The organism is Pseudaeromonas sp. HNCC25DJ180 (assembly GCF_055413345.1).
In genome coordinates this window covers 114,109-199,309 of sequence record NZ_JBVAYF010000008.1, presented here as the reverse complement: position 1 = coordinate 199,309, position 85,201 = coordinate 114,109, and the positions used below count along the sequence as shown (strand labels likewise).

The window sequence follows — 85,201 nt, the reverse complement described above, 5'->3', positions numbered from 1 at the left end:
GACGGCTTAAGTGACGAGATCCCTTAAAGGACTCTGGTGTGAACACCTCATCGGCTTCAATGATCCCGCTTAACTTGCTGGCATTGGTGGTCAGTGCATAACGCAAGAACCGATGCCGCCAGCGAAAGGATGTTTTCAGATCAATATCGCATTCACGGGCCGCTTTTCTGAGCGACATGCCTTCACTCAGACAACTGGCATAGCGGGCCCATTTCTCTTTGTGACGCAGGCGAGTCAGAGCCGCACCATGTAACTGATTGAATGTCTTGCCACATTCTTTACAGCGGTAGCGTAGGAGCCCTCGAGATTGCCCCCAATGGATGACATGTTTAGCATGGCAATGAGGGCAAACCGGGAGAGTAGAGTGACGCTCTGACAGTACTTGTCGCAACAGATCTTGCTGCATGTGATGGCGCAGATGCTCTTGTGCTCGTTCCAACTGCAAAGATGACAGTTGGTTAAAGGAGCGAAGCAGTTCAAAAAAACTGTTGGTCTCCATAGTAGGGTACCTCTGCGTAGAGAACCTACTTCAAGTATAGATCAGGCCCAACACGTAAAGGGAACAGCGCCACAAATGCACATAAGCAAAACCCCAGCACTATGGCTGGGGTTCTAATTTGGTTGCGGGGGCAGGATTTGAACCTACGACCTTCGGGTTATGAGCCCGACGAGCTACCATGCTGCTCCACCCCGCGTCCGATGAGAGGCATAATACCCGAATCGCCCCATCCGTCAAACTAAAACTCTGCCAATTCGACCACCTGCTCAATAAACAACCATAAAGCAGATTAATGTAGGTGTTTAGCATTGTGTATTGTTCTATTTTTAGTCAATTATCGCAATGCCTAGATCATTGAGCCCATGCCAGAGTGCTTTGCTGCCGCTCACGTGCGCCAGCGAAACTTGCGCCACTCCTGTAACTGCGGTGGAGTGAGAAAACTCCAGGCCACCATACGACTAATCTTCTGCCCTTGAGCCATGTCAAAGGTCTGCACCTGTACGGCGTTCACTTGCTTTAGCATCTTATATAGCGCGGGCAGATTCTCTTTCTTTGAGACGAGCGAGCTAAACCAGCAACATTGACGAGCAAAGTGCTGACTCTCCTTGATCATATTAGATACAAACGTTATCTCCCCCCCCTGGCACCACAACTCACCTTGCTGGCCGCCAAAATTTAATTCGGCCTTGTCCAGGTTAGGGCGCTGAGCATTTCGCTCCTTCTTACTATTAAGATTGCGAAGCTTACGCAAACTACCACTGGCGGCCTCATCGAACGAGGCATGAAAGGGGGGATTGCACAGGGTCAGATCAAAGAGATCGGTCGGTCGGATCACCCCTTTGAAAAAATGATTAGGCTCCGGCTGCAATCGACACTCTATGCCGCCCGCCAACACAGGGTTAGTCATGACTATCTGTTCGGCAGATGCCAACGATACCGGATCTATGTCTGCCCCGACAAAGCGCCAACCGAACGTACGATGACCAATGATGGGATAGATGCAGTTAGCCCCCACCCCCACATCCAGTACCTGAACTCCTGTCCCTTGCGGCACCTTGCCATGATTAACACTGGCAAGCAGATCCGCTAAATAGTAGAGGTAATCGGCACGCCCCGGGATCGGTGGACATAGATAACCGTCAGGAATATCCCATGAGGAGACCCCATAGAAATGAGCTAATAGGGCCCGGTTTAATGCCTTGACTGCCGCAGGGTCTGCAAAGTCGATGCTAGCTTCACCATAGGCAGTCCGATGAACAAAGAGCGCCAGCGAGGGCGATGTTTCCATCAAGGCAGAAAAGTCATATCTATCCCGGTGAGGATTGAGTGGATGCAACTCCTGTTTTTGTCTGCGGCTATTCATTTTCTACCCTTGGTCTGGCAATAACACCTGTCGCTCACGGCAGGCTGAAATGGGTGCGCATTGTACACGCTTCACAACTTAAACCCAGCCAGGGACAAGGGCTCAGCCGCTGTTATTCACGCTATACTGACCGACTGCGTAATGCCATTAGTTATGAGGAAAATGGTCTGAAATCAGGATGATGCTTGTTTTTTAACAAGGAGCCAGACCACAATACTATTCTGCCTACCTTCAATGCCGAAATTGTAATGAAGATACTCATCGCCGAAGACGATAGACTACTCAATCACCACCTCAAGACTTTACTGCAAGAAGCGGGGCATCAGGTCCATGCTGCTCATGAAGCGGAAGAGGCGCTACATTTTGCCGAAGATTATCCTATCGATGTGGCCATCATAGATCTCGGCCTACCCGATGTTGATGGCCTCAGTCTGATCCGGCAGTTACGCGACCGCCAGATCCCCTTTCCGATCCTAATTCTCACGGCCCGAGGCAGCTGGCAAGATAAGGTAGAAGGGCTGGAAGTGGGGGCCGATGACTATGTGGTCAAACCCTTCCAAAAAGAGGAGCTGCTCGCCCGACTCAATGCCCTGGTACGCCGTAGCGCAGGATTTATCTCACCTCAAATTCAGGCCGGCCCCTTCAAGCTCGATCTGTCGCGCAAAGAGTTGACCATTGTCGATGAAGCCGTAGTCCTCACCCACTTTGAGTACAGCATACTGGAATACCTGATGCGCAACAGTGGACAAGTGGTCTCTAAGCAACAGTTGATGGACCAACTCTACGACGATGGCGATGGGGATCCCAATACGCTCGAAGTACTGGTCAGCCGGCTACGCAAAAAACTCGATCCGGACGGGGCATTGCAGCCCATCACGACCATACGCCGCCAGGGTTACCTGTTTACCCTGCCATGCCAATGAACCGTTCCCTCTACGTCAAGCTGCTGCTCTCGGCCATGGTGGTGGTTGCCGCGCTCATGGCGCTGCTAGTCAGCCTGGAATATGACTTTTACCGGACAGAGCAGGACAAAGAGGTACAGCATGAGATGCAGACCGACCTGTCACGGCTCTTCTCCACTAAAACGGCGGCTCAAGAGGCAGGCCGACGGCTCCCGTTCTCGACACTAGCCATGAATTGGGATGATCGTAATGTAGATGGGGTGATCTGTAGCATGGATGGCACTCAACTATGGCGCGATTTAGCCCAACCAGAACTTGCTCGGCTCAAAATACCCCTTTGCCAACAGCTGCTCCCCGCCATGGGTAACCGTGAGTCCTTTTTTGGTCAGATCAAACTGACACCCAAGCTGAGTTATTTTGTCTATAGCCTGCGCTTCACCCGTTTTTTCCCACATGCTAAGGCAGCCACCACATTTCAGGTGATCTTGCTCCGCCCGGCCATGAGTATCGAGAGACAAAACCTGGCGTATCTATATAGCGCCGCTCGCCGGGCCTGCTTCATCTATCTGGGTGTCGCCTTATTATTCATTCTTTCCACCCGCTGGGGCCTCTCCTCCTTACGGCAACTACAGCGTGAACTCGAAGCCATTCGCAATCAGCGACAATTGCTGTTGCAATATAGCTATGAGAGTGAACTCCAGCCATTGACAACCTCGCTGAACCAGTTGCTAGAGAATGAGCGCAAGCAAAAAGATCGCTATCAACACACTATGAATGATCTCGCCCACAGCTTAAAAACTCGATTGGCACTAATCCAGGCCACTATGGCCGAAGAGCAGTTGAGCCAAAGAGCAAGAGGCAGCCTGAATGAGCAAGTGAGCAAGATGGATCAGATCATTCAGTATCACTTGCGGCGGGCCGTAGCTGGACGCCAGCTATTAACTGGAGCGGGCATTGACCCCGTTCCAATCGCGCAGAAGTTGCTGGCCACCATGGCGAAGGTCTATCAGCACAAACGGCTGCAGATCCGGCTCGCCCTGCAAGATGGCACGCTTTTCCATGGTGAGCAGGATGACCTGTTCGAGCTGCTGGGAAACCTGCTGGATAATGCCCACAAGTTTGCCATCAGTGAGATAGCCATATCAGTCAGGGGACAGGATAAACAGCTCTGCATCCAAATCGAAGATGATGGCCCTGGCATCGATGAGGCAATGAAGAGCAAGGTATTGCAGCGAGGCGTACGCGCCGATAATTCCAGTGGTCAGGGCATAGGCCTCAGTGTCTGCAGTGAAATAGTAGACAGTTATAATGGACGACTGACGATCGATGACTCCCCACTGGGGGGGGCCCGTTTTACCATAGTGTTACCCGGCGCCACCGTATAGCGCGGTTCGCCGCTTGTCTAATGCAAAGGTTCATCGTAGCGTTCCGACTCTCCGAGCCACGCCACCATGAACCTTGCTGTTTCGCTCATCATATCGGCTCGCCATAGCGCATCAGGTGGCGGGTGCCAGATGCAACTGCAAGCGCCCACAGCCGACCCGGCACTCGGCCCAGCGCTCCACATCCAGTTCCAGGGTCACCAGATTGGCGGTAGTGAGCCGCACCGCCTCGGTCGGGCACAAGAGCCCGACCAACTCATCCAGCCCAGGGCTGTGAGCCACCAGCAACACCTGATTATCCTCTTCGCTAAGCGTGGTCAGCAGAGTAAGCAACCCCTTGCCACTACTCTCATATAGCCGCTCATCCAATATGAGTCCGGTCATTGGCAAACCCGCCATGCGCCGCAATACATGCGCAGTGGCATAGGTACGCACCGCAGGCGAGACCAGCCACAGCGCCGAACTGGGCAGATGTGGTGTCAATGCCGAGAGTTGCTGATAACCTCGCGCCGATAACGGACGCCAGCTATCTTCCAAATCAACGACTTTCCAACTGGATTTGGCATGGCGGATCAGAGTGAGTTGTTTCATCGCTTGCCCCCTGCATGGTTTCTTGGGATGAAGCAGCTGGAGTGACAATCAGCTCCGGCCATTCGGCACCCCGTCTGGCCTGGCAATTTAGCCAAGGTTTCTTAAATTATAATCCATTGTTTTGCTGACCTTTTTGTAATAAGCCACGCAAGATGAAATTATCTGTGTCACCCGCACTCGAAGCCGGCGCTTTCACCGCCCCCGGAAACCACTACCGCCATAGGAGGTATATGTGGATATAATGCTCCTTTGATGTAAAATCCCGCGCCATTATCGGTCACTCATGGCCCTTACCAGCAGAGCAATTGCCATCATGTCCAATACCAAACCCTCACCCAAAGTCGGCTTCGTTTCCCTGGGCTGTCCCAAAAATCTGGTCGATTCCGAGCGTATCCTGACCCAGCTACGGACCGAAGGCTACGATGTGGTCAATAGCTACGATAATGCCGAGCTGGTGGTGGTCAACACCTGTGGCTTCATCGACAGCGCAGTCCAAGAATCACTGGAGGCCATAGGTGAGGCGCTCACCGAAAATGGCAAGGTGATCGTCACCGGTTGCCTGGGGGCCAAGGAAGATCAGATCCGCGCCATTCATCCCAAGGTTCTCGAGATCACCGGCCCCCATGCCTATGAGCAGGTGCTGGAGCATGTGCATACCTATGTGCCCAAGCCCGAGCACAACCCGTTTCAGAGTCTGGTACCGGCCCATGGCGTCAAGCTCACGCCCAAGCATTATGCCTATTTGAAGATCTCCGAAGGGTGTGACCATCGCTGCACCTTCTGCATCATCCCCTCCCTGCGCGGCGATCTGGAGAGTCGTCCCATTGGCGAGGTGCTGGCCGAAGCCAAGCGCCTGAAGGAGGCTGGGGTCAAGGAGCTGCTGGTCATCTCACAAGATACGTCAGCCTATGGTGCCGATCTCAAGCACAGAACCGGTTTCTACGATGGCATGCCGGTCAGAACCCATATGAAAAATTTGTGCGAGGAGCTAGCCAAACTCGGTCTGTGGATCCGCCTGCACTATGTCTATCCCTACCCTCATGTAGATGATCTGATCCCGCTGATGCGCGATGGCAAGATCCTGCCCTACCTGGATATTCCGCTGCAGCACGCCAGCCCACGCATTCTGAAGTTGATGAAGCGGCCAGGTGCCGTCGAGCGAACCCTGGAGCGCATTCACGCCTGGCGCGAAATCTGCCCGGAGATCACCTTGCGCTCCACCTTCATAGTCGGGTTCCCTGGGGAAACTGAAGAGGATTTCCAACTGCTGCTGGACTTCTTACAAGCCGCCAGACTGGATCGGGTCGGTTGCTTCAAGTACAGCCCGGTAGAGGGTGCCAAAGCCAATGAGCTGGCCGATCCGGTCCCCGAAGAGGTGAAGGAAGAGCGCTTCCAACGCTTCATGGAGCTGCAGCAGCGTATCTCCACCGAGAAGCTGGCCGAGAAGGTGGGCAGCGAGTGCTGGGTGCTGATCGACGAAGTTGATGAAGAGGGAGCCATTGGCCGCACCCCAGGCGATGCACCGGAAATCGATGGCGTCATCTACCTGAACGGTGAAACCAGCCTCAAGCCGGGGGATCTGCTGCGGGTGCGCATCGAGCACTCAGACGAGTACGATCTCTGGGGCAGTCGCCTAGCCTGACCCTGCGCAATCGTGACCAGGCGTCATCCAGCAAAAAGGAGCTCACGCTCCTTTTTGCTGTTACCAATATGGCCGCATTATGCTAACTCGCCCGCAGAGCCTGTAAGGCTAGCGCTGCCTCTTCAAACTCATAATTGGCGACCGCCTCTGCCAAGGCTCGAACCTTGCCCGCCAACTCACTCCCCAGCGTCAAAGGCTCGAGCGCTTGCACCGTCTCTGCCGCCTCGGGATCCAGCTCCGCCAATTGTCGGGCCAGTTGATCGAACAGAGGAAGGAGCCTTGCTCTATCCAGCACGACGCCATCAGACAAGGACGCGGTTCCTTGCCCGTCGACACCATTCAGTTGCGCTAACCCTTCCAGCACTGGAGCCAAAGCAGCCACAGTCTGCGCCAGCTGCTGCGCTATGACAGACGCTGACATGGCCTGCTTACAGGCCTGCTCCAACTCAGCGGCCGCCGCCTGCACGCCACGAGCCCCAATATTCCCGGCCATCCCCTTTAAGGTATGAGCACAACGCATAGCGGCACTCGGGTCAGTATCTTGCTGGGCGACGCGAAAGCTGGCCACAAAATCCGCCTGGCTAAGCGCAAACTTCCTCAATAAGCGTCGATAGAGCTTGTGATTGCCCATAGTGGTCGCCAAGCCAGCCACCCTATCTATGCCGGGTAGTTCAGGCAAGGGATCCTCCGGCGACAGCGGTGCGACCATCACGGGCTCACCAGCCTCCCCGGCTCGAGGCGTCGAGGGGCTAATCCAGTGTGCCAGAGTGGCAAACATCTGATTAACGTCCAGAGGCTTGGCGATGTGATCATTCATGCCGACCGCTATCACCCTCTCTCTATCTCCGGCCATGGCATTAGCCGTCATGGCGATAATCGGGAGGGTTATTCCCAACTGCGAACGGATGAGTTGAGTCGCGGTGTAACCATCCATCACCGGCATCTGGCAATCCATCAAAATGCCATCGAAAGCCTGATCCCGTGCCAGAATATCCAGCGCCTCCTGGCCGTGATTGGCCAGGACTACACTCATCCCCGCATTATGCAGCAGCTCCTGAGCCAGTTCCTGATTCATCTCGTTATCTTCCACCAGCAGCACCCGGCTCCCCATTAGCTGCTGCATGCTCTCCGCCAGATGGTCTACCTTGGCTCGTTGCCGCGTCTGGGCCTGCACACCACGCCCCAACGCCGCACCTATGGCTTCCAGCAGGGTCGAGGTGGTGACCGGCTTAGTCAGCACCGCCTTGAGTTGAACTCCCTGGCTCATGGCCGTGCTCAATGCATCCTCACGACCATAGGCGGTAACCATGATCACGGCCGGAGCATGAGGTGATTCATCTCGTTGTAACTGCTGCACACAGGTGATGCCATCCATCTTCGGCATCTTCCAATCCATCAGCACCAAATCATAAGGCAGGCTCTGCCGCTCGGCATTGGCAATGAGCAGCAGCGCCTCCTCGCCATTGTTGGCCAGCGCGACCTCCAGACCAAAGTCACGAGCCATGGTCGAGAGGATCTCCCGTGCCGAGGCATTATCATCAACGACCAGCACCCGCACGCCCTTCAGTTCATCGGCGCGGAACATACGCCGGGGGATCGCCTCCTGTTGTACGCCAAAACAGGCATGAAAATGGAAAGTCGAGCCTTTGCCCACCTCGGATTCAAACCAGATGCGGCCATGCATCAGCTCCACCAGCTTCTTTGAAATAGCCAACCCCAGCCCCGTGCCCCCATACTTGCGCGTGGTAGAGGCATCGGCCTGACTGAAGGAGTGAAACAGCTTGCCACACTGCTCTGGCGTCATACCAATACCACTGTCTTTGACCCAGAAGTGCAACTCAACCTGCTGCTCATCGCACGTCACGACCTCAATGCCAATTACTATCTCCCCCTGCTCGGTAAACTTGACGGCATTGTTGCCCAGGTTGATCAAGACTTGCCCTAAACGCAGCGGATCGCCAATCAGGGCGGTGGGAATATCTGGCGCGGCCGCGTAAAGCAGCTCCACCCCCTTCTCCTCCGCCTTAAGCCCCACCATGCTCGCCAGATGGTCCATCACATCCTCCAGGCGGAACTCAGTCTGCTCCATGGCGAGTTTCCCGGCTTCTATCTTGGAGAAGTCGAGGATGTCATTGATGATGCCCAGCAGATTCTCTGCCGCCCGGTTGACCTTCTCTATGTAGTTACGTTGTCGGCCATCCAGCTCAGTCTGCAACGCCAAATGGGACATGCCGATGATGGCATTCATGGGGGTACGGATCTCATGACTCATGTTGGCCAGGAAGTCCGACTTCAAGCGCGTTGCCTCCTCCGCCATCTCCTTAGCCTGGCGCATGGCCGCCTCGGCCTCTCTACGCTCCGTGATGTCCTGAAATACGATGACCGAGCCCACTATCTGCTCGCCTTTCAAGACTGGCGCCGTGGTGTACTCGACCGGCAGGGCAACGCCATCCTTGCACCACAACACCTCCTCAGCCACCTTGCGAGGCAAGCCATCCAGGGCACTCTGGTGCATGGCGCACTCATGCAACGGAAACTCGCGGCCATCCGGGTAGGCATAATGGAGCAAAGGATGCATAGGCTGCCCAATCAGCTCCGCCTCTGCGTAGCCCAACATCTTGAATACGGCCGGATTGACGAAGGTGATATGGCCGTCAGGATCCATACCTATGATCCCATCCTCCACCGAACGCAGGATCAGACGACTACGCTCCTCCAATGCCGCCAGTGCCGCTTCATCACGCTTACGCTGGGTAATATCCCGCACCGAAACGCAGATACACTGGCCGCGCCCACCCAGGGCCGGCAGCCGAGCCAAGCCCACTTCGACGGGAAACTCACTGCCATCCCGCCGCAGTCCCAACAGGGAATCCAGCTGTGCAACCGGCTCGCAGGAGACACCTCGCTCCGTCAGCGCACAGAGTTGGGCCAACTCCATGGCCGGGAGTAGATCGTGAAGCCGCCCGCCTATCGCCCCCCCGACCGCATAGCCAAACAAGCCATCAATATTAGGGTTAGCCAGTATGATGACGCCCTGTTCATCCGCCACCAGCATGCCATCGGGCGCCGATTCGATAATGCCTCGATACCACGCCTCGGTAGCCCTTAAAATGCTCTGTTGCGCCTCAGATTCACTACGCCGCACCTGCAACTGTTGCTCAGATACCGCCAACGTCTCAGCCTGGATGCGCGTCTGCTCCAGCAGTTTGCGGGTACGGATAGTTCGCAGCAACACCTCGAGCCGGGGGGCGATGGCAAGCGTCAAGGCATGGAGCAGGGACCATTGCTGATCATCCAGCTCACTAAACGACGCCAGCTCCAGCACCGCTAGCGCTTCATTATTGCCGAAGAAGGGTACCACTATGATGAGGCGTGGCGGCGCCTCTCCCAGGCCGGAGGAGAGCTGCAGATACCCATCCGGGATCTCATGCAGCACTATGGGCTTGCCCTCGATGGCGGCTTGCCCCACAGCCCCTTGCCCGGTGAAAAATCGTCGTTCGCTGTAATCGCTCATTGCCACCCCGTAACTGGCGATGCAGGCAAAACAGGACTCTTCATCCTGCCATAGATAGAAACCACCCGCCCCACAGTGCAACATGGGGATCAGGCAGGAGAGCAACCGATTGCCAAACTCGGTAGGGCTCTCCGCCAGCTGCAACTGGTCGGCGATATCACTCAACCCCTGCTTGATCCAGCGCTGGTGCTCTATCTCCTGGCTGACCTGCCGATACTTCTCCAAGGAGCGCGCCAGTTCGCCTATCTCAGTCGGTTCATCCTCATGCCCAAAACGGACGAGACGATCCCCCGCCAACAGGCTCTGGGTGTTGCGCGTCAGCTCGGCCACCGGCCCTATCACCCGGCGCTGATAAAACAGCAATAACCCAGCCATGATGATCAAGGCGGTCAGCAGTTGACTCACTACCACCACCTGAGTCGCAATGGTGGCGCGCTCGGTCATGGCCTGGGTTACCCCGTTCAAGCGAGCCTCTACCAAGGCTCTCGCCCGACTGATATCGGCATCGACCTGATAGAGTAAGGTCTGATAATCAGCTCCATACACAGCCGCAATGGCCCCAGGCTGATCACCATTGGTGAGCGCAATGCGGGCCTTACGTCCCAATGCCACCAACTCATCTGAGCCGCGCTTGGCCTGCGCGAAGATAGCCAACTCCTCCGCCGTCACCCCCAGTTCCCGCAACCGGGTCAATGCTTGCTCCCCGGTCTTACCCACGACTAAATCATATTGATAGAACTTGAGCTGCTGCTGATCACCGGTAGCGGCATAGGCGCGGATGTAACGCACCAGTTTCTCATTACTGAGCTGCAGATCCCGGATGGCCCGGATCGAGGCATTTTGAGTATCAAATGCCTGACGTCGCTGCTCCAGGTAGTGGTAATTCAAGAGGGTGGTACCCATCCCTATGCTACAGAGCAAAAAGATCACCACTGTGATGAAACGACTGGTATGGCGGATGCGCATGATAATCTCCGTTGAGGGTCAGTCTGGCTGACCGGAGAGCAAATTTAATTGCCGGGCCTTGCTGGATAACGCCTCATCACTATCGGCAAAACGCAGGGCTATGGTCTGAAATTCCTGCTGCTGCTGCAGGAAGGCGTCGACAATATCCGGGTCAAAATGGCTGCCCCGGCCTTCTTGAATGATGGCTACCGCCTTGGCATGAGGCATCGCCTCTTTGTAGACGCGGCGGCTGATGAGCGCATCATAAACATCGGCCAGCGCCATCAACCGGGCCGATATGGGGATCGCCTCACCACGGGCCCCAGTGGGGTAACCACTGCCATCCCACTTCTCCTGATGGTAATAGGCAATCTCCTTGGCCAGATGCAAAAAGGCCACCGGCATGCCTAGCTGTTTTTCCGCATGTTCTATGGCATCTCGCCCCAACGTGGTGTGGGACTTCATCAACTCAAACTCCTCAGGTGTGAAACGACCGGGCTTAAGCAGAATACGGTCCGGGATACCGACCTTACCGATATCATGCAGAGGGGCTGATTTGAACAGTAGCTCTATGGTGGTCGCCGTCAGATAGTCACAGAAGCGGGGATGATCCTGAAGCTGCTCGGCCAGAACCTTGACATAGTATTGGGTGCGACGAATATGGTTGCCAGTGTCTGAGTCCCGAGTTTCCGCGAGCGACGCCATGGCCAGTATGGTCACGCTCTGTATTGCCGAGACCTCCTGGGTTCGCCGCACCACTTCGGCCTCAAGGTAGGCGTTCTGATCCCGCAAAAAATCGGCGGCTGCCTTATTCTCTAGTTGGGTCTTAACCCGCGCCAACACCACAGGGGGCGAGATGGGCTTAGTGATGTAGTCGGCGGCCCCCAACTCCAGCCCCTTCTTCTCATCCTGCGCCTCACTCATGGCCGTCAGGAAGATGACCGGGATATCCCGCGTCGCCGGATTGGCTTTGAGCTGCTGGATCACCTCATAACCAGACAAGCCAGGCATCATGATATCGAGCAGGATCAGATCGGGTTTCCCCTCCCCTTGCAGATATTTGAGTGCCTTCTCACCACTGTTGGCCACCCGGACCAGGTAGCTATCCTTGAGCAGTGCCGACATCAAGGTCAGGTTATCTGGGGTATCATCCACCACCAAGATGGCGGGTTTGGCGGGTAACGCATGAACATCCTGCATACTCAGCTTCCTTCCTATACTCTTTATTGTCCTGTGAGCCGCCGCATCCTACGTTGCCTGCCAGCCCCTGCTCCTCATTCCAGAATAGGCCTTTCATCCGCCATGTGCGATGCCATTTGCGTCACTGAGGCTGCAAAGTGCCGACCCACCAATAAACAAAAAGGCCTGCATCGCTGCAGGCCTTTGACATGAGAGTAACGACTAGCCTCAGAGGCTGGCCAGCACCCGAGCATGCAGCTCTTGTACTGAGCTGACATTGGCAGTTTCATCCACCGGCATCGCCATGCAGCAGGCAAAGGCGGCATTCAACGTCGTGGTGTAGGAAACCTTATGCTGTAGGGCCCCACGGCGCAGTTGCTTGGAGTCCTGGATCGCCTGACGCCCTTCGGCGGTATTGACGATATAGGTGTACTCGCCGCTCTTGATGCGATCCAGAATATGTGGCCGCCCTTCATGCACCTTGTTCACCAGACGCGGATTGATGCTGGCTTCACCCAGGATCACCGCCGTACCGTGAGTGGCATCCAGCTCGAAACCGGCTTCAATCAGCTTGGAAGCCAGATCGACCACCCGTTGCTTATCACCGTTGCGCACCGAGAGCAGCACACGACCGGAGCGCGGGATGGCGCTGCTGGCACCCAACTGCGCCTTGGCATAAGCCTCGGCGAAGGTGTCACCCACGCCCATGACTTCACCGGTAGAGCGCATTTCTGGGCCAAGCAGCGGATCGACACCCGGGAACTTGTTAAACGGCAGCACCACTTCCTTCACTGAGTAGAAGGGCGGGATGATCTCCTTGGTGAAGCCCTGCTGAGCCAAAGATTGACCGGCCATCACCCGGGCGGCAATCTTGGCCAACGGCGCACCAGTCGCCTTGGAGACAAACGGCACGGTACGGGCGGCACGGGGGTTCACTTCGATGAGGTAGATTTCGTCATCCTTGATGGCGAACTGCACGTTCATCAGACCGATAACCCCCAGCTCCATGGCCAGCTTGCGTACCTGCTCGCGGATGCGATCCTGTACATCAGCAGACAGGGTATAGGGCGGCAGAGAGCAACCTGAGTCACCGGAGTGAATACCACACTGTTCGATATGCTCCATGATGCCGCCGATCACCACCTGTTCACCGTCACAGATAGCGTCCACGTCCACTTCTATCGCATTATCCAGGAAGCGATCCAGCAATACCGGTGATTCATTGGAAACGCTCACCGCCTCGTTGAAGTAACGGCGCAGATCCTGCTCGTCATAGACGATTTCCATGGCACGGCCACCCAACACATAGGAGGGACGAACCACCAGCGGATAGGTGATCTTGGCCGCCAGTTGCACCGCCTGCTCGATGGCCGTCACAGTAGCGTTTTCCGGCTGCTTGAGACCCAGACGCTCAACGGCATGCTGGAAGCGCTCACGGTCTTCGGCACGGTCGATGGCATCCGGGCTGGTGCCGATAATCGGCACGCCAGCTGCTTCCAGCGCACGGGAGAGCTTGAGTGGCGTCTGACCACCGTATTGCACTATCACGCCCTTGGGCTGTTCGACGCGGACAATTTCCAACACATCTTCCAGCGTTACCGGCTCGAAGTAGAGACGATCGGACGTGTCGTAGTCGGTAGAAACGGTTTCCGGGTTACAGTTGACCATGATGGTCTCGTAACCATCTTCGCGCAGCGCCAGCGCGGCATGCACGCAGCAATAGTCAAACTCGATACCCTGACCAATCCGGTTCGGCCCCCCGCCCAGTACCATGATCTTGTCACGGCCAGTGGGGGCAGCTTCGCACTCCTCGTCATAGGTGGAGTACATGTAAGCTGTGTTGGTAGCAAACTCGGCGGCACAGGTATCCACCCGCTTGTAGACCGGCAGAATATCGTGCTTGTGACGGAACTTGCGCACTTCACTCTCAGCCACACCCAGCAGTTTGCTCAGGCGCGCATCGGCAAAGCCCTTGCGCTTGAGGGCGCGCAGGAATTCTGGCGTCAGGTTGGCCATGCCGCCTTCCTTGACCTGCTCTTCGAGCTTGACGATCTCTTCAATCTGCACCAGGAACCAGGGGTCAATCATGGTCAGCTTGAAGATGCCTTCGACAGAGAGGCCAGCGCGGAACGCATCGGCTATGTACCAAATCCGATCGGCACCGGCATTTTGCAGCTCGTGGCTGATGCGGGAGAAACTGGCCGGATCCTTGACATCCACCATGGGGTCGAAACCGGTCTGGCCGGTTTCCAGACCACGCAGGGCCTTGTGCAGGGATTCCTGGAAGTTACGACCTATGGCCATGACCTCACCGACTGACTTCATCTGGGTCGTCAGGCGGTCATTGGCACCGGCAAACTTCTCGAAATTAAAACGCGGCACCTTGGTGACCACGTAGTCGATAGAGGGTTCGAACGATGCGGGTGTTTTGCCACCCGTGATATCGTTCATCAGCTCGTCCAGGGTGTAACCGATAGCCAGCTTGGCCGCCACCTTGGCGATGGGGAAACCGGTTGCCTTGGAGGCCAGCGCTGAGGAGCGGGAGACGCGCGGGTTCATCTCGATGATGACCATGCGGCCATCCTTCGGGTTGATACCGAACTGGACGTTAGAGCCGCCAGTTTCCACGCCGATCTCACGCAGTACCGCCATAGAGGCGTTACGCATCAACTGGTACTCTTTGTCCGTCAGGGTCTGAGCCGGAGCCACAGTGATGGAGTCACCGGTATGGATCCCCATGGGGTCAAAGTTTTCGATGGAGCAGACTATGATGCAGTTATCGTTACGATCCCGCACCACTTCCATCTCATACTCTTTCCAGCCAATCAGGGATTCGTCGATCAGCAGCTCTTTGGTCGGAGATAAGTCCAGACCACGCTCGCAGATTTCGACAAACTCCTCCGGATTGTAGGCGATACCGCCACCAGAGCCACCCATGGTAAAGGAGGGGCGGATGATGCAGGGGAAGCCAACCATCTGCTGAACACCCCAGGCCTCTTCCATATTATGGGCGATACCGGCACGGGGACACTCCAGACCTATGCTGCGCATGGCCACATCGAATCGGCGACGATCTTCAGCCTTGTCGATGGCATCGGCAGTCGCGCCAATCATCTGGACCCCAAACTCGGCCAGTACGCCGTGGCGCTCCAGATCCAGGGCACAGTTCAATGCGGTCTGGCCACCCATGGTGGGCAGCACCGCATCTGGACGCTCTTTTTCGATGATTTTGCGCACCACTTCCCAGGTGATAGGCTCGATGTAAGTAGCATCGGCCATCTCAGGGTCGGTCATTATGGTGGCCGGATTGGAGTTCACCAGGATGACGCGATACCCCTCTTCACGCAGGGCTTTACAGGCTTGGGCGCCGGAGTAGTCAAATTCGCAAGCCTGACCGATAACAATTGGGCCTGCGCCCAGGATCAGGATGCTTTTAAGATCTGTACGTTTTGGCATGACTCTACCCTACTCCTTATGCGCGGTACGTCTTGATGAGCTCGATGAAATGATCAAACAGCGGTGCAGCATCATGGGGCCCCGGGCTCGCCTCAGGGTGACCCTGGAAGCTGAAGGCCGGCTTGTCAGTGCGATGGATACCTTGCAAGGAACCATCAAACAGTGACTTGTGGGTGGCCCGCAGGGTAGCTGGCAGCGTGGCTTCATCGACCGCAAAACCGTGGTTTTGGCTGGTGATCATCACCACGTTATTATCCAGATCCTTGACCGGGTGATTACCACCGTGGTGACCAAACTTCATCTTGATGGTCTTGGCACCGGAGGCCAGACCCAGCAACTGGTGACCCAGACAGATACCAAATACCGGTATCTCGGTCTTGAGGAATTCTTGAATGGCGGCGATGGCGTAATCACAAGGCGCCGGATCGCCAGGACCATTGGAGAGGAAGATCCCGTCCGGGTTCATGGCCAACACCTCTGCGGCGCTGGTCTTGGCCGGTACCACAGTCAAGCGGCAGCCGCGATCGGCCAGCATACGCAGAATGTTGCGCTTGGCGCCAAAGTCATAGGCCACCACATGGAAGGGGTAGCTATCCGGCTTGGTATGACCCAGACCCAGTTTCCAGCTCCCTTCAGTCCATTCGTAGGCTTCGGAGACAGTGACTTCCTTGGCCAGATCCATGCCCTTGAGGCCGGGGAAGGCCTGGGCCTGCTCTAGCGCCTTAGCCACATCCAGATCTTTACCTGTCATGATACAACCGGCCAGCGCGCCCTTCTCCCGCAGGATACGGGTCAACTTACGGGTATCAATATCCGCAATGCCGACCACATTCTGACGCTTGAGATATTCAGAAAGGGTTTCTTGGGAACGGAAGCTGGAAGCAACGAGGGGGAGATCACGAATGATAAGGCCTTGGGCATGAATGCTTGGGGATTCTTCGTCTTCGCTGTTGGTGCCGGTGTTGCCGATGTGAGGATAGGTGAGAGTAACAATTTGGCGAGAATAGGACGGATCGGTGAGGATCTCCTGATATCCCGTCATCGAGGTGTTAAATACCACCTCACCAACGGAACAACCTTCAGCGCCAATTGATACGCCCTTGAATACCGTGCCATCTTCCAACACGAGTAAGGCAGAATGAGTCAAGACGACCTCCAATTTCGTGATTCTTGAGTGATTTTGCCGTCGAAAAGCCGTGAATGCCTGATTTATTACCATCAAGCACCCCATCCCGGGCAAATTGGGCGTATTTTACCTTAATGGTTAAGCTTTTCAACCCCCGAAAAGCACAATCAGAAAAATAATGCCAAATAAATGCATAAATCATCAATAAAGGCATTGATTGTCATAGCTTGAAAATGAGAAAAGCAGAGGAATTGCCAGGTTGTGACAAAAAACAGATGAAAATCAAAAAAAAAGAAAGACTCATTATGTTGACGCTGTTTTTTAACGCTTTATTTAAATAAGATACCAAATAAACAAGGCATAAAAATCCAATTCATCCACAATGGATATGTAAAAACGAAAATTAACCCATCAATGCATAAATATACATAACACATCCACTTCTATAGCCGTTCTCCTCACCCGAACCACAGCCAGCCGACCTCAGCCAAAAAAAACCGCCTGACGGCGGTTTTCAAGGTTATTTCAATTGCAATACATCCTGCATATCGTACAAACCGGCAGGTTGCTCGGCCAACCAAACCGCGGCGCGCACCGCACCATTGGCAAAAGTCAGACGGCTGGATGCCTTGTGGGTGATCTCCACCCGCTCACCGATATCGGCAAACATGACGGTGTGCTCCCCGACCAGATCCCCGGCCCGTATAGTGGCAAAGCCTATGGTGTTGCGATCCCGCTCACCTGTGATCCCTTCACGTCCATAGACGGCACACTGCTTCAGGTCGCGACCCAGCGTCTTGGCCACCACTTCCCCCATGGAGAGCGCCGTACCCGATGGCGCATCGACCTTGTGTCTGTGGTGTCCCTCGATGATTTCGATGTCGGTGTAATCACCCATCACCTTGGCGGCCTGCTCCAGCAACTTGAAGACCAGATTCACCCCAACGCTGTAGTTGGAGGCAAACACCACCCCCATCTGCTCGGCAGCCTGGTTGATGGCATGTTTACCCTCATCGGTAAAGCCTGTGGTGCCAATGACAATCTGCTTGCCATGCTCACGGGCAAACGCCAGGTGGGCCAGCGTGGCCTCAGGACGGGTAAAATCGATGATGAGATCAAACTCGTCTTTGACCTTGGCCAGATCATCTGTGATGGCCACCCCCAAAGCACTCAAGCCATTGAGCTCACCCACATCCAAGCCTAGAACCACTGACCCCGGACGTTCCAACGCCGCCGTCAGACGGGCAGCCGGATTAAGAGTGATGGCCTCGACCAAGACCTTACCCATGCGACCATTGCACCCCACCAGGGCAATGCGGACCTGATTATCCATATCCATCCTCATCAATTCGTTATCAATTTAGCACTCAAGAGTTCACTGGCAGTGTAACCAGAGCGCCGTATGTTTGAAAACCAACCCGTTGAACTGCACCAATAAAAAAGGCCGGAATCATCCGGCCTGTTTTCAGCGGCTATCAGACGATATCCAGCAGCTCAACTTCAAATACCAGCGTAGAGAAAGGCGGGATGGAGCCGGCACCGCGGTCGCCATAAGCCAAGTGATGCGGAATAGTCAGCTTCCACTTGGAGCCAACGGTCATCAACTGCAACGCCTCAACCCAACCGGCGATCACGCCAGTCACCGGGAACTCAGCCGGTTGACCACGCTTGACCGAGCTATCAAATACGCGACCATCCGGGAAGGTACCGTGATAGTGCACACGAACCTTGTCGCTCTTGGCTGGCTTGGCGCCGGAACCTGCGGTCAGCACTTCAAATTGCAGGCCTGAGTCTGTGGTGGTCACTTCATCACGAGCCGCATTACTGGCCAGGAAAGCTTCACCTTCTGAGCGTGCGGCGGCAGAGAGCTCTAGCTCGGCGGCTTCCAGCTTGGCGGTGATCTCTTCAAACGCCAGACCAATAGCTTCGTGGCTTACGGCAAACTCATTGCCCAGCACCGCATCTTCGAGACCTTGTTTCACCGCAGCCAGATCCAGGCCTTCGAAAGATTGTTGGGCCAGTTGGTCACCAATCTGACGACCGATACCGTAACTGGCTTTTTGTTCTGTAGTGTTAAATTGGCTCATGGATACTCCAGTAAATAGGGCCCAACCATAGGGACTAAAAATAGGGACTAAAAAATGATGCAAAGGCCGGGCATGATAGCAGATTTCTCGTCACCGCCCACCCCCGATAGCCGCTTTGCGCCCCGACCTGCACCAAGATGAGAACGCTCGGGCGCCAACCGGACTAGAGGGCACGCACCATGCGCCGCTGCAGATAGATGGCTCGTCCCGACCCTTTACTCTGCTGCTGGCCATCGTAATAAAACCCCTGGCTGAGATAAAAACGCTCTGCCAGCACGTTATTGGCCAACACCCAGAGGCCAACTCTGCGCTGCCCCTCATGACGCATATCGCCCATGGCCTGCCTGAGCAGCGCCGAGCCAATGCCCTGGCGCCAGAAGAAAGGATGCAAGTACAAGGAACGTAGTTGCGCCTCAAGCGCCGCTCCGGCCAACCAGTAGACAAACCCCACCAGGGCGCCTGACTGTTCGGCCAGCAGGGTGTGGCAGGGGTGCTCCTGCAACCGCTGTTGCCATAACGCCACCCGCTCGCCCTCGCTACGCAGGGGAAAATCCCCAGACAGCAAAGTCTTGTAGGCCTGACTCCAGCTCTCGTGCTGCACCCGCGCTATTTCCTCAGCATCGGCAACCAGAGCAGGTCGCAGTGTCAACTCTGGCATTGAGGCTTACGCCCCATAGCGCGCGCCTTCTCATACAGCGGCATGACGGTAGGTAACTGAGACTGAATTTCCGAGATACGGCTCTGACCCGAGGGGTGCGTCGAGAGGAACTCCGGTGTCTGTTTCCCCTTACTGGCCGCCCCCATGTTCTGCCACAGCGGTATCGCCTGAGCGGGATCAAATCCGGCTGATGCCATCAACTGCAAACCGAGCACATCCGCTTCCGACTCCTGGACCCGACCATAGGGCAACAGCACCCCGACCTGAGCCCCCAGCCCCAGCGCAGCCATGGCCGGTTGCCGAACCGAAGAGTCAGCCAATGCCATATCTGCCGCAGACAACCCCAAATTAGTGAGCTGAGACTGAGAGAGGCGTTCGTTGGAGTGGCGAGCCAGCACATGGGAAACTTCATGTCCCAACACGGCGGCCAGTTGATTTTGATCTTTCACCGCCTTGAACAAGCCGGTGTAGACGCCAATGCGCCCACCCGGCAGGGCAAAGGCGTTGATCTGATCAGATTCAAAAAGCACTACTTGCCACTGGGCCGTACTGTTTTGATAGGAGGCGGGGATTTCGCGCACCACGGCGTCGGCGACGCACTGCACGTAACGGGTCAGCTTCTTGTTGCTGGAGATCTTCTCCTCTTTTTTCATTTGCTCAAACGAAGCAAGCCCCAACTGAGCTACTTCGCCATCACCAAACAGGATCAGCTGTTGACGCCCGGTCGGTGAGGTGGCACAAGCCACCAGCAGTGCGGCTGTCGCCCCTGCCAAAAACCACTTTTTCATCTCTTTCTACTCCCCTGATCCAGTGGCCAGATAGTAATCCAGGCCAGATGAAGAAAAAACAAAAACTAGCCCAGCGGCCACAGCCGCTACACGCCGTTGCCCCCGACCAGATAGCGTGCGAACGCGCCAATAAAAAATGCCAGTCAGCTTGCACTGACTGGCATCGATTGACAACTATTCCCCGCTCGGCAGCATGGCTACTTCACACTGATACTGGCCAGCTTGTCAAAGTAGTCCGGGAAGGTCTTGGAGGTACAATCCGGATCATTGATAGTCACCGGCGTGTTGCTCAGGGCTACCAGTGAGAAACACATGGCGATGCGGTGATCGTTATAGGTATCGATGGCCGCATGTTGCAACTGGGCAGGCGGTGTGACTTCGATGAAGTCTTCACCCTCGACCACCTCGGCACCCAGCTTACGCAGCTCGGTAGCCATGGCCGTGAGACGATCCGTCTCCTTGACCCGCCAGTTGTAGATGTTGCGGATCGCCGTCTTACCCTTGGCAAACAGCGCCGTGGTCGCAATGGTCATGGCCGCATCCGGAATATGGTTCATATCCAGATCGATCCCTTGCAGCTCACCCTGTTCGGCTTCGATGAAGTCGTCACCCCAGGTGATCTTGCCGCCCATCTTTTCCAGCACATCGGCAAAGCGGATGTCGCCCTGAATGCTGTGCTTACCAATACCGGTAACACGCACTCGTCCCTTGATCACGCCAGCCGCCAGGAAATAGGAGGCTGAAGAGGCATCCCCTTCCACCAGAAAATCGCCTGGAGCCAGATACTGTTGATTACCGCGAATGTAGAAGGTCTGATAGTTGTCATGCTCTACCACCACCCCAAACTGCTGCATGATGTGCAGTGTGATGTCGATGTAGGGCTTGGAGACCAGCTCACCCTTGATCTTGATGCGAGTATCACCCGCAGCCAGAGGCGCAGCCATCAAAAAAGCGGTCAGGAACTGGCTGGAAACGGAGCCATCAATATGCACCTCGCCCCCCCACAGCCCCTTGCCATCAATGGTCAGGGGCGGATAACCATCCCGCTTGAGGTAATGGATCTGGGCACCCGCCTCGCGCAGGGCATCAACCAGATGGCCGATGGGGCGCTCTTCCATCCGCGGCTCACCCGTCAAGGTAAACTCACCGTTACCGAGGCACAGCGCAGCACACAAGGGGCGCATGGCAGTCCCGGCATTACCTAAAAATAGCTGCAGCGGTTCGCTGGCCGAAAAGGGACGGCCCAGGCCATGCACCAGGCATTCGGTCTTGTCGGCCGAGAGCTGGTATTTAACGCCCAATAATTTCAGTGCCGCCAGCATGTGACGAATATCATCGCTGTCGAGCAGATTGGTCAGACGGGTGGTACCTTTGGCTAGGGCAGCCAGCAGCAGTGCTCGGTTGGAGACGCTCTTTGAGCCTGGCAGATTGACTGTGCCTTCAACCCGGGTGATGGGTTCCAGTGTCAGGGTCTTCATAACTTCCTGTTCTCTTACAACTATGGACATATTGCAGTCGTGAGAAAGTAACAGGCGAATCGCAACAGGGCAAGGTAAAAGGCATGTTGGCGCAGGCCAGAGCGAGCCAACCCAGGCTAAGTTAACCTCATCGCTAGGCTGGCAGCAGGGTTGGGTCCTGACCCTTATTATCCTGCTCTTTGCTGTCATGTCCCTTGTCGCTGCTCTTGTGCATCAAGGGCTCAATGACCAACTTATTGTCGCGGCATATCAGCACGCTGGGGCCATATTGCCGACTGCTGCTACCGGTCAGGCCCGCGATTTCGACCTTGACCCCCTCAAACAGGATCTTGAAGACCTCAACCTTAGCCTGCAACAAAAACTGTTCCCGCTCTTCGCGAACCTGAGCCTGCTGCAGCTTCAGCTGATGATACTGCTCATGAAGTTGTGTCTGCATATTCTGCAGTTTGCTCATGAGGGCAGTACGTTTGCTCCCCTCAGGCATCTCGGTAATCTTATGGCCCGCAGCGGATAGCTGATCAAATTGCTGCTGCAACGCCTCCAACTGTTGATGCAACTGCTCTTTCCTGGCGTTGAGCTCAGGAAACTGGCCGCGAATGATGAGCTGAGTCGAACTATCGGCCGAGCCCCCCAGATTGACAGTGCTGATGCTGGTACCGGCCTGGATCACCCCTCCCAAGAGCGAGCCTTTGAGCCCACTGCTATCCGCCACACGCACACTGCCAGCCGTCAGCACATGGCAGTGCAGCAATTGGTTCAGGATCTCGACTCCCGTCGTCGCCTCCAGCGTGGCATATTGCGCAAACTTGGCCAGTATGCTTCCTCCTGCTTTTACTTGGCAGGAGTCGGCATGAGCCGCAGTGGGGTGGCCAATGATACCGTTGGCCACCACCACATCGGCGCCAGCCTCTATGCTGGCCGAGTCCACCACCCCTCCGATCGTCACCGAGCCGTCAGCCTTGACGCGCATTCCTTCACAGACATTGCCCGAAATGATGACGCTGCCAGAGAAGTTGATATGGCCAAAACGGGCATCGACCTGCTTGATGGTCATCACATCATCCACCTGCATTCCTTGCGCGATAAGCAGGGGTAAACCATCTCGATTAGCAATCAGCAGATCGGGATCTTGCGTCGATATATCGACCCCCTTACCCGGATGCAGCGGTAACTCTTTACCGGCCTTGGCAGGAATGACCTCCCCCGTCACCTTATAGCCAGGGATCCCGGCCTCCGGAGGATGGCGCCGCATCAGAGGGGTACCCGCCTTGACGGTGATGAGCTCACCCAGATCCCGCAGATCCACCTGATCCTGACTGCCGGCAATCACTTGCGGCTTGAGTACCCGTTCACTGGCGATCTCCACCAGGCGCTCGAAGCGGCTATCGGCACCATTCTGCGGTGCTAACCCCCGCGCCACCCCCCCTTGGGTCTGGCCCCCAGGAGGCAGCTTGCTCGCCTGATCCAGTAAGGTTTTCATCGCCAGCAGGTCATGGCCCAGCGTGGCGTTGACTTGGCGTAGCGCCGCCTCAATATCACTACGCTCTACCGGCGCCCCCGCATAAGGAGCGGTGATCGTGGCCGAGGCCGACATGTGGTCTTTATCGACCGCCACCTCAACATGCCCGGCAACCCGCTTGGCCACTATGATGACCGAGTGTTGGCCCGGCTCTTGGGGCTGTCCCGGCATGGCACCGGATGCCACCTTGGCCTGCTCACGCACGAGTTTGGTCAGCTTATTGCTCACCTCTACCGCATCCTTGACCCCGGCATCGTTCAGCTGATAGAAGCGATATTCCGAGCGCGCCAATAGCTGCTGGATATGGCTCTCCTCGATGAAATCGCTCTGCGGTGCGACATCGAATAGGACAAATTGGCGATCCGTTGATAGGTAAAGCAGATCCAACGAAAGCATGGGATGCACCTAAATAATGACGACTTACAATTGATAGCAGATCTCGTCTGCAGACCCCATGACCGGAGCGGCAAAGTACAAAATAAAATCGTAGAAATCGGCGCTATGATGAAAAATTCAGGCGGGGCTGATGAGCGGAAGAGGAGTGAAACAGGAGGATCCCCCCTCAGTCGAAATCAAGTGCGCCAGCCTCCCGCGGGAAGGCTGGCGCTCACTTAGGCCAGCACTTTGCGCAGTGCGGTGAAAAAACGGTCGTTCTCGGCCTCGGCACCTATGCTGATGCGCAGATGGTTCGGCATACCGTAACCGGCTATGGGCCGCACTATCACCCCTTCGCGCAGCAAAGCCTGGTAAACCGGTGCCGCTGGCGCCCCCAGATCCACTGTGATGAAGTTACCGCTGGAGGGAATGAAGGCGAGCTCAAGCTCGTCGAAGAAACGCTCATAGCGAGCCATTTCCCGACGATTGAGCTCCACGGCCCGTTGCAGGTACGCCTCGTCATCAAGCGTGGCCTGAGCGGCAACCAGTGCCAGTGAATTGGCATTGAAGGGCTCACGCACTCGATTGAGCACACTCGCCAGCTCAGGTGTGGTAATCGCAAAGCCCAGACGCAACCCCGCCAGGCCATAAGCCTTGGAGAAGGTGCGGGTTACCACCAGATTGGGGAAGCGCTTGACCCAGGCTGCACTATCGGCGCGCAAAGCCGGATCCATGTACTCGTTGTAGGCTTCATCCAGAACAACCAGAATGTGTTGTGGAACCTTGGCAATAAAGGCTTCCAGCTCGTCAGGCGGCAGCACGGTTCCCGTCGGATTATTGGGGTTGGCAATGCAGATGAGCTTGGTCTTGTCAGATACCGCCGCCAGCATGGCCTCCAGATCATGTCCCCATGCCTTGGCGGGCACCACCACAGCATCGGCCCCATGGGCCTGAGTCGCCAGGGCATAGACGATGAAAGAGTACTGGGCGTAGATCACCTCATCACCTGGGCTGACGAAGGTATGAAACAGCAGATCGATCACCTCATTGGAGCCATTGCCCAGCGTGATCCCGGCAGCGTCCAGGCCAAAACGCTGAGCCAGCTTATCCTTGAGGTAGAAACCATTGGCATCGGGATAGCGGGTCAAATCCACCAAGGCCGCCTCAATGGCCACTTTGGCCTTGGGGCTTAACCCCAGAGGATTTTCATTGGAAGCGAGTTTTACACAGTTGCTGATCCCGAGCTCACGCTCCAGCTCTTCGATGGGTTTGCCCGCCTGATAAGGTTGCAGACCCGACACCCCGACATTGGCCAGCGCCAGATAATCCATAATGCACATCTCTTTGCAATATTTAGGGTAAAAAGTGGGCCCCGCAGGGCCCACTCAAGTTACAAAAGGTCGCGTGTCGCTTAGCCGTGTTGCTTGGCAAAGCGCTCCATAAAGCTCACCAGGGCCTTGACCCCTTCCAGCGGCATGGCGTTATACAAACTGGCGCGCATACCACCGACAATGCGGTGTCCCTTCAGGGCCATCAGGTTGGCCACCTTGGCGTCAGCCAGGAAGGCGGCATCCAGGGCGGCATCCTTCAATTGGAAGGGAATGTTCATGCGTGAGCGGCAGTTCAGCGCCACATGATTGCTATAGAAGTCACTGGCATCGATGTAGTCATACAAGAAGGAGGCCTTCTCTATGTTGCGAGCTTCCATGGCTTCCAGACCACCCTGCTGCTTCAACCACTTGAACACCAGACCGGCCAGATACCAGGAGTAGGTAGGCGGCGTGTTGAACATGGAGTCGTTGTCGGCAGTGACCTTGTAATCAAAGATCGCTGGCGTATCTGAACGGGCATGACCGAGCAGATCGTCACGCACCAGCACCACGGCCAGGCCGGAGGGGCCAATGTTCTTCTGAGCACCGGCATAGATGATGCCGTACTTACTCACATCAACCGGACGGGAGAGGATGGTGGAAGACATGTCGGCCACCAACGGAATACCGTTAGTCTCCGGCAGATCAAACATTTCGATCCCTTCGATGGTCTCATTCGGGCAGAAATGCACATAGGCCGCATCGGCACGGAACTGAGGTTTCTCAATCAGGGAGAATCCGCCGTTATCATGCTTCACCACACCTTCGACACCCTGGATGTCACCGAATTTCAAGCCTTCGGTCAGCGCGGCCTTGGACCAGACCCCTGACAGCAGGTAGTCGGCCTTCTTGTTGGCACCACCCAGCAGGTTCTGGGGCACAGCCGCAAACTGGCCACGACCACCACCATGCATGAACAGCACCTTGTAGTTGTCCGGCACCTGCATCAGGTCGCGTAGATCCTGCTCCGCCTGGGCGGCAACCGCCATGTACTCCTTGCCTCGGTGGGACAACTCCATGACGGAGACGCCCAAACCGCCAAAGTCGATGAATTCACGTTGGGCCTGCGCCATCACCTCTTCCGGCAGCATGGCCGGACCTGCACAAAAGTTATAAACCTTGCTCATCTTCTCTTCCGTTGGCTTCCTTGTAACTACCAGCTTTTACACCGAAACCGTGATCCGGCGCAAAAGGTTTTTTAGCTCACTTTGCTCAATCGGGCAGAGCCGGGAGCAAAGTAATGCTTAAACAAAAGGCGGCCCACGGGCCGCCTTCTTAGTGACTAGACACTACTCGTCATCGCCTTGTTCGGCAACCGCCGCATCGTCCAGTGGCGCCTCACTCCCTTCGGGTGCGGCCTCCAGCAAACTCTCATCATCGTCCACTTCAGGCTCGGCAATCCGCTCCAGGCTGACTACCTCTTCGCCTTCCATAGTCCGGATGAGACGGACCCCACCGGTATTGCGACCGATAATGCTCACTTCGCTGACGCGAGTGCGCACCAGGGTTCCGGCATTGGTGATCAGCATGATCTCGTTCTGCTCAGTCACCTGGATAGCGCCGACTACCTTACCATTGCGCTCATCTACCTTGATGGAGATAACACCCTGGGTGCCACGACTACGGGTCGGATACTCGGCCAGAGCCGTCCGCTTACCATAACCGTTGGCGGTGGCGGTGAGGATGGAGCCATCTTCACGCGGCACAATGAGGGAGACCACACGGTCCCCTTTCGCCAGCTTGATGCCGCGCACCCCGGCCGCAGTCCGGCCCATGGGACGCACGCCCTTGCTGTTGGCCTTGGCCTCGCCACCGTCGACAGCATCACTGCCATCGGCACTGTCACCGGCCTCATCCTCTTCGACTATCTCATCGTCGTTTTCACTGTCGGCATCGCTATCCACATCACTGTCGCTGCGACCATAGCCTTCGGCAAAACGTACCACCTTACCGGCATCGGAGAAGAGCATGATCTCGTTGCTGCCATCGGTAATGTCGACGCCGATGAGCTCATCGCCCTCCTTGAGGGTGATGGCACGAATGCCCGAGCTCAAGGGACGGGAGAAGGCCGACAGTTCGGTCTTCTTCACCGTGCCACTGGCGGTGGCGAAGAAGACATACTTGTCACTGTCATACGACTTCACCGGCAGGATGGCGGTGATACGTTCCCCCTCCTCCAGCGGCAACAGGTTAACGATGGGACGACCACGGGCGGCACGGCTCGCCTCCGGCAGGTTATAGACCTTGAGCCAGTAGACCTTACCGCGAGTGGAGAAGCAGAGAATGGTGTCATGTGTATTGGCCACCAGCAGCTGCTCGATAAAGTCCTCTTCCTTCATGCGGGTCGCAGACTTGCCACGACCACCACGACGTTGGGCTTCATAATCAGAGAGCGGCTGGTACTTCACATAGCCTTCATGGGAGAGGGTCACCACCACGTCTTCCGGGGTGATGAGATCTTCCATGTTAATTTCGATGCTGGCCGCCTGAATAACGGAGCGGCGCGCATCGCCAAATTGGGCCTTCACATATTCCAGCTCTTCACGAATGACTTCCATCAGCCGCGCCGGGCTATTGAGAATACGCAACAGCTCGGCGATCTGATTGAGCAGCTCCTGGTATTCATCCAGGATCTTCTCATGTTCCAGACCGGTCAGCTTTTGCAGACGCAGATCCAGAATGGCCTGAGCCTGTTGCTCAGTCAGGAAATATTGACCCTCGCGGATGCCGAACTCCGGCTCCAACCACTCGGGGCGAGCGGCATTGTCACCGGCCCGCTCCAACATGGCGGCGACATTGCCCAGATCCCAGGGCTGAGCCAACAAACCGAGCTTGGCTTCCGCCGGGTTCGATGAGTGACGGATCAGCTCTATGATGGGATCTATGTTAGCCAGGGCAATGGCCAGACCTTCCAAAATATGCGCACGATCCCGGGCCTTGCGGAGTTCAAATACGGTGCGGCGGGTAACCACTTCACGGCGGTGATCGATGAAGGCAGCCAGGATTTCTTTGAGGTTCAGCGTCTTGGGCTGACCATTCACCAATGCCACCATGTTCATGCCGAACACGTTCTGCAACTGGGTATGGGCATAGAGGTTGTTCAACATCACTTCGGTGACTTCGCCGCGACGCAGCTCAATCAGGATCCGCATGCCGTCCTTGTCGGATTCGTCACGCAGGGCCGTGATGCCTTCGATCTTCTTGTCCTTGACCAGCTCGGCAATCTTCTCGATGAGACGCGCCTTGTTCACCGTATAGGGTAACTCGGTGACTATGATGCTCTCTTTGCCGTTTTTCTCATCAACCTCGATGTGGTGCTTGCCACGCACATAGATCTTGCCACGGCCGGTGCGATAGGCGTCTATGATGCCGGAGCGGCCATTGATGATACCGCCCGTCGGAAAATCCGGACCCGGCACATATTGCATCAGCTCATCTATGGTCAACTCACCGTTGTCGATGAGCGCCAAACAGGCATCCACTACCTCGGTCAGATTATGAGGCGGAATATTGGTCGCCATCCCGACGGCGATCCCGGACGAGCCGTTGACCAGCAGGTTGGGGATCTTGGTGGGCATGACAGCCGGGATCATCTCGGTGCCATCGTAGTTAGGCACCCAGTCCACCGTCTCCTTGTCCAAATCGGCCAACAGCTCGTGGGCGATTTTGTCCATCCGGATTTCGGTGTAACGCATGGCCGCAGCGGAGTCACCGTCTACGGAGCCGAAGTTACCCTGGCCATCGACCAGCATGTAACGCATGGAGAAGTCTTGCGCCATGCGGACTATGGTGTCGTAGACGGCACTGTCACCGTGAGGGTGATATTTACCGATCACGTCACCGACCACACGGGCCGACTTTTTATAGGCTTTGTTCCAGTCGTTGCCCAGTTCGTTCATCGCGAACAAGACTCGACGGTGTACAGGCTTTAAACCATCTCGCACGTCCGGTAGCGCTCGCCCCACGATGACGCTCATGGCGTAATCAAGGTAGGAGCTCTTCAACTCTTCTTCGATGTTGATTGGCGTGATTTCTCTGGCCAGCTCACTCATATAACCCAAGGTCCCTACATCAATCGACTTGAAAGCATAAGGGCGGCATTCTAGCACAAAAAAGGGCAATTCCCCATAGGGGCTAACGGCTTGCTGTCACAGAGCAGAGGCTTGGTTATAATGGCCAACAACCGGGCGCGCGCAATTCCGATGACGCAGTGCCGACGATTTAACGGAAGGATATTCCAGCATGAACGTGGACCACCAGGAAATTGCCAAATTTGAAGCCGTTGCCAGCCGCTGGTGGGATCTGGAGGGGGAGTTCAAACCCCTGCACCAACTCAACCCCCTGCGCCTGGAGTGGATCATCACCCATAGCCAGGGGCTGTTTGGTAAGCGGATACTGGATGTGGGTTGCGGCGGTGGCATCCTCAGCGAGTCCATGGCCCGCCACGGCGCCCACGTCACAGGGCTGGATATGGGCCGGGAGCCGCTGCAGGTGGCACGGTTGCATGCTCTGGAAACCGGCGTCGAAGTCAATTATCGGCAAGGCACAGTAGAAGCGCTGGCAGAAGAGTTTCCTGGCCAGTTTGATGTGGTGACCTGCATGGAGATGCTGGAGCATGTGCCCGACCCCGCCTCCGTGGTGCGCGCCTGTGCCCGCCTGGCCAAGCCCGGCGGCCAGCTCTTCTTCTCCACCATTAACCGTAATCCCAAAGCCTGGCTCTTGATGATAGTGGCCGCCGAGCAGTTGTTGAAAATGGTCCCCAAGGGCACCCACGACCACACCAAGTTTATCCGCCCCGCCGAGCTCTCCTGTTATGCCGAGCGGGCTGGGCTGCAGCTCAAGCGGATGAGCGGCGTGCTCTATAACCCACTGACCGGCCAATTTCGTTTAAGCCGCGACGTGGGAGTCAATTACATGCTGCACTGCCAGAAACCGGAGTAAACCATGACAGCGACCGCCCCCCGCTTTGCCGCCGTGCTGTTTGATCTGGATGGCACCCTGTTGGACACAGCCCCGGATCTGGGCGCCGCCGCCAATCATGTGCTCACCAGCGAAGGGATGCCCTCGCTGCCGGATTGCATAGTGCGCCGCATCGCCTCAGACGGCGCGCTGGGCTTGCTCAAGGCAGGCTTTGGCGAGGCCGAGTTGAGCCACCGCGATACCCCGGCCCTGCGCCAGGCCCTACTGGATTACTATGCCGCTCACCTCTATGAAGGCACCCGCCCCTACTCGGGCATGGTCGAGTTTATCGCCTGGCTCAACGCCCAGGGGATCCGCTGGGGCATAGTGACCAACAAACCCGCCTTTCTCACCGAACCCCTGATGGCTCAGGTGCATGAGCTCGCCCTGTGTGGTGTCATCGTCAGTGCCGATACCCTGCCCGAGCGCAAACCCCACCCCGCCCCCATGCTCTATGCCGCCGCTCAGTTAGCGGTCGCGCCGGAGCAGTGTCTCTATGTGGGCGATCATATTCGTGATATCGAGGCGGGCCGTGCCGCTGGCATGAAAACCGCCATCGCCGCCTGGGGTTACCTGGATCCGGCCGAGTGTACCCATGCCTGGGGCGCGGACTGGAGCTTTGATACAGTCCCGGCCCTGCATCACTGGTTTTCCGGTTGCCGGCACTGAGCCCTCAACCTGCTAATTTTTGCCCTCGGTAAGACGCCGAGACTCCGCACTGGCCAAAGGTGGAAAAAAAATGTATTTTTTTCCACTCGCCGCCAAGCCGCGTTGTGCCTGCGCTGTAAAGATCTATCCACAACCCATCCCCATTTCGCCCCCTTGCGGCCGACCCAGCCACCCGCTATCTTGTGCTTAATTACGAAAGTGACACCATATATTGTGTTTAAAGCCAGCTTCACTCCTCTAGCCATTGCCTATTCAGAGGTCAGAACGCCAGCCAGCACATAGTGTCATCACGATCACGCCTGGCGTGGCGCCAGCTTAAGAAGAAGGAACGGGACGGGTATGAATAGCAATCTATTGGTCACCAAACGGGATGGAAGCAGCGAGCCTCTGGATCTGGACAAGATCCATAGGGTGGTGACCTGGGCCGCCGAGGGGCTGGATAATGTTTCCGTCTCCCAAGTCGAGCTGCGGGCCCATATCCAATTCTACCCGGGGATGAAGACCGCCGATATTCATGAGACCCTGATCCGCGCCGCCGCCGACCTCATCAGCACCGAGGCTCCCGACTACCAGTACCTGGCCGCCCGTCTGGCCATGTTCCATCTGCGCAAGAAGGCGTATGGCGAGTTCACGCCGCCCCCCCTCTACCAACATGTACAGAAATTAGTGGCAGCGGGACGCTACGATGCCCACCTGCTGCAAGATTACAGTGCCGACGAGTTCCAGGAGCTGGACACCCACCTGCACCATGAGCGCGACATGCTGTTCGCCTATGCGGCCATCAAGCAGCTCGAAGGCAAATATCTGGTACAGAACCGGGTCACCGGCGAGATCTACGAGAGCCCCCAGTTCCTCTACATGCTGGTGGCCGCCTGCCTCTTCTCCCGCTACCCCAAGGCCACACGCCTGGCGTATGTGAAGCGTTTCTATGACGCCTGCTCCACCTTCAAGATCTCCCTGCCCACCCCCATCATGTCCGGAGTCCGCACCCCGACGCGGCAGTTTAGCTCCTGCGTACTGATAGAGTGCGACGACAGCCTGGACTCCATCAACGCCACCGCCTCGGCCGTAGTGCGTTATGTGTCGCAACGGGCGGGGATTGGCATCAACGCCGGTCGGATCCGCGCCCTGGGCTCGGAGATCCGCGGCGGGGAAGCCTTCCATACCGGCTGCATCCCCTTCTACAAGTACTTCCAGACGGCGGTGAAATGCTGCTCGCAAGGTGGGGTGCGCGGTGGGGCGGCTACCGTCTTCTATCCCCTTTGGCATCTGGAAGTCGAATCCCTGCTGGTACTAAAGAACAACCGCGGCGTTGACGATAATCGGGTGCGCCATATGGATTATGGGGTGCAACTCAACAAGCTGATGTACCAGCGCCTGATCCAGGGGGGCAACATCACCCTGTTCAGCCCCTCCGCCGCCCCCGGTCTGTATGATGCGTTCTTTGCCGATCAGGAGCAGTTCGAGCGTCTCTATCTGCAGTACGAAGCAGATCCGACGATCCGCAAGAAACAGCTCAAGGCCAGCGAGCTCTTCTCTTTGCTGATGCAGGAGCGGGCCGGCACCGGACGCATCTACATTCAGAACGTAGATCACTGCAACACCCACAGCCCGTTCGATCCCAAGCTGGCCCCGGTGCGCCAGAGCAACCTCTGCATGGAGATAGCCCTGCCCACCAAGCCCCTCAACGATCTGCGCGATGAGCAGGGTGAGATTGCCCTGTGTACCCTCTCGGCCTTCAACCTGGGGGCGCTGGAGTCGCTAGAGGAGCTCGGCCCCCTGGCCGACTTGGCAGTGCGGGCACTGGATGCCCTGCTCGATTATCAGGATTACCCTGTGCTGGCCGGCAAGAATGGCGCCATGTGGCGGCGTCCGCTGGGGATTGGCGTGATCAACTACGCCTACTATCTGGCAAAAAATGGGGTGCGCTACTCGGATGGCTCGGCGTTGGGATTAACCCACCGCACCTTTGAGGCCATTCAATACTATCTGCTCCAGGCTTCAGTAGCCCTGGCCAAAGAGCAAGGAGCCTGCCCACGCTTTGCCGAGACCAAGTATGCCCAGGGCATACTGCCCATCGACAGCTACAAACGGGAGCTGGACGAGGTGTGTGCCGAGCCGCTGCAACTGGATTGGGAAAGCCTGCGTCAAGAAATCAAGCAACATGGCCTGCGCAACAGTACCCTGACGGCGCTCATGCCCTCGGAGACCTCCAGCCAAATCGCCAATGCGACCAACGGCATAGAGCCACCCCGCGGCCTCATCAGCGTCAAGGCCTCCAAGGATGGCATACTGCGGCAAGTGGTACCCGATTATGCCGAACTCAAGCAGGCCTATGAGCTGTTGTGGAGCCTGCCCTCCAATGAGGGTTACCTGCAACTGGTCGGGGTGATGCAAAAATTTGTGGACCAATCCATCTCGGCCAACACCAGCTATGATCCAAGCCGTTTTGACGGCGGCAAGGTGCCCATGAAGCAGCTACTTCAGGATCTGCTCAGCGCCTACAAACTGGGGGTGAAGACCCTCTACTACCACAACACCCGGGATGGGGCCGATGATGCCCAGCAGACCCAGGATGATGGCTGTGCCGGTGGCGCCTGCAAGATCTAGGCGGCTCTGACCCGCGTAACACTCTATGAGGGCACTCCCTCGACAGGCCGCCGCGAGGCGGCCTCTGACTCGGTAGTAAAAGGATCCTGATCATGGCATACAGCACCTTCAGCAAGCAGGCCAATAATGCGCTGCACGAACCCATGTTCTTTGGCCAAACCGTCAATGTGGCACGCTTCGATCAGCAAAAACATGAGATCTTCGAGCGGCTCATCGAAAAGCAGCTCTCCTTCTTCTGGCGCCCGGAAGAGGTGGATGTCTCCCGGGACCGCATCGACTTTCAGGCTTTGCCAGCTCATGAGCAGCACATATTCCTCTCCAACCTGAAGTATCAGACCCTGCTGGACTCTATTCAGGGACGCAGCCCGAATGTGGCGCTGCTGCCGCTCATCTCCCTGCCGGAGCTGGAGACCTGGATCGAGACGTGGGCCTTCTCCGAGACCATACACTCCCGCTCCTATACCCATATCATCCGCAATATTGTGGCGGCCCCCGCCCTGGTATTCGATGACATAGTGATCAACCAGGAGATCATCAAGCGCGCCGATGATATTGCCGGTTATTACGACGAACTCATCAGCGCCACTCAGCTCTGGCAGCAACTGGGGGAAGGGGAACACCAGATCAATGGGCAAGGTGTCACGGTCGATCTGCGAACCCTCAAGAAGAAACTCTATCTCTGCCTGATGAGCGTCAATGCCCTGGAGGCGATCCGCTTCTATGTGAGCTTTGCCTGCTCCTTTGCCTTTGCCGAGCGGGAACTGATGGAGGGCAACGCCAAGATCATCAAACTGATCGCCCGGGATGAGGCCCTGCACCTGACCGGCACCCAGCACATGCTCAATCTGTTGCAAGGGGGCAAGGATGATCCCGACATGGCGCAGATCGCCGCCGAGTGTCGCGATGAGTGCCAAGCCCTGTTCCTGCGTGCTGCCGAGCAGGAGAAGGAGTGGGCCGACTATCTATTCAAGGATGGCTCCATGATTGGCCTGAACCGCGACATTCTCTGCCAGTACATAGAGTTCATCACCAATGTACGGATGCAGGCGGTCGGGCTGACGCCCCCCTTTGCCGACAAGCCCAACCCCCTGCCCTGGATCAACGCCTGGCTCAGCTCCGACAACGTCCAGGTGGCTCCGCAAGAGGTGGAGGTGAGCTCCTATCTGGTGGGTCAGATCGACAGCGAATTCAACGCCAGCGATCTGGACGGCTTCAGCCTGTAATCATGTCAGCACCACGACTCATCACCCCACTCGGTCGTTTCGAACTGCAAGCAGGGGAAACCCTGCTGGCGGCGCTGGAACGTACCGGCCATAGCGTGGAATACCAGTGCCGCAGTGGTTACTGCGGCGCCTGCCGATTGCGTGTGAACGACACAAAGCTGACACAAGCCCTGCATTATCCCACCCCGCCGTTGGCCCTGCTGGCCCCGGGTGAGCTGCTGCCCTGTTGCTGTTATGCCCGCGCCGACATTATGCTGCCGCTGACTGAGACGGCTGAAGCCATGACTAGTTGACCTGGATCTTGCCGCGAGTGACCGCTTCGTTGCTGGAACCGACTGGACGCCAGCTGAGGGCACCATTGGTTTCATAATCATTTTCCCGGGTACACTCAAGCCAGGCATCCCCCGCCTTGATGCGAGCCCCCTTGGAGAATTGATGACCATCAAACCAGCAGATGCGCTCTGCTCCCGTCCCCACGGGTAGTATCAGCTCGGGAGAACGCCCCTGGGTGGAAATGATAGTGCTGCCCGAGGCATGATCAGTACCGATCTGCACCTCACCGGCCAAAGCAAACGTTGCACAGCACAGCCCCGACAGGAGGAATAGTAATCCTCGTTTGTTACTCATACTTAGCACCCCCTTCTTCTGATAGTAAAAACCATACTACTCTGGATCGGCCCCTCTGATAGCATGAGCCCTCTGTTCATACTGGAGAAATTGATGGCAGGCAAATCCCCCCGCGCCCTGTTGGTCATTGATATGCAGTTAGGGCTATTTAGCGCCAGGCAACCTCGCTATCAGAGTGCTAGCGTCATTGCCAATATCAATCGACTGATCGACGCCTGTCATCTGCAGGCTATCCCCGTCATCTTCGTGCAACATGACGGCCCACACGGCGATGAACTTGAACCCCATAGCCCAGGCTGGGATCTACTGCCCAACCTGCACCGCACCCAGGCGGCTCACCGCATTCGCAAGACCAGCTGCGATAGCTTCTATCGCACCGGGCTGCAGCCGCTGCTGCACTCCATGGGCACCAAGTCGCTGATGATCACCGGTTGTGCCACTGACTACTGTGTCGATACCACACTGCGCATCGCCGCCAGCCTGGACTATCAGCTGTTTGCCATCTCGGATGCCCACACCACGGCCGATCGCCCGCACCTGGACGCCCGCAGCATCATCACCCACCATAACAGCATGTGGCGTAATCTCATCTGTGCCAAGCCAGTGCAACTGCGTAGCACCCAGCAGATGCTCGAAGAGCTGGGCAAACCCATAAGTCAGTTTTAGCAAACTGCTCCCACAACAAAGGCGCCTTGCGGCGCCAATGTTCGTCACTTAAGCGTATTAACTCCGTTCACCCTGAGCTTGTCGAAGGGAAAATAACTAATAATATCAATTTATTAACCCGTTCATGGTTCGACAGGATCTCACCACGAACGGATTTAGTCAGCACCCAGCCTTTGCGATAGCGGTAATCCTTGCCGGTCAAGACATACTCCCGCACAGAAAAGCTCGGCGCACACAGCGGCAGATACAGAGATAGTAAGGCGTTGACGATGTGCAAATCAGCTGGCTGTGAGCTAGGATCATCATCCACTCCAACAGCACAACCATGATCAAAGCGTAGATGCTGTTTTTATACACAGCAATCTAGAGTGGGAGTCCTGTCAGGCCTCTGTCAGGCCAGCATTTTGCTTTAAGCCTTTTTCGGATCCCACCTAACGATGGGCCCCCTTGCCGAGTATGTAGTGGACTTTCAGCACCAAGTCACCATTTGGGCCACCACAGCCAACCCGGTTGCGCTTACGCGCCATGCCCGACGCACCACCTACAAAAAAGCCGCCTAACAACGGCGGCTTTTCCAAACCTACAACGAGGCTTATTTAGTTTCGGCAGCAGAAACTGTTGGTGCAGCGGCAGATACGGCAGCAGATGCCGCTGGAGCAGTAGCAACAGCAGCAGAGGCGGCAGCAGGAGCAGCCTCTTCAGCTTTCTTCTCGCCACAGCCAGTCAGAGCCACAACAACCATACCCGCCAGAATCAGTGCGTTCTTCATTCGCGTTATCCTTTCATCTATTAACAAAACCAGCCTTAGATAACATATCTAAAGACTTAATAATTCGCGCCCCATTTTAACAAGACCCACCAGTTAAGCCAGCCCCATTGTGGCGCGGTTCCCTTTACGTGTTGTTAAGCATTTTAACCCCACCAGATAATCAGGGCGGGAGCACACTTCATTGGTTTTTTAACCAAGAAATGGTTGTACCCGATACTTATCGTCCCGGCCAACCTTCTTCAGTTTTTTCCTCTGGTCTGATGTGCAAAATTGCTCTGTTTTACAATAAATAGCTGTTCCGAATAGTAGATCACTGAAGGAAGGGAACTCAGTCCAATTTGTGCCATCTGATCAGTCGCCAAACAAAACAAACAGTATCCAAAAGACTGAGCTGATGGCCATCATACCCCCCCTTACTCGCCCCGAGCGGGAGTCGTTTTTCTCTCTATCATTTTTCAAGAGGAGGATCGGGCTGGAAGGTGAAGGGGCGGCACGTATGAGATAAGCCATGACATCAACTTATTATCTGCTGCTAATTTAAGGGCTTGTTATCGAATTGATTTTATTTATAAAGTTAAGGCGCCTTCCGGCGCCTTTGTTGTGCTCACGCTCCTAGATGGAGTCAAGATCCGAGATCTTGGTGTGGCGAACATCCTTACCTTTGACGCAGTAGATGATGTAGTCGCTGATATGTTGGCAACGATCGCCGATCCGCTCCAGAGAACGTGCGGCCCACAGCACCTCCAGTACCTGGGGTATGGTGCGGGGATCTTCCATCATATAGGTCATCAGCTCACGAATGATGGACTCATACTGCCGATCGATCTTGTCATCATCGTGATAGAGCTGGATGGCGGCCTCCACATCCATGCGCGCAAACGCATCCAGGGCATCGTGCAGCATCTTGATGGCCTGGCGCCCCATGCTCTCGAGCGAGACCAACGGCGGCTGGGAGCGATTATTGCTGCTGTTGATCACCATACGCGCCAACTTGTCAGCCACATCCCCCATCCGCTCCAGATCAGTGACCGCTTTGGAGATCATCAGGATGAGCCGTAGATCGGAGGCGGTAGGCTGCCGCTTGGCGATGATGCGGGTGCACTCCTCATCTATGCTCATCTCCATGCTATTGACCTGCAGATCGGTCTCGACGATCCGGCGTGCCAGCTCCAAATCCTGATCATGTATCGCCACCAGAGCGTCGGAGAGCTGTTGCTCCACCAGCCCCCCCATGGCCAGTACGTTATTGCGCACGGCTTCGAGTTCAGTATTGAACTGACCGGAGATGTGCTTGTTCAGATTCATGTTATCCATGGTCAACTCCTCGGATGCAGTTCAATTAGCCGTAGCGGCCAGTAATGTAATCTTCAGTCTTCTTCATCTTCGGCTTGGTGAAGATGGTGTTGGTATCAGAGTACTCGATGAGCTCGCCCATATACATGAAGGCGGTCTGATCTGAAACCCGCGCCGCTTGTTGCATATTATGGGTGACGATGACCACAGTGTACTTGCTCTTGAGCTCATTGATGAGCTCTTCTATGGTCAGGGTCGAGATGGGGTCCAGCGCCGAGGTGGGCTCATCCAGCAGCAGCACTTCCGGCTCGATGGCGATGGCACGAGCGATCACCAGACGCTGTTGCTGACCACCGGAGAGACCAAAGGCATTCTCATGGAGTCGGTCTTTCACCTCATCCCAAATGGCTGCACCACGCAGGGAGCGCTCCACCGCCTCATCCAGCAGACGGCGATCACTGATCCCCTGCAGACGCAGCCCGTAGACTACGTTCTCATAGATGGACTTGGGGAACGGGTTCGGACGCTGGAACACCATGCCCACCCGGCGCCGCAGGGCCGCTACATCCACGCTCTTGTCATAGATGTTTTGACCATGCAGGGTGATCGCCCCCTTGATGTGGCAAATCTCCACCAAATCGTTCATGCGATTGATGCAGCGCAGCAGAGTGGACTTACCACAGCCCGACGGGCCGATGAAGGCCGTTACCTGCCCCTTGGGGATCTTCATGTTGACGTCAAACAACGCCTGCTTGTTGCCGTAGAACAGCTCAAGCCCCTTGATCTCCAGCGCTGTCTTTTCCACTGGCAGGTTCACGAGATCCATGGTTTCGCTCTGGCTCATAGTGGGAGTTACATTAATCATCTTCTACCTCAATTCGGCAAAGGCCGGCTGGTTAGTTATCCAGCGCCCGATATTTTTCACGCAAATGGTTACGAATGCTGATGGCCGTCAGGTTCAAGCCGACGATCACCGTCACCAGCAAGAAGGAGGTGGCGTAGACCAATGGACGCGCCGCCTCCACATTCGGACTCTGGAAGCCCACGTCAAAGATATGGAAGCCCAGGTGCATGAACTTACGTTCCACATGGAAGTAGGGGAAGTTGCCATCCACCGGCAGAGTGGGGGCCAACTTGACCGCTCCCACCAGCATCAGCGGCGCCACTTCACCTGCAGCCCGGGCTATCGCCAGAATGAGCCCGGTCATGATGGCCGGACTCGCCATAGGTAACACGATACGCCACAAGGTCTCGGCCTTGGTAGCGCCCAATGCCAGCGAGCCATGTCGTACTGTGCTCGGGATCCGCGCCAGCCCCTCCTCGGTGGAGACGATCACCACCGGCAGGGTCAGGATGGCCAAGGTCAGCGCCGACCAGATGACACCCGGGGTACCAAAGGTCGGGCTCGGCAGCGCTTCGGGATAGAAGAGTTTATCCAGCGAGCCACCCAGCACATAGACGAAGAAACCCAGACCAAACACACCGTAGACAATGGAGGGGACACCCGCCAGATTGATCACCGCGATACGGATAAACTTGGTCATGACATTCTTGCCGGCATACTCATGCAGATAGACGGCCGCCACCACACCCATGGGCGTCACTATGACCGTCATCAACAACACCATAAACACTGTGCCGAAGATGGCCGGGAACACGCCCCCCTCGGTGTTAGCCTCACGCGGTTCGGATGAGACAAACTTGCCAATCTGGTGGAACCAGAAACCAATCTTGGAGATCAGGTTCATGCGGTTCGGCCAGCTCACATCCAACACCTTGGCCAGCGGCATGGTGACACTCTGGCCACGCATATCCTTGACCACCAGCGAGTCGCGAGCTGTCTGGTCACGCAACTTAAACAGTTCCTGCTCCAGCACCAGATAGCTGTCGTTGAGACGCTTACGCTCGGCACTAATGGCCTGTGTGGCTTCAGCCGTCAGCTCGTTATCCAGCTCGAGGCGACGCTCCTTGAGGCGCAACTTCTCCAACTGGTAGTTGATGGCCCCAATATCGGACGTCTGCAGTTGACTCACCTGCTTGTTGATGGCCGCTACCCGCTCAATACGCTGCTGCAGTTGCTCATGCAGTTCACCCGATACTGGCTTACCGTTTTCCTGCACCTGCTCTATGTAGCCATAGAAGTTGCCATTGGTGGTGCGCTCCAGCACGGCCAACTCCTCAGGCGTCGTGCGCGAGACTATGTCCGTTTCCAGTACCCAGCGGAAATCCAGGGGCACAAATTCCCGGTTCCCGGTCTTGATGAGATAACGCTCGATGACTTCGCGCTCCTCACCGGCCATGGCCAACCCCGTGGCGCGCAGACGTGCGGTAGGGACAAATTCAGCATCATAAAGCTCGCCGATGAGCTGATATTTCTCGCCCTTGCCCTTCTCGTCAATGTCCCACTGATAGATGGTATGAGGCCAGAAGTAGACCAGACCCCGCCAACCTATGAGTACGAGCAGACCGATCACGGCAATCAGACTCAAACTGACGGCTCCCCCAGTCATCCAGATCCAGGGGGCTCCTGTTTTAAACCACTTGTTCATTGTCGTTTGATTCCTTTATGCCCGGTTACATGGAGCTGTATTTGTCACGCAGACGCTGGCGCACAAATTCAGCCACGCTATTGAAGATGAAGGTGAAGATGAACAGCACAAACGCCGCCAGAAACAGCACGCGGTAGTGGGAACTCCCCACCTCGGACTCCGGCATCTCAACGGCAATATTGGCCGCCAGTGTACGCAAGCCCTGGAACATACTCATGTCCATCACGGGTGTGTTACCTGTGGCCATCAGCACTATCATGGTCTCACCCACGGCCCGGCCCAGGCCCATCATCACAGCAGAGAAGATCCCTGGGCTGGCAGTCAGGATCACCACCCGGCTCAGGGTTTGCCAAGGCGTGGCCCCTAGCGCCAATGAACCTTGAGTCAGGTGCTTGGGCACCGAGAAGACCGCATCTTCGGCGATGGAGAAGATGGTCGGGATCACCGCAAAACCCATGGCGATACCCACCACCAGGGAGTTGCGCTGATCAAACCGCATGCCCAGCGTATTGGTGATGAAACCGCGGGCATTACCGCCGAAGAACCACCCTTCCAATACGGGGCTGAAAGCGAGACAGAGATAGCCAACCAGCACCAACACAGGTACGAGGATTAGTGCCTGCCACCCTTCGGGCACCGATTCCTTGATACGATTAGGCAGCTGATACCAGGCGAAGGCCGTGAGTAACATGGCGAGCGGCAAGGCCAGGAACAAGAGGAAGACCCCAGGCAGGTGCTGCTCGATCATGGGAGCCAACCAGAGTCCGGCGAGAAAACCCAGAATAACAGTAGGCAGCGCGGCCATGATCTCAACGGTCGGCTTGACCACAGTACGCATGCCAGGCGACATGAAGTAACCGGCAAAGATGGCTCCCGCCAGGGCGATCGGTACCGCAAACAGCATGGCGTAGGCCGCCGCTTTGAGCGTACCGAATGCCAGCGGCACCAGGCTCAGCTTGGCTTCAAAATCATCGGAGGCTGACGTGGACTGCCAAACGAATTGGGGTTCGGGGTAGCCTTCGTACCATACCTTCTGCCACAAGGCTGACCAGGTCACTTCAGGATGTTCATTCTTAACTTTGAAGAAGTAGAACTTATCTGCAGACTCGACCAGCAGGGTATTGTTACGCGGTGACAACACCAGACTGTCGATCTTGCTCTCACCTATGGTTTCGGAGAGCAGACGGGTGTTGCCGGTGGTGTGAAACAGATCGATGCGCTTGTCACCCGTCAGAGCCATGAAGCCCTTACGGCTGTGCTCAGGGGCCAGATCACGCACGGCGGCATCGGCTTGGAACTCACGGATATAGGTGAATTCCCGGGCACCATCTCGCACCACCTCAAACCACTGGGAGACCACACCGTTATCATTGGCCACCAGCAACGATGACGCGCCACTGAGCAGGGCCAGTTGGGTGACATTTGCCCCCTTGGCATTGATCTTAATGGCCGAGCGTAAGGTAATGGCATCCAAATTTTTGATGTCATAGATGGAGAGCAGGTTGCCCACCCGTGCCAACAGATAGCGCAGATCGGGCGTCAACAGTACTTGATCTGCCTTGCCGCTCAACGAGGGGACGGTATAGCGCTTGGTCGTCCACTCCACATCACCGGAGAGGAAATTCTCCTCGCCGATCCGTGCGGTCAACAGGGTCTGACCATCGGCTGTGGTGGCGGCAAAGATAGCCAGCGCACTGGTGGCCTCATAGGCCAGGTGGGTTATCGCCCGCCCCTGCTCATCCAGCACCAGGTGTTCTTGACCCAAGGGGTATTTCACCACGGCTTCAGTGACCCGCTTATCGTTGGGATAGGTCACGTCGAAATCAGGTTGCACCACCAGGGCCGTACCATCAGCAAAACCGTAGACCATCTGACGCTTGCCCAAGGAGGTGGCGGCGACTGAAGTCACCTCACCCGGAATGGCCACATGCTTGAGGGCTGTGCCAATCGGGAAACCTGAGCGGCTGTCCAACGAGAAGAAATCGATGTGACCCTGCTGGCTAAAGCGGTAACCGATCTGATTCTGATCATTGATCCCCAACAGGGCGGTCTGGCCCTGAACGGGAAGCGTCAACTCCGCCTTGGCATCGATAGACGCCGACTCGAAGATGGGCTTCACCACATAGAGCAGGTAAAAAAAGATAAGCAGCAACGCCACCAGGACTAGTATGCCCCCGGCGGTGACGCTGATGCTGGCTAACTTATCCGTGACGCGCCGCTTTCGGCTCCCGGACATAGTCGCATTAACGGTTTCAATTGACATCAACAAACCTCGATTGGTTCTTTGCTTGCTGCGGATTCTATGTCGTTTACATGACAGTTTTGTTACAGGGTGAGTATGTCTCTGCCGATACTCACAGCCTGTTATCAGCTTGAGCCGTAAGCATGACACTTTGACGATTACAGACATCTCGGGTTGCCGTATCCACTAACTGCCGATTTTTTCATCCAAGCCCGCAAGAAGCCGCGTTTTCCCGCTCAGGAATTTGGCAGCCGAGCCATAAATATGTCATGTTATTGACATATAAGGGTGCGGCAATCATGCCACCCTGCCTGTAGCGCCCATACGGCTTTGGCGCATCATCGATAACAGGCCCAAGAGCACGATAGAGGAACTAGATGAGCAGTGACAATCTATGGTTTGAAAAGGAGCTAAGCTGGCTCTCTTTCAACGAGCGGGTTTTACAAGAGGCGATGGACAAGAGCGTACCGCTTATCGAACGGGTTCGTTTCTTGGGGATCTTTTCCAATAATCAGGATGAATTCTTCAAGGTTCGCGTGGCCGACGTCAAACGCCGAGTGGTGATCCATAAGGAGCACGGCGGCGATCCGGAAGCCGAAGATCTGCTGCATGCCATCCAGGACAAGGTCAAGCTGCTCGGTGAGACCTTCGATATTACCTACCGTGAACTCATGATCTCCCTGGCGCGCCACAATATCTTCTTGCTCAACGAGAATCAGATCTCTCCTAGCCACCAGGCCTGGATCAAGAAGTATTTCAAAGACAAGGTGCTGCGCCATATCAGCCCCATACTGCTGACTGAAGATAGTGATCCCATCGACTTCCTGAAGGATCAGTACACCTATCTGGCCGTTAAGATGAAGAAGGAGGGAAAACGAGTCCAGTATGCGCTCATCGAAGTGCCGACCGACTACCTGCCCCGCTTCGTACCCATGCCGCCAGATGAAAACAACAAGCGGCGCAAGGCGCTGATCATCCTCGACAACATCATTCGCTTCTGCCTGGACGATATCTTCTGTGGCTTCTTCGATTACGACGAGATTGCCGCCTACTCGGTGAAGATGACCCGGGATGCAGAATATGACCTCTCGGCACAGTTCAACCGCAGTCTGCTGGAAAACATGAGTGATGGACTCAAGCAACGGCTCAAGGCCATGCCCGTCCGCTTTGCTTACGACCGCGAAACCCCCCAGAGCATGGTCACCTTCTTGACCTCCAAGTTGAAGATGAGTTTCTATGACTCCATCATGCCGGGCGGCCGCTATCACAACTTCAAGGATTTTATCGGCTTTCCCAATGTGGGCCGCGACTATCTGGAAAACCCCAAGCTCTCCGCCCTCAACAGCCGGGTATTTGATAATCACCAGACCCTATGCCAAGCCATAGCCCAAGGCGATATCCTGCTCTATTACCCCTATCATAAGTTCCAGTACTTTACCGAGCTGCTAAGACAAGCCTCGTTTGACCCGGCCGTCATCTCCATCAAGATCAATATCTACCGGGTGGCGAGTCAAAGCCGAGTGATCGACTCGCTGATTGATGCCGCGAATAACGGCAAGCGAGTGACTGTGGTCGTCGAGCTGCAGGCGCGTTTCGATGAGGCCGCCAACATCCAGTGGGCCAATCGACTCACAGAGGCAGGCGTCAAGGTGCTGTTTGGGATTCCCAGCCTGAAGATCCACTCCAAGCTCTGTGTCATCACCCGCCATGAACAGGGTGAGAGGGTGCGCTACGCGCATATAGGGACCGGTAACTTCAACGAAAAGACCGCCAAGATCTACACCGATTTCTCACTGTTCACACGCAACCAGGAAATTGCCAATGAAGTGAACAATGTGTTTGAGTTTATTGAGCACCCCTTCCAGCGTTTCAAGTTCAACCATCTGATGGTCTCGCCCATCAACTCGCGACGCCATATCTACAGTCTGATTGATAACGAGATCAGCAACGCCAAGTCTGGCCTGCCTGCCCGGATCACCCTCAAGATCAACAACCTGGTGGACAAAGGCATGGTCACCCGGCTCTATGCCGCCAGTCAGGCCGGAGTCAAGGTGCGGATGATAATCCGCGGCATGTGCTCTTTGATACCTGGCCTACCCGGCATCAGCGACAATATCGAGGTGATCAGCATAGTCGACCGTTATCTGGAGCATCCTCGCGTCATGGTGTTCCATAATAATGGTCAGCAAAAGGTCTATATTTCATCGGCCGACTGGATGACCCGCAACCTGGATTTCCGTATTGAAGTTGGCACCCCCATCTATGATGAAAACTTACGCCAACAGATACTGGACATTCTGGAGTTGCAGTTCTGCGATACCACCAAGGCTCGGGTGATCGATGTGACCCAGTGCAATAACTATGTCGCTCGGGGCAACCGCAAGAAGTTGCGTTCCCAGATCGCCATCTATGACTACTTGCGTCAACGGGAGCAAGAACCCTATGCCAAATAATGTGCTGGCCGCCATCGATCTGGGCTCCAACAGTTTTCATCTGGTGGTAGCCCGGATCCTGGATGGCCGGATACAAATCATCGACAAGCTCAAGCAGCGAGTCCGATTGGCCGAGGGGATGGATGACGACAAACAGCTCAACGAGGAGGCCATGCAACGAGGCCTGGATTGTCTTGAGCTCTTCGCTGAACGGTTAAGTGGTATCAACCCAGATACAGTGCGGATCACCGGCACCTACACCCTGCGGGCCGCCGCCAACGCCCAGGTCTTTTTGGACCGAGCCAGAGCCCTGCTACACCACCCCATAGATATCATCTCGGGCCAGGAAGAGGCCCGCCTCATCTATCAGGGGGTTGCCCATACCCAACACCTGGAGGGGCGCGTACTGGTCATTGACATAGGCGGAGGCAGTACCGAACTCATCATAGGGGAAAAATTCACCCCCTTGGCGCTCACCAGCCGCAAGATGGGCTGTGTCACCTTCACCAAACAGTTCTTTGCTAATGGCAAGTTAAATGAAAAGAACTTCAACGCCGCCATACTGGCAGGGCTCCACCAGCTCGAACCCATACTGACCCAATATCAGGGGTTAGGCTGGCAAACCTGCCTGGGCAGTTCTGGCACCATCAAGACAGTGCGGGAGCTGCTGGTCAGCAAAGACGAAAATGGCATCCTCACCCTGGCCCAACTGGAGCGGTTGAAAAACCGCCTCATAGCCCAAAAGCGCGTAGAGCAACTGGAGCTGCCAGGGTTGACTGAAGATAGGCGCCCCATTCTGGCTGCCGGGGTCGCCGTGCTCATTGCCCTGTTCCAGGGGTTAGGCATAGAGCGCATGGAGTATTCTGATGGTGCCCTGCGTGAAGGCTTGCTGTATGAGTTTGAGCAGCGCCAACAGCATCAGGACATCCGCGCCCGTACCGCCTTTGGCATCGCCGAGCTCTATCACATAGACAAACAGCAGGCGGCCCGGGTCGAAGCCACCACTCTGGTGCTATTTGATCAGGTGGCCAGGGCCTGGGAGCTAGATGCGGAGCTCTACCGCCCCTTACTCTGCTGGGCAGCCATGCTGCACGAGATCGGGCTCGCCATTAACTACACGGCAATCCAGCGCCACTCGGCTTATATTCTGGAGAACTCAGATCTGCCCGGTTTCAATCTGGAAGAGCAGAGCTGTCTCGCTACCCTGGTGCGGTTTCATCGCAAACCGATACGCCGCCAGGAGTTCAGCCCCATCCCCAACTACCCCGATCAAGCAATCTGGCGTTGCATCCGCATTCTGCGCCTGGCTATCGCCTTGAATCATAGACGGTTGGATCATCTGCTGCCTGCACTCACGCTCTCAGCCGAAGGCGCTCGCTGCATACTGACACTCCCGGCTAGCTGGTGTGAGGCCAATCGCCTGCTGATGCAGAATCTGGAGCGGGAGCAGGAGTATCTGCAAGCCCAGGGCTGGCAGTTGGAATTGATACAGGCGAGCTGAAGGTAAGATCCCCATTAAACCAAAAGGCCAGTCATTACTGACTGGCCTTTTTCATGACGCTACTTATGCACTACTCGACTTAGTGAATGAAGTGGCTCAACAGATAGAACATGCCACCGGAGAGCAAGATGGTCGCTGGCAGAGTCAAGACCCAGGCCAACATGATGCTTTTGACCGTGCCGGATTGCAGGCCGGTGCGATTCATCACCATGGTACCCGCTACCGCCGAGGAGAGCACATGAGTCGTGGATACCGGCATGCCGGTAAGACTGGCGATACCGATGGCCGAAGCCGCGGTGATCTGGGCTGCCATCCCTTGAGAGTAGGTCATCCCCTTCTGGCCAATCTTCTCACCCACAGTCAGCACAATCCGCTTCCAACCTATCATGGTGCCACCACCCAGGGCCAGAGCCACGGCTATGATCACCCAGAGAGGGGCATATTCGGTGGTCGCCGTCAGATCCTTGCGCAACTTGCCAAGGTCTTCACGCTCCTTGGCGCTAATGGTTTCCATCTTGCTGACTTTCTTCGCGGTATCATCGATACAGAGCAGCAGACGACGCACCTGACGACGCGCTTCAGTGTCTAGCTGAGTATAGCTGGTCACAGTTTCTAACTTCTGGGTCAGCGTCTGAATAGCCGGGATCGTCTGCTGGGCATCGCATTTGAAGATGGGAGGCAGAGTATGGTTGGCATCCTGGCCCAGCACCATAATGGAGGCCAGTTGCTCCTGATTGCGCTCGTAGAAGCTCTGCATGTGCAAGGCCGCATCATGGGTACGAGCTATCTGATAGGAGGTGCTCTCCAGATTGACCACAAACTGACCCGGCACGACGCCAATCAGCACCAGCATGATCATGCCAATCCCTTTCTGGCCGTCATTGGATCCATGCACAAAGCTCACACCCATAGCCGAAGCAATCAGGGTAAACCGAGTCCAGAACGGCGGGTGCTTCTTACCATCCACTAGCTGACGCTCTTCAGGTGTCTTGTGCATCTTGCTGACACCCCAAATGCGTTTGGCCAGCAGCAACAACAGACCGGCGACCATGAAACCCACAGTCGGCGAGATGATGAGCGAGAGCATGATATCAATGGCCTTCTGCACATTGATACCCGAGCTGATGGGCGCACCTGTGATTAACGCATTGGCAGCCCCGACCCCGAGAATGGCACCGATCAGGGTATGGGAGCTGGACGCGGGCAAGCCCAGATACCAGGTGCCCAAATTCCAGAGGATGGCTGATGCCAGCAGGGAAAAGACCATTATGATGCCATGTACCGACGCCACATTCAGCAGCAAATCGACTGGCAGCAGATGCACTATGGCATAGGCGACACCCAGGCCACCGAGCATAACGCCGGCAAAGTTGAAGATACCCGATGCCACCACCGCCATATGAGCCGGCATAGCCTTGGTGTAGATCACAGTTGCCACAGCATTGGCGGTGTCATGAAAGCCATTGATAAACTCATAGGCCAAGACAAACACCAACGCAAAAAACAGACCGATGCCGAGTTCAAAACTCAGGCCAGTAAACATATCCAACATAGGTTTTTTTTACGGTTATAGTCGCGAATTGACCGCGGCGGATTATGACAGAAAGATTATCCAGAGAAAGATGACTCATGTTAATTAAAAGGCAAAAAAGGGAAATATAAGGCTTGTTTTTCGCCACTCTGATGCTGTTGTGGTACTTAAGCCGCTCTGACAGCGCACCATTACGGCCCGGCATCGCTGACGCTCTAGCCTCAATTGAAATTCGTTGTTTTCATTAGCGGCTCGCATACATCAGGTAACGTCCCGGCTTGAGGCGGCCAGGAGCTGTCTTCATCTCTTCATCGAGCAGCAACATAATCGACACATATCCATCCTAAGATGGCGACGCCTGAATCGAGGGAGGTGAGTGATGATCAAGATATTCAAGCTGTTCCAACCCAAGCAGATTGCTCGTTATGTCAAAGCCTTTCATTGCGGCATCTTCTTCATTGATGAACAGGGGCCCTACCATTTTGAAAATGGCTCGGTCTGCTATGAGCCCCATCATGGCAACGCCTCACTTAAGTCGATTGCCGAGATCAACCGCGTGGTGCGTGACTTGCGTCGCTTTCATCCCTGAGCTCCTCATTCGATTCAGGCTAAGCCTACTTTTGCTTTTTGTAATTCCTGTGGTTTTCGGCCCGAGCTAGTTTCTCGGGCCATTTTCTATGGATTCAACCACCCCATTGTGAATAGTCACGATCTGCATAAACTTCCCCTTACCCTGGTCATAGGTCCAGCGCTCACCCGCCTTGACTTGGGTCAGTTCCCCCTGTTCAGTTTGGGCCGTGCGCGTGATCTCTTCGACTAACAGAGGTTGGCCGCACTTGGTGAGCAGTGTTACAGTTTGATCCCCCTCAACCACCAGCTTACTGCCACAACGCAGGCTCTGAGCCTGAGCAACCCCCACCGACCCCAGCAACAGGCCTACGATCAGAATCTGTTTCATCATTGTCACTCACCCTGGGAAAATTCTCGCTCAAACCATATCTGGTTGCGCAGAGGCAGACAATAGCCAGTTGTGCCAACGCCATCGGATATGAAGCTGGCTACATATTTCCAGCTGCGAATTCGGCACCAGGCCACTTCTGAGATACAATCCAGATAGAGAGTAGTGGCCGCGGCTCAACGCTAAGCAAGGAATGGGTAAATGAAACAACCAACTCAGACACATGTCAGCCCCAACCGTAGCAGCCTCCATAGCGCTCGAGCGGCTGGCGAGAGCGCCCCTATGCCCGACGCTACCCCCCTCAGCACTCACAAGCCAGCACGAGTACACTTCAGTCGACCGGCACTCATCCTGGCCCTGGGCATGGTGGCAGCCGCCGTCATCACCCAACTGGGTGACGGACAACACTGGTTCACGCCAGAAAATTCCCTGCAACTGACTGATGGCAAGGTGAAGCTGGGGGACGTGTACGCCGAGCACCTGACTAGCCAACTGGTGATCACCCGGGTGGCGGATAACGGCGAGTTACTGCGGGTCGAAAGTTCACCGGCCGAGCTTTATCCCCAGGCTGTAGAAAAAGTGCTGCAGTATATTCAGCTGATCAATGAGCGTGCGCGCAGTGACACCTCGGGCACCTACACCCCGGTACAATTTGATAGCGCCATGTGGAGTAGCGATGTGCGCATCAAGCTGCAAACCACCATAGAGTATCAGAGTCAGTATCAGCCCCAATTCAGCTTCGTGATGGAAAGCAGTGATCGCATTGTCAAAAAGGATAAAGCGAGCATTAAACCTATCTTGGACAGCATGCAAGAGTACGGTAAACAGGCACTCACCACCTACCATGCTCGCTACAGTTTTATTCCCACCCCATAACAGCCGCAGATAACAACCAATAAAAAAAGTGCCGTGAAACACGGCACTTAACATTGGCAATTTCGCATTGGCAATTTCGACTCTGGCGCTTCCTTAGCGGGAAACCACCACTATGCCGGAGGCCGTCACTGTATAGCCTCGTCTGCGATCCTCATCGTGATCATACCCAATCTCGGTACCATCCGGGATCTCAACCCCCTCATCTATGATGGCGCGTTTGATTTTGGCATTGCGCCCCACTATTACCCCATCCAGCAAGATGGAGTCATCCACCTGGCTGAAGCTATTGACGCGGCAACGCGGCCCCAGGATCGAGCGCTGCACCACGCCACCACTGATGACGCAACCACCACACACATAAGAGTCCAGACTATGTCCCCGACGGTCATCATCATTAAATATCGTCTTGGCCGGCGGTAGATTGCTCGGCTTGGTCATGATGGGCCACTTGTAGTTGTAGAGATTCAGCTGGGGTGACACGGCAATCAGATCCATGTTCGCCTCATAATAGGAGTCCAGGGTTCCCACATCCTTCCAGTACCCCTTCTCTTCAGGCGTCATATCCGGGATCAGATTGTCATTGAAGTTATAGGCAAAGACGCGGTCGCCCTGGGCCAGCATCATGGGGATCACGTGCATGCCAAAATCGAGATCTTTAAACAGCTTGCGTCCCTCCTTGATCACACTAATCAATTTTTCCCGGGAGAAGATGTAATTGCCCATGGAGGCGAAACAGGTATCGCGGCCAGGTATGGTGGTCGGTTCCGCTGGTTTTTCGGTGAAGGCCGTTACACGCAATTCATCATCTACCGAAAAGACGCCAAAGCGTTTTGCCTCCGCCTGAGGCACCTCCAGTGCGGCTATGGTGATATCCGCCTGACTGGCACTGTGGAAATCGATCATCTGACGGATGTCCATCTTGTAAACATGATCGCCACCGAAGATGGCCACATAGTCCGCATCAGAGTCCTCGATGAAGCGCAGATAGTGGCTAATCGCGTCCGCCGTCCCCTTGAACCACTCCTCGCCTTCACTGTTAGTCTCAGGCGAAATAGCCTCAAAATATTCATCCCAGCCACTCCATTTATCCCAAGAGTCGCGGATGTGCTTGTTCAGGTAATAGGATTGATACTGGGTGAGTATGTAGACATTCTTGATGCCCGAATTGAAAAAATTACTCAGCACAAAGTCGATGATCTTGTATTTCCCACCAAAGGGAACCCCTGGCTTGGGACGCGACTGGGTAAGTGGAGCCAACCGTTCCCCTTTACCGCCAGCCAACACCATGGCTATGGTCTTTTTTGCCACCCGATAACTGGTTACCATTGTTGTCTATCCTTATATCTCTAGTTGTGTGCTCTACGGAATGCAGTTGGTTCATGCCAAAACAACCCTGAAAACGCATTCAAGGTAATATTGAGTCTACCTATCTACCATAACGATTCTGCTAGCTGGATCATGTTTTCAAACACCAGTGAAAAGGGTTTCAGAGTCTAAGCATTCAGCCAAGCAGCATCAACGTGACCTTGATCCTGAGTTTAGGTACATTGGGCGCCATCTGCCACCGCACTAGACGATTATCCATGCCCCCTTCTCACCTCAGAGCCGCCCTGCTCGCCTTACTGCTGCTAGGCTTGTGCGCCTGCAGCAGTTTCGCCTCGCTGGAGCAACCTACTATCAATGTCAAAGCCATTCACCTCTTGCCTGGTAAGGGGCTGTTACCCGACTTAGCCATTGATCTGCTGGTCAGCAACCCCAACTCAGTGCCCCTGCCGTTGCGCGGCTTCGCCTATGAGCTCTCCTTGAACAATCACAGGGTACTCAGCGGGGTTGCCAATCAACTACCCACTATCGCCGCCTACGGTGAAGCCATGGTGACACTCAGCGCCACTCCAGATGTGCTGGGTTCAGCCGAGCTGGTGCAACAACTGATGCAGCGACCCCAGGCTCATCTCAACTACCAGCTGCAAGGCAAACTGGATCTGGGGGGGCTGCTGCCCACCTTGACCCTGGAGCGCACTGGCGAACTACCCATCAGCCGCTAAACCAGAAACCTGGCTCTAACAACCAGGATCTAACAACCAGGATCTAACAACCAGAGCCCAGCCATTCCACTCTGGGCGAAACAGCGGAAATCACATACATTAGGGCCACACTCCAAGGTGCCCACTTGGTTCCATATCACGAGTTACGAAGATGACGCTATTTACCCAGCTCCGCACCCACCCCGCACTGACATTCGTTGGCTTGGCTGCCGCCGCGGGCGGTCTCTATCTGCTGCTGGCACCAACGCCCCCCTCAAATGCCCCCGCGCTCGGCTCGGCTCAAGCGGCCCTGAGCGTCACCGTCACCACGCCCCGCCAGCAGAGTTGGCCGCAACAGATCAGCGCCAATGGCAACATCACCGCCTGGCAAGAGGCGATCGTCGGCGCCGAAGTCGGTGGTCTGCGTCTGACCGAGGTGTTGGTGAATGTGGGTGACAGGGTGCGAAAAGGAGAGCTGCTGGCCACGTTGCAGCAAGAGACAATTGCTGCCGACTTGGCCCAGACCCGCGCCAGCTTGGCCGAGGCCCAGGCCACTCTGCTCGATGCCAAGAGTAATGCCGAGAGAGCCAGACGCATACAGAGTAAGGGTGCGGTCAGTGAGCAACAGGCCAGCGCCTATTTCACCGCCGAACTGACCGCCCAAGCCAGGGTTGAGGCGCTCAAAGCCCGGCTCCAGAGTGATACTATACACCTGAGTCAGACCCGGGTGCTGGCGCCAGACAATGGCACCATCACGGCACGTAATGCCACACTGGGAGCCGTAGTCCAGACCGGCGATGAACTCTATCGACTGATCCGCGGCGATCGCCTGGAATGGCGCGCCGAACTGCCTGCTACCGAATTGGCCCAGATCCGCCCCGGCATGGCCGTCAGAGTGACAGCACCTGACGGCACAGATTTGGTCGGCACGGTACGCACAGTGGCCCCCACCCTGGATCCCCAGACACGTAATGGCCTGGTGTATGTCGATCTGAATAGCCACGGCAGTGTGCGTGCTGGCATGTTCGCACGCGGTGAGATCCAGACCGGTGAGCAGCAACGACTGACCCTACCCCAAGCGGCGGTACTGTTACGGGACGGCTTTCACTTTGTCTACCGGCTCAATGCCAAGCAAGAGCTGATCCAGAGCAAGGTCAGCGTCGGACCACGCCGTGGCAGCGAGATAGCCATTCTCTCCGGTCTCAAGGCTGGTGAACGGGTGGTTGATAGTGGCGTCGGTTTCCTCAACGATGGGGATAGGGTCAGAGTCGTTGCCTCACCGGTAGTGAAGTCGGAGAGCGGCTCATGAGTCTTTCCAGCTGGTCAATCCGCAACCCGATCCCCACTGTGCTGCTATTTGTGATGCTGACCCTGCTAGGTCTGATGGGTTTTCGGCTGATGAAGATCCAGAACATGCCGGATATCGATCTCCCCATGGTGATTGTCTCGGCCTCACTGCCAGGCGCCGCCCCCTCCCAGATGGAAAGCGAGATAGTCCGCAAGATCGAAAACTCGGTGGCGGCACTGCAAGGCGTCAAACACATCTACACCACAATCCAGGATGGCAGTGCCACCATCACGGTGGAATTTCGCCTGGAGAAATCAACCCAAGAGGCCCTGGATGACGTGCGCGATGCCGTCAGCCGCATTCGCTCCGAGCTGCCAGGCGATATGCAGGATCCGGTGATCAGCAAATCCAACCTGGCTGGCACCCCGATCCTCACCTACACGATCGCCTCCAGCCGCATGGATGATGAGGCTCTCTCCTGGTTTGTCGATAACAACATCAGCAAGAGCCTGCTGAGCATCAAGGGCGTGGGAGCCGTGAGCCGGGTCGGTGGTGTTACCCGCCAGATCCGGGTCGAGCTGGATCCAGATCGGATGCAGGCCCTGAATATCACTGCCGCCGACCTCTCGCGCCGGGTACGGCTCATCCAGCAGGAGGCCTCAGGGGGGCGAGCCGATGTGGGGGGCACAGAGCAATCGGTACGTACCATAGCCACGGTGCAGAGCGCCGAAGAGCTGGCCGCCCTGGAGCTGCCGTTGGCTGATGGCCGAGCCATTCGCCTGGATCGGATCGCCAGCGTCACTGACACCATAGCGGAACCGCGTAGTCAGGCTCTGCTGGATGGCCGCCCCGTGGTCGGTTTCGAGATAGTCCGCAGCCGCGGCGCCAGTGAGGTAGCAGTGATGGAGGGGGTGCGCACCGCCCTGGCCGAACTCAAGGGCAAACACCCGGATATTCAGATCACCGAAGCCTTCAACTTCGTCAATCCTGTGGTGGAAAACTACGCCAGCTCCATGTCCCTGATGTACGAGGGGGCCTTTCTGGCCGTGGTGGTAGTTTGGCTGTTTTTGCGCAACTGGCGCGCCACCCTGGTCTCTGCCACCGCCCTCCCCCTCTCCATCATTCCCACCTTTGGGGTCATCTACTTTCTGGGCTTCACCGTCAACCAGGTCACCCTGCTCTCCCTGTCGCTGGTGGTCGGCATTCTGGTAGATGATGCGATTGTGGAGATCGAGAACATAATCCGCCACCTGCGCATGGGCAAGAGCCCCTATCAGGCAGCCATGGAGGCGGCCGACGAGATCGGCTTGGCGGTGATCGCCACCAGCTTCACCCTGATCGCCGTGTTCCTGCCCACCGCCTTCATGACGGGTATTGTCGGCAAGTTCTTTGTCCAGTTCGGTTGGACCGCCGCCATCGCCGTGCTCTTTTCCCTGATAGTGGCCCGCATGCTGACCCCCATGATGGCCGCCTACCTGCTCTCCACCACCATGACAGACCACGGCCAAGCCGCCTGGGAGCGACTCTACCTGCGCCTGGCCACCTGGTGTCTGCAGCATAAGTTCAAGACGGCCCTCATCAGTGGTCTCTTCTTTGTGGGAATACTCTTCGGGCTGACGCCACTGCTGCCTACTGGCTTCATTCCGCCGGATGATCTCTCCCAAACCCAGATCAGCCTGACGCTCCCCCCAGGCAGCACCCTGCTCCAGACCCGGGCCGCCGTCGATCAGGCCGAACAACTGGCCTGGCAACAGCCCCATGTAAAGAGCATTTATACCACCCTAGGCGGAGGCGCCTCGGGCAGTGATCCCTTTGCCCCCCAAGCCAGTGGTGAAGTGCGCAAGGCCACCTTGACCATCAACCTCACCCCGCGAAGTGAACGAAGCGGAGTCAAGAAACAGCTGATAGAGGCTCAGTTGCGTCAGAGCATGGAGCAGATACCCGGTGTGCGCGTCAAAGTTGGCCTGGGCGGCTCGGGCGAAAAGTATCAGTTGGCGCTCTCCGGTGAAGAGGGTGAACAGTTGGCCATCTTCGCCCGCCAAGTGGAGCGCGAGATGCGCGCCATTCCTGGCGTCGGCAATGTGACCTCCAGCGCCAGCCTGGTACGCCCCGAACTGGTGATCCGCCCCGACTTTGCCAAGGCGGCCGATCTGGGGGTCACCGCCGCGACCATAGCCGACACGCTGCGCATCGCCACCATGGGTGACTATGAGCAGAACATGGCCAAGCTCAACCTGGCCCAGCGCCAAGTGCCCGTAGTGGTCAAACTCAAGGATGCTACCCGCGAAGATCTCAGCCGCTTCGAACGTCTGACCGTCCCCGGTAGTCGCGGTGCCGTGATGCTGGCCAATATTGCGGATATCCATCTGGCCAGCGGCCCGGCCCAGATCGACCGCTTCGATCGTGCGCGGAACATCAATATCGAAGCGGAACTCAATGGCATAGCCTTGGGGCAAATGGAGCAGGCGGTGGCCACACTGCCAAGCCTGCAGTTGATGCCAGCCGGGATCAGCAAGACGGCGGTAGGGGATGCCGAGGCCATGGGCGAACTGTTCCAGGGCTTCGGTCTGGCGATGATCACCGGGGTACTCTGCATCTATGTGGTGCTGGTGCTGCTGTTCAAAGACTTCGTGCAACCTGTCACCATACTGGCCGCGCTGGTACTCTCGGTGCCCGGTGCCATCCTCGCCCTGTTTATCACCCATACCGCCCTGTCGATGCCGGCCATGATTGGCCTCATCATGCTGATGGGGGTGGCCACCAAGAACTCCATCCTGCTGGTGGAGTACGCCATCATGGCGCGCAAGCAAAAGGGGCTAGATCGTTGGCATGCTCTGCTGGATGCCTGTACCAAGCGGGCTCGCCCCATAGTCATGACCACGGTCGCAATGGGGGCCGGTATGCTGCCGATCGCGTTGGGCATAGGCTCTGACCCCAGCTTTCGCGCCCCCATGGCCATAGTCATCATAGGCGGGCTGATCACCTCCACCTTCCTGAGTCTACTGGTGATCCCTGTGGTATTTATTTACGTGGATGATGTGCGCCAGTGGGCGCTAGGCTGGATGAAGCGAAAAGCGGCGGCCTGAGTTCAAGCTTCGTCACCCTGCCTGATCTCTCAACAGGGTGACGATTAACGGGTGAGGTTTCAGCTGATACAGTTAGAGTTGTTCCCCAAATCTGCTCTTGAGCTGATGTTGCAGCACCGCCAGCATGCTGGCCCCGGAGAGGCCGATCATCAAGGCGCCGTTCACCGCCTCCAATGGCCCCAACAACCGCCACGCTGGCGTCATGACGATATCACCGTAACCCAGGGTGGCGAAGTTGACCCCGGAATGATAGACAGCCAACTCCATAGTATCGAACTCCCCCAAGAGCCAAAACAACAGACCCCAAAGGGCAATCTGCATAAAATTCCCCAACATTAAAATGGTGATCACCCCGAAGAGCGGCAATGCACCAATGGAAAAACGGGTCGGTTTACCAAGCCGACTCAGGTAATAACGCACACTCCAGACGCTGATCTGGGACTGCAGCAACATATTGCCCAAAATAACCGGCATCCCCACCAACAACACACCTAACATCGTCGACTCCTGTCATCCCTTACTCATTGATGCTGAATATTCTGCCAAAGTTTGGCACTACGCCCCCCGAGAGCAGACCGGCGCACAATAATTCATATGGAGCTATCTGCACTAAAGTCTGCCTCACTTTGGGCCTGTAGCCGCCCACTGCGGCATGCCTTGCGAAACAGCTCATAATCTTGCTCAACCCGCTGCGCATAGCTACGCCCATACTTCACCAAGGCCTCGGCAAACGCCTCGCTCCCACCGATATAACCGGCGATCTCGGGTGCCATACCACCCGCACGGGCATGAGCTCGCGCCAGCACCCAACCACAGATCCCGGCATATAAGCCAAACAACTCGGCATCATAAAGCTCCAGTTGAGGGGTCAGCTTCATATCCCGCAGTTGGCGCAGAAAGTAGTGCCGCCCGCGGGGACCACTCGCCCACCCCAGGAAGGCATCGCTCGACGCCTGCATCATCCGCTGCCCTATCACCACCCGCTCGCCTTGATGCGCATACCCTGACGTACCCGCAGGCACATAACCCGCCAGTACCGACTCGCGCGCCTCTTTGATCTGCAAAAACAGCGGCCGCTGCATGGCATCGGTCAACAGCATCACCAGGCAACGGGTGCCCACACTACCCACTCCCACTACCTTGAAGGCCAGATCCTGCAGGGTAAAATAACCCAACAACTGACGGTGGCTGGCACTCAGGGTCTGCAAGTACTGCTCATACATGCCGACAAAGAGGCTCCGCCACTCCTGGGCGTTCATCCAGCCATCTTCGGCCGTCAGCAAAGAGCTGCTGCCATGCAGATGGAACAGACATGGCGGCGCATCTTTCAGTAGCCAGCTCTCGCCCTGCCGTTCGGCAATTCGCGGCAACAGCTCATCATGCGTACGGCGCGCCGCCCGCTCCATCGCCTGGCGCAACAGGTGTCGCGCCGAAGCATGCTCTACACTCTTGAGCAGACGGTCAAAACTGAGTCGATCATACCAGATCTCCAACGCCCCCATCTGCGCATAGTTGGCCATGTGCTGACGGTAGCTGGTGACCAACTGCCATACCAGCTCATCCGCCGCCTCAGGTTTAAAGCCGAAGTGGGTCGCCGCCACGTGGAAACTGGCCACCAGGCGTTTAAGATCCCACTCCCAGGGGCCAGGATGGGTTTCATCAAAGTCATTCAAATCGAAGACCAAGGTGCGCTCAGGCGTGGCAAAACCACCGAAGTTGAGCAGATGACAATCGCCACAGATCTGCTGGATCAGGCCACTGCAAGGCGTAGCTGCCAGATCATGAGCCTGTAATAGGGCCGAGCCGCGGAAAAAAGCAAAGGGAGAACTCAGCATGCGGCCATAACGTAGCGGCACCAGACGCTGCAGGCGATCGTGACTCGAGCGCTCCAGCAAGGCCACCACATCACGCTGGGTTTGCCCAACCTCGGCCTGGGCTTTGCGCGGAATCTGCTTCCGCAACTCACGGCCGTTATCTAGCCGCTCCTGCAATAACTTCTGTGCATGGTTCATATGCCAAGTCCCGGTGCCTCCAGTCGTTACTATTAACTGTAGTCAATCGTGCCGAGCATTAACCACTCTGAGCGGAGTAGCGAACAATAAAAGCGCGCCTGACGCCCCCCAGCAGGCTCGAAGAGCAAGGCCACGAGTATTAGCCTATGGCCGGTTACCTGGCCCACACCGATCAGGGAGAGCGCCGCCAGAGCACAAGCCGGGAACTCGCTGCAAACATCCAGGCTCAAGTTAACGCCAATCAGGCAACCCAACACAATCAGAATAAATCGATATCGAAATAAGCACGCCCGTCTCTTGTTGTGCACACAGACCAGTTGGGGCCTTGCTCTTCAGAGCCAGAACCGAGAGTGAATCCCAGCCTGACCCACTACCAACTAGGTATCTGTTGGGTTTTAGGCTGTTTTTACGCGCAATAAAAAAGCAAGGCTCGCCATCTCTGCCGAGCCTTGCTACCAGTCAGTTCGGGCATGAGCTAGCTAAGCTGTCGCCGGATCAGCACACTCACGGCTTAAGCACCACCGGGCTCGCCGGTAAACTCAATCAGCAGATCCTCATCCGTCACTATGGTCTGGCAGGCCAGACGGTAGGTAGGCGGCAGATCCTCCACCAGCGCCCTCTCCTCTTCGCTGGCGGGAAGCTTGCCCAGCGATTTCAGTACGATCCTCTCCTTATCGGTGAGGCTCATGCCCTTGATGCGCATGCCATCCAGATGGATCACCTTGATGAGGCAAGCGCCACATTTACCATCTTCACAGTCACTGGGGATCTTGATGCCGTTAGCCTTGGCGACCCCCAATACGGTCTCACGCTTACCGGCAACCGCAATTACCTTCTTGTTTTTTTCCATGGTCGGAGATGAAAAGTAAAGATTGGCCATTGTTTAGCCCTCACGATAAATGAATGAGCTGTGACCTGAGCAAGAAGCGAACCAAGGTTTAATGCATTGATTTTGCATCATTAAATCTTAGGCCGGAAAGGGGTTGGCGCACAGGGCACATAAGTTTGTCGTACAAATGGCGGGTATACCCCAATGACAGCCCCAAGAAGAGCCCCAAAAGGGAGATATATGTCCTTTGGGGTCACGTTATCCCCAGGCGAGACAAAATCGGGGGCATTGCAGCAAGAATGGCTCCGCGCTTATCGCAACGCCGTGCTCTGCCGGTCCACTCTATTAGCAGCAGATAGTCCTTGAGGGTGTAGGGCAAGCCCCCCGGCTGGGTCGTTGTTCCTGCAAAGGGTAATCAGGCAGGATGGCTTGGCCGTCGAGAATCCCCCTAAATTGAGCCATCAGCCGGGCAGGCACGCCTCATCCCTGGACGCCTAAGCGTGTAAAATCGCCGCCATCACAGCATGAGCTAACACTCACTACGCAAGGACAAGCAGGGTGACCAGACATCAATGGAATGATCAGCAAGGAACCTTCCAGCCCGACAGCGCCATAGACTTTTTGCCACAGTCCCGATTGCGCGAGCTGCAACTGCAACGACTCAAGGCGATCACCGCCCATAGCTACCAGCATGTACCGCTCTTTCGCCAGCGCATGGATGCATCAGGCGTCCCCCCCGAGGCCATCCAGAGGCTGGAAGATATCCGCTTGCTGCCCCTTAGCAGCAAACAGGATCTGCGCGATAGCTACCCCTATGGTCTGTTTGCCGTCCCCATGAGTGAGGTGGTGCGCCTGCACGCCAGCTCGGGCACCACGGGCAAACCCATAGTCGTCGGCTACACGGCCGCAGACATGGAGATCTGGAGTCAGGTGGTACGGCGCACACTCCATGCCGCCGGGTTTCACCGTGGCGATGTGGTGCAAAACTGTTACGGCTATGGTCTCTTTACCGGCGGTCTGGGGCTGCATGGTGGGCTAGAAAGCCTGGGTGCCACCGTCATCCCCATCTCCGGAGGCAATAGCGAACGGCAATTGATGGTGATGAAAGATTTCCATGTCACGGCCATCTGCGCCACACCCAGCTACTTTATTCATCTGATGGAGGTGGCCAGCCGCATGGGGCTGGACTTCAAACGGGATCTCCAGATCAAGCGCGGCGTCTTTGGGGCCGAGCCCTGGAGCGACGGCATGCGCCACTACATTCAGGAACAGACCGGCATAGAGGCGTATGACATCTATGGCCTGAGCGAGATCATCGGGCCCGGCGTGGGAGCCGAGTGTCATTGCCGCAGCGGACTGCATATCTTTGAAGATCACTTTCTGGTGGAGATCCTCGACCCCGACAGCCTGCAGCCCGTCGCCGATGGTCAGGAGGGGGAGCTGGTGATCTCCACCCTCAGCAAGCAGGCCATGCCGCTGCTGCGTTACCGCACCCGGGATATCTCCGCCATCGAGCCCGCCCCCTGCGCCTGTGGTCGCACCCTGCGCCGCATCAAACGCATCAGCCGACGCAGCGACGACATGTTGATCATTCGCGGCGTCAATATCTTTCCCGGCCAGATAGAAAGCGCACTGCTCAAGGCCGCCCCCGACCTGCCCCACTACCAGATAGTGCTGACCCGCCACTCGGGGCTGGACCGGATCTGCGTGCAGGTGGAGCAGGCTGCCGGGATGACCGCCGAGGCCGGGCACCCGCTGTCGCGGCGCATCGCCCAGGCCCTGGAGCAGATCACCGGCTTGCATATGGAGGTCACCCTGGTAGCAGCGGGCAGCTTGCCGCGTAGTGAGGGCAAGGCCCAGCGGCTGCTGGATAGGAGAGCCGAGAGCTAGAGAGGATCCGGATAGACAGCCGCCCCCTGGCGACCAAGCAGCTCATCGCGTAACCCGTAGATGGCCTGCAGGATCTCATCGCTGATCTGGTGATATTTATCGTTATCCAGCGGCAGATAGCGAGCCTTATCAATCCGATAGGGCTGGCCAATCTTGCACTGGATCTTGCTAAAGGGGCGAAAACTGCTGATCAGCGCCATGGGGATCACCGGTGCATCAGCGGTCACCGCAAAAAAGCCGGTGCCCCGCTTGGCCCTCACCCGCTGCAATCCCCTGACCCGGGTCCCCTCGGGAAACATACCCAAGACTTCACCAGCCTCCAGCACCGCCAACGCACGCTGTTGTGCCAGCTCATCCCGTTGCCCGCGCGCCACCGGAAAGACCCCCAGACGCGAGAGATAAAAAGCGATCAACGGGTTGGCAAACGCAGAGTCTTTCCCCATAAACAGTGGCTGCCGGGGAAAGAAGCCATAGTAGAAAAAGGGATCAATCCAGGCACTATGATTGGAGCAGAGCACCAGCTTGCCCTGCGGGGGCACATGCTCCAGCCCCTGGATCTCGACCCGGTAGAGCAAGCCGAGTACGCCCCGAACCAGCCAGCGCGTCAGAATAAACAACCAGCCGCCGGTAACCAGAGAAACGCGCTTATCCCATGCCATAAAAAAGAGTGCTCCAGAGTAGATGCCTGCCAGCCGACAAATGCCGCCCATGACCATAACCGGCAAATAGTGCGCGAGCCCCCCACACCACGCAATCGGTGAATGGCATCACTTCAGCCTGCCGTAGGGCAAATGACCAACACTATTGCACTAAAGCTAACGACCGTTTGTGCATGGCGGTTGACCTCGCCGTTGGATAACGAGACCGAGTGGATGTCCTCTAGCTTCTCTTATGGGCGGAGGTTAGCTCCTGCCACTCTCCGGCTCAGTCACAAACGCCACCTGGTGCAACCCCATGTTTGACAGCTCGGCCAACAGGCTGGCCAACAAACCATACGAGAGTTGCCGATCCACATAGAGTTGGACCGGCGGCAGCTCGGGCTGGTTGGTGAACTTGCTCAGATGTGCCACCAAGGCATCATGGCTATAGCGAACGCCATTGCAGTAGTAGTGGCCCTGGGCATCCAGCGACAACATGATGCTCTGAGGCCTGCTCTGGTTAAGCTGGCTACTGGCCTGGGGCAGCTCCATCTTGACCGAGTGTGTCAACAAGGGGGCCGTGATGATGAAGATGATGAGCAACACCAGCATGATGTCGATCATGGGTACCATATTGATCTCGGCCATGGGTTGGGAGCCACTCCCCTCATGCTGATGAAAATTCATGCCATGGCTCCTGCGGCCAACCAGGCCGGTGTCGGCTCACGTCTGGACTCTGTTGCCATAAGCGGCAACTCGCACGCCAGCAAGGCATAAAGCTCATTGGCAAAGCCATTTAACCCCACGAGCTCCCGGCGATTGAGCCTGACAAAACCGTTGTAGGCCAGCACGGCCGGTAACGCCACCACCAACCCGACTCCCGTCATGATGAGGGCTTCCCCGACAGGACCCGCTACCTTATCCAGAGTACTCTGACCGCTTTGCGCTATGCTCTGCAGCGCATGAACTATGCCCCACACAGTGCCAAATAAACCCACGAAGGGGGCACACGCCCCAATGCAGGCCAGCAGCGTCAAACCCGATTCTAACCCGAGCTTTTCCCGCTCCAGTTGCTGCCCAATCGAGGCCTCCAGCCAGGGCCCACTTTCAACCTGAGTCAGGTTTTTCTTCTGGATCTCCTGCCAGCAGTGCCAAGCCGCCCGCATCAAACGGCGCTGGGCACTCTCACGGCTTTGGCTCAGTAGCAGAGGCAACTGCTGGCGCTGTTGCAACCAGACGAATTGTTGCCGGATCTCGCGCTCCCTGCTTGCCCGCCACCAGCAAGAACCGAGCCGATGGCAGATCTGATACCAACAGAGCAGGGACATCCCCACCAAGAGGTAAAACGCCAGGGCGCCGGGGCCACTGCCCACCAGTTGCAGCCAGGGCATAACGCCCTCCCCCTTCAGTAACTCGTTCATGCCTCACCTCGCAAACTAAACTGCACGGGCACCAAGACCCAGGAATCCAGCAACTGCTCACCGGACTTAGCCGGAACAAAACGCCACTGGCGAACCGCATCCCGGGCCGCCTCATCCAGCCTGGCATACCCACTGCTACGGGCCATCAGCACCGTTTTGGCCCCCCCTTGCGCCGTCACCCACACCTTTAACAAGACGCGCCCCTCCTCCCTTAACCGCAACGAGAAGGCGGGATAAGCAGGGATGGGGTTATGCAAATAATCCGCATCGAAACGGGCCTGACTCTGGGCGGGCTCGGCAGCCCCCTCTTGCAGTGAGGCCATAGCCGCTTGCGCGGGCGGCATCTCAGTCGCAAGCGAGCGTGAAGCGGGTGCAGAGCTCCTCTGCTGTGCGATCTTGATGCGCGCTGAACTGGCGGCAGCGCGGCGCGTGGCGATGAGTTTGGGCTTGGCGGCGCGTTTGGCAACGGGAATGGACATAGCCGTGGATCGCAACGGCGTTGCAGTGGGCATCAAAGCCGGGGCTTGAGTTCGCAAATGGGAGTCGCTCACTGGCGTGGCCTGAGCCAGCATAGCAATGCTAAGGGGCTGGGCTTGAACTCCGACAGACGAGGCGGCCAGTGGCGGCGAGGCACCAAACCAGGCTGGCAACCCCATGGCCAAGAGCCCGTGAGCGGCAATAACGCCGAGTAACACTATTCCGCGCCACCACCCTGTATTAGAAGATGGCTCTGGGCTGAGCCAACCCGAACCTTTGAGCACCAAACCGCTCTGTGTCATCTAGCGCCTCCTTACATTGGCTCTGTGTCGATAGTGACTGACGCAGAGAACGCAATTAAGGTGCCAAGCTCTCGGTAACCGGGAAAAACAAGAGCCCTGACCCGGCAAATCCCCCCAGCCTCCCTGATTTGGAGAGCTGAGCCCGCTGTTTCATCTGAGATGAGCGACGCGCCCTGTTAGCGCGACCGAAAGGGAAATGGATCGATAATGTACCCGGATGCACAACAGCGCCGTTAAATGTTCCAATCGGTACGCAACGGATCACTCCCTCTACCCTGCGGTTCGTTTCTATCTGCTGCTTGGCTGCTGCTTGGCTGCTGCTTGGTCTGAGCACAACTCATTGTGATAAGCTCATCTCGACTTGCCCACTATGCGTACAGGAGACTCAAACCAAGATGACAGGCACCAGAACCAGCCAGAGCCATCCGCTGCAGATCGCCGAGGTCAGGGCCAGCCCGGCTCATGGCCGGATCGGCATCACCTTCTGCCCCGGTAAACATGATCAGTTTGCCGTCTCGGGCGCCTGGGCACGGGATCTGGCGCAGGATCTGGACGCCATCGCCGCCTGGGGGGCCCGCGCCGTAGTGACCCTGGTCGAGCCCGCCGAATTGCTGATGCTCAAGGTTCCCCATCTGGGTGAAGCCGTTTATGCCAGAGGGATGGCGTGGCACCATCTGCCCATCGCCGATTATTCAATTCCCGATGAACGATTCGAACAGATCTGGCAGACTCAGGGCCGTGAATTGCGCGGCAGGTTGTGCCATGGCGAAGATATTCTGGTGCACTGCAAGGGTGGCCTGGGCCGCGCGGGCATGATAGCCGCACGCCTGCTGGTGGAGCTGGGCATGGTGCCGGAGGCTGCGATCCATGCAGTGCGCCGTGCGCGGCGGGGAGCCATAGAGACGCCGTCACAACTGGCGCTGGTGCGCCGCACTGTGGCCATAACGGATGCCCAACCCGAATGATCCACCCGATGCCCCTGCTCGATATCAGCCGTATGCAACGCATTGGCGGGCAGATCGGCAGCAACCCGGCCGGTATTTATCAAGATGCCCATGGCTGCCGCTACTATGTCAAAACGCTGGACTCCGCCGCCCATGTCCGCAACGAACTCATCGCCGCCCGACTCTACCAGCTTGCCGGTGCCCCTACGCTGACCTACCTCCATACCAAAGAGCCAGAACAGATTGCCACCCTGTGGCTGCCACTGGAAAAAAGTCGGATCAGCCAGTTTAGTGAAGGGGAACGACAACAGGCGCAGCGTTGGTTTGGCGTACACGCCTGGACTGCCAATTGGGATGCTGCAGGCTTACATGGTGACAACCAGGGGCTCTATCAGGGCCAGGTCCTGACCTTGGATGTGGGCGGTGCCCTGGCCTTTCGTGCCCATGGCGATCCCAAGGGCAAAGCCTTTGGCTCCGAGGTAAACGAACTCGATACCCTGCGCAACGACCCGCAGAACCCCCATGCCCTCACACTCTTTGGCAACATGTCAGATGAGGCGCTGGCGCAGGCCATCAGGATAGTGGTCGCCATCCCGGATGAAGCGATCCGGCAGGTGATCATGGCTCATGGCGGCGCCCTGTCGCTGGCCGACAAGATGATTGCCCGCAAGCTGCAGATGGCGCAACGCCTGAGCTGAAGAATACAGAGCCACTAGCAACCACATCTCTCCTCTACAAGCTTCGCCATCTGCCCTCTAACCCGCGGTGTGCATCTGACATTGGACTTTGCACGGCCAGGAACAATGATTTCGGAACAAATTACCTCGAAGAACACCCTTTATGACCCACAGGTACAAAAGGTGAGCAAAACGTACTCATCATCATTGGCACCCCTTAAAAATCATATAGATATGAAAAGCACACTCTTGTTGGCATAACTATTGGAATGCTCTGTATAGACGCACTGCCATCTGTTTTTCAACGGATGATAGGTACAAATACAATAAGGAGCAGAACATGAAAGAATTTCCGGTTTCCCATATTTCTACCCAGGTTGGACTCTACCTGTTACCTCTACTGTGGCTCCCAGCCCAGGCGGCCACGCAGACTCCAGAGGTTCAGCAACTCTCAACTGTTCAAGTCTCGGGCACACCGCAAAGCACGGGCAAGAACCAGGAGGGTTACCGGGTCAGCGAGGTCAATCTCGGCCCGCTGGGCAACAAGAAGGCGCTGGATCAGCCCTATTCGGTGCACAGCCTCTCCGGCGATCTGATCCAGGATCAGCAGGTGGATGGCACCCCTGAGCTGCTCAAGTATCTTCCCTCGACCCAGGTGGAGTATCGCGGCGGCGGCGAGATAGGCCGCCCCCAGTCACGGGGTTTTCAGGCTGATCTGCTGCAGAACACCCGCATCGATGGCTACAGCGTAGGCGCCCACTTTCCGCAACCGGTGGAGCTCTATGAACGCCAGGATGTGCTCTACGGGCTGGCCGGCTCCCTCTATGGCCCCTCCAACGCCGCCGGTATCTTCAATAGCATATTAAAGCGCCCCACCGACACCACCCAGCTCAAGGCGGGGGTGACCTATGAGGATGCGACCCAACTGACCAGCCGTATCGATGCCGGTGGGCGGATGGGAGCCGATGACAAATTCGGTTACCGCCTCAACCTGATGCACGGCGACGGCGAGCGCTATGTGGAAAACAGCAATCTGCGCCGGGAGCTGGCTGGGCTGGCGCTGGATGCCCGCCTCACGGAGCAGACACTGCTGGAGCTAAACACCAGCCGCTACATCTATGATCAGACCGGCTACCCCGGCAGCTTTGCCATCGGTGCCACCCTGGCCAAGATGCCGGAGGCGCCGGATCCCACCACAGTCGGCTATGGCCAGCCCTTTGCCAACTCCAAGGTGACCAGCGATCTCTATGGCGTGCGTCTCACCCAGCATATCAACCCGGCATGGAAGCTCACCCTGGGTCTCCAGCAGCAGGAGGTGCTGCGCGAGATGCGTAGCGCCAGCAATACCCCAAGTTATCTACCCGCCAGCGACAGCTTCAACCTGCTCGCCAGCAGTAGCACGCCGGAGGGGTACACCAAGCAAAAACTGCTGAGTAACCAGATCTATCTCAACGGTCAATTCAAGACTGGAGAACTGGTTCACGAGCTGGTGCTGGGCAGCAACGGTTACCAGAACCCGGCCTATCAGGCCGCCACCGCCAGTAACAAGAAGGTGATCTCCAGTTGCACCGGTACCCTGGATGCGCCCTGTATCATCAGCCCCGAGCCCAACTGGAGCGGCTACGGCTCCTTTAGCAAGACGGGGCAAAGCCAATACCAGGATCTGTTGCTGGGCGACACCCTGCTCTTTAACGAGCAGTGGTCACTGATGGCCGTGGCCAGCAATAGCTGGATCGACAGCGAAAACTACGCCGATCACAGCAAGGACTACAGCTTTGACCATGCCTTCAGCTACAGCACGGCCCTCATCTACAAGCCCAGAAGCAATATGAGCAGCTACTTAAGCTACGCCGACAGCGTGCAACCCGGCGGCACGGCCCCGACCGGCACACGCAATGCCAACGAGACGCTCAAACCCTACGACACCACCCAGTACGAGGTTGGCTACAAGGTGGAGTTGAGCCGCATCGATCTGTCGGCTGCAGCCTTTCGCATCGAGCGGCCACTGGCCTATACCGGGCTGGATAATGTCTACCGCGAGCAGGGCAACCAGCTCAACAAGGGGCTGGAGCTGATGGCCAAGGGCAAGGTCAGCGACAACACCACCCTGTTTGGCGGCGTCACCTATATCGATGCCAAGCTCAATGACACCAAGCTGGCCAGCACGGACGATAAGCAGGTGATCGGCGTTCCCGAGTGGCAGGCCAACATGCTGGCCAGCTACGACCTGCCCCAGGTGCCCGGCTTGGCCCTCACCGGCAACCTGCACTACACCGGCAAGCGCGCCGCCAACAATACCAACACCCTCTGGGCCGATGGCTACACCACCCTGGATCTGGGCACCCGCTTGAAAACCAAGGCCTTTGGCAAGCCTCTCACCTGGCGCCTTGGCATCAATAACGTCACCGATGAACACTACTGGGCCTCCTTGATGCCGGGCGGTACCGATGGCGATACGGTGGCAGGCGCCAGCGCCTATATGGGTGAACCTCGCACCTTCAAGACCACACTGCAGCTCGACTTCTAAGGAGATAGCAGATGAAACGATTCCAAGCTCTGTTGCCGCTGGCGCTGCTGGCCGGTTTATTCACCCTGATAAGTAGCGTCCATGGTCAGGAGAGCAAGATCGAGACTCGCCAGATGTCTGGTGAACCGGTGACCATTCCGGCTCATCCTGAGCGGATTTATACCTTCTCCCACTCCTTTGCCATCATGGTGGCGCTGGCCCCCGAGCTGCTAAGCGGCGCCCCGGCCAAGTTTCTGGAACGCGCGGGGGCCCAGGCCTATCTACCCGAGGCGGCCCGCCAGCTCAAGCCGCTGCCCCAGGCCGATAATCTGGATCTGGAAGGGGTCAAGGCCCAACATCTGGATCTGGCCATCGGCTGGGATACCCAGGGGTTTCGCCGCGAGCAGGGAGCGCAACTGGCGCGCATCGGGCTGCCTGTCCTGCTGGTGCAGGTAGACAAGCTCGACCAATACCCGGCCACCTTCCGCTATCTGGGCAAGATCTTCGGCAAACCCCAGCGCGGCGAGGCGCTGGCCAGCTATATCGAGCAGGCCAACCAGCGGCTGCAGCAGGCCACGGCACACATAGCCCCACAACAGCGACTACGGGTCTACTATGCTGAATCTCTGGATGGTCTCACCTCCCAATGCGGCAAGGCGGATAGGGCCGAGGTGATCTGGCTCGCCGGTGCCAGCAATGCCCTGCCCTGTCAGGAGGTGGATGGCTATCAGCAAAAACCGGCCGATCTGGAGAGCAACAACGTGACCCCCGGCTTCGAGAGCCTGCTGAAGCTGGATCCGGATGTCATCATCACCCGCTTTGCCGCCACCGCCACCCAGATTGCCAGCGATCCGCGCTGGCAGCGCCTCTCGGCAGTGCGCAACCACAAGGTCTATGCCATCCCCACCCAGCCCTTCAACTGGTTTGATCGCCCCCCCTCCTATATGCGCATCATGGGTGCCCAGTGGCTGGCCAGCCTGCTCTACCCCGAACAGGTAACGATCGACATCACGAGCGAGACCCGTCACTTCTACCAGCTCTTTTTCAATGTCACCCTGGATGAGCAGGCTCTTACTAAGCTGCTGCAACCCGAGCAAGCCGCAACGGCCCCCGCCACTGACGGAGGTAAATCATGACCACGTCCGCTCTGGCGCTCCCCAGAGCAAGAGGCTTGCAGCTGGTCTGGAAACTGGGCTGGCTGCCCGGCCTGCTGTTATTGCTACTGGCGGTGGTGCTCCTGGCCCTGACCCAGGGCAAGTACCCCATCACACTGGGCCAGATAGGCTCACTGCTGAGCTATCGGCTGGGATTGAGTGAGTTGCCACAACTCGATCAGGAGAATATCCAGAGCGTGCTGCTGGATATCCGCCTGCCACGGGTGGCGGTGGCCCTGCTGGTGGGGTCGGCGCTGGCCAGTGCCGGTGCCGCCTTCCAGGCCATATTCCGCAATCCGCTGGTTTCACCCAGTTTATTGGGGGTGCAAAGTGGTGCCGCCTTGGGCGCCGCGCTAGGCATGTTGCTGGAGTTCGATTGGGCCACCATCCAGCTGCTGGCCTTTGCCCTGGGGTTGCTGGCGGTTGCCGTGGCGGTGGGACTGGCCAACCTGTTTGGCCGCCAGAGCATCATCACCCTGATCCTGGGGGGCATGATCAGCTCGGCCCTCTTTGCCTCTGGACTTGCCATCATCAAGTATGTGGCCGACCCCTATAGCGTGCTCCCCTCCATCGTCTACTGGATGATGGGGAATCTCTCCCAGGCCGATGGCCAGCAGGTAGTGCTGGTGGCCATTCCCATCCTCCTCTGCCTGCTGCTGCTGTCTCTGTGCGGCAAACTGCTCGATGCCCTGGCCATGGGGGATGACGAGGCACGCTCGCTGGGGGTGCCGGTCAACCGGGTACGCTACGGGGTGATCCTGCTGGCGACCCTGATCTCCGCCATGACGGTCTCCATCGCCGGCATCATAGGCTGGATCGGCATCATAGTGCCCCATCTGGTGCGCATGCTGCTGGGGCCCACCAACCGGCTGGTGCTACCGGCCAGCGCCCTGGTGGGCGCCATCTTCCTCATCCTGGCCGATCTTATCTCGCGGCTCATCACCAGCGGCGAGCTGCCCATCGGCATAGTCACCGAGCTGCTGGGGATCCCGGCCTTTATTCTGGTGCTGCACAAGGCGCGAAAGGGGTGGAATTGAAGAGGTCATGCTGATCAGTCAACAGGCTATCGGGTGAGATATCCCCTCTCGCCAACTCGCCATAAACCCTTCCCTGGGGGCTCGATGGTGGCATCCCTGCCACCAACGGTTGGCTCGAAGGGCTATCTCTCCTTCGTTACACCAGGCACCAGGAACGAACAAAGTGGGCAGTGAGTAAATGAATAAAAACCGGAAATTCCATTGAATGAACCATCACAGAATAGGGGGCACACCGTGATTAACGCTAATCACCCCATTCATACCACCTTGCCGCCACAGGGGCTGGCCGCGTGGGATCTGCACTACCGCTATCAGAAACAGCCAGTACTGCGCGGCGCCGAGTTGCAACTGCAACAGGGCGAGTGCGTGGCGCTGCTGGGGCGCAACGGTGCCGGCAAGAGCACACTGCTGCGCCTGCTGCTGGGCTTTGCAGACCCCCTGCAGGGGAGCGTCTGGCTCGATGGTAAGCCACTTGCCAGCTACAGCCGCCAGCAGTTGGCCCGCGCCATCGCCTATGTGCCCCAGCAACATCAAGCCCCCTTTCCCTACAGTGCCCACGAGGTGGTGATGCTGGGGCGCCTGCCCCACCAGGGCCTGTTTGACCAACCCTCGGCGGAAGATGAGGCCCTGGTCGCGCAAACTCTGCAGCGACTGCGCATCAGCCATCTGGCCCACCGTCCCTACACCCGGCTCTCCGGTGGCGAGCGCCAGCTGGTGATGATAGCCAGGGCCCTGGCCCAGGAGGCGCGGCTGCTCATCCTCGATGAGCCGGTCAACGGCCTGGATTACGGTAACCAGTATCGCTTGCTGGAGACGCTCGCTACTCTTGCTGCCGATGGGCTCGGGGCTACGAGTGGGCTCGGGGCTACAAGTGGGCTCGGCATCCTGATGACCACCCACCACCCGGAGCATGCCCTGCACGCCGCCAGCCGCGTCATACTGCTCGATGAGGGGCGCATACTACAAAGTGGCCCCCCCGCGGCGGTGCTGACCCCTGCCAACTTGCAACAGCTCTACGATCTGCCCATCGCCTGTCACACCCTGCAAAGCGGCCGACAAGTGCTGCTGCCCGAGCGCTGCGCAGTGGCCCATTCAGGCTGGTAACACTTGGGCGTTGATTTTGACTTGGGCTTTTGCTTCTTCCCCTTTTTTCAAGGGGAAGGCCGGGATGGGGTTTGGCTCTAGATTTAGGCTTGGTGCGCGTTAAGCCGGTTTAGGCTCAACCTACTGCTCAACTCGGCTAATTGCCGCCTTATATACTTCGCTGCGCTCACGTTTGCCAACGGAAAGGACAATCACGGTAATAATATTATCCTCCACCTGATACACAAGCCGATATCCCGATTGCCGTAGTTTGATCTTGTAGATATTGTCAGCACCTGAGAGCCTTGCGGCAGGCACATGGGGGTTTTCCAGCCGCTCAATTAGCTTTTTCTTGAACTGCTCCCGAACCGTTGAGCCCAGTTTACTCCACTCTTTTTGCGCCGATTTTTTAAACGCCAGGCTATAGGTCATGCACGTTTACCGCTATGCTGGCTTCGCTCTGGCGCTCTCTGGCGATGGCCAGCAGCTCCAGATCCTCAAGCCGCTCCATCAGGCGCTCATAGGCCTCGGCAGGAACACAGTAAAAAGCGGGTTCATTTCTGTTTAATACCGCAACCGGTTCACCATAGGCGCTGCCCACCACCTTCATGGGGTTCGCCTTAAATTCGGTGATGCTGGCCGCTACATCGGCAAGAATTCGCGCCGTCATGATAGATGCTCCTAATCGGTCTCTTATTAGGTCATCATAGTGGTCTTTAAAGCAGGTTTCCAGCCTAACTCCACGCCACCGCCTCTATCCGCTCGCCTTGCCTTAGGGCGTCACGCACTTGCAGCATCACCTGCTCTAACTGCTCCAGACGGGTGAGGTTCTCCTGCTCCTGTGGCGAGGTGGTGTAGATGGCGTGGATGCCGCCGTGGCGGATCACCAGGCGCTTGTGGGCACGCAGGGCGAGCAGCGGGTCGTGGGTGGAGATAAAGATGATCTTCTCCTTGCTCACCAAGAGGGCCAGCGCCCGCTCCCGATCGACCCCGGCATTTTCTATCTCATCGATCAGCACTATGGGGGCGGCACCGAGCAGGGCGGTATCGGCTATCATCAGGGCCCGACTCTGGCCGCCTGAGAGCTGGGTGACCGAGGTGCTGGCGTTGAACTTCTCACCCGTCAGCTCATTGGCACACGCTATTACCTGCTCGACCAGGGGAGCCAGGGGCTCGGCCAGACGACAGCGGGCGTGCAGGGTGACAAACTCGGCCACCGACAGATCGACCACAAAGTTCATATTCTGCGACAGTTGGGCTACCAGCCTGTGCTGCAGTGTGCCGCGCAACGCTTCTCCCACAGGGGAGCCATTTAGCAAGATCTGGCGCTGGGTCGGGCTATCCCCCTGGGTAAGAGACTCAATATCCGCCAGCAAGCAGCTCTTGCCCGAGCCGGTCGGCCCCACCACTGAGATGATCTCTCCGGCTCGCACCGTCAACCCCTGTGACTCAGGCTCCCCTAACTTGTTGATCCCCGGAACCAGGGTCAGGCTCTGAACCTGCAGCTCACACGCCTGTCGCATCCGTCCCACCTCTTGCCACATCTGCAACAGATGGGGCAACAAGAGGGCGCGGGGCAGACCGCTATCGGCCACCTGCTCTTCACTCAAGGCCCCAAGCCAGGCGCCGACACTGCCCGCTTGCTGGGCGGGCGAGAGCCCCAGCTCATAGACGAAGCCCGCTATCTCGGACTGGCGCGCCAACAGTTGGCTCATGGGCATGGCACAGAGCTCTGCTTCTGTCATCACGGACTCCTTATGGTTGTTCGCTACTAGCATCTCGTTCAATTGCTTACACATCGAAATTCATCTTCTTCACATTGCCACGCTGGTGCTGCTCACCTATGGCGGTCTCGCCGACGCAGTAAGGGCAGGTGGCCGATGGCATGGGAAAGCGCAGATGGTTGCCCACCAGGGAGGTAAATTCCGCCGCCTGGCTCATGGCGCGGGCCAGCTCGCGGCTCCCCTGCCCCGTGATACCATTGCACAGCAGGGTTCGTGCCCTGGGGTTAGCCAGCCGGGTGTTGAAGGTAAAGACCTCCCGCTCGGCCTGGGAGATGATATCCCCCTTGGTGATCACCACCAGATCAGCCATGCGCAGCATGGGGCCTATCTTCTTGGGGGTATGCACCCCGGCCAGGGCATCGACCACACAGACGGCCATCACCTGTTTGATGTGGGGGGCACAACGATTGCACAAGCCGGCGCTTTCGCTGATAAGCAGATCAAACCCCTGCTGTACTCCCCAGCTCAAGCAATCGTCTATGTTGGTGACAAAGAAGTGATCCGGGCAGAGCGCCCCCGAGAGCCCCACCCGTACCGGCACCTCCTGGCGACGATAGAGTTCGTCATCGGCAGTGGAGAGAGCATCGAACTTCACCACTCCCACCTTGCGCCCCTGGCTGCGCAGTTGCTTGATGGCCTGCACGATCACGGCACTCTTGCCGACTGACGGGGCTCCCGCCACGGTAATTAGCTGCATACGCCCTCCCGACTACCAGTTGCCCACGCTGGCTCAGATTGAATAGGTTGAGATGATTGAATCGATTGAGTCGCTTGCGCAGACCAGCAGTTGAAGAAGTGTTGCTGGGCGGCCTCGCTCTGGGCGTTCATATCCTGAGCGCGAACGTGAGACCAGCCTAACCAGTTAAAACGAGCCGCCTCAGGCAACTGCGCCCACGGCGGTGTCTCGTTTGCGAACAGATCCGCCTGCAGCGCCGACGGGTAAAAGTTGCGGTTGAGCAGACAGGCCAGCTCAGGCCCCAACAGGTAATCGAGCAACGGCTTAACGCGCAAGCGGGCACCCGGCTGAACCATGACGGCGATGGGCATGGTGTAGGCCCCCTCCTCCGGCCAGATGATGCGGGTATGCTGGCGCTGGGGGCAGAGTTGGGCCTGGGCCCAGGGCAGTATGGCAATGGCCCCACACTCGTCACTGCCTGGACGAGCAAAGTCACGCGCTATGCGTGCATGGTGCAGTAAACCACGCACATTGGCGGCAAAGGCCTGCACGCCGCTGGGGCCAAACGCCTGCCACAGATTGAGCAGCAAGAAGCGGTTGCACTCCTGATAGGGCTCATGGGGCGAGGCGCGCCAACCACCGAAGACGATCTGCTGGCGATAGCAAGGGTCGAGCAGATCGGCCCAGCGTCTGGGCAGGGGCAGCGCCCCCAACTTCTGCTCATCCACCAGCAGCACAAAGGGGATGAGTGCCAGCAGTTGAAATATGCCCAGCGGATCAATAAGCCCGGCCTGCTGACACAGGGGGTGATAAGCATGCTGCGGCAACAGAGGTCCACAGCGATAGTGCTCCTGCAACGGGGTGTTGAGCATCTCGGCCGAGCAGGTGACCGCCAGCAGTGCGGGCAGATCCTCGGCCCGACGGCTCTGCATCACGCTGGCAAAGGGGGCAAACCACTCGCCCCCCGTCAGCGCATTGGCCCGCAGGGTTCGACCTGTGGCGGCCTGATGTTGGGCGACAACCCTGTCGATCCCCGCCTTGAAGACAGATCGCAATGGAATGGGCATACGCCCCAGAAAATCAGGGCAAGTGGCCAGTGCCGTCACCAAAGGCGTATGGGGAGCCGCCGCTTGGGCCACCCCAAGCTGCGCCCGGCTCAAGTCAGGCGCAGGTGGGGTAACATGCTCAGCACAGGGTGAATCGACATTCAGCATCTTCACTTTCCCCCGGATAGTGCGGCAAGGATGGCGTCAGGCGAGGCTCAGGCCGCCCTAACGTAGGGTAGGCCTGCAAGCCACCCGGCAGATAGAGGCATCCACTCTGGGCATAGTGGTGCAAGAGAGACTCAGCGGGAGTGGAACGCGCTTGAAGCAACTGGGCCAGGGGGGCCAGCGCCAGTACCCCTGCTCCCATTCCCCGCTGTAGCAGTGCACACCGGGCACTGATGAGTGCCCGCTGAGCACCAGCATAGATCTGCGGCTCATCAAAGCCCTGACGGGCCGCCAATTGAAAGAGTTCGCTTGCGTCCAGCTCAGCCGGCTCGGGCATCTCATCAGCCAGACAGAGCCCTATCAGCAGATAGCAGCAGGCCTGCAGCAACTCTTGGCTGGGTATGGCATCAAAGGCCTTGAACTCAATTCGACCCTGCTCACTCGGCAGCCGGGGCGGATAGATCAGCGGGTGGCGGCTCTCGCTGGTTTCGGTAACGGCGTGTGGTTGATCCTGAAACTTGGCCTGAGCCTGAGCCCAGAACAGCTTGGCGGTAGGGCGCAGGGTATGGCGCTCGAAGGTACGCTTGGACCACCCCTCCCAACGCCGCCCGCTGTAACAAGGAGAGCTAAAGCTAAAGGGAACTATGTAGGGCGCCCAACTGATAAGGCGCCGCGTGGCCGCCAGCGCCTGCGCTTGGGAAAAGTGGGCAAAGGAGAGGTTGATATCGGGGCCAAAGCTCAGGGTCGAGACATGGGCGGCATCATAGGCCTGGTGCTCGGAACGCAGCTGGCGCTCCCAACCGTTTAAGGGGGGCTGATGCTCATACCTGTCCAGATAGGGGTTAAACCCCGCTATCGCCAACTGCATCTGGCGGCTGGCCAACACGCTGGCAAGCGCCTGCTCTATGGCCAGCAAGGAGCCGAGCGCCGCCTCGACACTGGGTCTGGGCGGTGTGCGGATCTCGATCCCCTTCACTGCCAGGGTGGTGAAATGGCCCTGCTCATCGAAACGCTCATCGCCCTCCAGATACCAGTAGCCGCTCTTCACCCCCAGATCGCCGGTCGCCAGACTCAGATCGCAGCACCCTGGCTTATGCGCCAACCAGGCCTGAAGTTGAGCAAACGCCAACGTGGTGTGATCGAGCAACCGCCTCCCGCCGCTCTCTTGCACCGACAAGAGGTACTCGTACTCTATGCCGCAGCGTAGCGATACCTCCTCCACACAGGATCCATAGCTCATAACGCCTCCTTGGAAACTCATAGCCACTGCACCCTATCCTCTGACACGCTCTGCTCTGCCATAGACTTGGCTGACGTTGCCTTGTCTGACATAACCGAGTTCAGAGGCAATGGGGCTGCCCCCGACTCCACCTCACCCCTCAGATCCACAGTGCCAACATAGAGAAACCCGACAAAATGCTCCTCCGGCCCCAACCCCAGAAGCCGGGCAAAGTGCTTGTCATACATAAGCCAACCTGACCGCCAGATGGCACCATATCCCAGAGCCCGGGCGGCCAGTTGCAGGGTGAGCACAGTGCAGCCAGCCGCCAGTTGCTGATCAAATAACGGCACCAGGGGGTTAGGCTTGGGTGAGGCCACCACCAGTATGATGAGCGGCGCCCGCAGCGGCATTCGCCTCACGCGCTCCTGAGTCGTCTCAGGCTTACCCGCCACCAGCGCAGCCTCTTGCATCAAGGCGCCGAGCCTGAGTCGCCCCTCCCCTTGAGCCAGCAAAAAACGATAGGGCTGCAGATGGTGAAAATCCGGCACCCGCCGGGCCGCCGACATCATCAGGGCCAACTCGTCACCATCAGGCGCAGGCTCGCACAGATGAGGATCCGAGCGTCGTTCAAGCAATAACGCCAATGCCGGATTGCGCTGACTCTCCATACAACTCCCTAACCGTTTGGCTGCAAGTGGCATTGAGCACGAATTCTCAAGCCTTGTTCCACTGCGTATCAAGCCTTGTGCCAATCGGTGCAAAATCCATAAAATGGCCAGATTTAGCGAGATGAACTGGTGTGGAGAGATAATCTGAAAGGTAGCGCGGCAATGTGACCGATTTTAGAGAGGGATAAATTGCGCAAGCTAAGAGACCATAAAGTGATCTGTTCCTGGCTGCGATGGCTTGTGTACCTGGAGGTGCAGACCCCAGAGTAAAGGTACAGGGCGGAACGATTCGACTAACGCTCGGGCGAATCCACTGGCGAACACGCCAGCCGAGCGTTGTTACCCACACCTGCTTCTTGAGGTGAATTAATGACTAGCAAACAAACGGGAGTTGTTGTGTATAGGTGATGATATAGCTTCCTTAGTTCGGAATTGCCGCTATGGTTTCGTCTGGCATTGCTCAAAATAACGTGCCGCCAGCTGTTGAGCCTCCAACAACGCAGTAGGAGATAAGAACTCGGCCGCGTTATCACGATATTTAATGGCCTTTTGATTCCCGTTGGCGGCAGCGACAGAGTACCAAGCATAAGCTTGCTGAGGATCCTGTGTGGTAGCATAAGTAGCTCCGAGGGCGAACTGTGCATCGACATCTCCCCGCATGGCCGCCTTGCGGAACCAAGTCATCGCCTGAGTGGTGTCCTGTGTCACCCCTTGACCAGTGGCATACATAGCCCCGAGAGAGTACTCCGCTCGAGCATGCCCCTGCTCGGCTGCCTTGCGATACAATGCCACGGCTTGTTTAGCATCTTTTGTCACCCCTTGCCCGGTGGCATAGCTCGTTCCAAGGGCGTACAGAGCTTGGACAAGCCCCCGCTCGGCCGCCTTACTGAACCAGAGCACCGCCTGTTTAGCATCCTTAGTCACACCCAGACCATCGGCATACATTGCCCCGATAGCAAACTGCGCTTCGGCAAGCCCCTGCAAGGCCGCTTTGCGAAACCATGCCTCCGCCTGTTTAGCATCCGGTGTTACACCTAGACCATTGGCATACATTGCCCCAAGAGCAAACTGCGCTTTGGCATGACCCTGCTCAGCTGCTTTGCGAAACCAAGCCTCCGCCTGCTGAGCATCCTGAGTCCCCCCTAGACCATCGGCATACATTGCCCCAAGGGCAAACTGCGCTTCGGCAAGCCCCTGCTCGGCTGCTTGCTGTACCTCAGCAAGAGTATTTGGACTCCAATCTTTAGCCGCCAATGGCTGAAACATGCACAGAGCCAATATCATCAGTCCGATACTCACATTACTTTTCATCACCACACCCCAGAACCATTATCTAGCGAGTATTACCAAAAAAAAGCAGCGAGTGAACGGAGATACAAACGGACTTCATCTAATCCCATGTTTAAACAGTAGGTCGCTAAACAAGCAGGAGCAAGGTCCAGTCACTTAGCAAAGGGGGATAACCTGTTGAGCCAACCGTTGGCGGCAGGGATGCCGCCATCGAGCCCCCAGGGAGGGGTTGATGGCGAGTTGGCGAAAGAGGGTATCCCCCGCAGCCAGAGCTGAGCTCCAACTGTTTTGCACTTAGCGTCACAGACGTGGATGAGAAACAGAGCTAGAGCAGTCGATAACGTGGGCCCGAGCCCCCCTCTGGCGGTGTCCAGCGCACCTGCTGGCGCGGATCCTTGATCTCGCAACATTTGCAGTGCAGGCAATTCTCCGGCTGCAAGCTCAGGTGCCCCTGCTCCAGACTATAGACGCCCCCCGGGCAGCAGTGGCTGAGCACCCGCAGCGCCAGCTTCTGCTGCTCATCATTCACGCTAGCCCCCTTCACCCCTTGCAGATGACAGGGCTGCACTCCCCCCGTCAAGTGAGCGAAAAACAGCGCGCTATCCCGCTCCTGTTGCAACTCACCAGACTGCGAACCTGGCGCCACTGCAGCAGGCTCGGGTGGGCAGAAGAGCTCTCCCTCACGCTGCGCCTGCAAACGCCTCGCCTCCTGCAAACAGGCGAGGTGATCGGCCTGCGCCCCCTTAAGTAGGGGCAAGCCCAGCCCCCACTGCGTTAACCAGTAGTGAAGGCCCAGATAGAGCAAGCCGCCATGCGCGCCCAGACGCGTGAAGGCGGGTTTGATCGCTTGCGCCTCGCGCAGCGCCTGCCCTATCGCGCCCTCCCGCACCGCCATATCATAGGCGGCTAAGTCGGTGGGTGTCCCCTCGGTTATCCCCTCGGTCAGAGCTCCCTCGGTGAGTGAGAAAGATGCGGAGGCATTCCCCTTCACCAACTCGCCGTCAACCCCTCCCTGGGGGCGGCTTGATGGCGGCATCCCTGCCGCCAACGGTTGGCTCAGCGGGAATCCCTCCTGCCTTAGCGGATTAACATTGGGCGGATTAACATTGAGGGTCCTATCTGAGATGGGTGTCCCATCTAGAGTTGGTGTCCACTCGGTCAGGGCTCCCTCGGTGAGTGAGACAGATGCTGAGGCATTCCCCTTCGCCAACACGCCGTCAACCCCTCCCTGGGGGCTCGATGGCGGCATCCCTGCCGCCAACGGTTGGCTCAGCGGGAATCCCTCCTGCCTTAGCGGATTAACATTGGGCGGATTAACATTGAGGGTCCTATCTGAGATGGGTGTTCCATCTAGAGTTGGTGTCCCCTCGGTCATCCCCTCGGTGAGTGAGACAGATGCTGAGGCATTCCCCTTCGCCAACACGCCGTCAACCCCTCCCTGGGGGCTCGATGGCGGCATCCCTGCCGCCAACGGTTGGCTCAGCGGGAATCCCTCCTGCCTTAGCGGATTAACATTGGGCGGATTAACATTGGGGGTCCTATCTGAGATGGGTGTCCCATCTAGAGTTGGCAAGATGGGTGTCCCATCTAGAGTTTGTGGGATGGGTCTCCCATCCAGGGTTTGGCGCAAGGCGCCGATCAGGCTTTCGGCCACCACTATGCCCGAGGCGATGGCGGCGGGTATGCCCTGCTGACGGCGCAAGTCCAGGAGTCCGGCGGCACACCCTAGCAGGGCTCCGCCGGGAAAGCTCAAACGACCCAAGGCTTGCCACCCCCCTTCAGCCAGGGTTCGGGCACCAAAGCCCTGGCGCTCGGCCCCGCTCAACAACTTGGCTATCTGGGGATGTTGCTTAAATTGCATAAACCGGGCAAACGGGTCCAGCTCGCTATCGCCATAGTCCAGGGGCAGGACCAGACCAAGTTGTAGCTCATATTCACTGCTGGCATAGATAAAACCGCCCCCCGCCAGCGCCGGGATAGGCCAACCCAGGGTGTGGATCACCTCACCGGCCGGCCAGCGCGGGGTGGGACTCTGCCAACACTCCTTGAGCCCCAGGGCATAGCGTTGTGGGGCGACACCGCGACGCAACTCATAACGCCCCTCCAACTCGCGACTCAAGGAGCCTCGGGCCCCCTCGGCTACCAGCGTATAGCGGGCGCCGATGCGGATGCCGGGGGCATAACCTGGCCCCACCTCTCCTTCCGGGGTTCGTCCTGCCTCAGCGGTTTGGACGCCGACCAGTCTACCTTGCCGGTTATAACAGCCCGCTACGACCGCTTGAGCCGTGAAGATCTCGACACCCAGCGCCTGGGCTTCATCGGCCAGCCAGCGGCACAGGGCACCCAGCGAGAGGATCTGTAACGGCTCATGGGCTCGACGCAGCGCAGGGGGGAGCAGGCTCATCGGCACATCCAGGCTTCCCTTAGCCAGCAGATAACGCCAGCTATGACGCTGCACCCGGGTGCCTTGTGGCGGCTCGCTGTGCCAGGCGTGATCGGCAAACAGATCATCAAGCAGATCCGGGGGCACCAGGGCGCCGGAGAGCAGATGAGCCCCCACCTCGGCCCCCTTCTCCAGCAAGCAGACTTGCAGGGCAGGTTGCCGCTGTTTCAGCGCTATGCCTGCCGCCAGCCCGGCAGGACCGGCCCCCACTATGACCACGTCATAGCTTAACTCCATTGCCAGCTCATCATGCTTAGGCTCACTCATCCGCGCCCCTCCCGTTGTTCACGACTCTCAGCCTACGGCATCGACACAAAGCGCATCGCTCACGCCCCCGGTCACCGGCTCGCGCTCCAATGCCGCCAGCAGTGATGGCAGCACCTCAAACATGTCCGCCTGCAGCAGATAGTCGGCCTGCTGCACCAGAGGAGCATTGGCATCTTTGTTGATGGCAACGATGCAGCGGCTCTGCGTTATTCCGGCCAGATGCTGAGGGGCGCCAGAAATCCCCACAGCCAGATAGAGCTCGGGGGCGATATGGGCTCCGGTCTGCCCAATCTGACAGCGGGCTGGCGCCATGCCGGCATCCACGGCTCCGCGTGTGGCCCCCAGCCCGGCGCCCAGGGCATCGGCCAAGGGTTGCAGCAGAGGCAACAGCCGCTTACCCAGAGGGCGACCGCCCGCCACCACCCAGCGCGCCTCATCCAGGCGCTGCTCGGGTTGCGGCAATGGATCCACCCGCAACGAACGCCATGGCGTTGACGCCTCGGGCTTCGGCTCAGTCAGCTGCAGCGTCTGCTGCTCCGGTAACCAGCCCTCACTGCCCCGGCTCTCGGCCAGCGGGAAGTGACTGCTGCGCAGGGTCATCAGCCAGGGCATGGGAGCCGGTGGCAGGGTGACCCAGGCGGCATGTTGATCAAAGAGCGGCAGCAACAGACGAGTGGGTGTCGCTTTTGCCTCTTGTCCATTCGCCTCGTCTTTTGCCTCGTCTTCAACCCCGGCTAGGGCGGAGACCTCGCAGTAGAGGGGCCGTTGTTGTTGTCCGGCCAAGAGCCCCAGCAGGGCCACGCTTTCATGGTGGTGGGGGGCAAGTAGAGCAACATAGTCGCCCAGCATGTCGCCTAATAGCGCCGCCTCTCGATACAGGCTGAATGCCTCAGCCGCCGGGGATTCGATAAAAAAGAGTCGCGCTATGCCCAATTGAGCAGCCTGGGCCAGCAGTCGGGGCTGCTCTGAGGCCAAGGCATGCAGCCAGAGGTGAGACTCCCCGGCAAACGCCTGCAGGGCACCCAGAGTGCGCAGGGTCGCCTGGGTTAACTCTCCCTGACGTTGATCGGCTAACAGTAACCACTTCATGGTTTACCTCCTGCTGACTGAGTTTGCGCCTGGATCAGTTCGACCAGCGCCGCCACATTGGCCAGTTTCTGCACCGCGCCTCGGGCGGGCTGCCCTTGCCAATGGGTCAGCTGCAGGTGAGGTCGCGCTGCGCCCGTTGCAGATGAGAGCCAGCTCTGCTTGGGCTTACGGCGGGCCGCCACCAGAGCCGGCAAAGAGAGATAACGCGGTGTAGCCAAGTCCAGTTCACAACTCACCACGGCCGGCAGGCGGAGCAAAGCACGGTGCAGCCGTTCGCTGCGCCGTTGCAGCACCTGAATTGCCGAGCCGCTCACCCCGTTTTCACTCGATGAGCCCCACGTTACCTCGCTGATCGCCATGGCCAGCGGCCACCCCAACGCCCCTGCCAGCATAGGCGCCAGCTCACCCTGCTCCTGGCCATAGGCCATGCGCCCGAGCAGCAGCAGATGGGGCTGCTCGGCGTGGATCAGCTCCAGCAGTGCGGGCAGCAGGCCCTGACTGGTCAGGGTGGAATGGAAGAGCGATGAGGGGGCCATCTCAGCCAACAGCAGGGCCCTGTCGCCCCCCAGCGCCAGGGCCCGCTCTACGGCAGCCACGCCAGCACTATCGGCATACCCCACCACCAGCAATTCGCAAGCTAGGGCGGGTACCTCGGCGGCCAGCGTGGCGCGTAGTCGTACTGCGGCTTCAATGGCCACCTCATCAAACGGGTTTAGCACCCAGCTGGCGTGTGCCAGATCCGGGCTGCCGGTCATGGGCTCCAGCGGCAGAGGCAAAGAGCCATCCACCACGCTGCGCGCCATCACCATCAATTTGATCTGCTCCATGCTTACCCCTTCCTCATGAGTACCTTGCCAGCTCCAATCCTCTATCTGGCTGACCGCACTTAGCTGTTTAGCTAAACGGCCAGCGCCACCCGATAGTCGGTATCGGCTATGCCATAGCCCAGGGCTCGGCGCAGCCAGAGGGGCGGGTTGTGATTCATCATCCACTGCAAGGAGCCCAGAACCTGATCCACCTCGCGCACCTGTTCAATCTTCACCGGGAAGACCTTGGCATCGCGGATGCGTACTGCCGCCAGATCGTTAAGACCAAAGCTGAAGATCACCGAGCACCCCTCCAGCGCCGCCACCCGCGCCGCCAGTTGATCCACCTCACTGCCGCCTAGCTCGGCCATGCAACAGCCGCCCTTACGCCCGGCGCCCGGGCCCTGCTTCTCAGCCTGCTGGGCGGCCGTACTGCGCCGGGCTGGCGCGGCAAACTTGGCCACATCCAGAAACTCGATCTGGTCATAGCTCACGTCGTAGAACACCACCTGACGGGCAAACGAGAAGGCGGCATCCACATGGGTCAGGTTATTGGAGCAGAGCGCCACCCGCAGATGGCCAATCTTGCTTGAAGCTGAATTTGACATGGTTAGATCTCCTTGGCGTGGAACAAGGTGGTGAAAGAGGTCGCCGATGAGTTCAGATCGGCTCCGGCATCCCCAGCCTGGATCTGCCACCCCGCCAGCGCCTGCAGGGCGATAGCGTGGCGCAGGGTTTCTTGGCTACCGGGTTGGGCCACCAGGGCCTCCATAGGTACCCGATAGAGCGTGTCATTGAGCCGCAAAATAAAATCTATGGGGTGGCACTCCCCCGCGGCAAAGCGTGGACCCAGTTGCAACAGGCAATAGCCCTCCTCCACTCGGTAGCGGGGGTTATGGCAGACCAGACGCCAATGGCGGTTGAGGCCAATCCCGGGGCGAAACTGGCACAGCGCCCTGTCCTCATCCTCAAAGCCGCGCAACTCACCCACCAGATCGGTGAAGTAGCTCTGCAGCATGGCCTCCAGATAGGCCGGGCCAACCCGATCGGCATCCCGCTCTTGCAGGTAGTAGAGCAGCAGGGATTGCAATAGCTGCAGCCCCACAGGCGTGATCCCCAACTGCAACGGGTAGGCGTTGGCATGGCACCCCAAGCGGATCAGCTCTGGTGCCCCCTCCCGCGTCCAGCGCCCCTTTACCTGTCCCTGAGGATGCAGCAAGGCGACCCGGACAATCCGCAGCAGGCGATAGCTCTCGGCCACCAACTTTTCGCTCAGGTTACGGCGCGGCAGGCTCAGATAACGCTGCCAACTACTTGTCCCTTCCAGTTGCCCATCCGGTGCCAGTGCAAAACTGGCCTCCAGCAGGTGCAGCAGTTGCCAGGGACCATCAAGCCAGGGCAGCAACTGCCAATCGATACGGACCTCGCTTTGCATCGGCACACAGTCAGCGTGTACGGCCATCGGCAGAGTGCGCCGCTTACCGCTGTACATCTCCAACTCACGCAGCTCAGGCAGACGCAAGCACAATCCGAACTGCCGCTGATAGGCCGCCAGCAGGCTGCCGATTGGAGCCAGAGGCTGAGACTCAAATGTCATGGCACTCTCCTCGCTGATTTCCCCTACCGCTCATCAGGCGCCACCAGGCTACCCGACCAGACCCCGAGTCAGGCCGCCCCGGAAAGGGCGGCCTGAGGGCGTTCACCAAGTAGTGCGAACTCACCAGGTATTGAGGATCCACTCTTTGTTATGGGTGTATTCCATGTGGGCAAAGAGGGTGTTGACTATGGTTTCAGCCAGCTCCATCGCGCCCCGATAGCCCATGAGCGGCTTACGGTAGAGACCGGCTCTATCGAAGGTAGGGAAGCCCACCCGCACCATGGGGATCTTGTTATCGATAGCGATGTAGCGCCCCTTGGAGTGACCGAGGATCAGATCCAGCTGCAGTGTGCCATCCTTGACGCGGCTCTCCAGATCCCACAAGTCGGCATTGGTGACTATCTCCATGTCGAAGTGGACCTTCTTCTTGAGCTCGGCAATACGCGAGTCCTTCTTGTATTTATTGTTGTCATCCCCCAGCAGCAAGAGCACAGGCTCCATCTCCAGCTCCAGACAGAACTCCGCCAGCCCTAACACCTGATCCGCATGACCATAGATGGCCACCTTCTTGTTGGCGAAGAACATATGGGTCAGATCGGCCAGGGCATCCAGCGCCAAGCCTCGCTCATGAACCAGAGAGTCGGGGATGGGCTTGCCCGTCAGCTCGCTCAAGTTTTGCAGCAGCAGATCGGTGGCCTTGATGCCATAAGGGGTCGCCGTCGGCACAAAAGGCACATCGAACTCTTCGCTCAGGAACTGGGCCGGTTTGTCACTCTCGTAACGGGCCAGACTGATGGAGCCGATAGCATTGGCGCTGTTTTGCAGATCTTCCACCGTGGTGCGGCCATGGGTGGTGATCTCCTTGCCTGGCAACATGGGCGAGTCAAATGCCGTGGTGTCCATGAAGACATGGCCGGGGATCTGCATCTCGCTCAGGTAATACTTGAGCAGCTCCACGTCCCCCGGGTTGACCCAGCCGGTGAAGAGGTTGACTTGCCCGG

At 57.4% G+C, this 85,201-nt stretch carries 70 protein-coding genes and 1 tRNA gene (1 of these 71 cut by a window edge); 23 read left to right on the top strand and 48 right to left on the bottom strand.

Annotated elements, in window-relative coordinates; all coding sequences use genetic code 11:
* The 3 genes from ACZYTD_RS09420 to rlmF form a co-directional block, all read right to left on the bottom strand.
* Positions 1-499: transposase (locus ACZYTD_RS09420; RefSeq protein ID WP_463891517.1), on the bottom strand; the 499-nt coding region annotated here is incomplete at its 3' end.
* A gap of 119 nt (positions 500-618) precedes the next feature.
* Positions 619-695: transfer RNA gene (locus ACZYTD_RS09415), tRNA-Met, on the bottom strand.
* A gap of 189 nt (positions 696-884) precedes the next feature.
* Positions 885-1,862, bottom strand: a complete 978-nt coding sequence (rlmF, locus tag ACZYTD_RS09410; protein WP_463891515.1) for a 23S rRNA (adenine(1618)-N(6))-methyltransferase RlmF — start codon at positions 1,860-1,862, stop codon at positions 885-887.
* Positions 1,863-2,110: 248 nt separating this feature from the next.
* On the opposite strand from rlmF, the gene ACZYTD_RS09405 reads away from it, so the two are divergent.
* Positions 2,111-2,785, top strand: coding sequence for a response regulator (locus ACZYTD_RS09405; RefSeq protein WP_463891524.1), 675 nt, complete (start codon positions 2,111-2,113; stop codon positions 2,783-2,785).
* Positions 2,782-4,149, top strand: a complete 1,368-nt coding sequence (locus tag ACZYTD_RS09400) for an ATP-binding protein (protein WP_463891513.1) — start codon at positions 2,782-2,784, stop codon at positions 4,147-4,149. The genes ACZYTD_RS09405 and ACZYTD_RS09400 overlap by 4 nt, the downstream gene beginning before the upstream one ends.
* 111 nt (positions 4,150-4,260) lie before the next feature.
* Here ACZYTD_RS09400 and ACZYTD_RS09395 read toward each other — a convergent pair whose 3' ends face one another.
* Positions 4,261-4,737, bottom strand: coding sequence for a SixA phosphatase family protein (locus ACZYTD_RS09395; protein WP_463891511.1), 477 nt, complete (start codon positions 4,735-4,737; stop codon positions 4,261-4,263).
* Between the two features lie 313 nt (positions 4,738-5,050).
* Here ACZYTD_RS09395 and rimO point away from each other — a divergent pair, with 313 nt between their 5' ends.
* On the top strand, positions 5,051-6,379 hold the full coding sequence (gene rimO, locus ACZYTD_RS09390; protein WP_463891509.1) for a 30S ribosomal protein S12 methylthiotransferase RimO: 1,329 nt from the start codon (positions 5,051-5,053) through the stop codon (positions 6,377-6,379).
* An 82-nt stretch (positions 6,380-6,461) separates the two neighbouring features.
* On the opposite strand, the gene ACZYTD_RS09385 is transcribed toward rimO, so the two are convergent.
* From ACZYTD_RS09385 to gyrA, 13 genes are all read right to left on the bottom strand, one after another.
* Complete coding sequence (locus ACZYTD_RS09385; protein WP_463891507.1) at positions 6,462-10,859, bottom strand: response regulator; 4,398 nt, start codon at positions 10,857-10,859, stop codon at positions 6,462-6,464.
* An 18-nt stretch (positions 10,860-10,877) separates the two neighbouring features.
* A complete protein-coding gene (locus ACZYTD_RS09380) occupies positions 10,878-12,038 on the bottom strand; it encodes a response regulator (RefSeq protein WP_463891506.1) in 1,161 nt (386 codons plus the stop codon).
* Positions 12,039-12,245: 207 nt separating this feature from the next.
* Positions 12,246-15,473 carry a carbamoyl-phosphate synthase large subunit gene (carB, locus tag ACZYTD_RS09375; protein ID WP_463891505.1) on the bottom strand — a complete coding sequence of 1,076 codons (3,228 nt, stop codon included), beginning with the start codon at positions 15,471-15,473 and terminating at the stop codon, positions 12,246-12,248.
* A 16-nt stretch (positions 15,474-15,489) separates the two neighbouring features.
* Positions 15,490-16,620 (bottom strand): glutamine-hydrolyzing carbamoyl-phosphate synthase small subunit, encoded by a 1,131-nt coding sequence (gene carA, locus ACZYTD_RS09370; protein WP_463891504.1) that lies wholly within the window; start codon positions 16,618-16,620, stop codon positions 15,490-15,492.
* Positions 16,621-17,119: 499 nt separating this feature from the next.
* Positions 17,120-17,932 (bottom strand): 4-hydroxy-tetrahydrodipicolinate reductase, encoded by an 813-nt coding sequence (gene dapB / locus ACZYTD_RS09365; RefSeq protein ID WP_463891503.1) that lies wholly within the window; start codon positions 17,930-17,932, stop codon positions 17,120-17,122.
* Positions 17,933-18,074: 142 nt separating this feature from the next.
* The gene (locus tag ACZYTD_RS09360) at positions 18,075-18,686 is read right to left on the bottom strand and encodes an FKBP-type peptidyl-prolyl cis-trans isomerase (RefSeq protein ID WP_463891502.1); all 612 of its coding nucleotides are present in this window, start codon (positions 18,684-18,686) and stop codon (positions 18,075-18,077) included.
* Between the two features lie 163 nt (positions 18,687-18,849).
* Positions 18,850-19,344 (bottom strand): N-acetyltransferase family protein, encoded by a 495-nt coding sequence (locus tag ACZYTD_RS09355; protein ID WP_463891500.1) that lies wholly within the window; start codon positions 19,342-19,344, stop codon positions 18,850-18,852.
* Complete coding sequence (locus tag ACZYTD_RS09350; protein ID WP_463891499.1) at positions 19,332-20,132, bottom strand: M48 family metallopeptidase; 801 nt, start codon at positions 20,130-20,132, stop codon at positions 19,332-19,334. Before ACZYTD_RS09350 ends, ACZYTD_RS09355 begins: the two co-directional genes overlap by 13 nt.
* A 197-nt stretch (positions 20,133-20,329) precedes the next feature.
* Complete coding sequence (aroA, locus tag ACZYTD_RS09345) at positions 20,330-21,610, bottom strand: 3-phosphoshikimate 1-carboxyvinyltransferase (protein WP_463891497.1); 1,281 nt, start codon at positions 21,608-21,610, stop codon at positions 20,330-20,332.
* 133 nt (positions 21,611-21,743) lie between these two features.
* A complete protein-coding gene (locus tag ACZYTD_RS09340; RefSeq protein WP_463891495.1) occupies positions 21,744-23,525 on the bottom strand; it encodes a DUF342 domain-containing protein in 1,782 nt (593 codons plus the stop codon).
* Positions 23,526-23,740: 215 nt separating this feature from the next.
* The gene (gene hisC / locus ACZYTD_RS09335) at positions 23,741-24,835 is read right to left on the bottom strand and encodes a histidinol-phosphate transaminase (RefSeq protein WP_463891493.1); all 1,095 of its coding nucleotides are present in this window, start codon (positions 24,833-24,835) and stop codon (positions 23,741-23,743) included.
* 80 nt (positions 24,836-24,915) lie between these two features.
* Positions 24,916-26,001, bottom strand: coding sequence for a 3-phosphoserine/phosphohydroxythreonine transaminase (gene serC, locus ACZYTD_RS09330; protein WP_463891492.1), 1,086 nt, complete (start codon positions 25,999-26,001; stop codon positions 24,916-24,918).
* A gap of 162 nt (positions 26,002-26,163) precedes the next feature.
* A complete protein-coding gene (gyrA, locus tag ACZYTD_RS09325; protein WP_463891491.1) occupies positions 26,164-28,926 on the bottom strand; it encodes a DNA topoisomerase (ATP-hydrolyzing) subunit A in 2,763 nt (920 codons plus the stop codon).
* A gap of 190 nt (positions 28,927-29,116) precedes the next feature.
* Here gyrA and ubiG point away from each other — a divergent pair, with 190 nt between their 5' ends.
* The 5 genes from ubiG (at position 29,117) to yfaE (ending at position 34,628) form a co-directional block, all read left to right on the top strand.
* On the top strand, positions 29,117-29,815 hold the full coding sequence (gene ubiG / locus ACZYTD_RS09320) for a bifunctional 2-polyprenyl-6-hydroxyphenol methylase/3-demethylubiquinol 3-O-methyltransferase UbiG (protein WP_463891490.1): 699 nt from the start codon (positions 29,117-29,119) through the stop codon (positions 29,813-29,815).
* 3 nt (positions 29,816-29,818) lie between these two features.
* Complete coding sequence (locus ACZYTD_RS09315; RefSeq protein WP_463891488.1) at positions 29,819-30,502, top strand: HAD family hydrolase; 684 nt, start codon at positions 29,819-29,821, stop codon at positions 30,500-30,502.
* A gap of 339 nt (positions 30,503-30,841) precedes the next feature.
* Positions 30,842-33,112: a class 1a ribonucleoside-diphosphate reductase subunit alpha gene (nrdA, locus tag ACZYTD_RS09310; RefSeq protein WP_463891486.1), complete on the top strand. Its 2,271-nt coding sequence runs from the start codon at positions 30,842-30,844 to the stop codon at positions 33,110-33,112.
* A 92-nt stretch (positions 33,113-33,204) separates the two neighbouring features.
* Positions 33,205-34,335, top strand: coding sequence for a class Ia ribonucleoside-diphosphate reductase subunit beta (nrdB, locus tag ACZYTD_RS09305; RefSeq protein WP_463891485.1), 1,131 nt, complete (start codon positions 33,205-33,207; stop codon positions 34,333-34,335).
* A 2-nt stretch (positions 34,336-34,337) separates the two neighbouring features.
* On the top strand, positions 34,338-34,628 hold the full coding sequence (gene yfaE / locus ACZYTD_RS09300) for a class I ribonucleotide reductase maintenance protein YfaE (RefSeq protein WP_463891484.1): 291 nt from the start codon (positions 34,338-34,340) through the stop codon (positions 34,626-34,628).
* Here yfaE and ACZYTD_RS09295 read toward each other — a convergent pair.
* The gene (locus ACZYTD_RS09295) at positions 34,621-34,962 is read right to left on the bottom strand and encodes a DUF1496 domain-containing protein (RefSeq protein ID WP_463891482.1); all 342 of its coding nucleotides are present in this window, start codon (positions 34,960-34,962) and stop codon (positions 34,621-34,623) included. The two genes, yfaE and ACZYTD_RS09295, sit on opposite strands and share 8 nt — an antisense overlap.
* A gap of 93 nt (positions 34,963-35,055) precedes the next feature.
* Between ACZYTD_RS09295 and ACZYTD_RS09290 the strand changes: the two genes are divergently transcribed.
* Positions 35,056-35,628 carry a cysteine hydrolase family protein gene (locus ACZYTD_RS09290; protein WP_463891481.1) on the top strand — a complete coding sequence of 191 codons (573 nt, stop codon included), beginning with the start codon at positions 35,056-35,058 and terminating at the stop codon, positions 35,626-35,628.
* A 67-nt stretch (positions 35,629-35,695) separates the two neighbouring features.
* On the opposite strand, the gene ACZYTD_RS09285 is transcribed toward ACZYTD_RS09290, so the two are convergent.
* From ACZYTD_RS09285 to ACZYTD_RS09260, 6 genes are all read right to left on the bottom strand, one after another.
* Positions 35,696-35,938 (bottom strand): hypothetical protein, encoded by a 243-nt coding sequence (locus tag ACZYTD_RS09285; protein ID WP_463891480.1) that lies wholly within the window; start codon positions 35,936-35,938, stop codon positions 35,696-35,698.
* Positions 35,939-36,220: 282 nt separating this feature from the next.
* Entirely contained in the window at positions 36,221-36,397 is a 177-nt protein-coding gene (locus tag ACZYTD_RS09280; protein ID WP_463891478.1) for a hypothetical protein, read from the bottom strand.
* Positions 36,398-37,009: 612 nt separating this feature from the next.
* Positions 37,010-37,711, bottom strand: a complete 702-nt coding sequence (phoU, locus tag ACZYTD_RS09275) for a phosphate signaling complex protein PhoU (protein WP_463891476.1) — start codon at positions 37,709-37,711, stop codon at positions 37,010-37,012.
* A gap of 25 nt (positions 37,712-37,736) precedes the next feature.
* Positions 37,737-38,555: a phosphate ABC transporter ATP-binding protein PstB gene (pstB, locus tag ACZYTD_RS09270; protein WP_463891475.1), complete on the bottom strand. Its 819-nt coding sequence runs from the start codon at positions 38,553-38,555 to the stop codon at positions 37,737-37,739.
* A gap of 31 nt (positions 38,556-38,586) precedes the next feature.
* Positions 38,587-40,239 carry a phosphate ABC transporter permease PstA gene (gene pstA, locus ACZYTD_RS09265; protein WP_463891474.1) on the bottom strand — a complete coding sequence of 551 codons (1,653 nt, stop codon included), beginning with the start codon at positions 40,237-40,239 and terminating at the stop codon, positions 38,587-38,589.
* 25 nt (positions 40,240-40,264) lie between these two features.
* Positions 40,265-42,502, bottom strand: a complete 2,238-nt coding sequence (locus ACZYTD_RS09260) for a phosphate ABC transporter permease (RefSeq protein WP_463891473.1) — start codon at positions 42,500-42,502, stop codon at positions 40,265-40,267.
* A 356-nt stretch (positions 42,503-42,858) separates the two neighbouring features.
* Here ACZYTD_RS09260 and ppk1 point away from each other — a divergent pair, with 356 nt between their 5' ends.
* Positions 42,859-44,934: a polyphosphate kinase 1 gene (ppk1, locus tag ACZYTD_RS09255; protein ID WP_463891471.1), complete on the top strand. Its 2,076-nt coding sequence runs from the start codon at positions 42,859-42,861 to the stop codon at positions 44,932-44,934.
* Entirely contained in the window at positions 44,924-46,414 is a 1,491-nt protein-coding gene (gene ppx, locus ACZYTD_RS09250; protein ID WP_463891470.1) for an exopolyphosphatase, read from the top strand. Before ppk1 ends, ppx begins: the two co-directional genes overlap by 11 nt.
* Before the next feature lie 79 nt (positions 46,415-46,493).
* Here ppx and ACZYTD_RS09245 read toward each other — a convergent pair whose 3' ends face one another.
* Entirely contained in the window at positions 46,494-47,966 is a 1,473-nt protein-coding gene (locus tag ACZYTD_RS09245; protein ID WP_463891468.1) for an inorganic phosphate transporter, read from the bottom strand.
* A 358-nt stretch (positions 47,967-48,324) separates the two neighbouring features.
* On the opposite strand from ACZYTD_RS09245, the gene ACZYTD_RS09240 reads away from it, so the two are divergent.
* Complete coding sequence (locus ACZYTD_RS09240) at positions 48,325-48,534, top strand: DUF1107 family protein (protein ID WP_463891466.1); 210 nt, start codon at positions 48,325-48,327, stop codon at positions 48,532-48,534.
* 66 nt (positions 48,535-48,600) lie between these two features.
* Here ACZYTD_RS09240 and ACZYTD_RS09235 read toward each other — a convergent pair whose 3' ends face one another.
* Positions 48,601-48,906: a DUF2845 domain-containing protein gene (locus tag ACZYTD_RS09235; protein ID WP_463891465.1), complete on the bottom strand. Its 306-nt coding sequence runs from the start codon at positions 48,904-48,906 to the stop codon at positions 48,601-48,603.
* A 198-nt stretch (positions 48,907-49,104) separates the two neighbouring features.
* Between ACZYTD_RS09235 and ACZYTD_RS09230 the strand changes: the two genes are divergently transcribed.
* The gene (locus tag ACZYTD_RS09230; RefSeq protein ID WP_463891463.1) at positions 49,105-49,779 is read left to right on the top strand and encodes a hypothetical protein; all 675 of its coding nucleotides are present in this window, start codon (positions 49,105-49,107) and stop codon (positions 49,777-49,779) included.
* A 93-nt stretch (positions 49,780-49,872) separates the two neighbouring features.
* On the opposite strand, the gene glgC is transcribed toward ACZYTD_RS09230, so the two are convergent.
* Complete coding sequence (glgC, locus tag ACZYTD_RS09225; RefSeq protein WP_463891460.1) at positions 49,873-51,105, bottom strand: glucose-1-phosphate adenylyltransferase; 1,233 nt, start codon at positions 51,103-51,105, stop codon at positions 49,873-49,875.
* A 257-nt stretch (positions 51,106-51,362) separates the two neighbouring features.
* On the opposite strand from glgC, the gene ACZYTD_RS09220 reads away from it, so the two are divergent.
* The 3 genes from ACZYTD_RS09220 (at position 51,363) to ACZYTD_RS09210 (ending at position 56,177) form a co-directional block, all read left to right on the top strand.
* Positions 51,363-51,824: an LEA/WHy family protein gene (locus ACZYTD_RS09220; RefSeq protein WP_463891459.1), complete on the top strand. Its 462-nt coding sequence runs from the start codon at positions 51,363-51,365 to the stop codon at positions 51,822-51,824.
* A gap of 151 nt (positions 51,825-51,975) precedes the next feature.
* The gene (locus tag ACZYTD_RS09215; protein WP_463891457.1) at positions 51,976-53,112 is read left to right on the top strand and encodes an efflux RND transporter periplasmic adaptor subunit; all 1,137 of its coding nucleotides are present in this window, start codon (positions 51,976-51,978) and stop codon (positions 53,110-53,112) included.
* Entirely contained in the window at positions 53,109-56,177 is a 3,069-nt protein-coding gene (locus ACZYTD_RS09210) for an efflux RND transporter permease subunit (RefSeq protein ID WP_463891456.1), read from the top strand. Before ACZYTD_RS09215 ends, ACZYTD_RS09210 begins: the two co-directional genes overlap by 4 nt.
* 72 nt (positions 56,178-56,249) lie before the next feature.
* Here ACZYTD_RS09210 and ACZYTD_RS09205 read toward each other — a convergent pair whose 3' ends face one another.
* The 3 genes from ACZYTD_RS09205 to ACZYTD_RS09195 all read right to left on the bottom strand — a co-directional run bounded on the left by ACZYTD_RS09205 (position 56,250) and on the right by ACZYTD_RS09195 (position 59,069).
* Positions 56,250-56,675, bottom strand: a complete 426-nt coding sequence (locus tag ACZYTD_RS09205) for an ion channel (RefSeq protein WP_463891454.1) — start codon at positions 56,673-56,675, stop codon at positions 56,250-56,252.
* 92 nt (positions 56,676-56,767) lie between these two features.
* Complete coding sequence (locus ACZYTD_RS09200; protein ID WP_463891452.1) at positions 56,768-58,189, bottom strand: DUF2252 domain-containing protein; 1,422 nt, start codon at positions 58,187-58,189, stop codon at positions 56,768-56,770.
* Between the two features lie 511 nt (positions 58,190-58,700).
* Positions 58,701-59,069: a 2Fe-2S iron-sulfur cluster-binding protein gene (locus ACZYTD_RS09195; RefSeq protein WP_463891450.1), complete on the bottom strand. Its 369-nt coding sequence runs from the start codon at positions 59,067-59,069 to the stop codon at positions 58,701-58,703.
* Positions 59,070-59,576: 507 nt separating this feature from the next.
* On the opposite strand from ACZYTD_RS09195, the gene ACZYTD_RS09190 reads away from it, so the two are divergent.
* Positions 59,577-60,908 carry a phenylacetate--CoA ligase family protein gene (locus tag ACZYTD_RS09190; RefSeq protein WP_463891448.1) on the top strand — a complete coding sequence of 444 codons (1,332 nt, stop codon included), beginning with the start codon at positions 59,577-59,579 and terminating at the stop codon, positions 60,906-60,908.
* Here ACZYTD_RS09190 and ACZYTD_RS09185 read toward each other — a convergent pair.
* From ACZYTD_RS09185 to ACZYTD_RS09170, 4 genes are all read right to left on the bottom strand, one after another.
* A complete protein-coding gene (locus ACZYTD_RS09185) occupies positions 60,905-61,567 on the bottom strand; it encodes a lysophospholipid acyltransferase family protein (RefSeq protein WP_463891447.1) in 663 nt (220 codons plus the stop codon). The genes ACZYTD_RS09190 and ACZYTD_RS09185 overlap by 4 nt on opposite strands.
* A 243-nt stretch (positions 61,568-61,810) precedes the next feature.
* The gene (locus ACZYTD_RS09180) at positions 61,811-62,233 is read right to left on the bottom strand and encodes an ExbD/TolR family protein (protein WP_463891446.1); all 423 of its coding nucleotides are present in this window, start codon (positions 62,231-62,233) and stop codon (positions 61,811-61,813) included.
* Positions 62,230-62,967 carry a MotA/TolQ/ExbB proton channel family protein gene (locus tag ACZYTD_RS09175; RefSeq protein ID WP_463891444.1) on the bottom strand — a complete coding sequence of 246 codons (738 nt, stop codon included), beginning with the start codon at positions 62,965-62,967 and terminating at the stop codon, positions 62,230-62,232. Before ACZYTD_RS09175 ends, ACZYTD_RS09180 begins: the two co-directional genes overlap by 4 nt.
* Complete coding sequence (locus ACZYTD_RS09170; RefSeq protein WP_463891442.1) at positions 62,964-63,746, bottom strand: energy transducer TonB; 783 nt, start codon at positions 63,744-63,746, stop codon at positions 62,964-62,966. The genes ACZYTD_RS09175 and ACZYTD_RS09170 overlap by 4 nt, the downstream gene beginning before the upstream one ends.
* A gap of 395 nt (positions 63,747-64,141) precedes the next feature.
* On the opposite strand from ACZYTD_RS09170, the gene ACZYTD_RS09165 reads away from it, so the two are divergent.
* The 6 genes from ACZYTD_RS09165 to ACZYTD_RS09140 all read left to right on the top strand — a co-directional run bounded on the left by ACZYTD_RS09165 (position 64,142) and on the right by ACZYTD_RS09140 (position 71,168).
* Entirely contained in the window at positions 64,142-64,711 is a 570-nt protein-coding gene (locus ACZYTD_RS09165) for a cyclin-dependent kinase inhibitor 3 family protein (RefSeq protein ID WP_463891440.1), read from the top strand.
* An 8-nt stretch (positions 64,712-64,719) separates the two neighbouring features.
* On the top strand, positions 64,720-65,388 hold the full coding sequence (locus ACZYTD_RS09160) for a hypothetical protein (RefSeq protein WP_463891439.1): 669 nt from the start codon (positions 64,720-64,722) through the stop codon (positions 65,386-65,388).
* 319 nt (positions 65,389-65,707) lie between these two features.
* Positions 65,708-67,894 (top strand): TonB-dependent receptor, encoded by a 2,187-nt coding sequence (locus ACZYTD_RS09155; RefSeq protein WP_463891438.1) that lies wholly within the window; start codon positions 65,708-65,710, stop codon positions 67,892-67,894.
* An 11-nt stretch (positions 67,895-67,905) separates the two neighbouring features.
* Positions 67,906-69,009: an ABC transporter substrate-binding protein gene (locus ACZYTD_RS09150; protein WP_463891437.1), complete on the top strand. Its 1,104-nt coding sequence runs from the start codon at positions 67,906-67,908 to the stop codon at positions 69,007-69,009.
* Positions 69,006-70,064 (top strand): FecCD family ABC transporter permease, encoded by a 1,059-nt coding sequence (locus tag ACZYTD_RS09145; protein WP_463891436.1) that lies wholly within the window; start codon positions 69,006-69,008, stop codon positions 70,062-70,064. Before ACZYTD_RS09150 ends, ACZYTD_RS09145 begins: the two co-directional genes overlap by 4 nt.
* 234 nt (positions 70,065-70,298) lie before the next feature.
* Positions 70,299-71,168, top strand: a complete 870-nt coding sequence (locus ACZYTD_RS09140; protein ID WP_463891435.1) for an ABC transporter ATP-binding protein — start codon at positions 70,299-70,301, stop codon at positions 71,166-71,168.
* Positions 71,169-71,288: 120 nt separating this feature from the next.
* Here ACZYTD_RS09140 and ACZYTD_RS09135 read toward each other — a convergent pair whose 3' ends face one another.
* From ACZYTD_RS09135 to ACZYTD_RS09070, 14 genes are all read right to left on the bottom strand, one after another.
* On the bottom strand, positions 71,289-71,579 hold the full coding sequence (locus ACZYTD_RS09135) for a type II toxin-antitoxin system RelE family toxin (RefSeq protein WP_463891434.1): 291 nt from the start codon (positions 71,577-71,579) through the stop codon (positions 71,289-71,291).
* Entirely contained in the window at positions 71,569-71,817 is a 249-nt protein-coding gene (locus ACZYTD_RS09130) for a type II toxin-antitoxin system Phd/YefM family antitoxin (RefSeq protein WP_463891432.1), read from the bottom strand. The genes ACZYTD_RS09135 and ACZYTD_RS09130 overlap by 11 nt, the downstream gene beginning before the upstream one ends.
* 64 nt (positions 71,818-71,881) lie before the next feature.
* Entirely contained in the window at positions 71,882-72,892 is a 1,011-nt protein-coding gene (locus tag ACZYTD_RS09125) for an ATP-binding cassette domain-containing protein (RefSeq protein ID WP_463891431.1), read from the bottom strand.
* Between the two features lie 46 nt (positions 72,893-72,938).
* Positions 72,939-73,628 (bottom strand): GTP-binding protein, encoded by a 690-nt coding sequence (locus ACZYTD_RS09120; RefSeq protein ID WP_463891430.1) that lies wholly within the window; start codon positions 73,626-73,628, stop codon positions 72,939-72,941.
* A complete protein-coding gene (locus ACZYTD_RS09115; protein ID WP_463891428.1) occupies positions 73,619-74,821 on the bottom strand; it encodes an ABC transporter substrate-binding protein in 1,203 nt (400 codons plus the stop codon). The genes ACZYTD_RS09120 and ACZYTD_RS09115 overlap by 10 nt, the downstream gene beginning before the upstream one ends.
* The gene (locus ACZYTD_RS09110) at positions 74,793-76,058 is read right to left on the bottom strand and encodes a glutamate-cysteine ligase family protein (RefSeq protein WP_463891427.1); all 1,266 of its coding nucleotides are present in this window, start codon (positions 76,056-76,058) and stop codon (positions 74,793-74,795) included. The genes ACZYTD_RS09115 and ACZYTD_RS09110 overlap by 29 nt, the downstream gene beginning before the upstream one ends.
* Before the next feature lie 17 nt (positions 76,059-76,075).
* Positions 76,076-76,708, bottom strand: coding sequence for a nitroreductase family protein (locus ACZYTD_RS09105; RefSeq protein WP_463891425.1), 633 nt, complete (start codon positions 76,706-76,708; stop codon positions 76,076-76,078).
* A gap of 438 nt (positions 76,709-77,146) precedes the next feature.
* A complete protein-coding gene (locus ACZYTD_RS09100; RefSeq protein ID WP_463891423.1) occupies positions 77,147-78,019 on the bottom strand; it encodes a tetratricopeptide repeat protein in 873 nt (290 codons plus the stop codon).
* 304 nt (positions 78,020-78,323) lie between these two features.
* Positions 78,324-80,708 (bottom strand): 4Fe-4S dicluster domain-containing protein, encoded by a 2,385-nt coding sequence (locus tag ACZYTD_RS09095; RefSeq protein WP_463891422.1) that lies wholly within the window; start codon positions 80,706-80,708, stop codon positions 78,324-78,326.
* Between the two features lie 27 nt (positions 80,709-80,735).
* The gene (locus tag ACZYTD_RS09090; protein ID WP_463891421.1) at positions 80,736-81,797 is read right to left on the bottom strand and encodes an electron transfer flavoprotein subunit alpha/FixB family protein; all 1,062 of its coding nucleotides are present in this window, start codon (positions 81,795-81,797) and stop codon (positions 80,736-80,738) included.
* Positions 81,794-82,624, bottom strand: a complete 831-nt coding sequence (locus ACZYTD_RS09085; protein ID WP_463891420.1) for an electron transfer flavoprotein subunit beta/FixA family protein — start codon at positions 82,622-82,624, stop codon at positions 81,794-81,796. Before ACZYTD_RS09085 ends, ACZYTD_RS09090 begins: the two co-directional genes overlap by 4 nt.
* A 71-nt stretch (positions 82,625-82,695) precedes the next feature.
* Positions 82,696-83,211, bottom strand: a complete 516-nt coding sequence (locus ACZYTD_RS09080) for a NifB/NifX family molybdenum-iron cluster-binding protein (RefSeq protein WP_463891419.1) — start codon at positions 83,209-83,211, stop codon at positions 82,696-82,698.
* A gap of 2 nt (positions 83,212-83,213) precedes the next feature.
* A complete protein-coding gene (locus tag ACZYTD_RS09075) occupies positions 83,214-84,200 on the bottom strand; it encodes a hypothetical protein (RefSeq protein WP_463891417.1) in 987 nt (328 codons plus the stop codon).
* A gap of 120 nt (positions 84,201-84,320) precedes the next feature.
* A protein-coding gene (locus tag ACZYTD_RS09070) for a nitrogenase component 1 (protein ID WP_463891415.1) crosses the window boundary here: on the bottom strand, positions 84,321-85,201 show its 3' portion. The gene runs 535 nt beyond the window's last position; 881 of the gene's 1,416 nt are visible here — the last part of the coding sequence; its start codon lies beyond the right edge, outside the window — the gene reads right to left on this strand; its stop codon occupies positions 84,321-84,323.

What these genes read in the sequence shown, in the direction of transcription:
- rlmF (WP_463891515.1), bottom strand. Translation starts at nt 1,862, where the DNA reads ATGAATAGCCGCAGACAAAAACAGGAGTTGCATCCACTCAATCCTCAC.
- ACZYTD_RS09405 (WP_463891524.1), top strand. Translation starts at nt 2,111, where the DNA reads ATGAAGATACTCATCGCCGAAGACGATAGACTACTCAATCACCACCTC.
- ACZYTD_RS09400 (WP_463891513.1), top strand. Translation starts at nt 2,782, where the DNA reads ATGAACCGTTCCCTCTACGTCAAGCTGCTGCTCTCGGCCATGGTGGTG.
- ACZYTD_RS09395 (WP_463891511.1), bottom strand. Translation starts at nt 4,737, where the DNA reads ATGAAACAACTCACTCTGATCCGCCATGCCAAATCCAGTTGGAAAGTC.
- rimO (WP_463891509.1), top strand. Translation starts at nt 5,051, where the DNA reads ATGTCCAATACCAAACCCTCACCCAAAGTCGGCTTCGTTTCCCTGGGC.
- ACZYTD_RS09385 (WP_463891507.1), bottom strand. Translation starts at nt 10,859, where the DNA reads ATGCGCATCCGCCATACCAGTCGTTTCATCACAGTGGTGATCTTTTTG.
- ACZYTD_RS09380 (WP_463891506.1), bottom strand. Translation starts at nt 12,038, where the DNA reads ATGCAGGATGTTCATGCGTTACCCGCCAAACCCGCCATCTTGGTGGTG.
- carB (WP_463891505.1), bottom strand. Translation starts at nt 15,473, where the DNA reads ATGCCAAAACGTACAGATCTTAAAAGCATCCTGATCCTGGGCGCAGGC.
- dapB (WP_463891503.1), bottom strand. Translation starts at nt 17,932, where the DNA reads ATGGATAATCAGGTCCGCATTGCCCTGGTGGGGTGCAATGGTCGCATG.
- ACZYTD_RS09360 (WP_463891502.1), bottom strand. Translation starts at nt 18,686, where the DNA reads ATGAGCCAATTTAACACTACAGAACAAAAAGCCAGTTACGGTATCGGT.
- ACZYTD_RS09355 (WP_463891500.1), bottom strand. Translation starts at nt 19,344, where the DNA reads ATGCCAGAGTTGACACTGCGACCTGCTCTGGTTGCCGATGCTGAGGAA.
- ACZYTD_RS09350 (WP_463891499.1), bottom strand. Translation starts at nt 20,132, where the DNA reads ATGAAAAAGTGGTTTTTGGCAGGGGCGACAGCCGCACTGCTGGTGGCT.
- aroA (WP_463891497.1), bottom strand. Translation starts at nt 21,610, where the DNA reads ATGAAGACCCTGACACTGGAACCCATCACCCGGGTTGAAGGCACAGTC.
- ACZYTD_RS09340 (WP_463891495.1), bottom strand. Translation starts at nt 23,525, where the DNA reads ATGCTTTCGTTGGATCTGCTTTACCTATCAACGGATCGCCAATTTGTC.
- hisC (WP_463891493.1), bottom strand. Translation starts at nt 24,835, where the DNA reads ATGGATTATCTGGCGCTGGCCAATGTCGGGGTGTCGGGTCTGCAACCT.
- serC (WP_463891492.1), bottom strand. Translation starts at nt 26,001, where the DNA reads ATGAGCAAGGTTTATAACTTTTGTGCAGGTCCGGCCATGCTGCCGGAA.
- gyrA (WP_463891491.1), bottom strand. Translation starts at nt 28,926, where the DNA reads ATGAGTGAGCTGGCCAGAGAAATCACGCCAATCAACATCGAAGAAGAG.
- ubiG (WP_463891490.1), top strand. Translation starts at nt 29,117, where the DNA reads ATGAACGTGGACCACCAGGAAATTGCCAAATTTGAAGCCGTTGCCAGC.
- ACZYTD_RS09315 (WP_463891488.1), top strand. Translation starts at nt 29,819, where the DNA reads ATGACAGCGACCGCCCCCCGCTTTGCCGCCGTGCTGTTTGATCTGGAT.
- nrdA (WP_463891486.1), top strand. Translation starts at nt 30,842, where the DNA reads ATGAATAGCAATCTATTGGTCACCAAACGGGATGGAAGCAGCGAGCCT.
- nrdB (WP_463891485.1), top strand. Translation starts at nt 33,205, where the DNA reads ATGGCATACAGCACCTTCAGCAAGCAGGCCAATAATGCGCTGCACGAA.
- yfaE (WP_463891484.1), top strand. Translation starts at nt 34,338, where the DNA reads ATGTCAGCACCACGACTCATCACCCCACTCGGTCGTTTCGAACTGCAA.
- ACZYTD_RS09295 (WP_463891482.1), bottom strand. Translation starts at nt 34,962, where the DNA reads ATGAGTAACAAACGAGGATTACTATTCCTCCTGTCGGGGCTGTGCTGT.
- ACZYTD_RS09290 (WP_463891481.1), top strand. Translation starts at nt 35,056, where the DNA reads ATGGCAGGCAAATCCCCCCGCGCCCTGTTGGTCATTGATATGCAGTTA.
- ACZYTD_RS09280 (WP_463891478.1), bottom strand. Translation starts at nt 36,397, where the DNA reads ATGAAGAACGCACTGATTCTGGCGGGTATGGTTGTTGTGGCTCTGACT.
- phoU (WP_463891476.1), bottom strand. Translation starts at nt 37,711, where the DNA reads ATGGATAACATGAATCTGAACAAGCACATCTCCGGTCAGTTCAATACT.
- pstB (WP_463891475.1), bottom strand. Translation starts at nt 38,555, where the DNA reads ATGATTAATGTAACTCCCACTATGAGCCAGAGCGAAACCATGGATCTC.
- pstA (WP_463891474.1), bottom strand. Translation starts at nt 40,239, where the DNA reads ATGAACAAGTGGTTTAAAACAGGAGCCCCCTGGATCTGGATGACTGGG.
- ACZYTD_RS09260 (WP_463891473.1), bottom strand. Translation starts at nt 42,502, where the DNA reads ATGTCAATTGAAACCGTTAATGCGACTATGTCCGGGAGCCGAAAGCGG.
- ppk1 (WP_463891471.1), top strand. Translation starts at nt 42,859, where the DNA reads ATGAGCAGTGACAATCTATGGTTTGAAAAGGAGCTAAGCTGGCTCTCT.
- ppx (WP_463891470.1), top strand. Translation starts at nt 44,924, where the DNA reads ATGCCAAATAATGTGCTGGCCGCCATCGATCTGGGCTCCAACAGTTTT.
- ACZYTD_RS09245 (WP_463891468.1), bottom strand. Translation starts at nt 47,966, where the DNA reads ATGTTGGATATGTTTACTGGCCTGAGTTTTGAACTCGGCATCGGTCTG.
- ACZYTD_RS09240 (WP_463891466.1), top strand. Translation starts at nt 48,325, where the DNA reads ATGATCAAGATATTCAAGCTGTTCCAACCCAAGCAGATTGCTCGTTAT.
- ACZYTD_RS09235 (WP_463891465.1), bottom strand. Translation starts at nt 48,906, where the DNA reads ATGATGAAACAGATTCTGATCGTAGGCCTGTTGCTGGGGTCGGTGGGG.
- ACZYTD_RS09230 (WP_463891463.1), top strand. Translation starts at nt 49,105, where the DNA reads ATGAAACAACCAACTCAGACACATGTCAGCCCCAACCGTAGCAGCCTC.
- glgC (WP_463891460.1), bottom strand. Translation starts at nt 51,105, where the DNA reads ATGGTAACCAGTTATCGGGTGGCAAAAAAGACCATAGCCATGGTGTTG.
- ACZYTD_RS09220 (WP_463891459.1), top strand. Translation starts at nt 51,363, where the DNA reads ATGCCCCCTTCTCACCTCAGAGCCGCCCTGCTCGCCTTACTGCTGCTA.
- ACZYTD_RS09215 (WP_463891457.1), top strand. Translation starts at nt 51,976, where the DNA reads ATGACGCTATTTACCCAGCTCCGCACCCACCCCGCACTGACATTCGTT.
- ACZYTD_RS09210 (WP_463891456.1), top strand. Translation starts at nt 53,109, where the DNA reads ATGAGTCTTTCCAGCTGGTCAATCCGCAACCCGATCCCCACTGTGCTG.
- ACZYTD_RS09205 (WP_463891454.1), bottom strand. Translation starts at nt 56,675, where the DNA reads ATGTTAGGTGTGTTGTTGGTGGGGATGCCGGTTATTTTGGGCAATATG.
- ACZYTD_RS09200 (WP_463891452.1), bottom strand. Translation starts at nt 58,189, where the DNA reads ATGAACCATGCACAGAAGTTATTGCAGGAGCGGCTAGATAACGGCCGT.
- ACZYTD_RS09195 (WP_463891450.1), bottom strand. Translation starts at nt 59,069, where the DNA reads ATGGCCAATCTTTACTTTTCATCTCCGACCATGGAAAAAAACAAGAAG.
- ACZYTD_RS09185 (WP_463891447.1), bottom strand. Translation starts at nt 61,567, where the DNA reads ATGGCATGGGATAAGCGCGTTTCTCTGGTTACCGGCGGCTGGTTGTTT.
- ACZYTD_RS09180 (WP_463891446.1), bottom strand. Translation starts at nt 62,233, where the DNA reads ATGAATTTTCATCAGCATGAGGGGAGTGGCTCCCAACCCATGGCCGAG.
- ACZYTD_RS09175 (WP_463891444.1), bottom strand. Translation starts at nt 62,967, where the DNA reads ATGAACGAGTTACTGAAGGGGGAGGGCGTTATGCCCTGGCTGCAACTG.
- ACZYTD_RS09170 (WP_463891442.1), bottom strand. Translation starts at nt 63,746, where the DNA reads ATGACACAGAGCGGTTTGGTGCTCAAAGGTTCGGGTTGGCTCAGCCCA.
- ACZYTD_RS09165 (WP_463891440.1), top strand. Translation starts at nt 64,142, where the DNA reads ATGACAGGCACCAGAACCAGCCAGAGCCATCCGCTGCAGATCGCCGAG.
- ACZYTD_RS09160 (WP_463891439.1), top strand. Translation starts at nt 64,720, where the DNA reads ATGCCCCTGCTCGATATCAGCCGTATGCAACGCATTGGCGGGCAGATC.
- ACZYTD_RS09155 (WP_463891438.1), top strand. Translation starts at nt 65,708, where the DNA reads ATGAAAGAATTTCCGGTTTCCCATATTTCTACCCAGGTTGGACTCTAC.
- ACZYTD_RS09150 (WP_463891437.1), top strand. Translation starts at nt 67,906, where the DNA reads ATGAAACGATTCCAAGCTCTGTTGCCGCTGGCGCTGCTGGCCGGTTTA.
- ACZYTD_RS09145 (WP_463891436.1), top strand. Translation starts at nt 69,006, where the DNA reads ATGACCACGTCCGCTCTGGCGCTCCCCAGAGCAAGAGGCTTGCAGCTG.
- ACZYTD_RS09135 (WP_463891434.1), bottom strand. Translation starts at nt 71,579, where the DNA reads ATGACCTATAGCCTGGCGTTTAAAAAATCGGCGCAAAAAGAGTGGAGT.
- ACZYTD_RS09130 (WP_463891432.1), bottom strand. Translation starts at nt 71,817, where the DNA reads ATGACGGCGCGAATTCTTGCCGATGTAGCGGCCAGCATCACCGAATTT.
- ACZYTD_RS09125 (WP_463891431.1), bottom strand. Translation starts at nt 72,892, where the DNA reads ATGACAGAAGCAGAGCTCTGTGCCATGCCCATGAGCCAACTGTTGGCG.
- ACZYTD_RS09120 (WP_463891430.1), bottom strand. Translation starts at nt 73,628, where the DNA reads ATGCAGCTAATTACCGTGGCGGGAGCCCCGTCAGTCGGCAAGAGTGCC.
- ACZYTD_RS09115 (WP_463891428.1), bottom strand. Translation starts at nt 74,821, where the DNA reads ATGCTGAATGTCGATTCACCCTGTGCTGAGCATGTTACCCCACCTGCG.
- ACZYTD_RS09110 (WP_463891427.1), bottom strand. Translation starts at nt 76,058, where the DNA reads ATGAGCTATGGATCCTGTGTGGAGGAGGTATCGCTACGCTGCGGCATA.
- ACZYTD_RS09105 (WP_463891425.1), bottom strand. Translation starts at nt 76,708, where the DNA reads ATGGAGAGTCAGCGCAATCCGGCATTGGCGTTATTGCTTGAACGACGC.
- ACZYTD_RS09100 (WP_463891423.1), bottom strand. Translation starts at nt 78,019, where the DNA reads ATGAAAAGTAATGTGAGTATCGGACTGATGATATTGGCTCTGTGCATG.
- ACZYTD_RS09095 (WP_463891422.1), bottom strand. Translation starts at nt 80,708, where the DNA reads ATGAGTGAGCCTAAGCATGATGAGCTGGCAATGGAGTTAAGCTATGAC.
- ACZYTD_RS09090 (WP_463891421.1), bottom strand. Translation starts at nt 81,797, where the DNA reads ATGAAGTGGTTACTGTTAGCCGATCAACGTCAGGGAGAGTTAACCCAG.
- ACZYTD_RS09085 (WP_463891420.1), bottom strand. Translation starts at nt 82,624, where the DNA reads ATGGAGCAGATCAAATTGATGGTGATGGCGCGCAGCGTGGTGGATGGC.
- ACZYTD_RS09080 (WP_463891419.1), bottom strand. Translation starts at nt 83,211, where the DNA reads ATGTCAAATTCAGCTTCAAGCAAGATTGGCCATCTGCGGGTGGCGCTC.
- ACZYTD_RS09075 (WP_463891417.1), bottom strand. Translation starts at nt 84,200, where the DNA reads ATGACATTTGAGTCTCAGCCTCTGGCTCCAATCGGCAGCCTGCTGGCG.